Origin of the sequence: Endobacterium panacihumi (genome assembly GCF_050847465.1) — a bacterium.
Taxonomy (GTDB): Bacteria; Pseudomonadota; Alphaproteobacteria; order Rhizobiales; family Rhizobiaceae; genus Neorhizobium; species Neorhizobium panacihumi.
On the sequence record NZ_JBOZRA010000001.1, the window covers coordinates 1 to 113,592 of the forward strand.

Here is a 113,592-nt window from a genome sequence, read left to right on the forward strand (position 1 = left end):
GACACAATTGCTTCCGGGCCCAAAACGCCCGACACTTGGTGACGCGGGGTGGAGCAGCCCGGTAGCTCGTCAGGCTCATAACCTGAAGGCCGCAGGTTCAAATCCTGCCCCCGCAACCAAAACAAATATCCCCGAAAATTTAAAAAAACCAAGTCAACAAAACAAACCCAGACATCGTGCCCCTACGCCGTCGAAGCAGCGACCCAACGCTAAACACAAACAGTGACAGAGGGGAGGGGGCTAGCGATTTCTTTCCCGTCTGATGGTCCGGGTCATGCCTCGCCTTGCTGTCCGCCGCAATTCTCGAGGCTTTGCTCCGGCCATCGCCCGATCAGCCCATGTGCGCAACCGGTCACCGGGTCGGTTTCGGGGCGCGGCAATGACGATATCCTTCTCAATTGCGCAGTTGACGCGGCTTTCGTCAGGATGTCGGCCTGCTGGCCGGGAGGATAGGCGCCGACGACCTGAAAATCGGATGAGCACGCCAGATTTTGATGCCCTGTCCCGGCCGGCAGGACGAGACAATCGCCGACCTCCACTTCAAGCGCCGCGCCATCCGGGCCGCCGATCAGCAAGGTGGCACGTCCTTTGCCGATCCCCAAAACCTCATGGGCGCCGGAATGATAGTGCTGGTAATCAAACACGCCATTGGTCCAGATCCCGTCCCATCCGTTCGCAGTGAAGAGTTTTTCGAACGTCATTCCATCTGCCAGAACGGATTTGTAGATCAATACGGGAAAATGCGGATTGTTCGGTACCCACCCACTTGGCTTGAAGACCATCTCGCGGACGGTCATCTGGACGAATGCTCGTTGTCGATCTCGCTGACCGACGGCAGGAATGTCTCCACATCCCGTCGTTCCCGGTCGGACAGGGGAGCGATGTTCTCATTCCAGTAACGGGCCGCCTCAGGCGGATCTCCATCCCAGTCACGCGAGGAGCCGAGATTGTCGTCGATCACGGCGATCCGCGTGCCGCCCAGGCGTCGATATTCGTCGGCGAGATTTTTTGAAGCGTTTTCCATCCTAGCCTCCTTGATAGCATCAGACTGGTGCAACCCGCGGAGACGCCAGTCGTTCCCGGGGTTGACGGTTTGAGGCTGGCTTTCCCAGCCTGAAACCCGATTTTGCCGACCTTTCCCATCAGGCAAGCAAATGATGATATCCCGCCTGGCAAGGTGCTGGCGGTGTTCGGCAGCAGTGCTGCTGTCCATTTTTTCAAGAACGGCATTAACCTGACCTTTTGACCTGCGGCGTATCTGTTGCTCGATACGCCAACAGGTTTCACGCATGTCTCTGCTTCCCCTCCTTCTCAATATCATCGGTTTGATGGCGCTGGTCGCCATGTGCCTGGGAAGCACCGAGCGGCTCAGTCTTTCACCGCGATGGAAACGAATTGCGCAAGGGATGCCGTTCGCCGCCGCCGCCTGCATTACCATGATGATGCCGGTTGTCCTGCCTGACGGCACCGTGATCAACGGGCGTTCGCTGTTTCTCGCTTTTGCCGCTGCCTTCGGCGGCGTCGTTCCCTATCTCGTCGCGGCCCTCATAGCCCTTGTCGGCCATATGGAACTCACCGGGCTTCCCATCGGCCAGGCGCTTCGCCCGTCGATCTGTGCGGGCATCGTGGGGCTCGGCTGGCGGTTTCTCGTCTATCCGCGTCTGGGGCTGTCTGTCGGCAGTCTGTCGCTGCTCGGGCTGATCGTTTCGGCGCTGGCGCTGCTGCTTCTTCTGGTTTCCTCGGGGCAGGGCGTGTCGCTTTTCCTGCAGACATATCCGGCAACGCTGGTTGGTTCGCTGGCAGCCGCGCTCATCCTCGGCCGGTTCATCGAACGCGAGATGCGGCATCTTTCCGAAGCACGCCTCTGGCAGCGACAGGCCTATACCGACGCACTGACATCGCTGGCCAATAAACGTGCCTTCTACGAAGCGACAGCTTCGCTTTCGGGCAAGGCATCCGCCTTCTCCATCCTGGTGATCGATGTCGACCACTTCAAGAAAATCAACGATAGCCATGGTCACGATGCCGGCGATGTCGTGCTCAAGGCGATTGCCGCCTGTGTTGCGGATACGTTGGGCGGCCGTGGAACGGCGTTTCGTCTGGGCGGCGAGGAATTTGTTGCGCTTTTGCCGGATCTGCAGTCGACGGCAGGTCTCCAGCTGGCGGAAATGATCCGCCATGCCGTATCCGGGCTCGTCATCAATGCAGGTGGACAACGGGTGGCAGCGACGGTCAGCATCGGTGTGGCGGATAACGCCGACGGTCAGGAGCCGCCACATGTGGTGGCCGCGGCCGATGCGGCGCTTTATCTCGCCAAGGCGGGCGGCCGCAATCGCAGTGTCGTCAGTGCCGGCATGCCCGGTGAACAGGTACTGGCCGCGCAATAGCGGCGGCTCAGGCCGGTTGTCGCCGAGAGGTCGCCGAAAACATCATTGGGCTTGCCGCGGTTGCGGGGGGCGTACCCACAAAAAAGCCGGCCATCCCGGCGGAGGATGACCGGCGCCGAAAGCGCCTTGCAGCGCTTTCAACATCATGTCTCGGGCATTGCCCTGACTTACGTACGAATGGTGAAATCGACGTCGACGCTTTTCTTGATGGCGTTCGAATAGGGGCAAATGTCGTGCGTCACTTCAACGAGTTTCTGCGCGTCGGCCTCGCTGAGGCCCGGCAGGTAGACGTCGAGAGCGGCAGTGATGCCGAAACCACCTTCCGAACGCGGACCGATACCGACGGTCGCGCCAACGGTGGAACCGTCAGGAACCTTGGTCTTCAACTGCTGCGCACCGACGCGCAGTGCGCCGAGGAAGCAGGCGGAATAACCGAGCGCAAACAGCTTTTCAGGGTTGGCACCATCGCCGCCCGGGCCGCCGAGTTCCTTCGGAACCACCAGCTGCAGCGACAAGGTACCGTCTTCGAGCGATGTCTTGCCATCACGGCCGCCGCCGGTTGCCGTCGCGCTCGTCTTGTATTTTGCATCCACAGACATAGGTCTTCTCCTTGGTTGGTCACAGAGATCGGTGACTGATTTTTATTTTGTAAAATCTTATTGCGCACAATGTAGTTTTCAGGTCCACCGTTGTCAATCACTTGCAATTGGATTGTGCGCCATTTATCTTTTGCGCATGACAACGCCCTCCAAAACCACCGCCGAGATCGGCCTTGATCAGATGCTCTGTTTCGCCGTCTACAAGGCCGAACAGGCCTTCAACCGCGTTTACCGGCACGCGCTGGAGCCGCTGGGACTGACCTATCCGCAGTTTCTGACCATGCGGCTTCTGTGGAATGCGGGTAGTCTGTCGGTCGGTGAAATCTCCGAAAGACTGGGTCTCGATTCCGGCACGGTGACGCCGCTTTTGAAGCGGCTGACGCTGATGGGGTTGGTAAAAAAGGCCCGCCGTGCCGATGACGAACGCCGTGTCGATATCTTTCTGACCGATCAGGGCAGGGCGCTGGAGACGAAATCCGAAGCGGTGATGCAGTGTATCGCGCAGGCGATTGCCGTGGACGGACGCGAAGGCGAAGACATGCTGATGACGATCAATCGCCTGACCGCCAACCTGAGCGAAGCCGCCGAACGCTGATTTTTGCGGGTCCTGCATTTGCTTCTTTCCTTTCATGTCCCCGGCGCGCTCCCTTCGTCGCGATTATCGCCGACCGGCGTTTTTGCCTGGGCGCAAATCTGCCTGAGCGCGTTGCGAAGGCCTTCTTCGAAAGTCGGGTGGTAGATCGGCAGGTCAAGCAGATCGGCGGCAGTCTGTTCCTTTTCGATGGCCCAGGCGATGAGATGCGCCATGTGTTCGGCCTCCGGCGCGGCCATGGCAGCACCGGTCAATCTGCCTTTGACGTCAGCATAAATGCGCGCCAGACCGGCGTTGCGGCCTTCCGCCCTGGCGCGTCCCTGATCCGCATAATCAGCCTTCCCGATCAGCGCATCTTCCGGCGGGGCGACCCCGATGGTGACGGCCGGTGGATCGGTGAAGGCAATGGCGAGACGCGTGGTGCGTCGGGACGGCGTGATGGCGGGAAACCGTGCAGCATTGTGGCCGGCAATCGCACCTTCCGCAGAGGCTTCGTGCAGAACCGGCGCATCCGCATCGGCATCACCGGCAAGAAAGATGGGTGAGGCGCCGCATTGCATCGTGCTGCGGTCGAAGACCGGGGTGCCGTGTTTGCCCAGCGCAAGACCGGTTTTGGCAAGGTCAAGTCTGTTCAGGTTCGGCGGGCGGCCTGTGGCGACAAGAACGTGGCTGAATGTTTTCGTGCCGCTGGTTTCGTCGTGTTTTTCGGATGACCATGAAATTTCCACGCCGTCCTTCACCTGACGGGCTCGTGTGGAGACGCCGAGATGGAGAGGCATTTCCTGCGTCAGAATATCTTTCAGCGCCGACGACACCGCCTTGTCCTTCAGCCCTGCCACCGTGTCGCTTTCATCGAAGACGGCCACGTCGACACCGAGGCGGGAAAAAGCCTGCGCCAGTTCCAGCCCCAGCGGGCCGGCCCCGATCACCGCCAGCGAGTCCGGCAGATTTTTCAGCTCGAAGACCGTTTCATTGGTGAGGATGTGGTCGAGGTCCTTAAAGGTTGCAGGGATGGCGGGATAGGAACCGGTGGCGATGACGATGGCGCCGGCGCGAATGCATTCACCATCGACATCGAGCACCGTCCTATCGGTAAAACGGGCGGTCCCTCGCAACTTGGATTGTGGTGGCAGTTCATCAATCGATTTCAGCGTCGCCGAGACGAATTCGTCTCGCAGTTTTCGAACGCGTTGCAACACCGCTGTGCCATCAATCCGCAGATCACCGGGATGGATGCCGAAGGTGGATGCCTGGCGGGCCGCATGGCTGGCTTTCGCGGCTGCGATCAACAGTTTCGAAGGCATGCAGCCGACCGTGGCGCAGGTGGTGCCGGCAAACCGCTCATCGATGATCAGGGTGCTGGCACCGGCGCGGCGGGCGCTGCGCTCGGCAGAAAGGCCCGCGGTGCCGGCTCCGATAATGACCACGTCATAGTGTCTGTCGCTCACGTCGATCCTTTCGAATGCATGCAGAAATCGCGGTTGCAGAGATCGGGGAACAGTCGGGTGCCGACAATCGTTCCGTCTACGTACGAATTAAAAACCGAGAGGTGATCATGAGCCCGCAGCAACAGGCCAGACGAAAAATCGAGACCGATCCGCGTCGAAAACTGGATCCTCCGCCGCTTGAGCAGGATATGGAAAAGGACTTCGAACCGGTGGCTGAAAACGAGGAAACGGAGGGCGCCACCAACGCGCTTGAACTGCCGGGCCGCCCGCCTGCACTGGCGCGCAAGTCGGCCGGCGCTTCGGGTGGCGACCGGGACCAAGACAAGGACAATGACTGAGTACCGAAGCGTTCCGAATAAAGGTCTTGCCTGATCACAGCGTAACGGAATGCCGGAAATGCCGCCATGTGAAATTTCTGGTTGCAGGCCGTGCCATGTCCTGTAGATTATCGATGGGCACCTTTGAAATGATGTGAATTCCAGCTTGCAGCGTTGCACGCCAGCCGTGGCGGGTGGATGCTGCAGCGTGTGAGGTTGTGCATCCGGTTCTCGAAAGCCGCAGTCGGGTTTCGGGAATGTAAGGTGTGCCGCTTGGGAAAAGCGTCGTTTCGTTGCAATCGTGGATTTGCAGGGTGCGGCTTTTTTATTGTCTTTTTGCTTCGTTGTTTTCGTTCGTCATCGCTTTTTCCGGCATTGCGGCTGATCAGCGTGACCATTCGCCTTTCGCCGTGGCTCAGGGGCAGACACCGGCAACCCTCACGAAACCCGATCCGGTCGATATTCGTCTCGGTTATCTGCGCGCCTATGCGCGGCAACTGGCGTTGTCGGTGCTGGATGTACCGCCCCGCGACGAGGGTGTTGCGGGGGCCAATGTGGCGATCGCCGACAACAACACGACCGGGCGCTTTCTCGGGCAGGCATTTTCCATCGACGTGGCCGAGGTGAAGCCGCAGGCCGATGTGCTTGCCGCCTTCGACATCATGGCGGGCAAGGGTGTGATTGCCATTCTGGCCGATCTGGCGCCCGCGCAGCTTTTGGCCTTGGCCGATGCCGCGGCATCGAAGGGCATCCTCGTGTTCAATGTCGGCGCGACGGATGACCGGTTGCGGGAAGAGGATTGCCGGGCGAATGTGTTTCACACCGCGCCGACGCGCAGCATGCTGGCCGATGGGCTGGCGCAATATCTGGTCTGGAAACAATGGCGGCGCTGGGCACTGATTTCCGGGTCGCATGAGAATGACCGGCTGTTTGCCGATGCGCTGCGGCGTGCGGCGGAGCGGTTTGGTGGTCAGATCGTTGCGGAAAAGGAATTCGCCGATACCGGCACGGCGCGGCGCACCGACAGCGGCGTCGTGCAGATCCAGCGGCAGATGCCGGTGTTCACGCAAGGATTGGCCGAGCACGACGTGCTGCTGGTGGCCGATGAGAGTGAAGTTTTCGGAACCTATGTGCCGTTTCGCACCTGGGAGCCACGGCCGGTGGCGGGTTCGGCAGGGCTGATGCCTTCTGCCTGGCACCCGGCCAGCGAGCAATGGGGCGGCACGCAGATCCAGAACCGTTTTCTCAAAAGCACCGGGCGCAGGATGCTGTCGAAAGACATGTCGGCCTGGACGGCCGTGCGCATTGTCGGCGAGGCGGCAACGCGCATGCAGAGCGGTGATGCGGCGCGGATTGCCGAATTTGTCCGCTCACCGGATTTTTCGATTGCCGCCTTCAAGGGCCAGAAACTGACGTTTCGCGCTTGGAATCATCAGCTTCGACAGCCGGTCTTCATCGGCGACGGGCGTTCGGTCGTCTCGACCTCTCCGCAGGAGGGTTTTTTGCATCAGGTTTCCGAACTCGACACGCTTGGCATCGATCAGCCGGAGACACGCTGCGTGCTGAAATGAGGTGACGCCAAAACAGCCTTGGGAGGGGCCGACATGCTGATGACACCACGTTCTGCTGCTGTTGTGCTTATTTCCGGGCTGGGTTGCGCGCAGCCGGCCTCGGCCTTCACGGCCTATGTGTCGAACGAGAAGGACAATACCGTTTCCGTGGTGGATACGGTCAGCGGTGCCGTGGTCAAAACCCTGCCCGTCGGGCAGCGGCCACGCGGCATCACCATCTCGCATGACGGCAAATTCGTTTATCTGTGCGCCAGCGACGATGACACGATCGAGGTGATCGATACGGACACCCATGAGATCGTCAACCATCTGCCTTCCGGGCCGGACCCGGAACTGTTCGTTCTCTCGCCGGATGGCAAGACGCTTTATGTCGCCAATGAGGACGACAACCTGGTCACTGTCATCGATATCGAAAGCCGGGAGGTTCTGGCTGAAATTCCGGTCGGCGTGGAGCCGGAGGGCATGGGCATCAGCCCCGACGGAAAGACCATGGTCAACACGTCGGAAACGACCAACATGGCGCATTTCATCGATACCGACAGCCACGAGATCACCCACAATGTGCTGGTGGATGCACGCCCGCGTTTTGCCGAGTTCAAGCCGGACGGTTCGGAAGTGTGGGTGAGCGCGGAGATCGGCGGCACGGTTTCGGTCATCGACAACGCCAGCCGCGAGGTGAAGCACAAGATCAGTTTCGAGATTGCCGGGCTGCGCGCCGAAGCGATCCAGCCGGTCGGCGTGCGCATTACCGCGGATGGCAAAAAGGCCTATGTGGCGCTGGGTCCGGCCAACCGCGTCGCGGTGGTCGATACCGCCACCTACAGGATAGAAAAATATGTGCTGGTGGGCCAGCGCGTCTGGCAGCTGGCGTTCACGCCGGACCAGAAAACCATCATCAGCACCAATGGTGTGTCCAACGACATCACCTTGATCGACGTTGCGACGGATGAGCCGGTGCAATCGGTGACGGTGGGGGCAATGCCCTGGGGTGTTGTGGTTTCGCCGAAACAATAACGGGAGGAGAAGAGGATGGCATTTGATCGGAAGTTTGCTTTGGTGGCGCTTGCGGCCGTGTTCATGTCGGCGGGCGCCGGTTTTGCGCAGGACGCTGATGATGACGACGATGACAAACCGACGGCAAAGCCGGCGGTTTCGGCGGAAAAGGTGACGCGGGCGAGCAAGGATGTGCCGGAGCTGGTGCTGGGGTCAGCCGAGGACAGTTTTGCCGTCAACGCCAAGGATTTCGAGCTTGTCGCGGGTCAGGGTTATCGCTGGAAGATCACGTCTGCGGCTGGGCTCGAATACAAGTTCGTCACCGATCTGTTCCGCAATGTCTGGATGAACCAGATCGTCATCAACGATCTCGAGGTTCACATGAACGGCGCGCCGGCCTGGCTGGAATTCGACAGCGAGGGCACGATGCAGGTGCAGTTCACCGCGGTTCGGCCAGGGCGCTACACCTGGTCGGTGCCGGATCTGGCGGACAAGGGCATGAAGGGGACGATTACCATCAAGTGAGGTGGAGTGACGGGGACGATGCTCTTTTCCGCGCAGACGTCCGAGAGAAACAGATCGTTCCCCTTCGTTCCACATGCGGCCTGCTCGTTTGCGGTGGCAGCGAAGCACCGGCCGCTGCCCGGAAAATCTCCGCATAGAGCATGGGAGGAGACATGTCATGCATCAGAACGAGGATAACGCGGGTGTGCCGCATGCGCTCGAGGTCACCAGCCTCAGCCATGCCTACGGGCCGAAAAAGGCTCTGGACGATGTGTCGTTTTCGATCCCGGCAGGGCGCTTTACCGTGCTTCTGGGGCTGAACGGGGCGGGCAAGACGACGCTGTTTTCGCTGATCAGCCGGCTTTACGACACGCGCGACGGTTCGATCCGCATTTTTGGTCGGGATATCAGGCGCGATCCGGGCGAGGCATTGCGGCGGCTCGGCATCGTGTTTCAGGCCCGCACGCTCGATCTCGATCTGACCGTTGCGCAAAACCTTGCCTATCACGCAGCGCTGCACGGTTTTCGTCGGCGCGAGGCGATGGCGCGGATCGGTGTTCTGCTGGACACGGTCGGTCTGGCGGACCGGCTGCATGACAAGGCAAAAAATCTCTCCGGCGGACAGATGCGGCGGGTGGAAATCGTTCGGGCGATGCTGCACCGGCCATCGCTGCTGCTGCTCGACGAGGCGACGGTGGGGCTGGATATCCGCGCACGCGCCGACATTCTGGCGACGATACGGGCGCTGGTGGCCGCGACCGGTCTCAGCGTCCTGTGGGCCACGCATCTGATCGATGAGGTGGAAGAGAGCGACGACGTGGTGATCCTCGACCATGGCCGGGTGCTGGCTACGGGGCGCGTGGCGGATGTGGTGCGCGCGGCGGGTTCGAGGGATATTGCGGAAGCGTTTGCGGGGTTGGTTTCGGGAAAAAAGGCGTGCCGCATGGTGCTCTCCCCCCTTGTGGGGGAGATGTCCGGCAGGACAGAGGGGGGTGTTGCTGGCGCATGTGCCGCTTTCGAACCATCTACCGTACCGTTGTCCACCCCCCTCCGCCACCTTTCGGTGACATCTCCCCCTCAAGGGGGGAGATCGGAAAGCGACCGCTCCACGCCTCCAGATGGTGATGCGTCTGCGCCCAAGGCTGCGGTGCCGCTATGACCGCTTTCCCCTCACACCCATCCCGCGGCTTCAGACCCCACCAATATCTCGCCTGCTTGTCCGGCATCATGATCCGTGAGAGCCTGCGGTTTCTCAACCAGCGCGAACGGTTCGTGTCGTCGCTGGTGCGGCCGCTTCTGTGGCTGTTCGTGTTTGCCACCGGGTTTCGGCAGGTGCTGGGCGTGTCTATCATTCCGCCTTACCGCACCTATGTGCTGTACGAGGTCTATATCACCCCCGGCCTTGCCGGCATGATCCTCTTGTTTTCAGGCATGCAGTCGTCACTGTCGATGGTGTATGACCGCGAGATGGGCAACATGCGCACGTTGCTGGTCAGCCCGTTTCCGCGCTGGTTCCTGCTGATATCGAAACTGTTTGCCGGCGTCGCGGTGTCGGTGGTGCAGGTCTACGCGTTTTTTGCGATTGCCTGGTTCTGGAATGTGCGGCCGCCGCCTGTCGGTTATCTTCTGGTTCTGCCGGCGCTGCTTCTGGCCGGCATGATGTTGTGTTCGCTCGGCATGTTTCTGTCGTCGATGATCCGGCAGTTGGAAAACTTTGCCGGCATCATGAACTTTGTAATCTTCCCGATGTATTTTGCCTCTTCGGCGCTTTACCCGCTCTGGCGTATCCAGGAATCGAGCCCGCTTCTCTTCCGCGTCTGTCAGGCCAATCCGTTCACCTATGCGGTGGAGCTGATCCGTTTTGCGCTTTACGGGCGCATCGAGTGGATGTCGCTCGGTATTGTCTGCGGTTTCACCGTGCTTTTCCTCGGTGGCGCCATTTTTGCCTATGACCCGGCCCACGGATTGTTGGGCCGTAAGCGCGATACAGGAGGCAATGGCTGATGATTTTTGCACGATCCATAATCGTGGTGGCAATGTCGGTCCTGATGCCTTTGCCCTTGATGGCGGCGCAGGGGGATGATCCCGACTGGCCCTGCATCCAGCGCAAGGTGCCGCAACTGTCGATCGGGCAGATCTGGACCGGGCCGGCCCTGTCGCCAGTGGCTGCCGAGTGGAGCAGGGACGCGGATTTGGCTGAACTGGTGGAAGAACTTGCGGCGCGGCGTCTGCCGCTTGCCGAGGCGCAGGAGAAAATCCGGGCCTTTCGCGATGGCCAGAAGCAGGAGCAGTGGCAGAGACGTGTCGACATGCTGGTGCAGGGCCTGTTCGAGACGATGAACGGCGAGCGCGCCCATGTGATTTCCGGCATCGCCCGTTATGCGCACCGCCAGCGCGACATGGCGGCAAGCCTGCGTGCGGAAGGCTCGGCACTTGATCTCCTGCGCGCAAAACCGGGGGCGGATCAGGTGCAGATCGCGGTCCGCAGCGAACAACTGACCTTTCGCACCCGCATCTTTCAGGAACGCGTGCAGTCGCTCGCTTACGTCTGCGAAGTGCCGACGCTGATCGAGCAGAGGCTTTATGCGCTGGTCAAAGTGCTTTCGGAAGGACCAACGCCAAAATGATGGCCCGTGGTTTCGTCAGGGCGAGGCCTGTTTCAGATAGGCGATGACATCGGCGACATCCTTGTCCACCTTCAGGCCGGCAAAGGCCATTTTCGTGCCTTTCACGACGCCTTTGGGATCATGCAGATAGGTGGTGAGTGTCGCCTCGTCCCAAACCATGCCGCCCTTGCCGGCATCCGCCATGGCGGCGGAATATTTGAAGCCGTCATGGGTGCCGGCGGTGCGGCCGATCACGCCCTTCAGCGAGGGGCCGATCTTGTTCTGGTCGGTATCCCGGACATGGCAAGCCTTGCATTTCGCAAATACTTTTTCGCCCGCGGCAGCATCCTGACCTTGGGCTGAACCTACCATCGGCAGCACGAGGCCGATGGCACCCAGACAGATGCCGAAACGAATGCAGAGATTGATGGAATGCATTGATTTCCTCCCGAAAAGACGTCTGGGCTGACCGGGCTCCCATCCCGATCGCGCGCAGCGCCGTGCACGCAAGGGTAGTTTTTGGCAATGGTAAGTCAACACCATCGCAGAGATCATGCCGCAAAAAGAAGATCCGCAGATTTTTGTCACGGTTTCCCGCTCTGGTTGACGCTGTGCGGCCATGGGCGTAAACTTTGTCGCGTCGCCGGGCACGGGTGCCAGAGCGCGCGAGGCAGGTTCCGATGACCATGATCGATCTTGTCCTGACAGTCTGCCTGCTGAGCGATCCGGGCGTCTGCCGCAAGGAACATCTGTATTTCGAAAGTCGCGGCTCGCTGTTCCAATGCATGATCCTGGCGCCGTCCGAGATCGCCAAATGGTCGAGCGAACACCCGGCAGTCAGGATCGTTCGCTGGACCTGTGCCTTTCCCGACAGCAGCCGAAAAATCTGATCCGCGGCGCAAAACATTCCTTCAGAAACAACGGACATCGGCTTCCGCCTGGGCACGGCGCAGTTCGGATACTGCGGTCCTGGCAATGGCACCCTGCCGGAAGAGCACACCGCGTTCTCCTGTCTGCAGGCCAAGGCTCACAAAGGTTTCCGCCGCTTCATAACGCTCGTAGGGGATGATTGAGGCGACGACATCAATCGAGCAAGAACAACTCTGAAGTGCGGCGCGGCTTTCACCATTGGCTTTCATGCATCCGTTAACGTAATCGTAGACTGCAACCGTTGGATAGTCATTGGTTGCCAATGTGTCGGTGGCGGGCAGGAATGACGCCAAGAAGAATGCAATGCAAAAAAATCGGGTAGACATCGATATTTCTCCTCCCAAGGCCGGGTTTTACTCGATCGGTGAAAAGCTGTCATTTGTACAGTTTTCAAATATTGCTTATATTTTTCAAGTAATACTTTTGCGCTATTGCAGCAAATTCTGCTGCTTGGCAGCATTTGTCGTCTTCGTCAAAGTCTATTCGTATATTGCACTTGCCGCATCCAATTTATTGACCTATTGTCACAAAAGTTTCCGGCTTCAAGGCCTTGCTTTTGGGAGGAGCAGGGTTTCGAAGGTTTGTGGGGTGGGCAGTAACGGTGCCCTCAGCCCATCCTTTTACCGTGACACGCTGACGGAAATATTCCCGCACATAGCATGAAGCGCTGGCTGCCTTGGAGCATGCGAGCGTTCGTGATGACGAACCTCGTGTGAATATAATAAGCATCGGGAGGATGTCGCATGCGTGTAACTGGAAAAATTCAGTGTCTGCCTAGCCTTTTCCTGCCTCTGGCGGCCACCGGCCTTTTGGCCGCGAGCATGGCTGTCGGGCTTGCCGGCACGGTGCTGGCCAATGATGACCTGACGAAACTGTCGAAGGATCCGAAAAACTGGGCGATGCCGACCGGCAATTACGCCAACCATCGCTATTCGGAGCTGAAGGAAATCACCAAGGACAACGTCAAGAGCCTGCAGGTGAAGTGGAGTTTCTCTACTGGCGTGCTGCGTGGCCATGAAGGCGGACCGCTGGTGATCGGCGACGTGATGTATATCCACACGCCGTTCCCCAACATCGTTTATGCGCTCGATCTGAAGAACGACGGAAAAATCCTCTGGAAATACGAGCCCAAGCAGGATCCGAATGTCATCGGCATCATGTGCTGCGATACCGTCAACCGCGGTGTGGCCTACGGCGATGGCAAGATCATTCTCAACCAGGCCGATACGACGGTGGTGGCGCTCGATGCCAAGACCGGCAAGCTGGCATGGTCGATAAAGAACGGCGATCAGATCGATGGCGGCAAGGGTGAATCCGGCACGGCCGCACCGATGGTGGTCAAGGACAAGGTGATCATTGGGGTTTCCGGCGCCGAATTCGGCGTGCGCGGCTGGACGGCGGCTTACAACCTGAAAGACGGGTCGCTGGCCTGGAAGGCCTATTCCACCGGGCCGGATGCGGAAACGCTGATCGACCCGGAAAAGACCATGCATCTGGGCAAGCCTGTCGGCAAGGATTCCGGCATGAATACCTGGGAAGGCGAGCAGTGGAAGACCGGCGGCGGCACGACCTGGGGCTGGTTCTCCTATGACGCCAAGAGCAACCTGATCTATTACGGCACCGGTAATCCATCCACCTGGAACCCGGTGCAGCGACCCGGCGATAACAGATGGTCGATGACGCTGATGGCGCGCGATGCCGATACCGGTCAGGCCAAATGGCTCTACCAGATGACCCCGCATGACGAGTGGGATTATGACGGCGTCAATGAAAACATCCTTGTCGATGGCATGGAGATCGGCGGCAAGACACATGACGTGCTGGTGCATCTCGACCGCAACGGTTTTGGCTACACGCTGGACCGGGTGAGCGGTGAGCTGCTGGTCGCCAAGAAATACGACCCCAAGGTCAACTGGGCGACCGAAGTGGTGATGGACAAGAGCAGCGAGCAATATGGCCGGCCGCAGGTGGTCGCCAAATATTCGACGCAGCAGAACGGCGAGGATACCAACTCGACCGGCATCTGCCCGGCGGCACTCGGCTCGAAGGACCAGCAACCGGCCACCTATTCGCCCAAGACCAAGCTCTTTTACGTGCCGACCAACCATGTCTGCATGGATTACGAGCCCTACAAGGTGAGTTACACAGCCGGTCAACCCTATGTCGGGGCAACCGTGTCGATGTATCCGGCACCGGACAGCCATGGCGGCATGGGCAATTTCATCGCCTGGGATGCCGCCAAGGGGGAGATCGTCTGGTCGATCCCGGAACAGTTCTCCGTCTGGTCGGGGGCACTGGCAACCGCCGGTGACGTGGTCTTTTACGGCACGCTGGAAGGCTACATCAAGGCGGTCAGCCTCGACGGTAAGGAGCTTTACAAGTTCAAGACGCCATCCGGCATCATCGGCAACATCAACACGTTCGAACATGGCGGCAAGCAGTATATCGCCGTGCTGTCGGGCGTCGGTGGCTGGGCCGGCATCGGCCTTGCCGGCGGTCTTCTGTCGCCGGAAAACGCTGCCGCCTGGCACGGTGCGGTCGATCAGGGCCGTGGCGGTCAGGATGAGGCCGCGGTGGTCGGCACGGCCGGTCTCGGTGCGGTCGGCGGTTATGCGGCGCTTGCCGATTATACCACGCTTGGTGGTCAGCTGACGGTTTTTGGTCTTCCCGACTGACGGACCTGAGCAGACGGGTCGCGCCTTTCTGGTGCGGCCCGCCACGGGATCGGTGGATCATTCAGAATGATAACCTGGCGTGCGGTTTGTTGCTTTCGGGGCGCAAGCGTTCCGAATGGCGTTTTCCGTGCATGCAGAAATGTTTGACGTGTGAGGTTCTTCAATGGCTTTTCGCATGGCAGTTTTCGCGTTTTGTGCAGCGATATTCTCTCTTTCGCATTCTGGAATGGTCTTTGCCGACGACGACAAGGAAAAGGCGGCGGTGGCGAGCGAGGAGGACGGAAAGTTCTTCGACAAGGATGGCAATCCGACTTTTCGGATTTCCGCCGACGGCACCGTCGATTGGTACACGTTCAGCGGTTACCGGCGGTATCATTCGGACTGTCATGTCTGTCACGGGCCGGACGGTGTGGGGTCGAGTTATGCGCCGGCACTGGCGACCAGTCTGAAGAAGCTGGACTATGCCGGTTTCCTGTCGATCGTGGCGGAAGGCCGCAAAAATGTCGGTGGCGGCAAGGAAAACGTCATGCCCGCCTTTGGCGACAACAAGAACGTCTATTGTTATCTCGACGATATCTACGTCTATTTGCGGGCGCGCGCCGTCGAAGCCGCACCGCGCGGGCGGCCGCCGAAAAAAGCCGACAAGCCACAGGGGGCCAAGGATTACGAAGCCTCCTGCATGGGAGGCTGAGATGGCGGGTGGTTTCAGGTTTTGGCTCGAATGCCTTTTCTCTTTCGCGGTGGTGCTGGCCTTGGGTTTTGGCTTTGTGCCGCAGCGGGTGTTGGCGCAAGGGGCAGGACTGGGGGCAGCGGGCGAGCTTGTCGATCCCGATGTGCTGCGGGTCTGCGCCGATCCCTCCAACATGCCGTTTTCCGATCAGAGCGGTGAGGGGTTCGAGGACAAGCTGGCGAAAATGGTGGCGGAGGGAACGGGGCGTAAGTCTGTTTCCTACACCTGGTTTCCGTCGATCACCGGTTTCGTGCGCAACACGCTGGGCGCCAATCGCTGCGACATTGTCATGGGGTATGCGCAGGGCGACGAACTGGTGCAGAACACCAATGCCTATTACCGCTCCGCCTATGTGCTGGTTTATGCGAAGGCCGGCGATCTGACCGGTGTCGAGACGCTGGCCGACCCAAAACTTGCCGGCAAACGCATCGGCGTCGTGGAAGGCACGCCGCCGACTGCCAACATGGCTGCGGCCAAGCTGATGGGCAAAGCCAAGGTGTATCCGCTGATGGTCGATACGCGGGTCATGCCATCCATGGCGGAACTGGCGATGAAGGATCTGGCAGCGGGTGTGATCGACGCTGCCGTGATGTGGGGACCGATGGCCGGTTATTATGCGGCGCGAGCGGGCAAGGACATGGTGCTCGTGCCGTTGATCCATGAACAGCGGGGCCAGCGTATGGTCTACCGCATCACCATGGGCGTACGGCCGTCCGACCAGAATTTCAAGCGCGTGCTGAACGCCTTTATCAAGGAAAAGCAGCCGGAGATCGACCGGTTGCTGCTGGAATACAATGTGCCGCTGCTGGATGAACGCGACCGCAGGATCACGCAGTGAGAGGGAGAGGGGAATAGAATATGGACGTACGTGCCGCCGTGGCCGTTCAGGCCGGCAAGCCGCTGGAAGTGATGACCGTGCAGCTGGACGGCCCCAAGGCCGGCGAAGTGCTGATCGAGGTCAAGGCCACCGGCATCTGCCACACCGACGATTTCACGCTGTCCGGCGCCGATCCGGAAGGCCTGTTCCCGGCCATTCTCGGCCATGAGGGTGCCGGTATCGTCGTTGATGTCGGCCCCGGCGTCACCTCGCTGAAAAAGGGCGATCACGTCATCCCGCTCTACACGCCGGAATGCCGCGAGTGTTATTCCTGCACCTCGCGAAAAACCAACCTCTGCACCTCGATCCGCACAACACAGGGACAGGGCCTGATGCCCGATGGGACCTCGCGCTTTTCCATCGGCAAGGACAAGATCCATCATTACATGGGCTGCTCGACCTTCGCGAATTTTACGGTCCTGCCGGAGATCGCGCTTGCCAAGATCAACCCCGACGCCCCGTTCGACAAGGTTTGTTATATCGGCTGCGGCGTGACCACCGGCATCGGTGCCGTCATCAACACGGCGAAGGTCGAGATCGGCTCGACGGCCATCGTTTTCGGTCTCGGCGGCATCGGGCTGAACGTTTTGCAGGGCCTGCGCCTTGCCGGCGCCGACATGATCATCGGCGTCGACATCAACCCGGATCGCAAGGCCTGGGGCGAAAAGTTCGGCATGACGCATTTCGTCAATCCGAAAGAAGTCGGCGACGACATCGTGCCTTACCTCGTCAATATGACCAAGCGTAACGGCGACCTTATCGGTGGCGCCGATTACACGTTCGATTGCACCGGCAATACCAAGGTCATGCGTCAGGCGCTGGAGAGTTCGCATCGCGGCTGGGGCAAGTCGGTCATCATCGGGGTTGCGGGTGCCGGTCAGGAGATTTCCACGCGTCCGTTCCAGCTGGTCACCGGCCGCAACTGGATGGGTACTGCTTTTGGCGGCGCGCGCGGCCGTACCGACGTGCCAAAAATTGTCGACTGGTACATGCAGGGAAAAATCCAGATCGATCCGATGATCACCCACACGATGCCGCTCGAAGACATCAACAAGGGGTTCGAGCTGATGCATTCGGGCGAAAGCATTCGCGGTGTGGTGATTTATTGATGTGCTGACAATCGGTGTGGCCGATGTTTCGGGAGATGTGCTGCAAACTGTGCGCCTGAAATGAAGGTGGTACTGCATCTGCCCAAAACGTCTGAGGCGACCGAATGCGGGATTGGGCGGTGTCTACGGAAACAGCAAGCGCGTGCAGGTGCGGTGCGTTGTGTTGTCGCCAAACTGAGATGAAGCGAGGCAGCCGCCGATGATCGGGCCGGACCTCGATTAGGAGGAGGAGCGTTGTTATGGACAGTGCAGTTCAGGTCCGCATTCATCCCGCGGTCGATGGTGGCGTGAAGCCGGAAAGTTCGAGTTTTTCCGGCGGCACGCTGGTGTGCGAATGTGTCGACAAGCCGGTCAAGGTGAAGATCGAGGGGCAGGTGGCCCATAACCACGCCTGCGGTTGCACCAAATGCTGGAAACCCAAGGGCGCCGATTTTTCGATCGTTGCGGTGGTGCCGCATGACAAGGTGACGGTGACGGAAAACGGCGACAAGCTCGCCGTGGTCGATCCGTCGGCGCTGATCCAGCGGCATGCCTGCAAACAATGCGGCGTGCATATGTATGGGCCGGTCGAGCGCGAGCATGCGTTCCAGGGGCTCGATTTCATCCATCCGGAACGTTTTCAGGAAAGCGGCTGGGCACCTCCGGGTTTTGCCGCCTTCGTGTCGTCGATCATCGAATCCGGTGTCGATCCGGGCCGGATGGACGGTATCCGGGCACGGCTCAAGGACCTCGGCTTGCAGCCCTATGATTGCCTTTCCCCGGGCCTGATGGACTATGTGGCGACATGGGTGGCGAAAAAGTCAGGGGCTTTGCCGGCCTGACCCGGCAGATGTCCGAAGATCGCCGAAAGCTGCAGTGACGTGTCGGAAGGTGCGGAGGTGTATTTGTGCCTGCTGTCGCTGCGTTTTGCAGGACGCTGCGGTGAGGGGGCTTGGACTTGTACTTGGAGAGTGAGTGAGCCTGTAGCCGGGGGCAGGGGAGGGGGAACTGTCGGCGGCGTGAGGGCAAGGCAATATTTGCTTGTGGCTTCTCATGCTCAAAAGCTGCGCGCCTGCCTTCAATGCGGTGGGAGACCCGGTGCCGGATCGGCATTTTGGGCCGTTGCCGATCGGCCGCTCCCGGCTGGGGTTCGGGCTTTCTGCTTCTGGCCACCGGACAGAGCGGGTAGCCGGGGAGCTACCCGAATGGTCACGAAACCGCGAAAAAAGGCGCCGCGATCTCGCAGCGCCTTTTCCAATGGTGATCGGCTGACATCAACTCCGGCAGCACCTGCCGTCGCAGAGTTCAGGCCGCACTCGCCGCCTTCTTGGCCGCGATACGGGCGCGAATGGATTCCACATCCGCCTTCGGCGTCGCCTTGAACAAGGTCTGTGTGTATTCGTGCCTCGGGTTGGAAAACACCTCGTCGCGCGTGCCGTATTCGACCGCCTCGCCAAAATACATCACCATCACCTCATCGGCGATGTAACGCACGACGGACAAGTCGTGGCTGATGAAGACATAGGTGAGGTTGAACTCGTCCTGCAGGTCGGCGAGCAGGTTGAGAACCTGTGCCTGAACCGAAAGGTCGAGTGCCGAGACGGGCTCGTCCAGCACCAGCAGCTTCGGGTTCATCATCAGCGCGCGCGCAATGGCGATACGCTGGCGCTGACCGCCGGAGAACATGTGCGGATAACGGTTGTAATGTTCCGGACCGAGGCCGACCTTGATCAGCATTTCGGTGGCACGGTTGCGGCGCTCGGCAGCCGACAGGTCCGTATTGATCGCCAGCGGTTCACCCAGAACATCGCCGATCTTCTGGCGCGGGTTCAAAGAGCCGTAAGGGTTCTGGAAGATGATCTGGACCTTCTGGCGCATGTCCGAGGTCAGGTGGCCCGGACGCGTGTCCATCTTCTTGCCGTCGATGATCAGGTCACCCGAAGTCGGCTCGTCGATGAAGGTGATCATGCGCGCCAGCGTGGACTTACCGCAGCCGCTTTCGCCGACGATCGCCAGCGTCTTGCCGCGCTCCAGGCTGAAGGATACGCCCTTGACGGCATGCAGGGTCTTTTTCGGCTTCATGAAGCCGCCCGGCAGTTCGTAATCGCGCTTGATGTCGCGCACTTCGAGCATGGTGTCGGTGGTCTTTAGCTCGCTCATGCGGATGCTCCTTCGGCCGATGCTCCTGCAGAAGGTGCCGGTTCCGGGTTGCCGTCGAAAAAGGCGGAAACCGTGGTCAGACGGTCGCCGGTGGCGTTTTCAGGCAGGGCCGCCAGCAGCGCCTTGGTATAGTTGCTCTGCGGGTTTTCGAAGAGGGACAGCACGTCGGCCTCCTCCATCTTGCGGCCCTTGTACTGCACGACGACGCGGTCGGCGGTTTCGGCGACAACGCCCATGTCGTGGGTGATCATGATCAGGCCCATGCCGGTGCGTGCCTGCAGGTCCATGATCAGATCGAGGATCTGCTTCTGGATGGTCACGTCAAGAGCGGTGGTCGGTTCGTCGGCGATCAGCAGTTTCGGGTCGCAGGCAATCGCGATCGCGATCATCACGCGCTGGCACTGGCCACCCGACATCTGGTGCGGGAAGGCATGCATGCGCTCTTCCGCATTCGGCAGGCCGACCAGCTTGAACAGCTCGATGGCGCGGGCGCGACGCGCCTTCTTGTCCAGGCCGAGGTGAATGCGCAGCACTTCCTCGATCTGGAAGCCGACCGTAAAGCACGGGTTGAGGCTGGCGATCGGCTCTTGGAAGATCATGGCGATATCCTTGCCGATCAGCTTGCGCCGCTCGGCGCCGCTGAGCTTCTGGATATCCTGGCCTTCGAACAGCATGCGGTCGGCGGTGATCTTTGCCGTTGCCGGCAGAAGCCCCATGACGGCCAGCATGGAGACCGATTTGCCCGAGCCGGATTCACCGACGATGGCAAGAACTTCGGCCTTGTCGACTTTGATCGAAACGCCATCGACGGCGCGGAACCAGCCGGTCGAGGTTTCGAATTCGACGGTGAGATTGTCGATTTGTAAGAGCGACATGATCAGGACCTCTTCAGCTTCGGATCAAGCGCATCGCGCAGGCCGTCGCCCATCAGGTTGATGGCAAGAACGGTGATGAGGATTGCAAGGCCCGGGAAGGTGACGACCCACCAGGCACGCAGGATGAATTCGCGGGCTTCGGCCAGCATCGTGCCCCATTCGGGAGACGGCGGCTGTACGCCCATGCCGAGGAAGCCGAGAGCGGCCAGATCGAGAATGGCGTTCGAAAACGACATCGTTGCCTGAACGATCAGCGGCGCGGTGCAGTTCGGCAGAATGGTGCGGAACATCAGGCGCAGCGGGCTTGCACCGGCGATGCGGGCAGCCGTTACGTAATCGCGGGACTTTTCGGCCATCACGGCGGCACGCGTCAGGCGCACGAAATGCGGCTGCAGCGTTACGGCAATGGCGATCATCGCGCTGTTGAGGCCGGCGCCGAGAATGGTGACGAGCACGAGAGCGAGAAGCAGCGACGGGATGGCGAGGATCATGTCCATCAGGCGCATGATCACGGTGTCGACCCAACCGCGATAATAACCGGCGATGACGCCGACGATGATACCGGCGACCAGCGACAGCGTGGTGACGACCAGCCCGACGAACAGCGAATACTGCGCGCCGTAGATCAGGCGCGAAAGGATGTCGCGACCGATCGGGTCGGTGCCGAGAACATAGGTCCAGCTACCGCCTTCGACCCATGCCGGCGGCTTCAGCACGGCATCACGATATTGTTCGAATGGCGAATGCGGTGCAATCAGCGACGCGAAGATCGCGACGAGAACGAGAGCCACGAAAACGTAGAGGCCGATGACGGCACCGCGGTTTTCGGAAAAATAGAACCAGAACTCCTTGAGCATCTGGCGTCGCATCTGGGCGCTGGAGACGGGCTCCTCAACCTTTTGTGCAAGTGTGGCGTCGGCCATGGGATTTTGCTCCTTCTTAGTGGCGAATGCGCGGGTTGACGAGACCGTAGAGCAGGTCGACGATCAGGTTGACGGTCATGATGATCGCAGCGATCAGCAACAGCCCTCCCTGAATGACGGCATAGTCACGGCGGAACACGCTATCGAGGATCCACTTGCCGATGCCCGGCCACGAGAAGATCGTCTCGGTCAAAATGGCGCCGGCCAGCATGACGCCGACCTGCAGGCCGACCGTGGTGACGACCGGGATCATGGCATTGCGCAGGGCATGGATGCCGATGACGCGGAACGGCGAAAGCCCCTTGGCGCGGGCGGTGCGGACGTAATCTTCCGAGAGAACTTCCAGCATGGCCGAACGAGTCTGGCGGGCAATGACGGCCAGCGGAATGGTGGAAAGCACGATCGACGGCAGCGCCAGATGGCTGAGCGCCGAGGCGAATGCCCCCTTCTGGCCCGAGATCAGGCTGTCGATCAGCATGAAACCGGTGACCTGCGGGAAATAGAACATCAGCGAGATGCGGCCGGTGACCGGGAACCATTGGAGGATGCCGGAGAACAGGATGATGAGAAGCAGGCCCCACCAGAAGATCGGCATCGAATAACCGACAAGCGCGATACCCATCAGGCCCTGGTCGAAGATCGACCCGCGTTTGACGGCGGCGATGATGCCGGCCGGGATGCCGAGCGAGACGGCGATGATGATGGCGCAGAAGGAGAGTTCGACCGTCGCCGGGAACAGCGTCAGGAACTGGTCGAGCACCGGCTTCTTGGAAACGATCGAGGTGCCGAAGTCACCGGTCAGAACGCCGCCGAGATAATCGAAATACTGGATGACCATCGGCCGATCCATGCCGAGCTGCGCGCTGATCTGCGCGTGGCGCTCCGGCGACATGACGCGCTCGCCCGAAAGCAACGCGACCGGATCGCCCGGAAGAAGACGGATGAACGAGAACGCGATGATGGAGACCCCGATGAACGTCGGGATCAGGACGGCGAGGCGCCGCAGAAGGAAGCCAAACATTTTAAGCCTTTGCGGAAAAGGGGCGGGCCAGATTCATGTTTTTTGTCAAGCCATGCATCAGGCTATTTCGGCGTCACCGCCATATTTTTGGGCAACTCATAAGAAAATGCCGCGGGAAACGCAATGTCTCCCGCGGCAAAAAGTTGTCAGAGTGCCAGATTACTCGGCAATATCGACAGCTTCGAAGGTGAAGTCGCCGAGCGGGCTCTGGGTGAAGCCGGTTACGCCCTTACGCATCGGAACGACGGCCAGCGAGTGGTCGATGGTTGCCCAGGGAGCGTCCTTCTTGAAGATGACCTGCGCCTGCTCATAGAGCTTGGTGCGTTCTTCCTGGTCAGACGTCGACTTTGCCTTCTTCACGAGGGCGTCGAATTCCTGGTTGCACCACTGCGCGCGGTTGTTGCCGCCGACGGCATCGCAGCCGAGCAGGGTGTCGAGGAAGTTGTCCGGGTCGCCGTTATCGCCGGTCCAGCCCATGATGGCGGCGCCGTCACGGTTCTTGTCCTTCGAACGCGACAGGTATTCTGCCCATTCGTAGGAAACGATTTCAACCTTGACGCCGATCTTGGCGTAATCGTCCTGGATGATTTCAGCGGCGCGACGTGCGTTCAGCATGTACGGACGCGAAACCGGCATGGCCCAGACCTTCATGGAGAGGTCCTTGACGCCTGCTTCTTCAAGCATCTTCTTGGCGGCGTCGAGGTCGTAAGTGTCGTCCTTGACGTCGTTATTGTAGGACCACATGGTCGGCGGGATCGGGTTGGTGGCAGGTGTTGCCATGCCCTGGAAGACGGCATCAACGATGGCGGTCTTGTTGATCGCCTTGTTGAGTGCCTTGCGCACTTCGACCTTGTCGAACGGAGCCTGGGTCGTGTTGTAGGCGAGGTAGGCGATGTTGAGGCCTTCCTGCTCGAGAACCTGCAGGTTTTCGTCAGACTTCATGGCCTGCACGTCGGCAGCGTTCGGGTAAGGCATCAGGTGGCATTCGCCAGCCTTGAGCTTCTGGTAACGAACGGCAGCGTCGGTGGTGATCGCGAAGACGAGATCGTCGATCTTCGGAGCTGTGCCCCAGAAGTCGGCGTTCTTCTTGTAACGCACGATGGCGTCCTGCTGGTAGGCAACGAAGGTGAACGGACCGGTGCCGACCGGCTGCTGGTTCAACTGTTCCTTGGTGCCGGCCTTTTCGAGGCTGTCGGCATATTCCTTGGACAGGATCGATGCGAACGGCATGGCAAGGTTTGCCAGGAACGGCGCTTCCGAACGGTTCAGCGTGACCTTGACCGTCAGGTCATCGACCTTTTCGATCGACTTGATCAGCTTCGGGAAGCCCATGCCATCTGCATATTCCCAGGTGCCGCCGGTGATGTACTTGTTCCAGACGTTCTTTTCGTCGATCTGGCGACCGATGGAGAAGATGACGTCATCGGCGTTGAAGTCACGCGTCGGCGTGAAGAATTCGGTGGTCTGGAACTTTACGCCCGAGCGGAGCTTGAACGTGTAGACCGTACCGTCCTGCGAAATCTCCCAGCTCTCGGCGAGGCCGGCTTCCGGCTGCGTCGTGCCCGGCTTGAATTCCAGCAGGCGGTTGTAGATCGGATGTGCCGAAGCGTCGAAGGTCGTGCCGGCGGTGTAGAGGCCCGGATCGAAACCTTCCGGCGAACCTTCAGAGCAGAATACGAAGGTCTTGGCCGCAGCGACGGTCGGAAGCATTGGCAGCGCGGCCAGTGCGAGTGCGGCGATAAGCGCGCGTTTCATGGAAAACTCCCCTTTTTTGACTTCTTGCCTCTGAGGCACCCCAGAGACAAACACCCGGATCAAAGCCGTGGCGTGTCCTCTTACCTTCCCCTGGTGCCAGTTCGAGTCGGTGCGACAGATACAGGACGGCAGGCGCGGCTTGTCAACACACAATCGCGCGGTTACCCCGGCAAGGCCAAGATTTACGTTAATGTATCATGTCGTTTGTTAAAGCAGAGGGCGTGTTCGTTGCTCTACGCACCAAAACGGCGTTGCATGCACACTATTTGAGTGCGGGCTTTATAAGCTGGAACAGTCTGAAAAATAACGCGCAGGTTATGTTGTCGACGGGTAGTTGGGTGCCTGGAGGAGGTAGCGCCTGCGGCAGAAGGCTCGAAGGAGACGCAGATCGTCTCGGCAGGTCAGCGCAGTGGGTCTGTGTTCTTCCCCGTCAAAACGCGGGAGGAATAAGGCCGCGATGCCGCGGCCTTATGAGATCGTTTACAGCAGGCCGAATTTCTTCAGCGTCTCGCCGATCTTGGCATCCTGCTCGGCATTCGGCAGTAGAGCCGGCTGGCGGCTGGCGCCGACGGATGAATCCTGCAGGTAAAGCGCGCGCTTGACCATGGCCGGCGGGAAACCGTGCTGGTAAAGGTCGGTGCGGAAGGCGGTGTAGATATCCTGCTGACGCTGGGCTTCCTCGATATTGCCGGAGTTGAAGCCGCCGACGATGCCGGCAAGAACATCCGGCATGGCATTGCCGAGGCCGGAAATGCAGCCGGCGGCGCCGTTCTGCAAGGACCACAGGACGAGATGGTCCGGGCCGGAATAAACCTCAAAGCCTTCGACTTCTTTCGAGACCTGCAGATAGGCTGCAAGCGTTTCCTGCGCTCCGCCGGAGTCCTTGATGCCGGCGATGTTGCCGTGGGTGGCGAGTTTGCGGGCGGTTTCCGGCTCGATGTGGTTCTGCGTGCGGGCCGGGATGTCGTAGAGATAGACCGGCGTGTTGACGGCGTCTGCAACGGTGGAGAAATGGCGGATCAGGCCGTCCTGCGTGCAGGCGATGAAGAAGGGCGTGATGACGGCAATGCCGGTAACGCCGATGCGGTCGAATTCTTTCGCGAGTTGCAGCGTCTCGAACGTGGCGGGCATGCCGGCATTGACGATGACATCGACCTTGCCGCCGACTTCATCGACCACTTCCTCGAGCAGTTTTACCTTTTCGCCGAAGGTCAGCGCGGAAAAATCGCCATTGGTGCCGGCGCACATGATGTTGTTGCCGGCCGCCACCTGACGGCGCACCTGCGCGCGGGTCGCTTCGTAATTGATGGTTTCGTCGTCGTTGAAGCATGTCACGATCGCGACAAAGGCTTTCTTGGTCATCATTCTACTCCGGTATCAATCAAATCAGGATGCGGTGGCCAGGCGGGCATTGCGGTTTGCGGCCTGCACGTCCGGGTCGGGATCGAGGCTGGCGGCGAGAAGGGCCTGCGTGTAAGGCTGCTGCGGGTTGTCGAAGACTTGTGCGACAGTGCCGAATTCGACCACTTCACCCTTCTGCATGACCATCACGTAATCGGCGAAATCACGCACCAGCGGCAGGTCGTGGGCGATGAAGATGAAGGCAATGCCCATTTCCTTGCGCAGCTTGTCGAGAAGCGTGATCACCTGCGCCTGTACCGAAACGTCGAGCGCCGAGACGGCCTCGTCGCAGACGATCAGCTTTGGTTCGAGCGCAAGCGCGCGGGCAATGGCGATACGCTGGCGCTGGCCGCCGGAAAACTGGTGGGGGTAACGGCCCATATGTTCCGGCGACAGGCCGACCTGATCGAGCAGCTCGGCGACGCGTTCGCGCCACTTGGCCTTGGGCAGAATTTCCGGGTGGATGACCCAGGCCTCGGAGATCAGCTGATAGACCGTCATGCGCGGGTTGAGCGACTGGGTGGGGTCCTGAAACACCATCTGCAGATCGCGGCGCAGCTTGAACAGATCGCCCGGCGACATGGTGAAAAGGTCCTTGCCCTTCCATTCGGCGGTGCCGCCATCGGCTTCTTCAAGGCGCAGAAGGATGCGGGCGAGGGTGGATTTGCCCGAGCCGCTTTCGCCGACGACGGCAACGGTTTCACCGGCCTTCAGATCGAAGGAAATACCCTTCAGGGCCTCGAAGCCGCCGTAAAACTTGCGGGCATCCTTGACGCGGAGAATGGCGTCGCCTGACGTCGCCGGTTCGTGCATGTCGCCCTTGCCGGGGGCGGCGGCGATCAGCTTCTTGGTATAGGCATGTTGCGGGTTGTGATAGACCTCGCGCACCGTGCCGCTTTCGACCAGCTGGCCTTTTTCCATGACGACGACGCGGTCGGCGACTTCCGAGACGACGCCGAGATCGTGGGTGATGATCAGCACACCCATGCCGGTTTCGCGCTGCAGTTCCTTCAAGAGGTTCAGCACTTCCGCCTGCACCGTCACGTCGAGCGCGGTGGTCGGTTCGTCGGCGATCAGCAGATCGGGCTTGAGTGCGAGCGCCATGGCGATCATGACACGTTGACGCTGGCCGCCGGAAAATTCGTGCGGATATTTGTCGAGCGCCTTTTCCGGCTCCGGCAGGGCGACGCGCTTGAACAGGCGCAGCGCTTCGGCCTGGGCTTCGCTATTGCCCTTGCCATGGGTTTTCAGCGCCTCGCGCATCTGCCAGCCGACGGTGTAGACCGGGTTCAGGTGGCTGAGCGGGTCCTGAAAGATCATGGCGATGCGGCGGCCGTTCACTTCGCGACGGGCCTCGGCGCTCATCTTGAACAGATCCTTGCCGTCGAGCAGGATTTCCCCGGACGAGATCTTGCCGGGCGGCATGTCGATCAGGTTCATGATCGCCGACGACGACACCGACTTGCCGGAACCGCTCTCGCCGAGGATGGCGAGCGTTTCGCCACGGTCGAGATAATAGGAGATGTTGCGCACGGCGTGCACGACGCCCGACGCGGTGTGGAAGTCGACCGAGAGGTTGCGGACTTCGAGAAGATGATCAGCCATTTTTCGGTCCTTTCATTTCCAGGCGCCAGCGCTGGACGGGGTCGAGTGCGATACGCAGCCAGTTGGACAGAAGGTTGAGCGAGAGCGTGGTGAGGATGATTGCCAGGCCCGGCCAGAAGGACAGCCACCATGCATTGGTAAGGTACTGGCGACCCTGAGAGATCATCAGGCCCCAGGTGATTTCCGGCGGCTGGATGCCGATGCCGAGGAAGGAAAGCGCGCTTTCCGCCAGCATGACATAGGCGAAATCGAGCGTGGCGAGTGTCGTCAGCGTCGGCAGAACCACCGGCAGGATATGGCGGAACAGGATGCGCTTGGACGATGCGCCCATGACCTTGGCGGCCTGCACGAACATGCGGCTCTTGATTTCCAGAACTTCGGCGCGGGTGGTGCGTAGATAGACCGGGATACGCGTGATCGACAGGACTAGCATCAGGTTCATGATGGACGAGCCGAGAATGTAGAGCACGATGACCGCGACCAGCAGCGACGGAAAGGACATGATGACGTCGGCGAGACGCATGATGATCTGGCTGGTGCGTTCCGAGGCAAAACCGGCGATCAGGCCGAGCATGGTGCCGACGACGGCCGAGATCAGCACGGCGCCGGCGGCGACCATGATTGTGTTCTGCGTCGCGACGATGATGCGCGGCCAGAGCGGACGGCCGAGCGCATCGGCGCCGAGCCACATGAACCATTCGCGGTCGAACATGAAGGGGGCGAGGTTGCGGCCGCGCAGGTTCTGCTTGGTGGCGAGATCATCGAGCAGGGTCGGGCCGATGATCGCCATGACGATGACGAAGACGAGAAAGATGGCGGCGCAGAGGGCGAACTTGTCGGCCCACAGCATGCGGCCCATGCGCACGATGGCGCTCGGTTCTTCCGCGACGGTTTCTTTCGGTGTGTGTGTGGATTGAATGGCCATAGTCATATCGATCCTCAGTAGCGGATGCGTGGATCGAGCAGGGCATAGGCCAGGTCGATCACGAGGTTCATGAGGAAGATGGCGAAAGCGGTGACGAGAATCGCCGCCAGCACGACGTTGAAGTCACGCTGCAGGATGCTGTCGATCATCAGCTTGCCGACGCCGGGGAAACCAAAAATGGTTTCGATGACGACGGCGCCGTTCAGGAGGCTGGCGGCCTGGTCGCCGATGACGGTGATGACCGGCAGCATGGCGTTGCGCAGCGCGTGGATGAAGATGATCGGGCCGGACTTGACGCCCTTGGCGCGGGCCGTCTTCACGTAAGCGGATGACAGCGCCGAAATCATCGAGCCGCGCACGACCTGAACGATGATGCCGAACGGGCGCACGAACAGCACGCAGATCGGCAGAATCCAGTGGGCGAGCGAGCCGGTGCCCGACGTCGGCAACCAGGACAGCTGGATGGCGAAGACGACGATGGCGACGATGGCGAGCCAGAAATCCGGCACCGATGCGCCGATCAGCGAGACCATCGAGGAAAAACGGTCGAAGAAACCGCCGGTACGGAAAGCTGCGAGCGAGCCGACGACGATGGCGCAGACCGTGACCAGCGTCATGGTGATGACGGCGAGCCAGAGTGTCCATGTGAAGGCTTCGAGCACGACGTCGAGGGCGGGGCGGGCCTTGCGCAGGCTCTCGCCGAGATCGCCGGTCAAAACGTTGCCGACATACTGGCCGAACTGCACGAGCAGCGGCTGGTCGAGACCGTGAAGAGCGCGGAATTCGGCCTTCATTTCGGCGGATGCTTCGACGGGAAGGAAGAGCGATGCCGGATCGCCCGTCAGGCGCGACAGGAAGAACACCATGACCAGCAGCCCGATAAGGGAGATGAGGCTGGCAAAGGCGCGCTTGCGGATGAAACTGAGCATGGTGACCTCGATTGCTGGAATGGACGGCGACGATGCCGCCGCCCATTTCGCTTCGATTTTGGGATGATCTGCGATCACCCTCGGGTTGGATCAGGACGGTCGCATTGGGCGAAGTCCCCCTCTGGCTGCCGCCATCTCCCCCACAAGGGGGGAGAGGATTTGCATCACCCGCCCTGCCTCAAGTGAAAGTCGACGGTTCGGCTGAGTTAAGCCCTCCCCCTTGTGGGGAGGATTGGGAGGGGTCTTTTTGCCTACGAAATCGGCCTGTGGTTAGTTCTTGATGCCGATCTCGGAGAGCTGCAGCATGGAGTTGGTGGCGATGCTGGGCTTGAAGTCGAGACGCTCAGAAACGCGCGAGTAACCGACCATGTGGAAGAGCGCGACGTCGGCGACGAGATCGTCGTGGACATAGGCGATCAGTTCCGACCAGAGTTTTGCACGTTCATCGCCGGTGGCGGCAGAAGCGCGGGCGATGAGATCATCGACCTTCGGATCGGCGTAGCCGGACTGGGTGCCCTTCGAGTCATACTTGAAGAACATGGTGAAGGACGGATCACCCTTGGAATTGTCGTGCATGGCAGCAACAATCGTCGGGCCACGGCCTTCCTTGAACGGCTTCGAGTAATAGACCTCGTGTTCGGCGACTTCGACGAATTTCAGGTCAATCTTGAAGCCGACATCCTGCAGCTGCGCCTGGATGGCTTCCATGATTTCCGTCACGTTCGGGAAGTTGGCCGTGCGGGCAACGACGGTGATCGGGGTATCGACCGGAACGCCGGCGGCCTTGGCTTCTTCAAGCAGCTTTTTGGCCTGATCCGGATCATACGGGAAGACCTTGACGTCCGGGTTCCAGCCGAGCGTGGTCGGCGGCACCAGAGCGGTGGCAAGAACCGCATCCTGCGGAACCAGCGTGCCGATGAAGGCCTGCCGGTCGATCGCGAGGTTCAGCGCCTTGCGGACGCGGACATCGTTGAGCGGCGCGATATTGCCATCGATACGCAGATAGACGGTTTCGCTGTCGAGATAGGAGAAGTCGGTCTTTTCGTTGGTGGCTTCGACCTGCGAGATCGACGGTGCCAGATCGGCTTCGCCGGCCTGAACCATGGCGGCGCGGACGGCCGGATCGGAGCGGAACAGGTAGGTTGCCTTGGTGACGGCAGGCTTCGTGCCCCAATAATCGTCACGGGCATCGAGAACGATCTGCTGGCCCGGCGTCCAGTTGGACAGCTTGTAGGGACCGGTGCCGATCGGCTCGCGCACGAATTCCAGCGGCGTGCCTTCCGGAACGATGGTGACGAGCGACAGAAGCAGCGGCAGGATCGGCTGAACCGGATCGACCTTGAAATCGATCGTGTTGTCGTCAACGACCTTCACGTCAAACTTCATGCCGCCGAAATAACGGCGGGATTCGCAGATGTTCTTGTCGCTGAAAATGCGGTCGAACGAATATTTGACATCCTTGGCACCAAAAGCCTTGCCGTCGGAAAATTTGACGCCCTGGCGCAGGTGGAAACGCCAGCTGCCATCGGCATTCTGTTCCCACTTTTCAGCGAGGCGAGGCATGACGCCCTTCTTGTCGCGCACGTCGAGCTCGGTCAGCGTTTCGCTGACGTTTTCCATGATGACGCGGCCGATATTGGAGCGCGTCGCCATGCAGGGCTCGAGCAGGTCTGCCTCTTCCGGCAGGACGATCTTGATGTCGCTCGACGCGGCATAAGCCGGCACAACGCCGGAGCCGAGTGCGAGGACGGAGCCGAGCAAGGCTCCAAGCAAATGCGAAGTCTTCATGTCATTCTCCTCCCTCTGGGGTGCAAACTGTGCACCGCTTGCTGTTCATGGCGCGCCGGCTGTTCTTAGTCGCGCGGTCTGAAGGCATTCCTCCGTGGCCCTTTGCTTCGACCGGGATGCCTCCGTCCCTTGATCGGTGCCTGTTGGGCTGGCGCAGACCATCGGATTTCTTGGCAAGTTTGTCAAATTAAATATTCGGAACTGTCAATTTGTACGAAATTGCCTTTCATAAAACGATTTAATTTCAAATACATGTGCCTCTTAATCTGATCGTCAATGGCAAATTGGCAAATTTTTCAAACTTGACAACTTTGTTATTTGGGTGATTTTCATGGGGATAAGAGGAGACCCTGATGACGCCTGAACAGATTGCAACCGTCATGAACGGCACGGTGAAAGCCGTTGGCCATGGACGACATGAGGCGATGCTGGCCTCGCCGATGATCCAGAACCACGCATCCTTCCTGCATCTGGCTGATGACGGCGCACTCATCTGCGCCTGGTTCGGCGGCACGCTGGAAGGAAAGTCGGATATTTCCGTCTTCGCGTCGGTTCTGGCCGAAGGCTCCGAGCAGTGGGGCGAGCCGCAGCGGCTGAGTTTCGATCCAAAACATTCCGAGCAGAACCCGGTTCTGTTTGCGGCGCCGGATGGAAAACTCATTCTGTTCCACACCTCACAGCCTTCCGGCAATCAGGATGAATGCCGCATCCGCATGGCGGAAATTTCGCGTGATGCTTCCGACCCGACCAGGCTGACGGCGGGCGAGGGGGATTATCTCGATCTGCCGCGCGGCTGTTTCGTTCGCGCGCCGCTGGTGGTTCGCGATGATGGCGCATGGCTTCTGCCGATCTTCCGTTGCATCCAGCGTCCCGGCCAGAAATGGAACGGCAGCCATGACCGTGCGGCGGTCGGTATTTCGCAGGATGGCGGCAAGACCTGGGTGCTGGAAGATCTCGACCAGTCGACCGGCTGCGTCCACATGGGGCCGGTCTCGCTCGGCGATAACAGGCTGGCGGCCGTGTTTCGCCGTCGTCAGGCCGATTTCGTCTATCGCACCGAAAGCGCCGATGGTGGCCGCACCTGGTCCGTGCCGCAGGCGACGGATGTGCCCAACAACAATTCTTCCGTTGCAGCGACCCGCCTCAAGGACGGCCGTATCGCGATGATCTGCAACCCGACCAATGCGGAAATGTCCACGGATCGCCGCGCCTCGCTTTATGACGAGCTGGGCGAAGATGACGACCGTCCGGATGCGAACCCGGATGGCGGCTGCGTGCCGATCTGGGGCGTGCCGCGCGCGCCGGTTTCCGTCTGCATTTCCGATGACGGGGCAAAGAGTTTTTCGCAGCGGATCCTCATCGAGGACGGTCCGGGCACCTGCATGTCGAACAATTCCATCGACGGCCACAACAAGGAAATGTCCTATCCGTGGCTGCTGGAAGGCACCGACGGAAGTCTTCACATCGCCTACACCTATTACAGGCGCGCCATCAAATATGTTCGTCTGGCCCCCGGCTGGGCTGATGCTGTACAAGCGGGAGAATAATCATGAGCAATATCATCGGCATCACCATGGGTGACCCGTGCGGCGTCGGACCGGAAATCACGGTGCGGGCGCTGGCCGAAATGGGTGACGCGGACCGCGCCAATACCCGTATCTACGGCAACCTGCCGACGCTGGAAGCCGCCCGAAAGGCGCTGGGCGTCGATATCGATCTGACCGCTTACGTCGTCGATCTGCCGATCGAAGGCGCACCGCTGCCATGGGGCACGCTGTCGCCGGTTGCCGGCGATGCGGCCTTCCGTTTTATCGAAAAGGCGGTGCGTGATGCCGAAGCCGGTGTGATCGGTTGCGTCGTCACGGCACCGATCAACAAGGAAGCGCTCAACCTTGCCGGCCATCACTATGACGGCCATACCGGCATGCTGCGCAGCCTGACGAAATCGGCAGCGGCCTATATGCTGCTGGCGTCGGAAAAGCTGAAGGTCATCCATGTCTCCACGCACGTGTCCTTGCAGGAAGCGATCCGCCGCGCCACGACCGAGCGGGTGCTGGCGACGATCAAGGCCGGCAACGATCACCTGAAGCGCACCGGTTATGCCGCGCCGCGCATCGCGGTTGCCGGCATCAACCCGCATTGCGGTGAAAACGGCCTGTTCGGTACCGAGGATGACGAGCAGATCGCACCGGCCGTTGCTGCTGCGCGTGCCGAAGGCATCGATGCCTATGGTCCGATCTCGGCCGACACCGTGTTCCATCGCGCCTATTCCGGCGCCTTCGATCTGGTGGTCGCGCAGTACCACGATCAGGGCCATATCCCGATCAAGCTCGTCGCCTTCGATACGGCGGTCAACGTCTCCGTCGACCTGCCGATCGACCGTACCTCGGTCGACCACGGCACCGCCTTCGACATTGCCGGCAAGGGCATCGCCAACCATGGCAACATGCTGGAAGCGATCGCCTATGCCCGCAAGCTGGTTACCGGCGGCAAGGGGGGCAAGGCATGAGCAGCGCTCCCGTCATCATCCTGCATCAGCCGAAGCGGCTGATCGTCGGCGCCGGCACGATCGGTGAGGTTGGGCCATGGGCCGGCGACGTTTCCTCGACGCTGGTGATCGCCACGCCGATCACCGCCGGTTTTATCGACCGCCTGAAACTGCCGGGCAAGATTGCCCTGTTCGATGCCATTCCCGGTGAGCCGGAGATTGCCACGCTCGATGCGGCGCTGGCTGCGGCGCGTGCGGCCAAGCCCGATCTCGTCGTCGGTCTCGGCGGTGGTTCGGTCATGGATGTCGCCAAGCTGGTGGCAGCGCTCTGGGATGGCGAGCAGGTGCTTGCCGATGTGGCTGGTCCCAATAAGGTGGCGGGCCGCAAGACCCGGCTGGCGCAGGTGGCGACGACGGCCGGCACCGGTTCTGAAGCCGGCATCCGCTCGCTGATCACCGATCCGGTATCCGGAGCCAAAATCGCGGTCGAGAGCCCGCATCTGATCGCCGATCTCGCCGTGCTTGATCCGGAATTGACCTATTCCGTGCCGCCGGCCGTCACGGCTGCGACCGGTGTGGATGCCATGGCGCATTGCGTCGAGGCGTTTACCAGCAAACGCGCGCATCCGATGATCGACGGTTTTGCCCGCATGGGTTTTTCGCTCGTCGGCAAATTTTTGGCGCGCGCCGTGAAGGACGGATCGGATCGTGAGGCCCGCGAGGGCATGATGCTCGCCTCCTATTACGGCGGCATCTGCCTTGGGCCGGTCAATACGGCGGCCGGCCATGCCATCGCCTATCCGCTCGGCACGTTGTTGCACCTGCCGCACGGGCTCGCCAATGCCATCGTGTTTCCGCATGTTCTGGCCTTCAACCAGCCGGTTGTTGCGGCCAAGACGGCGGAAGTGGCGGAAGCGCTCGGCCTCGGAAAAGGTCTGTCGCAGGCGGATCTGAGCGGTGCGGGGCATGCCTTCTGCGCCGATCTCGGCATCGAGATGTCGCTGGCAAAACATGGTGCGAAAGAAGAAGACCTGCCGCGCTTTGCGGCGGACGCGCATGCCATTCGCCGGCTGATGGATCACAATCCGGCCGATATGAGTGTCGAGGATGTGCTGGGGGTTTACCGGGCCAGCTTCTAAAAAGCTGGTTTGGAGGAGAGAGGCGGTGCGAGCGATTGCGCCGCCTTTTTACGTCCTGGCGATTTCAAATGCGCTGAGCTGGACGACGTCTTTTATCGCCGTCCTCTGCCCTGCTGCGATTCCTTTGCCGAGCCGGAAAAGCCGGCAGGCTTGCTTTTTACCCAGGCGACAAATTTCTGGATGTCGGGATTGTCGAGGATGGCCTCGATCGTCGAAAATGACTTGGCGAGCTGCGCATTCGTGAAGACGGCATGGATCTGGTCATGGCAGACCTTGTGCAGCAGAACGGTCTGCTTGCCGCCCTTGCTTTTCGGAACAAGGTGATGGGCATCTTCATCGCCAAACGGGATCATACGCTCGCACAGGGGGCAAATCGTCGGTTGCTGCTCCTCCTGCGACGAAGCGAAATCCTCTCTGATCTTGCGGGCCATCGGTCTTCTGCCATTGCTTGTAAAGGATGCGTTTCGGAGCTCGCATCGATACGGGCTCCGTGCCGCCAGATACCGCTTCTGCCGCCGGGGAGCAACGATGTTTCGAAAACAGCCTGTCCGGGCGGTGCCTGAACACTACTGATGCGACGACTGAAACAGCCGCTCGCGCGACCCCTTCAGATGTTCCAGCATCAGCCGTCGCGCCTCGTCCTCGTCACGGTTGGCGATGGCTGCGGCGATCGCTTCGTGTTCGCCGAACACGCGGGTGAGGCCGGAGGCCTCGCGCTTGATCGAGGCCCCGTGAAACTTCATGCCGACGGCGATGTGGTCCTTCAGCGCTTCCATGGCGGTGGAAAAATAGTTGTTCTGGGCGGCGCGGGCGATGGCCAGGTGGAACTGGAAATCGGCATCCTCGCGGTGTGACTGGCGGTTGGTGGCGTCGCGCAGCAGTTCCAGCGCCTGCCGGATTGCCTTCAGGCTGTCGGCATCGTGGCGGGAGGCTGCGGCGGCTGCGGCGGCCGGTTCCAGCGTCAGGCGGAACTCGTAACAGTTCAGAAGGTCGGCGACGTTTTCCAGTTGGCCGAAACCGAGCGGATTGCGCAGGCCGGTGGAACGAACAAAACTGCCCGCACCGCGGCGGGAATAGATCAGGCTCTGGTCGCGCAGGCGTTTCAGCGCCTCGCGGATGACCGGGCGCGACACCTCGAATTCGGCGGCGAGATCGTGTTCGGTCGGCAGGCGTTCGTCCGGCTTGTAGGCGCCGGATTTGATGGCGCGCAGCATGCGCTCGAACACGATGTCGGCCAGGCCCTTGCGGGCGGTTCCCGTTTCCAGTCCCATCTTCAATTTGCCCTCCCCAGGACCATGTCCGCAATCGTCTTCAATGTTTCCGGCCCGCAAAACCCGCCGGATTTGGCGATGATGCAGCGCCCTTCGTTCGACGCGAGGCCGAGGCCGGGAAGGCATTCGCCATGCAGGGTGAAACGCGATACGCCAAGTGCGCGCATCACCGCCTCGGCCGTTGCCCCGCCGGAGAGAAGCAGCGTGCCCTCGTAACCGGCAAGGTTGTGTTTGAGGCCTTCCGCGAGTGCTTCCGAAACCCGTGCGGGGTTGATGTCGCTTTGACCCGGCGTGGCCTGAACCAGCATCAGGGCTGCATCTGCATCCGGTGTTTCGCTGATCTGACCGTTCGGTGCGGCAATATAGGTGAGGTCGTGACCTGCCCGCAGGGCGTCGATCTGGGCGAGCGTGATCGGATCGCGCGAGCCGATGACGAAAGTGGCGCGGCCGGTCGGGATCTTTGCCGGTTGCGCGTCACGTCCTGCCGTCATGCGGCGGGCGAGCGCTTCCGCGAGGCCGCGCGCGCCGATCAGGAGATCGGTGCCGTCATTCTGTGCGGCGTCGAGTGCGGCATCCATGTCGGCGGGCGAGCGGGTGTCGGGTGTGTGGGTGCGGGCGGCATGGCTGCCGAGTTTTTCAGCGATGACGATCGGTGTGTCGACGCCGAAGCCGCGAACGGCGCCGCCTTCGACAATGCGGTCGAATTCCGGGATGGCGGGGGCGGTGAGGGCGCGGGAAAAGGCAATGGCATCGAGTTCGGCGACGATATTGCCCTTGAGACGGGAGTCGACCTTCTTGAACATAAGCGTGCCGGTTGGCAGCAGGGCCATCACCGCTGCAGTCGTTTCGCGCGCCGCATCCGCACCGATTTCGCGGGTGTTGAGGTTGATGGAAATGACATCCGGGCGATCCGCGACGATATCGGCAATTGCCTCGCGGGCGAGCGCGACTTCAGTGCGAAGACCACGCCCGGCAAAAGGGGCGGCACTGTCGAGTGCGCCGGTCAGATCGTCTGCGAGAATGGCGAGCATGTCATGGTACCAGTTTTATGTTGTAATCTTTATACCACTAAAAAATGCTTGAATGTCAATATTCCATACCGATTAGTATGACAAATTATGGTTTGCGTATGTGCAAATTTTGACGGACGCGTGAGTGCATTGGAATTGCAGCTTTTTCGGGAATTCAGTTGGTATGTCCGAGCCGGAAACGAGAGAAGCGCATGACCGGGCAGGGCCATGCGCTTCTCTTGAGTTTTTTGAAAAAGATCAGGCGGTCAACGACCGTTTGTCTTGCGCCATGCCTCGTATTTGTCGCGGAACTCGTCTTTCGTCTGCGGGTAAAGGCCGATGATCGGCGTGCCGGCTTTCACCTGTTCGAGCACGAAAGCCTCGTAGCTTTCCATCGCCGTGCATTCCTCCGCCAGTTCCTCGGCCAGATGCGCGGGAATGACCATCACGCCGTCATTGTCGCCGACGAGAACGTCGCCCGGAAACACCGCGACATCGCCGCAGGAGATCGGCACGTTGATATCGATCGCCTCGTGCAGGGTGAGATTGGTCGGGGCGGAGGGGCGGGCGTGATAGGACGGCATGTCCAGCGCGCCTATGCCCGCCGCATCACGAAAGCCGCCATCGGTGACGACGCCTGCGGCACCGCGCAGGGCGAGACGCGTGATCAGGATCGAACCGGCCGTGGCGGCGCGGGCGTCCTTGCGGCTGTCCATCACCAGCACATGGCCGGCCGGGCAGGTTTCGATGGCGACACGCTGCGGATGGTCGGCATTGCGGAACACGGTAATCGGGTTGCGGTCCTCGCGCGCCACGATGTAGCGCAGTGTAAACGCCTGACCGACCATGGTTTCCGTCTTGGGCGACACCGGCACGACGCCCTGGATAAACTGGTTGCGCAGGCCGCGCTTGAACATGGCGGTTGCCAGCGATGCAGTGGAAATCTTCTTGAATTTTGCGCGCGTTGCGTCGCTGAGTACGTAGTCGCTCATCGGTCTCATCCTCCTCAATAGATATCCGGTTCGCCGGCTTTCTGACCGAACCCGGTTTCCAGAAAATCGAAATCGCAGCCCTGATCGGCCTGGGTGACGTGTTTGGAGAACATCCAGCCGTAACCACGTTGGAAACGCGGCTCCGGCGCTTTCCATTCTGCCTTGCGGCGTGCCAGTTCCTCCTCGCTCACCAGCATGTCCAATGATCGATTGGGCAGATCGAGACGGATGATGTCGCCGTTCTTCAGAAGTGCCAGCGGGCCACCGACAAAACTTTCCGGCGAGACATGCAGTACGCAAGCGCCGTAGGACGTGCCGGACATGCGGGCGTCGGAAATGCGCAGCATGTCGCGATGGCCCTTCTTGATCAGCGCCTTGGGGATCGGCAGCATACCCCATTCGGGAAAGCCGGGGCCGCCGAGCGGGCCGGCATTGCGCAGGACCAGAACGTGATCGGGCGTGACGTCGAGGTTCTCGTCGTCGATCGCCTTCTTCATCTCCGGGTAGCTGTCGAACACCATGGCTGGTCCCTGATGCACATGGTATTTCGGATCACAGGCAGCGGGCTTGATGACGCCGCCATTCGGGCAGAGATTGCCGCGCACCACGGCAAGCGACCCTTCGTGATAGACAGGGTTGGAAAGCGGGCGGATGACGTCGTCATTATAGACTTTTGCGCCTTCGAGATTTTCGCCCATGGTGCGGCCGGTGACGGTCATGACCGACAAATCCAGCCGGTCCTCCATCTGCTTCATCAGCGCCCGCAGTCCGCCGGCATAGAAAAAATCCTCCATCAGATAGTCCTTGCCCGAGGGGCGGACATTGGCGATGAGAGGCGTGACGCGGCCGAGCGCATCGAGATCATCGAGGGTGAGATCGACGCCTGCGCGGCGCGCCATGGCGATCAGGTGTACGACGGCATTGGTGGAACAGCCGGTGGCCATGGCGACGATCGCGGCATTGCGACAGGCGGCATCGGTTACGATCTTGTCCGGCGTCAGGTCTTCCCAGACCATGTCAACGATGCGGCGGCCACAATCCGATCCCATGCGCTGGTGGTTGCTGTCGACGGCCGGAATGGAGGAGGCGCCGGGCAGCGTCAGGCCCATGGCGTCGGCGATCGCCGTCATGGTCGATGCCGTGCCCATGGTCATGCAGGTGCCGGCCGAGCGGGCAATGCCGCCCTGCACGCCCAGCCATTCCTCATCGGTAATGTTGCCGGCGCGGCGTTCGTCCCAGTATTTCCAGCCGTCAGAACCGGAGCCGAGGATTTTACCGGCATAATTGCCGCGCAGCATCGGGCCGGCGGGCAGGTAAATCATCGGCACACCGGCCGAGATCGCACCCATGACCAAACCCGGCGTTGTCTTGTCGCAGCCGCCCATCAGCACCACGCCATCGAGCGGATGCGCGCGGATCATCTCTTCCGTCTCCATGGCGAGCATGTTGCGGTAGAGCATGGACGTGGGTTTGAGCGAGCTTTCATCGAGCGACAAAGACGGCATCTGCACGGCAAAACCGCCGGCCTGAAAGATGCCGCGCTTCACATCTTGCACGCGTTCCTTGAAGTGGGCGTGGCAGGTGTTGAGTTCGGACCATGTGTCGAGCACGCCGATGACCGGCTTGTCGCGAAACTCCTCTTCCGAATAACCGAGCTGCATCATGCGCGAGCGGTGGCCGAAGGAGCGCAGATCGTCGGGCGCGAACCAGCGGGCACTGCGCAGGTCTTCCGGCTTTTTGGTCTTTGGCAGGGAACTGCTGGACATGGCAATCAACCTTTTTGCGGGCGCGGAAAGGTTTTGGCCTTCCCGACATGCCTCACCGAATGGGTGGGGCTATCAATCGTTTACGGTGAGGGAAATGGCGGCGGCACCTGGGGCAAAGTGCTGATGACGGCAGATGCATTCGCCCCGCAAAAAAACAGTCGCATGTTTCCTCCTCCATGGTTCAGACGCATCGAAACATGCGCCCGATGTTCGCCTCTCCCAAAGCGACAATTGCATTGAAGCACTAAAACATCAGTGCATCAACCCGAAAACTGTGTTTTAATGCAGGCAGCTAGCAAATGGTGGAACGGCGCATGGGTGAAATGATCAGGGGAAGTGGCACGGTCAGGGGCGGACAGCTGGATCGCTCGCGGCAGGTGGCGCTGCAGGTGCATGAGATCCTGCGCGAACGCATCCTGAAGGTGGAACTTGTGCCGGGCACGGTCCTGTCGCGTTCCAGCCTGCAGATGGAGTTCGGTGTCAGCCAGACGCCGGTGCGCGATGCCCTGATGCGCCTGCAGGAAGAGGGCATGGTGGATGTCTATCCGCAATACGCCACCGTGGTCGCGCGGATCGACATCAACCATGCAAGGCAGGCGCAGTTTTTGCGGTTGTCGATCGAGCTGGAGGCCGTGCGGCGGTTGACCGAAGATCGCCCGGAAGCGACGGCGGCGGAGCTTTCCGAAATCCTGCTGCGCCAACGCGCCGTCGCGACGCCCGAGACCTATGACAGGTTCGACGAGATAGACCGCGAGTTCCATCGCCATCTTTATGAACGCATGGGCATGGAGCAACTCTGGGCGAATGTGCGCCGTCAGAGTGTGCATCTCGACCGGTTGCGGCGGCTGAACCTGCCCATGCCGGGCAAGATGCAGACGGTGCTTGCCGATCACGAAGCGATTGTCGAAGGCATAAGGTCCGGCAAGGCGGAAATCGCGGCTGCGGCGCTGCGAAAACATCTGTCCGGCACGCTTTCCATCATCGATGTGATCAGCGCCGAGTTTCCCGATTACATTCGCCGCTGAAAGGCTCTATGAGGGGCGACTTTCAGAACGGGACGAAAAGACATGCAGAAACCCTGGAGCAAGCCGGTTGTCGTGATGATCGGCGAACCGCCGGTCGAAACCGCGATCGAGACGACACAGGCCGCCTCCTGGGCGATGATCGAGGATTGGCCGATCGAGGACGAGCCGGCGCTCGACAAGGCGCTTTTGATCTGCGCCGATGTCTCCAAGGGCAAGCGCGCGGATGAAGATGCGCGTCAGGCTTTTGTGGCCGCTGCCGTCGAGGCCGGCGTTCTGGTCAGCAAGTGATGGCTGGCCCGCTGTTTCGCCATGCCGTGCCGGCGGATGCGGCGCGTTGTTACGAAATCGAGATTTCGGCCTACGAGGGCGATGAGGCGGCGACGCTGGAAAAGATCGCGCTGCGCATCGGCCAATATCCGCAGGGTTTTCTGGTGCTGGAAGTCGATCGCACGATCGTCGGTTTCATCAACAGCGGCTGCGCTGAAAACGTCGTGATGTCCGACGAGGATTTCAAACAGCTGATCGGGCATGATCCCGATGCCGAAAATGTCGTGATCATGTCGGTCGTGATCGATCCGGCTTTTCAGGGGCATGGCCATTCGTCACGGCTGATGCGCGAATTCATCGCGCGCATGCAGGCGATGGGCAAGAAGACCATTCATCTCATGTGCAAGGAACAGCATGTCGGGCTCTATGAAAAATTCGGCTATCGGTATGTAAAGCCGTCGGCCTCCGATCATGGCGGCATGGCCTGGCATGAGATGGTGATGGAGCTGCCGCTGCCGCTGTAACCGCAGGGTGCTCCATCAAAAAAGACCCCGCCCCAAACCCGATCAGGGCGAGCCACGGGTCTCGCCCGTCCTTCGGACCCCCACAAGGGGGAGGGGCTTAACCCAGGCGCTACGCTGAGGTTCAATTTGGGCAGGGAGTTTGCCGCGAGTTCTCTCCCCCCTTGTGGGGGAGGTGGCCAGCAGGCCAGAGGGGGACTTGCTTTAAGTGACGCACCGATGATCTCACTTCCTACGCCCCATCCTGCGGCAGCACGATTTCCGCCGTAAAGCCGTCACCCGATTTGATCTCGAACCGGAACCCGTGCAGCTTGACGATGGCGGCGACAAGGGTAAGCCCAAGGCCCAGCCCCTTGGTGTGGCGGCTGCGGTCGGAGCGATAGAAACGCTGCGCCAGCAGTTCGCGTTCGTTTTCGGCAATGCCCGGCCCGCTGTCTTTCACGCGGATCACGACATGATCGCCTTCCGACACCAGCGCGACATCGACCCTGCCGCCTTCGGGCGTGTATTTCACGGCATTGTCGACGAGATTGGCGACCGCCTCGAATAACAGGTCGCGGTCTCCCTGCGTTGTGTTCTCGCCTGCGGCATGAACGGCCAGCGCCAGCTGTTTCTGCTCGGCAAAGGGTTCGTAAAGCTCGCCGACCTCGGTGATCAACTCCGCCAGATCGACGCTGCCAAATGCCTGAAAACGGCGCGTCTGTTCGATCTCGCGAATGCGCAGCAGTGCAGTGATGATCGAGATGGCATGGTCGACACCGGAAATCGCGCGATCGGTCGCGGCCTGAAATTCCTCCACAGAAGCGGCGCTGCGGCGCGCGCGCTCCAGCCCGATCCGCACACGCGCGAGCGGCGTTCGAAGGTCGTGAGCAATGTCGTCGCCGATGGCGGCAAGATTTTCGACCAGCGTCTGGATTTCGTCGAGCATGCCGTTGACGATCTGCGCCAGCTTGTCGAGCGGGTCTTCGCTGTCATGGGTCGGAAGCCGCTTGGAAAAATCGCCGGCAACGATGTCGGCGGCACGCAACTGCATTTCGCGAATGCGGCGCTGCGACCGGGCGGCAAACAGCAGCGAGGCGGCAAGACCGAGAAGGAAGGCCGGCAGCAGGCCGAAAATCAGGCCGCGCCTGACCACCGAGGCGGTCTGTTCATTGTCCTTGGTGCTCCAGCCGACAACGACGATATTGCCGTCCGCGAGCCGGCGCGCGAGCGCCCGTGACGGCTGGATCATCTCCATGTCCGGATCGACACGATCTATATCCACCTGGATCGGCAGTTGGTCGACTTCGAGCCCGGCCGGCCATTGCCGTATATTGCCTGAAATGCGTTTGCCGTCGGCGGTAAACAATCCGGCCGGCTTGTAACGACGTGGGTCCTGCCGCAGCCGTTCCTCATATTGCGTCAGAAGCCCTTCTTTCGACTGGGCGACCATCGCGTCGGATTCCTGGATGATCAGGCTGTCGAGAAACGACACCAGTTCACGGCTGGTGGTGACATAGGCGAAGGTGAGGCTGAGCATGATCGTTGCGCCGATCGCGATGAACAACGCGACCGTGTAACGAAATGTCGAGTTCCAGATCCAGTCAATCAGGCGCGCGAAGAACAAAACCCTCTCCACGAATATTGGAGATCAACGGCGCTTCTCCCGTCGCATCGACCTTGCGGCGCAGACGGCCCATATGCACGTCCACGAGGTTCGAGTCCGGCACGAACTTGTATTTCCACACCTCTTCAAACAGCATGGCGCGCGTGAGAAGCTGCTCGCTATGGCGCATCATGTATTCGAGAAGCTTGTATTCGCGCGGCAGAAGCTCGATCTCGCGCCCGGCGCGGTTGGCGCTGCGTTCGATGAGGTCGATTTCCAGCGGGCCGACACGCAGTGTTTTTGCCGATGTATCGGCCGGTCGGCGCAGAAGCGCCTCGATGCGGGCGACGAGCTCAAGCACGGCAAACGGCTTGGTCAGATAGTCATCACCGCCGGCGCGCAGTCCTTTGACGCGGTCGTTGACGGCACCAAGCGCGCTCAGGACCAGAACTGGTGTGCGGATTTTTTCCCGGCGCAGGGTATCGATGACGGCAAGACCATCCATGCCGGGCAGCATGCGATCAACGATCAGCACATCGGCATCTGCGGCGCGCGCGCGCTCAAGCCCTTCGATGCCATCGGCTGCCCAGTCGACGACATAGCCGGAATCCTTCAGTTCGGCGCAGATATCCTGTGCAGTGTCTTCGTCATCCTCGATCAGAACGACCTTGGTCATGGTTTCTTCCTGGCAAGGCTGCGGGGCAATGAACGCAGGTGTTTATCGCCGATCCATGACAAATGATATCCAAACCGGCCCCGGTGTCCGCGTGATTTCTTAAATTCCAATTTAATGGCGTTTGTCAATTTGAAGGCGCAAACCCCACGCACCACTGCGCGACAAGACGTCGCGCGCCCACATGTCGCTTGCTCGTCTGCTCCGAAGGCACCCGTCCGGCGGCTCACCAACCGAGGTGCTTCATGCCTTCCAAAAACAATAAGATGTCCACCAACAGCCGCCTGATGCTGAGCCGCCGCCAGTTGCTTGGCTCTGCCGCGACGGGCGCTGCCGCAATCGGCGTCAGCACCATGCCTTCCTGGGCGCAGGAGCAGGGCTCCGACGGTGTTGTCGACGTGCTGCTGATCGGTGGCGGCATCATGAGCTCGACGCTCGGTGTTCTGCTCTCGCAGCTCGAGCCGACCTGGAAGATCGAGATGATCGAGCGCCTCGACGACGTGGCGATGGAAAGCTCCAACGGCTGGAACAATGCCGGCACCGGCCACTCGGCACTTGCCGAACTCAACTATTCGCCGATGGATGCCAAGGGTAATGTCAACATTACCAAGGCGATCGAGATCAACGAATGGTTCCAGATCACCCGTCAGTTCCTGTCGCACCAGATCGACATGGGCGTTCTGAAGAACCCGCGTTCGTTCATCAACTCGACCCCGCACATGAGCTTCGTCTGGGGTGACGCCAACACCGAATTCCTTGCCAAGCGCTACGAAGCGCTCAAGGCGAGCCCGCTGTTTGCCGGCATGCAGTTCTCCAACGACCATGCGCAGATCGCCAAGTGGGTTCCACTGATGATGGAAGGCCGAGATCCGAACCAGAAGCTGGCCGTGACCTGGAGCCCGCTCGGCACCGACGTCAATTTTGGCGAGATCACGCGCCAGTATGTCACGCATCTGAAGAGCCAGCAGCAGTTCACCCTGCGTACCTCCTCGGAAGTCGAGGATATCGTCAAGAACGACGACGGCACCTGGAGCGTGACCTACTCCAACACCAAGACCGGTGACACCACCGTCGTGAAGGCCAAGTTCGTCTTCCTCGGCGCCGGTGGCGGCGCGCTGCCGCTTCTGCAGATGTCGGGCATTCCGGAAGGCGACGCCTATGCCGGTTTCCCGGTCGGCGGTTCCTTCCTCGTCTGCGACAACCCGGAGATCGTCAACCAGCACCTTGCCAAGGCCTATGGCCAGGCCGAAACCGGCGCTCCGCCGATGTCGGTTCCGCATCTTGATACTCGCGTGTTCGACGGCAAGCGCCACATCCTATTCGGACCGTTCGCAACCTTCTCGACAAAGTTCCTGAAGGAAGGCTCGCTGTTCGATCTGCCGGCTTCCGTCACGCTCGAAAACATCTGGCCGATGCTGCAGGTCGGCACCAACGAGTTCAACCTCGTGCAGTATCTCGCCGGTCAGCTGATGATGTCGGACGAAGATCGTCTGAATGCGCTGAAAGTCTATTTCCCGAATGCGAAGGCTGAAGACTGGCGTTACTGGCAGGCTGGCCAACGCGTGCAGATCATCAAGAACGACCCGGAAAAGGGTGGCCTGCTGAAGCTCGGTACCGAAATCGTCGCGTCCGAAGACCGCACGATTGCCGCTCTTCTCGGCGCTTCGCCGGGTGCTTCCACCGCCGCCCCGATCATGCTCGACGTTCTGAAGAAGGTGTTCCCGGACAAGCTGAAGACGCCGGAATGGCAGGAACGCGTCCACGCGATCGTTCCGAGCTACGGCCAGAAGCTCAACGAAAACCCGGACATGCTGGCCAAGGAATGGGCCGCGACAGAAGAGCGCCTGCAGCTCGCCATCGCGTCGCCTGCCATGGATCCGGCCGCCTACAGCAAGCCGACGACACCGGCCGGCGAAGTGAAGATGGCTCCGGGCCTGGCGCTCTAATTGTTGTCATGAATGCATGCGAAGGCCCCGCTTGTCGGGGCCTTTTGCGTTTGTGCTGGGCGGGTTCCGATTTTCAGGCCAATCGGTTAGGGATATGGCCGAAATAAAGAAGGGCATACGCATGACGGTTCTGGCACATCCGCTGGTCGAGGGTTTTTACGACGAACGTACCGGCAGCATCCAGTATGTGGTGGCTGATCCGAAAACGCGGGCCTGTGCGATCATCGATCCTGTGCTGGATTACGACGAGAAATCCGGTTCGACGGCGACACGCCACGCCGATGCCATTCTCGCCCATATCGAGGCGGAGGGTTATGTCCTGCAATGGATCCTCGACACCCACCCACATGCCGACCATTTTTCCGCAGCAGCCTATCTGAAGGAAAAGACCGGCGTGCCGACAGCGATCGGCGCCGAGGTCGTGAAGGTTCAGGCTTTGTGGCGCAAGCTCTACAACATGCCGGACCTCAAATGCGACGGCTCGCAATGGGACCGGCTGTTTGCCGATGGCGAGCGTTTTTTGATCGGCGAGATGGAGGTCGAGGTTATCCATTCGCCGGGGCATACGCTGGCTTCAATAACCTATCTGATCGGCGACGCAGCCTTCATCCACGACACGCTGTTCATGCCCGACAGCGGCTCGGCGCGCGCCGACTTTCCGGGCGGCAGTGCCGAGACGTTGTGGGCATCGATCGAAAGAATTCTTGCGCTGCCGGATGAGACCCGCCTGTTCACCGGTCACGATTACTGTCCCGATGGTCGTGCGCCCCTTTGGGAAAGCACGGTGACAGAACAGAAAGAAAAGAACATCCATCTGCGGGGAACAGGCAAGGATTTCATCGCCGCACGCAAGCAGCGCGATGCGACGCTGCCGTTCCCGAAACTTCTCCTGCATGCGCTGCAGGTCAATCTCAACGCCGGAGCGCTGCCGGAGCCGGAAGAGGATGGCCGGCGCTATCTGAAGATGCCGCTGAACGCTTTTCCAGATGTCAGCTGGTGAAGCAGTAAATGCTCTCAATGAGGGTTCTCTCGGCGATCTGTGCCACTTTGAATATATTGTTTCCTGAGAAATCGTCAGCAATTCAACTTTTTTCGATTGATTAAAACCTGATTTAATCTGCGATTAATCATCTTGGCTCTAGCGTTCGCCCGAGCCGATGATTGGCTTGTTCCAGCGCGATGTCAGCCTTCAAAAATTTCCCTTCACCTTAGCGAGTTTCCGCGACGCGTCACGGAGCTTGCCCGCCCCGTGGTGTGCCATGTCGTTTCTGTCCAATGCGAAAATCCGCACGAAAATACTGTCTCTGATACTGCCCATCTGTTTTGTCGGGATCGCCGGTGTCGTCGTCCTCGCTCAAAATTACAACAGCTCCGATGATCGTTATTATTCCTTCATCTCGAAAGACAATGTTGCCGCGACGGACGTTTCCCGCGCCGCAACCTCCATCAATTCTGTGGCCTACAGCGCCTATCAGCTGATGACATATGACAGCGCCGCCGAATTCCGCGCCTATGTCGCCAAGAACTATGAAAGCGGCAAGGGCGCTGTTTTTGCGCGCTTCGCCAATGCCAAGAAGCTCATTCCGGAACAAACTGCCACGCTTGATGCCTTCGAAAACCGCGCCCGTGCGATCACGGTCGAGACGGACAAGGCCGTTGCGATGATCAAGGACGGCAAACTGGCTGACGCGAAGGCCATCATGGCCGGCGTCGATCCGGACATCGGCAAGCTGCGTGACGATCTGCGCGACTGGAACATTGCCAATACCAAGGCAGTGATTGCCGAAGCGGATGCGATCAGCATTTCAGTCAGTAGCACCATCACCACGCTTCTGGTCAGCCTCGGCGTGATCTTTCTGGCGGCCATCGTCGCCTCGCTTTTCGTCGCCTCGCGCGGCATTTCCGGCCCGATCGCACGCCTGCAGGCACGGATGATTTCTCTTGCCGGTGGGGAGACGGCACAGGAAATCGCCGGCCTGGAGCGCAAGGATGAAGTGGGTCAGATGGCGGAAGCCGTTGCGGTCTTCCGCGACAATGCCATTGAGCGCATCAACCTCGAAAAGGAAGCTGCCGCCAATCGCTCGCTGTCGGAACAGGAGCGTATCGACCGCGAAGCCGCCAAGGCCAGAGAAGCCGCTGATGTGAAATTCGCGGTCGACAATCTGGCGACAGGCCTGTCGCATCTTTCGGATGGCAATGTCGCCTATCGCATCGAGCACGGTTTTGCCGCCTCGCTGGATGGCGTCCGCACCGATTTCAACGCCTCTGCCGCCAAGCTGCAGGATGCGCTGAAGAGTGTCGCCAACAATGCTCGCGGTATCGATGCCGGCGCCAACGAGATCAAGGCCGCGGCCGACGATCTGGCCAAGCGCACCGAACAGCAGGCTGCCGCCGTGGAAGAAACCGCCGCCGCATTGGAAGAGATCACCACAACGGTGAAGGATTCGACCAAGCGCGCGCAGGAAGCCGGTGCGTTGGTATCGCGCACCCGTCAGGAAGCCGAGCATTCCGGCGAAGTCGTTCGCCGTGCCGTCATCGCCATGGAGAAGATCGAAAAGTCTTCGAGCGAGATCGGCAACATTATCGGTGTGATTGACGACATCGCCTTCCAGACCAATCTTCTGGCGCTGAATGCTGGCGTCGAAGCGGCGCGTGCCGGTGAAGCCGGCAAGGGTTTTGCGGTTGTCGCACAGGAAGTGCGCGAATTGGCCCAGCGTTCGGCAAACGCTGCCAAGGAGATTAAGACGCTGATCACCACGTCGAACGTGCAGGTTCAGGAGGGTGTCGATCTGGTCGGCGCCACCGGCACGGCGCTGGAAAAGATCGTGGTCGAGGTGCAGGAGATCAACCGGCACGTGGCGGCGATCGTCGAAAGCGCGCAGGAACAGTCGACCGGTCTCCAGCAGATCAACACCGCCGTCAATTCGATGGACCAGGAAACCCAGAAGAATGCGGCGATGGTGGAAGAACAGACCGCAGCCAGCCACGGTCTTGCCCGCGAAGTCGCCTCGCTGAACGAACTGCTGGCGCAGTTCAAGCTCGGCGAAGCGCAGCTCGCTCGCGTTGCCAGCAGGCAGGATGCGCCGGTTGCCTCTCCGGCCCGTTCGATGGTGCGCAAGGTGGCCAATGCCTTCAATGGCAATGCCGCCGTGGCCGTGGAGCAGAACTGGACCGAGTTTTGATTTTCCTCTGCCGGGTCGATGAGATCCGGTTGACATGATCACATCAAGGGAGGGCTGTTTTGCGGCCCTCCCTTTTTTCTGTGCCGATGCTGCCACGCGACCGCATTCAAAATCGTGTCAGACGATCGGTTTTCGCTGACAGGACGATCGTTCGGATGATAGAGCCGATACCGGGCTTCGATGCCGGTTCGCGGTTCGAAGGGCCACGGAATAAGCGAGCCATGAATGGCTCGGGAGCACGATCATGGCAGAAGAAACATCTTTTCGTTTGACGGAACTTGCCCATGGCGGCGGCTGCGGTTGCAAGCTGGCGCCGGCCGTTCTGCAGAAACTGCTGGCAGGCCAGCCGGCCGCGCAGCCTTTCGCGCAACTGCTCGTCGGCAACGAGATGGCCGATGATGCCGCCGTCTGGCAGATCGATGACAATACCTGCGTGATCGCCACCACCGATTTTTTCATGCCGATGGTGGACGATCCTTACGAATTCGGCCGCATCGCCGCCGCCAATGCCATTTCGGATGTGTATGCGATGGGCGGCAAGCCGATCCTGGCGCTCGCTATTTTAGGGATGCCGATCAACAAGCTGGAGCCGGAAACCATCGGCAAGATTTTGGAAGGCGGCGCGTCCATCTGTTCCACCGCCGGCATTCCGGTGGCCGGCGGCCATTCGATCGACAGCGTCGAGCCGATCTACGGGCTTGCCGTCATCGGTATCTGCCATCCGAGCCAGGTACGCCGCAATGGCGGGGCAAAGGCCGGCGACAAGCTGATCCTCACCAAGGGCATCGGCATCGGCATCTATTCCTCGGCGATCAAGAAGAATGCGCTGCCGGCGGCCGCCTATGACGAGATGATCGCGTCCACGACGTTGCTTAACAAGATCGGCACCGAACTTGCCGCCAATGCCGACGTGCACGCGATCACCGACGTCACCGGTTTCGGTATTCTGGGGCACGGGCTGGAAATGTCGCGCGCCTCCGGCCTGACGCTGCGGCTGAAGCTTGCCGACATCCCGTTCCTGACGAAGGCGGAAGAACTGGCGCAGCAGGGTTTCATTACCGGTGCTTCGGTGCGCAACTGGGCGAGCTATGGCGAGGCCATCACGCTGCCGGAAAACATGCCGGAATGGCAGCGCATGCTGCTCGCCGACCCGCAGACATCGGGTGGCCTACTGGTCGCGGTGTCCGCCGACAAGGCGGATGCGCTTGTTGCCCAAGTGCGCGACGCCGGTTATCCACTCGTGTCAATCGTCGGCACCGTGGAAGACGGTCCTGCCGGCATCGTCGTCGACGGCGGAACGGTGTCCTGACGGAACAAGTTTTCGGGTGCAGGCGTTCCATGGGGAACTGATGGAGGTTCCCCATGCCCGTATCTTGGCCCGTATCCCGATCGAAAACCCTGACCTTTCTGGCTGGCGCATCTGCGCCTGCCCTGGCGCTGATGCTGGCGGCCGCGCCTGTTGCGGCCCAGACCGGCAATACCGGCACGCCACCTTCCACCCAGAGCCTGGAAAGCAAGGCGGCCTGCAATCCGGCCGGAAAAGCCGAGGCCGCAACGCCGGCCGACACCCATTCGGCAGCCGGCACTGCGCCCGGCAATACCGGCTCCACAGGCTGGACCGGCGGCACGGGAGGCCAGCACACCAGCACCAACCCGCAGGGGGCGTTGCCGGAATCGAAAACATGGCAGCCACCGACCGCGCGCGGTCTCGATCTCGCCATGCCGATGCCGAAACCGGAGACGGGCAAAACCGCTACAAACTGCTGATGTCCTCGTCAAAATTGCTTGATGATTGCAATTCCTGTTTCCACGGTCGCGGCGAAAGGAGTAAAGCAAGGCGACATTCTATCGCGATTTGAGCGACGCATCGTCTTGCCCGAAAACCGGACTGGTTCCGGGCCTGATGTGCCGCCGACAGGAGTTGGACCATCATGTTGAACCGCCGCCGTTTCCTCAGCCATGCCGCAACCGCTTCAGTTGCCGCCGCCTTCGTTTCCCGCGGTGCAAGCCCGGTTTTCGCTGCCGACAAGGTGGCCGATACGGCTGCATGGCGCACGTTCGAAGTCACCACCAAGGTGGACCTGAGCGATGTGACCGGCCCGGCAAAACTCTGGCTGCCTGTTGCCCAGTCGGCCGGTGAATACCAGAAGGCTTCCGCGCCGCACTGGACGTCGGATTCGAAGCAGGTCGAGATGAAGAAAGACGCGACCTCGGGCGCAGATATCCTTTCGGTCGAATGGCAGACGGACGGCAAGCGCACAATCGAATTCACCCAGACGATCCAGACCCGTAACCGTACTGCCGATGGCGTTGCGGTTGAGAAGGCCGAACTGGATGCCGCTCTCGTCGGCACGCCGAGCGCGCCGATCGACGGCATCGTCAAGGACACGGCGATGAACATCATCGGCACCCGCAAAAAGGACGAGGACAAGGCTCGCGCCATTTATGACTGGGTCGTCGAAAACACCTTTCGTGATGCCAATGTGGCCGGCTGCGGCGTCGGCAACGTGAAAGACATGCTGGAAACCGGCTATTTCGGCGGCAAATGCGCCGACATCAACAGCCTCTACACGGCACTTGCCCGCGCCGCCGGCCTGCCGGCCCGCGACGTTTTTGGCGTGCGTGTTGCCAATTCGGCGGACTTCAAGACGCTCGGCCGTGCTGGCGACATTACCGGTGCGCAGCACTGTCGCGCCGAAGTCTATCTCGAAGGGCAGGGTTGGGTTCCTGTCGATCCGGCCGATGTGCGCAAGGTCGTGCTGGAAGAGAAGCTGCCGCTCGAAAACGATGCTGTGCAGGCTTTCCGTGCCAAGGCTTTCGGCAACTGGGAAATGAACTGGATCGGTTACAACACCGCGCGTGACATCACGCTTCCGGGCAACGAAATACGCCAGAACTTCTTCATGTATCCAGCAGCGTTCACCTCGCGTGGCGAAGTGGATTGCCTGAGCCCGAAGACCTTTGCCTATTCGATTTCCTCGAAGGAAATCACGGCTTGAGTTTCAGGTCTTTGAGCGAATGGAAAAGCCGCCTTCCGGGCGGCTTTTTTGTGTGATGAGATCGCTCGTTTCTCCGTCATCCTTGCCCTTGTGGCGGGGATCCAGCAGCGCCGCGTCTGCGGTGCACAATACTCTTTGACGCTGCTGTTGAAGGAAGAGTCCTCTCACCGCGCGGACGCGCGGTGGCTGGATTCCTGTGACATACCTCGCGTGAAACGCGAGGGACAGGAATGACGCAGAAGGTGCGATTGTCAGAGAAACTCGGCCGCCCATCAATGCGGCTTGATTTCCTCGATCATCAGCCGAAGACCGTCGGCATTAAAAAACTCGCCATCGCGGATCAGTGAACGGTCTTCTTCCAGCTTGCGCACGAGAGACGCGAGACGCGCCTTGGCTTCTTTATCCTCGACAAGCCCCTCTCGGCCGGCGCGATAAAACACCACGCCGGACCAGTTCACACCAGCACCGGCAAACAGTTTGGTCATGTCCGGCCAGCGCAATTCGTCGCCCACCACATGCAGATAGGCTGAACGCAAAAGCTCCACCCTGGTCTCGCTGATCGAGACCAGAATGAACAGCATGGTGAAGGAACCAGCATCCGAATAGGTGTCGATCACCCAGTCGTCGAAATCGGTATCTGCTGCGGGATTGCTCACGATTTTTCTCCTGATGGCGGAAGAGAATGGGAGTCGAACCCACCCAAGACAGCGTCGCTACCCCACCCGGATTTGAAGTCCGGACGCCCCACCGGGGACGAATCTCTTCCATTCTCAGCATCAGGTGCGGACGGGCCGAACAGATCGAGCCGATGCGGATTGATGCGGCGAAGATCGCCGCGCCGAAGGGTTACACCATGTCGGTCGAAAAAGTCGAGGATTTCGATCGCAACTTTTCGACCGCTCGTCACCCGGTCGCGGAAGGCGGAAGCTGAGAACTCCCCATGTTCGGCCTCTGCAGCGACTTCGCGAATGATCTCAACCATTTCGGCTGTGGTGGCGCGGATGAAAAAGTGATCGTGGCGGATCTGGTCGACGCGGCCGAGCCGGGCGCAGAGTTTTAAGACCCGCCGGATTTCACGTTCATCACTGCCGATCAGCTCGACAAAGTCGCGCACGCGTGGCGGGCGAAAACGGTTTTCGCCGATGAGATGGGGCAGGATTTCGGCGAAAATCGCTTCTTCCGTCTCGCCCAACTGGGCGATGTGGCCGGGCAGGCGCACGAAGGCGCCTTCGAGCACGATGTTTTGCGCCGCCGCCTCGGTGCGCATGACGGCGAGGAAGGCCGGGGCAGGCAGGCGCGGTGTCATCGCCATGCGCAGGCGCTCGCGGCCCTGGCCCTGCAGTTCCGGGTTTTCCGCGTGGAACGCCGTCAGCAGGTCGGTCAGTTGTGTCGTGAAGGCGGCGCGGTGTTTTACCGACATGGCATAGGTGATGCCACCGGCTTCGACCAGCACGATGCCTGCGGCTTCTGTTGCCGCATTCAGTTGCTGCGGCGACATCGCCCGGTCGCGGGCGAAGGCATTGAGATCGACCAGATAGGGGGCGGTGTCGAGCAGGGCGGAAAGCTGTTCGGCAGAAGTGGGTCTGGCTGCTGCCGTCAGTTGTTCGAGGCGTTCCGGCGTGCGGCGTTTTCTGGCGGGTGGGCGAAGATCGATCAGGGCTCCGCCGCCGATCGTGCGCTGGGCCGAAACGTCGCGCAGGATAAAACGGTCGCCGACCGCGGCTGCAATCGGGCGGTCGAGCACGATCTGCACGCGGGCGGTGGCGCCGGGGGCGACCGGACCTTCCAGCGGCACGATGCGCACGCCGGCCTCGACGCTTTCGTGATGGAAGCGGGCGGAAAACCATTGGCCGATGGCTTTCGGCTCACCGGCGAGAACCGTAAGTTCGGCATCGATCCGGTCCGTCGGGGCGTGCAGCGCAGGATCGACCACCATATCGCCGCGATGGATGGCGTCCTTTGAAATCGCTTCGCCGGCAAGGTTGAGTGCACAACGCTGGCCGGCAAAACCGCGCTCGACGGCCATGTTCTGGGCGTGGATGGAGCGGACGCGGGCAACAAGGCCGCTGGGCGAGACGGTGACGGCATCGCCGATTGCCACCGAACCGGAGAGAACCGTGCCGGTGACGACGGTACCGGCGCCTGACAGCGTGAAGGAACGATCGACGGCGAGACGGAACCGGCCTTCGGTGGCGGTCTCGACCGTGGCGCGCTCTGCTTCGGCGAGGATTGATTTCAGGTCTTCTATGCCTTTGCCCGTCGCAGCCGAGACCGGCAGAATATCGATATCTCTCAGCCGCGTCGGGGCGAGCAGGGCGCGGATATCGTTGGTGACGGAGGCGATGTGGTCGGCGTCGACAAGGTCGGCCTTGGTGAGCGCAACGATGCCCCGAACAATGCCAAGCAGGTTGAGAATGGCGAGATGTTCGCGGGTCTGCGGCTTGATGCCGTCATCGGCGGCCACCACCAGCAGTGCGTAATCGATGCCGCCGGCACCGGCCAGCATGGTGTGAATGAATTTTTCATGGCCGGGCACGTCGATGAAACCGGTGACGGCATCGCCGGCGAATTTTGCGTAGGCGAAACCGAGATCGATGGTGATGCCGCGCGCCTTTTCCTCCTTCAGGCGGTCGGTATCGGTGCCGGTCAGCGCCTTCACCAGCGTCGTCTTGCCGTGGTCGATATGGCCGGCGGTACCGATGATCATGGCGTTTCCCCCGCGATCATGTCGGCGAGCGGCAGTTTTGCACGGCGTTCGGCTTCGGTGATTTCCATTGGCGAAAGGTTTTCGCGGACGGGGGTCACGAAAGGTTGGGCGAGTGTGCTGCCACCGTGCATGGCACGGATCAGCCAGGCCAGCGCCGCGACACGGTCAACCGGCGTTCCGGCACCCATATGGCAGGCGGCGCCGAGCATGGCCTGTGCGTCGGCATCACCGCCTCCGGCACCCTTGCGCCACCAGAAAACGGCCTTGGCCGGGTCGCGGTCGACACCCAGAGCGTTGTGATAGAGCATGCCGAGACGGGTCATCGAGGCGGCAACGCCACCTTCTGCTGCGCGTTCGGCCCAGAGTTTGGCTTGCTCCGGATCGGCGGGAATGATCTCGCCTTCGAGCAGTAACCAGCTCAGCATGTCCTGTGCTTCCGCATCACCCTGTTCGGCGGCAAGGCGATAGAGTTTTGCGGCCTTCGCCGGATCCGCATCGGAGCCGGTGGCATCGCTGCCCTGCATGTGGAAGGCGGCGCAATTGCGCTGGCCGACCGGGTCGCCGGCGTCTGCGGACAGTGTCAGCCATTTCAACGCCAGCGGCCGGTCGGAGGGAACGCCCAGACCTTCGGCGAAACAGGCGCCGATATTGTTTTGCGCACGGGCATGGCCGGCGCGGGCAAGCGGCTCCCACAGGGCAAGAGCGGTGTCGTAATCGCCGGCCTTGGCGGCGGTCAGGGCGGCGTCCATCTGCTCGGTGGTTGGATCCGCGACCGGTGTTGGCTCAGTGGTGCTGCGGCGGAAACGGTCAAGCCAGCGCATCGGCATTCACGTGTGAAAGGCTGGAGAGCAGGGCGGTTTCGTCGTTGAGGCAGCGCAGGTCGAGGGTGAGCGCGCCATCGCGGATATGCCCGAGGATGGGGCGGGGCAGGGCGCGGAAGGCGGCGCTCAGTTTTTCGAGGGCACTGCCGCTGGTGTGGCTGATGCGAAGCCCTGCGCTCGGAATGGTATCGACCGGCAGCGCGCCGGAGCCGATCTGGCTGGAGCAGCGGCAGGTTTCGACCGTGTAGCCGAATTTTGCCAGGGTCTTGGAGACGGATGGCAACAGGCGTTCGGCCTGTCCGGCGATTTCACTCTGGCGGCGTGAGAGCATGCGCAGGGTTGGCAGGCGTTCGCCAAGGCGATCCGGGTCGCGATAGAGCTTTAGCGTCGCTGCAAGGGCGGCGATGCGGATCTTGTCGACGCGCAAAGCCCGTTTCAATGGGTTGCGGTTGATCTCGGCAATCAGATCCTTGCGGCCGACGATAAAACCGGCCTGCGGGCCACCCAAAAGCTTGTCGCCGGAGAATGTGACTAGGTCCGCGCCCTCGGCGACCGCTTCGCGCACGGTCGGTTCGCGGGCAAGGCCGTATTGCGACAGGTCGACCAGCGTGCCGGAACCGAGATCGTTGAGGAGGGCGACACCGTTTTCCTTGGCGATCTTTGCCAGGTCCGCGCCCGACACTTCGGCGGTGAAACCTTCGATGCGGTAATTGGAGGTATGGACCTTGAGGATCAGCGCCGTCTCTTCGCGGATGGCGTTGTGGTAATCTTTTGGGTGGGTGCGGTTGGTGGTGCCGACCTCGACCAGTTGAACGCCGGCACGTTCCATGATGTCGGGCATGCGGAATGCGCCGCCGATCTCGATCAGTTCGCCACGCGAGACGATGGCCTGACGCCCGGCGCCGACGGCATTGAGCGCGATCAGTACGGCGGCGGCATTGTTGTTGACGATGGTGGCATCTTCGGCGCCGGTCAGCTCGCACAACAATTCGCGCAGATGGCTGTCGCGTTCGCCGCGTTTGCCGGTGTCGAGGTCGAATTCCAGCGCTGCCGCCTCGCGCATGGCGTCAACGGCGGCTTTGACCGCTTCTTCGGCCAGCAGCGCGCGGCCGAGATTGGTGTGCAGCACAGTGCCCGTAAGATTGATCAGCGGCCGCAGGTTGGTGCGATCCGCGTATTCCAACTTGCTGGTGAGCGAGGCGAGGATGGCGGCGGCATCGGGCAATGCGGCGCCGCCGCGCATGGCGGTGCGGATCTCATCGAGAAGCGTGCGCAGTTCTTCCGTGACACTGGCACGACCATAGGTCTCCAGAAGCGGTGCCGTTTCCGGGGCTTTGAGGATCTGGTCGACCGAGGGGAGATGACGCAGGCTCGAAAGGTCCGCCATGGTCTCAGTACCCCACGAGGAAAGGATCGAAACCGGCGCGCCTGTACTCGCTATCCTTCATCAGAAGGTCGAGGCCGAGGCTGGCGACATCATCTGCGATGATTTCCAGCGACGGGTTCCTGTTCTGATAGAGGATTTTTGTCCAGCTTTTACACTCGTCGCAGACTTCCGCCTTGATGACGGCGGTCTTGCCTTCCGGGTCGCCCTCGATCTCGACGGCGCGGTAACCGACGCCCTTGGTGGTGCCGCAGGCGATGCATTTTACACGCACCTCGTTCCACATCGTCGCGCAACCGGCGCAGCAGGCATATCGCGCGCCTTCGGCACCCTGAACGCCGATGATCATCGAACCGACCGGCTTGCCGCCGCAGGAGGGGCAGATGCCGGGGGCGACGGGCACGAGCTTTAAGGCATCCAGACCGGCAGCGAGGCGGGCGGCATGAACCTGCGTCGCGGCGGCGATATAGAGGTGATGAGCCAAGCCTTCGACCGGCATCGTATCGGCGATCACATTGCCGATCATCCAGTCGAGCGTGTCCTCGCCGGCGGCGATGACGGCTTCCAGAGCCTGTTGTGCTGCTGGCGGTTTTTCGATGGTTTTGGCACGGTCGAGGAAGAGGGCGAGGGTCTTGCGGTAATCGTCGCTTTTGACCATGGCGGCGCGATCGATCGGCGGCATGGTGTTTTCACGGGCGCGGGCGACCTGATCCGCATCGACCGGCGTGATTGCGGGAAGCTCGGCGATCAGGTCGGCCTGAAGTGAGGCGATGGCGCTCAGGAATTTCAGGTAGGGACCGAGATTGCTCGTCTCGGCAAGGATACTGAAACGGGTGGCGCGTTCCTGAAAGAAGCGTGCCGGGTTCGGCATCAGGGCAAAGGGTGCCTTGGCAATACCGCCGATCATCGAGGGATCGGGCTGAATGGAAGATGCGGACATAAAACCTCGCAGGGCCGACCGGCCACAGCTTTCTCTCATCAAGTGTATCGGCCTGTTTGGCGCGCGATACGCAATTCGGGATTACTTTGTGAGACCGCGCGCCTCCCTGACGGAAGGCGCGCGGCTTTACCGTCATTGGACGGCTATTTTGTCGAATCAATCCGGCCGCGTCCAGCCATGTCCTTGAGCCACTTGCGGTGGTGACGCCATGCCCAGCCGCCGGTCACGGTGCCGCGGGTCATTGCCCGGATCGTGCCGCGCGTCCAGATGGCCGCATAGACATGCAGGATGAAGACCAGAATGATGGCCACGGCTGCAAGCGAATGCACGAGCAGCGCGATACGCTGCGCCGGAATGCTCGTCAGGTGGCCGAAATACTGCTCCCACGCCATGATGCCGGTGACGATCAGCACGATGATGAGGGATGCCATGCCCCAGAAGATGAACTTCTGGCCGGCATTGTACTTGCCGAGTTCCGGCAGGTTTTCCTCATTTCCGCCGATCACGTCGGAGATCTGCGAGGCCCACTTCACGTCGTCGCGGTTCGGGATGTTCAGCTTCCACAACTGCGCGAACAGGATGAAGAAGGAGATGAACAGCACGACGCCGATCCACGGATGAATCCATCGCGTCATCTGCCCGCCGCCGAACAATTCGGTGAGGAAGAACAGAGACGGGTGGAACATGGCAAGGCCGGAGAGCAGCAACAGGATGAGGCTGATCGCCGTCACCCAGTGGTTGATGCGCTTGCCGGGTCCGTAACGGACCACCTCGACAGGCGGTCCGCGACGGATGCTGTCCTCAGCCCCGGTTTTGACGGGGCTGGTTTTAGGCTGTGCGGTATTGGCAGGCGTGCTCATCAGGCCTCCTCCTCGCGCTTTTGCACATGCTCGACGCTTTCGTCGACCAGTTCCTTCGCCTCTTCCTCCTCGTGCTTGGACACGCGGTTGGCCTTGGCGAACAGGCCGTGCAGGATGGTGCCGGCAGCGGCCAGACCCATGACGGCGAGGCCGGCATATTTGGTCGCGCCCTTCCACGTCTGCACGACGGCGGAAATGGCCGGATTATCCGGCAGGTCGGCATAGATATGCGGCTTGTCGTTGTGGTGCAGCACGTACATGACATGCGTGCCGCCGACACCCGGCGGGTCGTAGAGACCGGCATTGGCGTAACCGCGCGACTTCAGGTCGGCAATGCGGCCTTCCGCATGTTTCTTCATGTCTTCCTTGGTGCCGAAGACAATCGCCTGGGTGGGACAGGCTTTTGCGCAGGCCGGGCCTTGGCCCACGGCAACACGGTCGGAACAGAGCGTGCATTTATACGCCTTGTGATCCGCCTTCGAGATGCGGGGAATGTTGAAGGGGCAGCCCTTCACGCAATAGCCGCAGCCGATGCAGTTGTCGTGGATGAAGTCGACGATGCCGTTGGAATACTGCACGATCGCACCCGGCGCCGGACAGGCCTTGAGACAGCCCGGGTCGGCACAGTGCATGCAGCCGTCCTTGCGGATCAGCCATTCCAGATTGTCGGTCTCCGGGTTCACCCATTCGGTAAACCGCATGAGCGTGAACATGTCGGCGGTCAGGTCGTGTGGGTTGGTATAGACCCCGACATTTTCGCCGACGGCAGGATTGGTGTCGTTCCACTCCACGCAGGCCGACTGGCAGGCCTTGCAGCCGATGCATTTCGACACGTCGATGAGCTTTGCGACGGGGGTGAGCTGCCGCTCAGGTTGCGGCAGCTCGGATGTTGCAGAGCGACGGATGAGGTCGCGCTGCGTCAGGTTGGTTTCCATCGGCTGCACCGGTGGATTGCTGACGGCGGTGCGTGGGCTGTCCATGGTATTGGCCATCAGACGTTCACCTCCTTGTCCTTGGGCGCGGTCGAGGGTTCGATATTGACGAGGAACGCTTTCGATTCCGGGGTCTCGATATTGGCGTCACCGACAAAGGCTGCGAGCGAGTTGGGGCCAAAGCCCTTTTTCGCCGAGCCGGTAAAGCCCCAGTGCAGCGGGATGCCGACGATATGAACCGGCTTTCCGTCACAGATGAGCGGCCGGATGCGCTTCGTCACCACGGCCTTGGCCTTTACCGAACCACGTTTCGACCACACGCGGACCCAGCCGCCATGTTCGATCTTCTTTTCCGCTGCCAGCTCTTCAGAAATTTCCACGAAGAATTCCGGCTGAAGCGCCGAGTTCACCCGGTTGTGCTTCGTCCAGTAGTGGAAATGTTCGGTCAGGCGGTAGGAGCTCGCCGCATAGGGGAACTCCGCCGACGTGCCGAGCTGGGCGGCGTCCGATGCGAACACGCGGGCAACCGGGTTGCCGCGCATTTTGCGGTTGAAGACGTTTTCGACGGGGCTTTCGAACGGCTCCATATGGGCCGGGAAAGGTCCGTCACGCATCATGCCGCGGGCGAACAGACGCGAAACGCCTTCCTGGTTCATGATGAACGGGCCGACATCCTGGGGTTTCGCCGTGGGGGCGATATCCGGAACGTCATAACCGGTCCACTTGGAACCATCCCACTCAATGATCTTGCGGGTCGGATCCCAGGGCTTGCCGTTGATGTCCGCAGACGCACGGTTGTAGAGCGTGCGGCGGTTCAATGGCCATGCGAAGGTCCAGCCGAGATAGGCGCCGGTTTCGTCCGGGTCGTGGTTGTCACGACGACCCATATTGTTGCCCTGCTCGTTCCAGCAGCCGGAATAGACCCAGCAGCCGCACATGGTGGAACCATCGTCCTTGAGCTGCGAGAAGTTGACCACCTGCTTGCCGGCGGCCACCTGAACCTTGGTCGGATCGGTCGGGTCCATGAGATCGGATAGCGCACGGCCGTTGATCTCCTTCGCCAGTTCTTCCGCCGTCGGTTCGTTCTCGTCCTCGTAATCCCATGACAGGTTGAGGATCGGATCGGGGAAGGCGCCGCCTTCCTTGCGATAGAGTTCGCGCATCCGCAGGAAGATTTGTGCGATGATCCAGCTGTCATGCTTGGCTTCGCCCGGAGGCGAACTTGCCTGCCAGTGCCACTGCAGCCAACGGCCCGAATTGGTCAGCGAACCGTCTTCCTCCGCAAAGCAGGTCGTCGGCAGCTGGAACACTTCGGTCTTGATCGAAGCCGTATCCACGTCGTTGAAGTCGCCGTGGTTTTCCCAGAACCGCGATGTCTCGGTTTCCAGCGGGTCCATGGTGACCATGAACTTCAGCTTGGACAGGGAAGACGTGATCTTGGCCCGGTTCGGGAAGGCGAGGATCGGGTTGAAACCCTGGCAGAGATAGCCGTTGACCTTGCCGTTGTTCATCAGTTCGAACATACGAAGGACATCGTATGCCGGAACGTCGAGCTTGGGCAGGTAGTTGAACGCCCAGCCGTTTTCGGCTGTCGCGGCGTCGCCCCACATGGCCTTCTGGAAAGAGACCATGAACTTCTTGTAGTTCTGCCAGTAGCTGGTCTGACCCGGACGAAGCGGCTTGAACTGACGCGTCGACATATAGGTCTCGAAGTCGGTGTCCTTCTCGCTCGGCATCGTCAGATAGCCGGTGAGGAGGTGCGACATCAGGCCGAGGTCGGTCAGACCCTGAATGTTCGAGTGGCCGCGAAGAGCGTTCATGCCGCCACCGCGTACACCGATATTGCCGAGGATCAGCTGCAGCATCGCCATGGCGCGAATGTTCTGCGACCCCTTGGAATGCTGGGTCCAGCCGAGCGCATACATCGACGTCATCGTCTTGGTCGGCGTCGAGCATTCCGAGATCATTTCGGCCACTTTCAGGAATTTATCCTTCGGTGTGCCGCAGACCTGTTCGACCAGTTCCGGCGTGTAAGGGGCAAGATGCTCCTTCAAGAGGTTCCAGACGCAACGCGGATGTTCGAGCGTCGGGTCGGTCACGGCAAAACCGTCCTCGCCGATCACGTAATCCCAGGTCGAGCGGTCGTAATCGCGCTTTTCCTCGTTATAGCCGGTGAACAGGCCGTCCTGATACCCAAAGCCGTCCTTGACGATATAGGACGCGTTGGTGAAGGCCTTCATGTATTCCCACTGCACGCGGCCGTTATCGATACAGTACTTCATCACGCCGTTGAGGAAAGCGATGTCCGAACCCTGACGGATCGGAGCGTAGAAGTCTGATACGGAGGCCGTGCGGGTGTAACGCGGGTCAACGACGATGAGCTTGGCGCCGCGATGGGCCTTCGCTTCCGTCACCCACTTGAAACCACAGGGATGTGCTTCCGCCGCGTTGCCGCCCATGACGACGACGAGGTCGGTATTCTTGATGTCAGTCCAGGCGTTGGTCATGGAACCACGGCCGAATGTTGGGGCGAGACTCGCCACCGTAGGGCCGTGTCAGACGCGTGCCTGATTGTCGAAACCGACGATACCTATGGACTTGGCGAACTTGAAGGTCGCCCACGCTGTTTCGTTGGATGTGGCCGACGCTGCGAGCATGCCCGTCGTCGTCCAGCGGTTGACGTCCAGACCCTTCTCGTTCTTCAGAAGAAGGTTGGCGTCGCGGTCGTCCTTCATCAGCCGTGCGATGCGATCGAGAGCCTCGTCCCAGGACATGCGCTCGAACTTGTCCGAGCCAGGCTTGCGGTGCATCGGGTAGAGGAGACGGGTGGGGGACTTCACGAAGTCCTTGAGGGCCGCCCCCTTGGGACAGAGCGTCCCGCGGTTGGTCGGATGGTCGACATCGCCTTCGATGTGGACGACTTCCGCTTTATCGCCTTTGCGCACGTCACCCTTGGAGTAGATGATGATGCCGCAGGCGACGGAACAGTAGGGACAGGTCTGTCGGGTTTCGGTGGTCGTTGCCAGCTTGAACGCGCGGACATGGGCGACTTCCGCCGCTTCCGCTTCGCTGAAGCCCATCGCACCGAGCGATGTCGCTGCCACTCCCGCTCCAGCCAGCTTTAAAAAGCTGCGCCGCGAGAGATCCATATTCATGAATATTCTCCTCAACTTAAGTCATTTCTAATTTGGCAGAATCCATCCCTGCGACAATTATGTCAAGCGAGCAGGCTTGCACCCAACGGGATGTTGATCGAGTGTAACAGATTGTCGGAAATCGATATTTCAAAGGTTGTCGTGTCTTCGCAATGGTCTGGCTCTGTCCGCTAGCGGACGATCCCATCGTGCATGGTGGTTGACCGCGGCGCGATTTGATAAACTGCCAATAGACCGTGAACTGGCAATTCTCAACGACGCATTCCTGCCTTTGCGCAAAAATATGTTACTGTGACGGAATTGCCTGGTGCCAGGTCATCCGTGGTGCACGCTTGTGAAATATCATTTCGCGGCCTAAAAGCGCTCAGTCACTTCCGCAATTATGGATTGTTTTGTTGACGGTTGCGCGGTTAGCGGTCCTGCATTATGCTTTGCCCGTTCCGCTTACATATTGGCCGTGTGCTCAAGGGATTTCTTGTGAAGTCATTGGAAACATTCACCTATGATAAGGGGCAGGTCGGCCGTTGTTTCGGAATTGCCGGCGCACCCTGTCTGATGACTGTTCCCGTAAAAAGTGCGCATTTTTCAGTGACGCGGTTAAGGCGGGATGTTCTCGGTAGCGTTCCTGCGCCCGTGCGATTGCCGGCAGAGAATGCGTATTTCCTCATGCTGTACTTAAGCGATGTCAGTCACTGTGATATCCGCGCGGATGGCTCGCTGACCAAATCACGTCTTTATCCGCGGGGTTCTGTTTGCCTCGTCGATCTGAAAGACGGTGCATCAATCATGCTGCTGTCGCGGCTGGATTCGCTGGCCTTCGTCATTCCCTATGATCTCTTCGACGAACTCGGCGACCTGTTGAGCGATCTGACGGCGTGCGGACTGCATTGTCGGCGGGGCGAAGCCGACGCTGTGATCGGGCATATGGGTCAGGCGCTGCTACCGCTGTTCGAAAGGTCGGATCTTTCCTCGACCACAACCTTGCGGCATATGGCGATTGCGCTTTGCACACATCTTCTGCACGACTACGGCCATCTGCCGGGTATGGAGGAGGCTCTCAGAAGCCCTCCAACCCTGCTGTCGGCGACGCAGGAAAATGCAGCGAAGGAGTTTGTCCTTGAAAATCTGCAGAAAAATCTCTCGGTCTCGCTGATCGCGGCGGCAGCCGGTGTTTCGACCCGGCATCTCTCCGTTGGTTTTCGGGAGGCAACCGGCTTTACGCCGCATCAGTGGCTGATGCATGTCAGGATCGCCCGCGCCAAGGAACTACTGGCTCAACGTTCGCTCAGCCTTCAGATGATCGCGCATCGCTGCGGTTTTTCCGATCAAAGCCACCTGTCGCGCGCCTTTGTGCGGGAAACGGGACTGACACCCGCCGCCTGGCGGAGCTACCGGCTTCAATAGCGGAATGTGTACTGTATTGCGGGTTTGAACGCGACTTTCAGAAGCCCCTTGAAAATGTCGCTTCCCATCCGCATCTAAGGCCTACCACCCGTTTTGATAACCTTCTGCGACACCGCTTGCGCGTCTGCGCTTCAGCGATCGTTTTTGAGGCTGTCCGGGTCATGGTCAAAGGGCGCTCTCCGAAAGGATCGAGCGCCCTTTGCCGTTTCAGGCCTTGTGTTTCCTGCGCATGAACGGCCAGTGGCCGCGCAACACGTAGAAGGCGGCGGCCGCAGACATGATGGCCAGCGCAAACCATGTGAAAATGTAGGAAGCGTGGTTGTTCGGGAATTTGACGACGGTCAGGCCGCCGACAGGAGCGGCGGCGGGCAAGGCGGAGTTTGCCTCGGCATCGATGAAATAGTCAGCTGTCGGTGTCACGGCTCTTTTGGCTGCGATGGCGGTCACGTCGCGGGAGAACCAGCGATCGTTGGCGGCGTCGTTCTCCCGCAGGAAGCCGCCGCCCGGTTCGGTTACTCGCAACAGGCCGGTGACTTCGGTCTGGCCCTCCACCTGACCTTGCGCGCGTTTTGTGACATCACGCCGATCTGGGGGCACGAAACCGCGATTGATCAGGATATGCGAACCATCGGCGGTGAGAAGCGGGGTGACGACCCAGAAGCCGGGACCATGTGAGGTCACGGCCTGAACAAAGGTTTCCTTGTCGTTCAGATACGTGCCCGAGATGCGGACATGTTTGTATTCGTCATCGGCAGCGTTGACAGTTTCCGATGCGGGGGGAGGGCTGACCGGCTCGGCATGCACGCGGGCATCGACGCGGGCAATCAGGTCGAGCTTCCAGATCAGGCGCTGCACCTGCCAGGCGCCGAGTGCGGTGCAGGTGACGGTGACGACCAGCATGGCCACGAAGAGGATGATACGGCCCTTGCCGGCCGGTTTGGTATTTTCGGAAGACATCAGCGGGTGCCGTCAAACTGGGGCGGCGTGTGCCGCGGCATCAAAAGAAAAGGGCGGCCGAAGCCGCCCTTTGTGACTTGCCCGGTCAGGGCAGGTTTCGCATCATTTCCGGCGACATCGTCGGCATCATGTTGGTGTTCAGGTGGTACATGACCCACAGCGAACCGGCGAGCGCAATGGCAACGATGACGATCGTGAAGATCAGGGCCATCATCGTCCATCCGCCTTCCGACTTGGTGTTCATGTGCAGGAAATACACCATGTGAACAACAATCTGGATAGCGCCGAGGATCATGATCGCAGCAACCAGAGCGGCCTTGCTTTCGATCACCTCGCCCATGACCAGCCAGAACGGGATCGCCGTCAGGATGACCGAGAGGACGAAACCGATCACGTAGCTTTTCAGCGAACCGTGGCTGGCCTCATGACCATGGCTGTGGGCGTGATGCGCATCGTGTGCATCTTCGTGCGAAGGGGCGTTAGAGCTCATCCGACTACTCCCATGAGATAGACAACAGAGAACACGCCGATCCAGACGACGTCGAGGAAGTGCCAGAACATCGACAGGCACATCAGGCGACGACGGTTTTCCGGGATCAGGCCGCGCTTTTGGACCTGCACCATCAGCGTGATCAGCCAGATGATGCCGAAGGTGACGTGCAGACCGTGCGTACCAACCAGCGTGAAGAAGGCCGACAGGAAGGCCGAACGCTGCGGCGTCGCACCCTCGTGGATCAGGTGGTAGAACTCATAGAGTTCCAGCCCCAGAAACGCGAGACCGAACAGACCGGTAATACCGAGCCAGAACAGGGTTTCCTGCTTGGCGCCGCGTTCCATCTGCAGCATCGCGAAACCGTAGGTGATCGACGAGAACAGCAGCATCGCGGTGTTGATGGCGACGAGCTTCAGGTCGAACAGATCGGCCGGCGAAGGGCCGGCCGCATAGTTGCGGCCGACGACGGCATAGGTGGCGAACAGGACTGCGAAGATCAGGCAGTCGCTCATCAGATAGAGCCAGAAACCCAGATTGGTGGAGTTTTCCGGGTGATGGTCGTCCTTGAGGTAGAATTCCGGCTTTTCGGCCGTCTGTGTGTTGATCTCACTCATGGTTATGACACCTGCTTCGCAAGCAGTTCAGTGCGCTTGCCTTCGGTCGCGATGACCTCTTCCACGGGGATGTAGAAATCGCGATCGTAGTTGAAGGTATGGGCGATGGAGACTGCAATGATGCCGACGAAGGCAACGATGGCGAGCCACCAGATGTACCAGATCAGGGCGAACGCCAGGACGACGCTGAGACCGCTGAGGATGGCACCCGTGCCGGTGTTCTTCGGCATGTGGATCTTGCGGAAGCCTTCGGTCGGGCGAACGTAACCGCGCGCCTTCATGTCATCCCAGCTGTCATGGTCGTAGACGATCGGGGTGAGCGCGAAGTTGTAGTCCGGCGGCGGCGAAGAGGTTGCCCATTCGAGCGTACGGCCGTTCCACGGGTCGCCTGTGACGTCCTTCAGCTGTTCGCGCTTGAAGTAGCTGACGACGAGCTGGATGACGAAGGAGGCGATGCCGATCGCGATCATACCGGCGCCACAGGCGGCGATGATGAACCAGATCTGCAGGGACGGGTCTTCGAACTGCGATACGCGACGGGTGATACCCATCAGGCCGAGAACGTAGAGCGGCATGAAGGCGAAGAAGAAGCCGATCTGCCAGAACCAGAAGGACATCTTGCCCCAGAAAGGATCCAGCTTGTAGCCAAAAGCCTTCGGGAACCAGTAGGTGACGCCCGCCATCAGGCCGAACAGCACGCCGCCGATGATGACGTTGTGGAAGTGGGCGATGAGGAAGAGCGAGTTGTGGAGCACGAAGTCGGCCGGCGGAATTGCCAGCATGACGCCGGTCATGCCGCCGATGACGAAGGTGACCATGAAGCCGACCGTCCAGTACATCGGAACTTCGTAGCGAATGCGGCCACGATACATCGTGAACAGCCAGTTGAACATCTTAGCGCCCGTCGGGATCGAGATGATCATCGTGGTGATGCCGAAGAAGGCGTTGACCGATGCACCCGAACCCATGGTGAAGAAGTGGTGCAGCCATACGAGGTAGGACAGAACCATGATCACACAGGTTGCGTAGACCATCGAGGCATAACCGAACAGGCGCTTGCCGGAGAAGGTCGCCACGACTTCGGAGAAGATACCGAAGGCAGGCAGGACGAGGATGTAGACTTCCGGGTGACCCCAGATCCAGATCAGGTTCACGTACATCATCGGGTTACCGCCGAGGTCGTTCGTGAAGAAGTTGGTGCCGACATAACGGTCAAGCGACAGCAGCACGAGGGTTGCGGTCAGGATCGGGAAGGTGGCGACGATCAGGATGTTGGTGCAAAGCGAGGTCCAGGTGAAGACGGGCATCTTCATGATGCCCATGCCCGGAGCGCGCATCTTGACGATGGTGGCGATCAGGTTGATGCCGGACAGCGTCGTACCCACACCGGCGACCTGCAGGCCCCAGATGTAATAGTCGACACCGACGCCCGGGCTGTAATCCGCGCCAGAAAGCGGCGGATAGGCCAGCCAGCCGGTACGTGCGAATTCACCGACGAACAGCGAGATCATGATGATGATTGCGCCGGCAGTCGTCATCCAGAACGAAAAGTTGTTCAGGAAGGGGAAGGACACGTCGCGTGCGCCGATCTGCAACGGCACGACATAGTTCATGAAACCGGTCACGAACGGCATCGCCACGAAGAAGATCATGATCACGCCGTGGGCGGTGAAGATCTGGTCGTAGTGGTGCGCGTTGAGATAACCCTCGTTGCCGTTGAAGGCGATCGCCTGCTGGATACGCATCATGATGGCGTCGGCGAAACCGCGGAACAGCATGATGATGGCGAGGATGATGTACATGATGCCGATCTTCTTGTGATCGACGCTGGTGACCCAGTCCCGCCACAGCGGAACCCACCATTTCATGTAGGTGATCAGTCCGAGCACGGCGATACCGCCGAGCACGACTGCGATGAAAGTCACGATGACAATTGGTTCATGGGGTATGGCATCGAGTGTGAGCCGCCCAAAGATCCATTTGGCAAGATCAGGATTGGAGAACATGGAGTAACCCGTTCATTGATTTCTTAAAGGGACGCGACGCGCCAGATTCAATTGCTGTTGAGCTGAGCCGGAGCCGGCGTCCCATTGTTGTTTTCGGCTGGTGCCGAATGACCTTCGTGCTGCGCACCCGGAGCGGCTTCATGCGGAGCCGGCTCGCTGCGGGCAGGTTCGCCCGTGGCGGGAACGGTGTCGCCCATGCCGGAGCCGGTTCCGTGTGCGGATTCGCCGGCATGACGATTGTCATACTTCAGCTTTTCGCGGTTCTCGTGGCTTTCGACGCCAGCGCCGCCCATCATGTCGATGTGCATCATCTCGTTCATGCACATCTTGCCGGGCGTGGCGCACATGTTGAGAACGCGGCTGTAAAGGCCGTCCTCGACGGTGGCGTAATAACGAACGGGTTCGCGCTCGCTCGGCTTTTCGAGTTTCAGATAGGCGTCGCGGCTGAGCGCCGTGCCGGTCTGCTTGACGCGGGCGATCCAGCTGTCGAAGCCTTCATTGGTCACGCCGTGGAACTTGAAGCGCATGTGCGAGAAGCCGGCGCCCGAATAGTTGGCCGACAGACCGTCGAACACGCCTTCCTTGTTGATGACGGCGTGCAGCTTCGTTTCCATGCCCGGCATGGCGTAGATCATGCCTGCCAGCGCCGGAACGTAGAAGGAGTTCATCACCGAGGATGCGGTGATCTTGAAGGTGATCGGACGATCGACCGGGGCGGCCATCTCGTTGACGGTGGCAACGCCGTATTCCGGATAGAAGAACAGCCACTTCCAGTCGAGCGCGACGACTTCCACTTCGAGCGGACGCGTATCGGCCGGGATCGGGCGCTCTGCATCGAGCCGGTCCAGCGGACGGTAAGGGTCAAGCTTGTGGGTGCTGATCCAGGTGATTGCGCCGAGGACGATGATGATAGCCAGCGGCGCCGACCAGATCACGACTTCGAGGCGCGTCGAATGATGCCAGTTGGGCTCATACCGCGCCTTGGTGTTCGAATGGCGATAATGCCATGCGAAATAGAGCGTCAGAAACAGTACCGGTACGATGATGAGAAGCATCAACAGCACGGATACGACGATGAGATCCCTCTGTTGCGCCGCAATATCCCCCGAGGGTGACATGACGACCATGTCACAGCCGGCAAGTGCGAGGGGGATGGCGAGCGCACAGAGGCGAGAAACAAGCTTCAACAACCTAGGCATCTTTCTGTTCGAAATTCGCATTTGTTCATTTTGACTAATGCAGCGTCGCCGTAGCCTCTATGAGGTGTTTCGTCGCATCGCAACAAAAAATGCGATTGCGCAAGGGAACGAAGCCCCTTGAAAATCATTGCGTGAGGCATAAGCCCCACACCGCAAGCGTTTTCTCGATTAAGGCGGAAATGGGGCAAAGCCAAGGCGGCGCAGCATTTGAAATTAGTGAAATAATCTAAATCTGCATGTCTTTATCAGAATGTTCTTGATTGCCTGACCCATTCACCGACATCATCACAATGTTGGTACCGGAATTGAAAGCGAAGGAGGACGCAATTCATGACCGCTGTCGCAATACCCTCGTCCACGTCTGCCGAAAACGACGTCAGGCACATGCATGAGGACAAGCCGGTGTCGCCAGGCAATATTGCCATTGGCGTCGTCATCGGCCGCATGTCCGAATTCTTCGACTTCTTCGTTTACGGTCTCGCATCCGTTCTGGTGTTTCCGCGTCTGGTGTTTTCGTTCGTACCCGATCCGGTCACCGCAACGCTTTATTCGTTCGCCGTCTTCTCGCTGGCATTTCTGGCCCGCCCGGTCGGATCCGTCGTGTTCATGTGGATCGACCGCGTCTATGGTCGCGGTACGAAACTGACGACGGCGCTTCTGATCCTTGGCGGTTCCACCGCCTCGATCGCCTTTTTGCCCGGTTATGAAACCGTCGGCATGTGGTCGGTTGCGCTTCTGGCGCTGTTCCGCATGGGCCAGGGCTTTGCGTTGGGAGGCGCATGGGATGGTCTGGCGTCGCTTCTGTCGCTGAATGCGCCGAAAAATCGGCGCGGCTGGTATGCGATGATCCCGCAGCTTGGCGCGCCGATCGGTTTTGCCATGGCCAGCATGCTGTTCGGTTATTTCGTCGCCAATCTGTCCGACGCGGACTTTTTGAGCTGGGGCTGGCGTTATCCGTTCTTCGTGGCCTTTGCCATCAACGTCGTTGCACTGTTTGCGCGGCTGCGCATCGTCGCCAGCAAGGAGTTCGGCGCACAACTTGAGAACCATGAACTCGAGGCGCGCCCGATCCTGGAGACGGTCAACAAACATGGCCGTGACATCCTGCTGGGTGCCTTCGTGCCGCTCGCAAGTTTTGCCATGTTCCATCTGGTGACGATTTTTCCGCTCAGTTGGGTCACGCTCTATGGTGGCCAGCCGGCTGCAGGTTTTCTGTTCGTGCAGATTGCCGGTGCCGTCGTCGGCGTGATGACGATCATCCTGTCGGGCATGCTGGCCGACCGGATCGGCCGCCGCGGCCAGTTGCTGATCGGGGCGATCATCATCGCCATCTTCAGCTTCACAGCGCCGTTCCTGCTGGATGCCGGCCCGGCCGGGCAGGATGCGTTCATCATCATCGGCTTCGGTATTCTCGGTCTGTCGTTTGGTCAGGCATCCGGTTCGGTGTCGTTCCGTTTCAGCCAGGGCTACCGTTATACCGGCGCGGCCTTCACGTCTGACCTTGCATGGCTGGTCGGCGCGGGGTTCGCCCCGCTCGTGGCGCTCGGGCTCGCCAGCAATTTCGGCATCATCTTTATCGGTGGTTATCTGATCTCGGGTGCGATCTGTACCTTGGTTGCTCTGGGCGTGAGCCGGGCACTGGACAACAGTTCGGACAGTGCCGGCACGGTCTGACCGATGACAGCATGAGAATGACAAAAGTCCCGGCGGGTGACCGCCGGGGCTTTTGTCTTGAGATGTTGCTTTGGTTCAGGCCTCGCCGGGCGTGAAGCCGAGCAGATAGATGCCGGCGATGACGATGGCGATCAGAAAGATGGTGATCACGAATTTGACCATGCCGCGGCGGGCTTGCGGTCGGCTGTCCTGCATGACGCTGCTCCTCGTTTTATGAAACCGTCTGCCTCACGGGAGGCGTTGCAGGGTCAACCCATTGGCGGCAAAGAAGTTCCGCCGCCAGAGCGGGAGAAGCACAGAGGAAATGTCCCTATTCGGCGGCGACCGTCTGTGTCGCATGTCCAAGATCGCGGGTCAGGCGCAGTGTATCGATGGCGATCACGCGTTCCTCATCGGTCGGCACCACCAGCGTGGCCACGCGGGCATCCGCCGCGCTGATATTGGGGTGACCCTTGCGGGCGATTTCGTTGACGCCTTCGTCGATCGATACGCCCAAGATGCCGAGACCCGAGCAGATGCGCGACCGGATTTCGGCGCTGTTTTCGCCGATGCCGGCCGTGAAAACCAGCGCGTCAAAACCGTTCATGGCGGCGGCGTAAGCGCCGATCTGCTTGCGGATCTGGTAGACGAACACCTCGACGGCGAGCTTGCAGCGTTCATTGCCGGCATCTGCGGCCTCGCAGACCTCGCGCATGTCGTTGGAGAGGCCGGACAGGCCGAGAAGCCCGCTTTTCTTGTAGCAGATGGTTTCGACCTCATCGAGGCTCATGCCCAACGTCTTGACCAGATGGAAGATGATGGCGGGGTCGAAATCGCCGGAGCGTGTGCCCATGGGAATGCCGCAGAAGGTGCCGAAACCGATACTGGTATCCACCGATTTTCCGCCCTTCACCGCATCGATGGTGACGCCGTTGCCGAGATGGCAGACGACCATGGACAGATCCTCGATCGGCCGGTTCAGCACTTCGGCTGCAGCCTGCGAGACATACCGGCAGGAGGTGCCGTGAAAGCCATATCGGCGGATGCCGTGCTCGGTGCAGAGTTCGTAGGGGAGTGCATAGACATGCGCGTGCGGCGGCACGGTCTGGTGGAAGGCGGTGTCGAACACGACGACATTGGGCGTGCCGGGAAACAGGCGTTTCGCTTCCTCGATACCGGCGATGTTGCAGGGGTTGTGCAGCGGCGCAAAGGCGGAGCATTCGGCCAGCCCCTGCATGACAGTGTCATCGACAAGGACGGATTCCACGAATGTCGAGCCGCCATGAACGGCGCGGTGGCCGATGGCGGTGATCTCGCGTGTTTGCGTGATCACGCCGATTTCGGATGACAGCAGGTTTTCCATCATCAGCGCGAAGGCAGCCTGATGGTCAGGCATATCCCGCGTGATGCGGATCTTGCCGCTTTCGGTGCGATGGTCGACGTAACTGCCGGGTTCGCTGATTTTGGCGATGACGCCCGAGGCCAGGACATGCGCCAGATCGGTGCTGTAGAGTTGGTATTTCAGGCTCGAGCTGCCGCAGTTGATCGTCAAAATCACGGAAAAATCCTTTTTGAAAAGAATGGCGGCGCAGCGGGATGGGAGGGGAAACTGCGCCGCCTTAGGGATCGACTGAAGATCCCTGTTCAGATGGCCCTGTTCAGACCGGAAGCGGCACGAGTGCCCAGAAGCCGAGGAAGGTCAGCCCGTTGAAGACGAAGGTCATCAGCGCAATGGTGCAGGCGGGCGGGTCGATGTGGGTGTCGCCATGGCAAAGGAAGAGGCGGGCAAAAAACTCGCCGACAAAAGCGCAGGCGAGACCGGCGATCGCCGCCCACAGGATGCTGCCCGACGATGCGCCGACGATGGCGGCCGGCAGCATGATATGGTGAGTAACGGGCGTCAAAACGCCGACGGTGAGCAGAATGAGGCTTGACGCGGCGATGCCGAAGGCGAGAAGCGCGCCGGTGCCGCCATAGGTGATGCCCAGCCAGCCGCCCAGCAGGCCGCCGCCGATGCCGATCAGCACAAGCTGGCCGATGCCGCTCTGGAAGACCAGCCATTTGGTGGCGTCGGTCGGTTCAAAGAATTTGCGACCCGGTTCCGACTTGCCGCACAGACCGCATTTGCCGAAGGCAAAACGGGCAATGAAGGCCGAGATGACGACACCGGCACCGGGCAGATCGGTCCATGCCAGCGTGGGTGAAAAATTCGGGATCATGGCCAGCAGCCATACAATGAGATAACCGATAATACCAAAAAGGCCACCGATCAGCAGAACGTCGGGGCTGTTCAAACCCATGCCGGCGGTGGTTATGTTGCGGCCGCTATCGAGCTTGCCCTTGCAGGCGGCATAGGCGGCGGCGGCAACGCCCGAGGCGAAACCGCCGACATGCGGGCCGAAAACACCGAAGGGGATGCCGAAAAAATCGGTGGCGGCGGGGGCGACCGCCAGCTGGATGGCGACGCCCAGCATGGAGAGAAAACCCACGAAGGCGAAGGCGGGCAGGGCGCCGATGGCCGCGCCAAAAATACCGCCGCCGAAAGCGACGAGCAGGCCGAGCATTGTCATATCTAATCTCTCCCCGGAACCTGCCGTCTTTTTCGGCTTCCCTTGCCGCGCCGGATGGCCCGTAAAAATGTCGTTGCGATAGCGACCGGCAGTCCCTTGCCCGGCCGCATCCCATCGGCCCGGGCACAGGTTCACAGGCGAGCGCCGAGGGCGCCGCCGTTGTGGTGGCCGTGTGGGTTTTCGAAGTGGATGCCGCTGTCAGGTTGTCGATCTGCGCCCAAACTACCGAGGCGGGATGAAGCGGGTCAACGCGACGATTTTGGCCTCAACGGGTAGTTTTTTGTCACCAACTGCGCGGAAGAAAGAACCGCCCGGCGGCGCGCCGAAAAACGCATTGAAATCAGATGGCGATGTTTGCGCCGGATCAATCGTGCTGCGGCATTGGTGGTCGAGCGCGCGCCTTTTTCCAGAGGGGCCGTTGCCGGTCGTGCCGGGCAAGGACAAGAAAACACCGGGTGCAGAAATTCCTTGTTTCTACCCGCGCGGGCTTTCCGACCGGTATGCTATATAACCCTCTGAATTCCAATGCTTTTCCGGATGTCGAAGCTCAGTCAAGTATTTACCCGTGCTGGTCAAACCCGTCGCGTTGACCCTTCAGAGGCCCCGAGCCTACGTTTTTGCCAGACGAATGCGCCCCCGGCCAAAGGGCATCGGGGACGTCTACCACACTGGAGGACGTAATGATTGAGAAGGGCTTTTCCAAACCGACAGACCGCGTGATGCGGCTGAAGAAACAGATCATCGATGCCCGACCGCATGTCGAGTCGGAGCGCGCTGTTCTGGCCACCAGGGCCTATCAGGAAACCGAAGGCCTGCCGGCGATCCTGCGACGTGCCCGCGTTGTCGAAAAGATCTTCAACGAGCTGCCGGTCACCATCCGCGAGGACGAACTGGTCGTCGGCGCGATCACCAAGAACCCGCGTTCGACCGAAATCTGCCCGGAATTCTCTTTCGACTGGGTCGAAAAGGAATTCGACACGATGGCAACCCGTCTTGCCGATCCTTTCGAAATTCCGAAACAGACCGCTGACGAACTGCGCGAAGCTTTCAAATACTGGCCGGGCCGCACCACCAGCGATCTGGCTTCCTCCTACATGTCGCAGAAGGCCAAGGACTGTATCGCCAACGGCGTGTTCACCGTCGGCAACTATTTTTATGGCGGCGTCGGCCATGTCTGCGTCGATTACGGCAAGATCCTGACCATCGGTTTCCGCGGCGTCATCGCCGAAGCGGTGAAACAGATCGAAATGCTCGATCTGATGGATCCGTCCTATATCAAGAAGCAGCAGTTCTATAACGCCGTCATCATCTCCTATAAGGCCGCGATCGATTTCGCCCACCGTTATGCCGACAAGGCAACGGAAATGGCGCGCGCTGAAAGCAATCCGACCCGCCGCGCCGAGCTGGAGCAGATCGCCAAGAACTGCACCCGCGTTCCGGAATATCCGGCCTCGACCTTCTGGGAAGCCTGCCAGGCCATGTGGTTCGTGCAGTGCATGCTGCAGATCGAATCCTCCGGTCACTCCATATCCCCCGGCCGCTTCGACCAGTACATGTATCCCTTCCTCAAGGCCGATACGACGATCAGCCGCGAATTCGCGCAGGAACTGGTCGACTGCATCTGGATCAAGCTGAACGACGTCAACAAGACCCGCGACGAAGTCTCGGCCCAGGCCTTTGCCGGTTACGCCGTGTTCCAGAACCTGTGCGTCGGCGGCCAGACGCCGGATGGTCGCGATGCGACCAACGACGTGTCCTACATGTGCATGGAAGCCACAGCGCATTGCCGCCTGCCGGCACCATCCTTCTCCATCCGCGTCTGGCAAGGCACGCCTGACGAATTTTTGCACCGCGCGGCGGAAGTCGTTCGTCTGGGTCTCGGTCTTCCGGCCGTCTATAACGACGAAGTCATCATTCCCGCCCTGCAGAACCGCGGTGTTTCGCTCGCCGATGCCCGTGATTACGGCATTGTCGGTTGCGTCGAGCCGCAGGCGATCCACAAGACCGAAGGCTGGCATGATGCCGCGTTCTTCAACGTCGCCAAGGTTCTTGAAATCACGCTCAACAACGGCAAGGTCGGCGATACCCAGCTCGGCCCAGTCACCGGCGATGCCAAGGCCTGGACCTCGCTCGACGACTTCTATGATGCCTTCAACAAGCAGATGGCCTTCTTCGTCAAGTATCTGGCCGAAGCCGACAACTGCGTCGACATCGCTCACGCAGAACGTGCTCCACTGCCATTCCTGTCGCCGATGATCGAGGACTGCATGGGACGCGGCATGTCGGCCCAGGAAGGCGGCGCGATCTACAACTTCACCGGTCCGCAGGCCTTTGGTGTCGCCGATACGGGTGACTCCGTCTATGCGATGAAGAAGTTTGTCTTCGACGACAAGCGCCTGAACATGGCCGAGTTGAAGGAAGCGCTCGACGCCAATTTCGGTCTGGAAATCGGCGCAACGGTCAAGTCTGCCAATGGCAGCAGTGAACTGACCGAAGGCCAGATCTACGACGCCGTCCGCAAGGTTCTTGCCGCCAGCAAGTCGGTGGATGTCGGAACGCTGAAGGATGAGGTCTATCGCACGCTCGCTGCCGGCAATGCGCCTGCAAGCGCGTCGAAATACGAAGACGTCCGCCGTCTGCTCGACTCAGCCGAAAGCTTTGGCAACGACATCGATGATGTCGACCTGATCGCCCGCAAATGCGCGCAGATTTACTGCAAGGAAGTGGAAAAATACACCAATCCCCGCGGTGGCCAGTTCCAGGCCGGCATCTACCCGGTTTCGGCCAACGTGCTGTTCGGCAAGGATGTCGGGGCTCTGCCCGACGGCCGTCCCGCCAAGGCACCGCTTGCCGATGGTGTGTCGCCGCGTCAGGGCAAGGACCGTCTCGGTCCGACGGCTGCCGCCAACTCGGTTGCCAAGCTCGACCACTTCATCGCCTCGAACGGTACGCTCTATAACCAGAAGTTCCTGCCCTCGGCACTCGCCGGCGATATCGGGTTGCGCAACTTCGCCTCGCTGGTCCGCTCCTATTTCGACCAGAAGGGCATGCACGTGCAGTTCAACGTGATCGACCGAAAGACGCTTCTCGAAGCCCAGGCCGATCCCGAAGCGCATCGCGATCTGGTGGTCCGCGTGGCCGGTTACTCCGCGCAGTTCGTGGTTCTCGCCAAGGAAGTGCAGGACGACATCATCAGCCGCACGGAACAGTCTTTCTGATCAGGACAAGGCCTTACCCCGCCGGGCGCGGGGTTGGGCCTGAGGGAGGGGCGCGGGCCGAAATGAAGCCTGGCCTGCGCCTTTCCAAAACCAACCGAAACTGCCAATCACAGGTGAACTCATGCCCTCCTACAAAAGCTTTTCCCCCCGGACCGAGATCGTGTTCGGCGAAGGGCTGCTCGACAGGCTCAAGGCCTATCGGGGCCAGCGGGTCGGCATCGTCACTGACGAATTCATGGCAAAATCCGGCCCCCTCGACCGCGTGCTGGCCCATCTTGATGGCTGCGACGTGAAGGTGTTTGCCGAAGCCATTCCCGAACCGCCGATCGCAACCGTCACCAAGGGGGCCGGCATCTTTGCGGAATTCCGCCCGGATGTGGTGATTGCGCTCGGCGGCGGTTCGCCCATCGATGCGGCCAAGGCAATCGTTGCCGTGGTGCGCTCGACGGATACCAGCCGCACCATCTGCTTCGTCGCCATCCCGACGACCAGCGGTACGGGATCGGAAGTCACCTCGTTTGCCATCATCTCGGATCCTGACAAGGGCCGTAAATTCCCGCTGATCTCGCCGGACATGGTGCCGGATATCGCCATTCTCGACCCGGAATTCGTGCGCACCGCACCGCCGAAAGTGACCGCCGATACCGGCATGGATGTCATTACCCATGCGTTGGAAGCGGTGGTCGCCAATGGCCGCTCGCATTTCACCGATGCCTTTGCGGAAAAGTCGCTGGAACTGGCCTTCGCCAACCTGCCGAAAGCCTATGCCGACGGCAATGACATGGCGGCACGCGATGCGATGCATCAGGCATCCTGCCTTGCAGGTTTGGCCTTCAGCGAGGCAGGGCTTGGTATCAACCATGGTCTGGCCCATGCCATCGGCGGGCGTATGCATCTCGTTCACGGACGCATCAATGCGGTGCTTCTGCCGCATGTCATCGCGTTCAATACTGGCCTCGAAGACGATGCACCGGGCTGCCGCGAGACGCTCGCCATCTATGCCCGCATCGCCACCCGTATCGGGCTGGACGTTCCGAGCCCGCGGGCCGGCGTGCTGGCGCTGATCCGGGCCATTCAGTCACTCAATACACGGTTTTCGATTGCGCCCACGCTGGCTGGCCTCGGCATGGATGTCGAGGATTTTCGCGCGGCAATACCGGAAATCGCAACAGCGGCGCTGGCGGATGCCTGCACCGCGGGAAACCCACGCCGACCCACGCTGAAGGAGCTTGAAATGCTCCTCGGCCGGGCCGGGGGCTAAGGCCGGGAGGGAGGAGCAGACGACACGTCCAATCCGAAAATACGGTCATTACATCAACACCAAACACGCAAAGCTAAGGAGTTAAGTCATGCAACAGGAAGCTCTCGGAATGGTCGAAACCAAAGGTCTGGTTGCCGCCATCGAAGCAGCGGACGCCATGGTCAAGTCGGCCAATGTCGCCATCGTCGGTTACGAAAAGATCGGCTCGGGCCTCGTCACCGTGATGGTTCGCGGTGACGTCGGCGCCGTCAAGGCAGCAACCGATGCCGGTGCCGTCGCTGCCGAAAAGGTCGGCACGGTTGTCTCCGTCCACGTCATTCCGCGCCCGCACATGGAAGTCGAAAAGGTCCTGCCGGAACAGAAGGCCGGCTGAACCCCTGAACCCAATCTGGAGGATCGACAATGAAAGACGCTCTTGTCGAGCAACTCATGGACGAGGTGATCCGCAAGATGGGGGGGAGCGCAAGCTCCCCGGCCGCGGCGGCCCCCGCTCCTGAGACGACGGTAGCCCCGAAAACGGCGCCGAAAGCCTGTAATCTCACCGAATTCGTCGGTACCGCCAATGGCCACACTGTCGGTCTGGTGATCGCCAATGTGGACCCGCTGCTGCACGAGCAGATGAAGATCGACAAGAAATACCGGTCGATCGGCATCGTCGGTGGACGTACCGGCGCCGGACCGCAGATCTTTGCTGCTGATGAAGCGGTGAAGGCCACCAACAGCGAAGTGCTTGTCATCGAACTGCCGCGCGACACCGAAGGCGGTGGCGGCCACGGCAGCTTGATCATCTTCGGCGCCGAGGACGTTTCCGACGCCCGCCGCGCCGTTGAAGTGACGCTGTCGGAACTCGACCGCACCTTTGGCGACGTTTACGGCACACCGGCCGGCCATCTGGAATTCCAGTACACCGCCCGCGCCAGCCATGCGCTTGCAAAAGCGTTCGGCGCACCGGTCGGCCAGGCTTTTGGCATCACGGTCGGTTCGCCGGCTGCGATCGGCGTGCTGATGGCGGATACCGCCGCCAAGGCCGCAACCGTCAATCCGGTCGGTTACGCCACGCCGGGCAATGGCGGCACGAGCTACTCGAACGAAGCGATCTTCATGTTCTCCGGTGATTCCGGTGCCGTCCGGCAGGCGATCCGCGCTGCCCGCGACGTGGGCAAGCAGATCCTCGGCACGCTCGATCCCGCGCCGGTCCTCTCCGGCTCGAAGCCGTACATCTGAAACTGAAAGGAGACCGTCATGTCGCAGGAAGAAAGCCTTGGACTGATCGAGACCATCGGCCTGTCGGCGGCCATCGCCGCTGCGGACGCCGCGGTGAAATCGGCCAATGTCACGCTGATCGGTTACGAGCTGACCAAGGGTGACGGCATGACGGTCGTGAAACTCCGCGGCGACGTGGGGGCCGTCAAGGCTGCAGTGTCCGCAGCCGAGGCGGAGGCGGGGCGTGTTGGACGAGTTGTGGCGACCCGGGTCATTGCACGCCCCGCCAGCGACCTGACCAGGGTCGTGGACACGAAGGATACCGTCGGGGTCGAACATCCCGCGTCTTCCAAGCTTGAGCCAAAGGCCCCGGAAACTGTCGCGATGGCGACGGAGGAAGAGCCTTCCGCGGAACCGGTGCCCACGCCGGAACCGGCCGAACAGGCCCTTTCCGGCCAAGGCGGCGAGGCTGCTGAAACCCTTGTTTCACCGGTGAGTGAACCTTCCGAAGCTGAGCCGGCTGCTCCCGACGCCGCACCTGCTACGGCCGGGGCAGCCGAACCGGTCAAACAGCAACAGCCGCCTCGCTCGCCGTCGCGTCCGGCCAAACAGCATCGCAGACGCTGACGAACAATGCCGGCAGGCGGAAAGGGGCAAAACCCATCCGCCTGCGGGATTTCCAAAAATGCCCGGGATGCAGCGGGCGGAATGTACAGGACAAGACAATGCAGATCACCCGCGCGGTTCTCGATGAAATCGTCGCCAGACTTCTGGCCCAGGGACTTGCGGCCGCTGCCGAAGCGAAAAGCACGGTGGGCGCATCGACGGAGACAGCCGCCCAGACCGACCCCTATCTGGTACCGATCGGCATTTCCAACCGTCATATCCACCTGTCGCGTTCCGACATGGATGCTTTGTTCGGGCCCGGCTCGCAACTGACGCGCAAATCCGCATTGAAACAGCCCGGCCAGTATGCGGCCGAGGAAACAGTGACCCTACGCGGCCCCAAGGGCGAGATCGCCAAGGTGCGTGTACTCGGGCCGCTGCGCAAGGAAACCCAGATAGAGGTTTCGGTGGCCGATGGTTTCGTGCTCGGCATCAAGCCGCCGATGCGCATGTCCGGCAGGCTGGATAATACGCCCGGCGTCGAACTCGTCGGCCCGCAGGGGACAGTGAAGAAGGAAGGCGGCGTCATCGTTGCGCTGCGCCACATCCACATGCTGCCGGCCGAAGCCGCAAAGCTGGGCCTCAGAAATGGCGATGAAGTCGATGTCGTGGTCGAGGGCGTGCGCGGTGGCGTCATGCATCACGTCACCATCCGCGCCGCCGAGGCCTCCTCCACCGAGATGCATATCGATGTCGAGGAAGCCAACGCTTTCGGGCTGAAGAACAACGCGCTCGTGCGGATCGTCAGGGTCTGATCGGGGAAGAGAGAACGTCATGTCCGTCGTCGACAGCAAACTTCAGGCATTTGGGAGACTGGTCCGGGAAGGTACGTTCGTGTCCGTTTCTGACCGCGCACCCGGCCCGCTGAAAGTGGGCGTCGACCTCGGCACGGCCAATCTCGTGCTGTCGGTCGTTGATGTGGACAACAACCCGGTTGCCGGTGCGACCCTCCATTCGACCGTGGTCCGCGATGGCATCGTCGTCGATTACATCGGCGCGGTGAATGCCGTGCGCAAAATGAAGGCCGAGATCGAGGAAAGGCTGGGTCAGCCGCTGAAATATGCGGCCACCGCCATTCCGCCGGGCATTCACAGCGGCAGCACCAGAGCGATCGGCAATGTTGTCGAGGCCGCCGATTTCGAGCTGGTGGAAATTATCGACGAACCGACCGCTGCCGCCCGCCTTCTCGGCGTGACGGATGGCGCGGTTGTCGATGTCGGCGGTGGCACGACGGGCATTTCAGTTCTTAAAGGGGGCGACGTGGTTGCCGCTTTCGACGAGGCCACCGGCGGCACGCATATGACGCTGGTTCTGGCCGGTGCCCGCAAGATCAGTATTGCCGAAGCCGAAGCCGAAAAGCTCGACCCGAAAAACGAACGCGACGTGTTTGCATTGGTGCGCCCCGTCATCGACAAGATGGCGACGATCGTATCCGGCTTTCTCGCAAAATTTCCGGATGTGGAAACGATCCACGTCGTTGGTGGTGCCTGCTCCTTCACGGAATTCGAGGCGGTGCTGGCCAAGGTCACCGGCCGCCGCGTCATCAAGCCGGTCGAACCGCTGCTGGTCACCCCGCTCGGCATCGCCATGTTCGACAGCGGCGCGCTGCCTCATGCCGGAGGCCGGCCATGACGCAGCTCGATGACATGCTGGACCGGATCCTGATCGACCTTCTTTCCGACCGTATCATCGAACGGATGAAGAGCAGGGCACAGGTTCAACGCCGTTCGGCGCTGGTTCTGTTTGGCGAAACCGATTTCGGGCTGGATGCCGCGCTTGCGCAGATGGCGCAGTTGCAGACCGCCGGCTGGACGTTCGAAGCCGTTTTTGCGCCGGACGCTCCAGTCCTGGCGAAGGGCAAGCTTGCCGATGTGAATATGCCTGAAGCCGGTGGTTCCGTGGCCGATCTGCTCGGTCGCCATACGCTTGTGCTGGTGCCGACGCTCAGCCTCTCGCTGGCCGCCAAGGTGGCGGTCGGTATTGCCGACGACCTGCTGTCGGGCCTGTTGCAGGGCGCGCTGGAACGCGGCAACCGCATCATTGCGGCACGCGACGGTGTCTGCCCGAATGGCCGGGATCGTCGCGAACGCGGGCTTCTGCCGAACGCTGCCTATCAGGCGGTGATGAGCGGTCATCTGCAGAAAATTTCGGATTTCGGCATCGAGCTGAGCTGGGCCGCACGACTTGTCGCGGCGATCGATGGCACGGGCCGACAGCCGGCTCCGGTTTCCAAATACACCCGGCAAACCGGCGTATTCGGTCTCAGCGAGACCCGCGGTTTTGACGGCCACGAATTGCTGCTCGGCGGCGGTGTCATCGTCACGCCTGCTGCTGCGGAAGAACTGCGTGCGCGAAACATCCGGCTCGTCAGATCCGGTGCGTGAGGGAGGACGAAACATGTATCTCGCCAAGGTTATCGGACGGGTGGTCGCCACCACCAAGGATCACAGCCTTTCCGGCTCGAAACTCCTGATCGTCGCGCGGCTGAACGAACAGTTGCAGCCGGAGGGCAAGACCGATGTCGCTGTCGATACTGTGGGCGCCGGCAAGGGTGAAACGGTGATCGTCACCACCGGCAGTGCAGGGCGGTTTGCCGCCTCGCTGCAGCATTCGGTGGTCGATGCCACCATTGTCGGTATCGTCGATACGGTGGAATGCAATGCGCTGGCGGAGGTTTGAGAATGTTCGCCGCTCATGAGCATGACCGGATCGTCGAGGCGCTTGCGCTGGAACTTGGCAGGCGTGGCCTGACAGCTGGATCGCGGACATTGACGCTGGCTGATGCGCAGCGTCTGGCAGCGAGTGCCGAGGCAAAAGCCCGCTCCATGGGCCTGCCCGTCTGCATCGCGGTGACGGATGCCGAAGGCGGCAAGATCCTTTTCCACCGCATGGAGGGCAGCCTGCCGGCAAGCATCGGGCTTGCCTCGGCAAAAGCCTGGACGGCGGCGGCTTATCGCATGGGCACGGATGAACTCGGGGCTGCTGCCCAGCCGGGGGGCATGCTGTTCGGCGCGGGGCATACCGATATCCGTGTGGTTCTTTTTGGCGGGGGGCTTCCCTGCCGCGTCGGCGGCGCCGTGATCGGCGCCATCGGCATCAGTGGCGGCACGGTGGACGAGGACATGCTCATCGCCCGCCATGCGCTCCAGACATTTTCCGAAGCAAGGGGAACGGTCCCCGGAGAAGGAACAGGACTATGAACGACCAAGACATTAACGACGCCGTCAATCGCGTTCTCGCCAACTTTTCGGGCACTTCTTCTGCGGCCAGCGTCGCGGTCGCCGCTCCGGCTCCTGTTGCGCCTGCTCCTGCCGCGTCGAAATCATCCTCGATCGATGATGCGGTTGCGCGCATCATCGCGGAAATGGGCGGAACCACGACGGCCAAGGCTGCTGAACCGCTTGCCACCGCGCCGTTCTCGCAGGGCTGCAATGCTGTCGGTGAAGCCAATTGCGCCGGCTGCAAGGATTGTGCTTTGGGTGGCGCAGTTTCGCTTGATATTTCAGACGAGGAAGCCGTCACGCTCGGCGAAGGCGTGTTCGCCACCATGGACGAGGCCATCGAGGCCGCCGCAGAAGCCCAGCGCCAGTATCTGTTCTGCTCGATGTCGGCCCGTCAGAGCTTTGTCGACGGCATTCGCGACATCTTCGTTCAGCCGGATATCCTGGAGCGCATTTCTCGCATGACGGTTGAGCAGACCGGCATGGGCAATGTCGAGCACAAGATCATAAAGAACCGTCTGGCCGCGCAGAAGACGCCGGGTACCGAGGACCTGACAACCGAGGCGCAGAGCGGCGACGATGGCCTGACGCTGGTCGAATATTCGGCTTTCGGGGTCATCGGCTCGATCACGCCGACCACCAATCCGACCGAAACGATCATCTGCAATTCGATCGGCATGCTGGCCGCCGGCAATTCGGCTGTCTTCAGCCCGCATCCGCGTGCAAAGATCGTGTCGCTTCTGACGATCAAGATGATCAACCGCAAGCTGGCGGCACTCGGCGCACCGGCCAACCTGATCGTCACCGTGCAGGCCCCGTCGATCGACAACACCAATGCGATGATGGCGCATCCGAAAGTGCGCATGCTGGTCGCCACCGGCGGCCCGTCGATCGTGAAGACGGTTCTTTCCAGCGGCAAGAAGGCAATCGGCGCCGGTGCCGGTAACCCGCCGGTCGTGGTCGATGAAACCGCCGATATCGAAAAGGCCGCGCAGGACATCGTCAACGGCTGCAGTTTCGACAACAACCTGCCCTGCATCGCCGAAAAGGAAGTCATCGCCGTCGACCAGATCGCCGATTTCCTGATTTCGCAGATGCAGAAGGCCGGTGCCTATCTCGTCAAGGATGCGGCCGTCGTAAAAAAGCTGGAGGAACTGGTTCTGACGGCCAAGGGTGGCCCGCAGACCAATTGCGTCGGCAAGAGCGCCGTCTACCTGCTCGACAAGGTCGGCATCAAGGTCGGGCCGGATATCCGCGTCATCCTCATCGAACTGCTGAAGGAACACCTGTTCGTGCGCGAGGAACTGATGATGCCGATCCTGCCGCTGGTGCGCGCAAAGGATGTCGACGAAGCCATCGATCTCGCGGTCGAACTGGAGAACGGCAACCGCCACACGGCGATGATCCACTCCACCAATGTCCGCAAGATCACCAAGATGGCCAAGCTCATCCAGACGACGATTTTTGTGAAGAACGGCCCTTCCTATGCCGGCATCGGCGTCGGCGGCGAGGGTTACACGACCTTCACCATTGCCGGCCCGACCGGCGAGGGCCTGACCTCGCCCAAATCCTTCGCCCGCCGCCGCAAGTGCGTGATGGTCGAGGCCCTCAACGTGCGCTGATGGCCTGACCGACAGAGAAGAGAACGACTCGAGGAGACCCGCCATGACGACCCGCATCATCAACGCCCCGCATCCCGATGTGTTGCAGATGTTGCAGCGGCGAATGCCGCCGCATGGCCGGGCCTGGGTGCAGGCAAACCGGGTGGATTCGGTCGGGCTGATGCAGATCCCGGTGGCGGATCTCTTCTACTTCTCCGATCTGGCGCTGAAATCGGCCGACGTGTTCACGGTGGAGCTTTACGGCACCTGCCCGCAACACGTCACGTCACTGGCCGTATTGGGCGAAACCGCGTCCGTTCGCATGGCGATGGAGGCGATCGCGACGGCGCAGCAGAGCGGGTTCTGACACACAACGGGCGTCCGGGGAGGGCGCCCAGAGCCGGCATTGAAGCCGGATTTTGAATGAGAGGAATGCCCCCGTGAACACCATCGATTACGAAAAAGAAGGCATTGTCTTCGACATCCAGCGCTATTCCATCCATGACGGGCCGGGTGTGCGCACGATCGTATTTCTGAAGGGCTGCCCTTTGCGCTGTCTGTGGTGCTCCAACCCGGAATCGCAAAACCCGGAGCCGGAACTGTTCTTCCGCCCTTCCGCCTGCATCAAGTGCGGCCAGTGCATGCAGGTTTGCCCCACCAAGGCGCTGGCCTATGAAAATCCCAATTTCGTCGATCGCGGCAAGTGCATCAAATGCGGCGCCTGCACAAAAGTCTGTCCGACCGAGGCGCTGAAACGCGCGGGCAGGACCATGAGCATCGCCGAGGTGATGCAGGAACTGCGCAAGGATGCCAATCATTACCGCCGGTCTGGCGGCGGAGTGACGCTGTCCGGTGGCGAGCCGCTGTTCCAGCATGCCTTTGCCAAGCAGCTTCTGATGGCGTGCCACGAACAAGGCTGGAACACAGCCATGGAAACCACCGGCTGCACCACCCGCGAAATCGTGCGTGAGGTCATTCCGCATGTGGATCATGTGCTGATGGACCTGAAGTCGATCGATCCGGCCACACATCAGGCCGCGACCGGCATCGACAACCGGATCATCCTCGAAAACGCGCTGTGCATCTCGTCGCTCACCCAGACCGTGGTGCGCATTCCGGTCGTGCCGGGCGTCAACAATACTGTCGAGGCGATCACGGCGATCGGCAATTTCGCAAGACTTATGCCGGGTGTGAATACCGTGCATCTTCTGCCCTACCACACCTATGGCGAAAATAAATATGCGCTGCTCGGCCGGCCCTATCCGATGTGCGATGCGCCCAACCTCAAGCCGGAAGACATGGCGCCGTTCAAGGCCGCCCTTGAGGCGCTTGGATTCACCTGCGTGATCGGTGGCTGAGTGGCACGAATGACGGCCGGTACGCCCGGTCAACAATGGAAGGAGACGGCCATGGTCGTGCGTTACACCACCTCGGAATCGGTCACGGAAGGTCACCCGGACAAGGTCTGCGACCAGATATCCGACGCCATTCTTGACGCTCATCTGACTGAGGATCCAATGGCGCGGGTCGCCGCCGAAGTGATGGTATCCGGCAACATGGTGCATGTGGCAGGCGAAGTGACATCGAAGGCGCGGGTCAACGTGGTCGGCGTGGTACGCGATGTCATCCGGCAGATCGGATATACCGATCCGGATCTGGGCTTCGATGCCGATGGCTGTTTTGTCCTGACCGATCTGCACGAACAATCACCGGATATTGCGCAAGGCGTGGTTCAGGAAAAGGATTTTGGCGCGGGCGATCAGGGGATTTTCTATGGTTACGCGACCGATGAGACCGACAGCTACATGCCGGCCGCCATCCATTATGCGCACCGGCTGACGCATCGGCTGGCAGCGGTGCGCAAGAACGGGCTTCTGCCATTCCTGCGACCGGACGGCAAGGCGCAGGTGACCTTTGCGCATGATGCTCAAGGCCGGCCCCAGCGCCTGATCGGTGTCGTCGTGTCTAACCAGCATGCGGAGAATGTTTCGGACGAAAGCCTGCTGCGCGGAGTGATCGGCGAGGTGATCGCACCCGTGATGGGAGATTGGCTGCGGCGTGATACGCGTGTGCTGATCAATCCGACCGGGCGGTTCGTGGCTGGTGGGCCGGCGGCTGACACGGGGCTCACCGGTCGCAAGATCATCGTTGATACCTATGGCGGTATCGGGCGGCATGGCGGGGGCGCGTTTTCCGGCAAGGATGCCACCAAGGTGGATCGCACCGGCGCCTACATGGCGCGTTACATCGCCAAAAATGTCGTGGCGGCGGGGCTGGCGAAAAACTGCGAAATATCGCTCGCATTTGCGATAGGTCAGAAAACGCCCGAAATGGTCGGGGTATCGATGGAGGGAGAATCGAAGGTCGATACGGATATTGTTGCGGAAGCGATACGCGAACTGTTCCCTCTGAGCGTATCGGGGATGATCGACGCACTTGCGCTGCGCCGTCCCGTTTTTCAAAAAACCGCTTCCTATGGTCACTTCGGTCGAATGACGGAGGAGAGATCATGGGAGAAAACGGATCGGGCACAGATCCTGCGGAGGTATTGCGGCGTCTGACGCCTGACGTTGTGCTTTTTCCCGAGCTGTTTCCGGCAGCCGCCGGTCGTGCCGCCGACGATAGCGCGGCTGTCAAGGCTGTGCGCCGCAAACGCCTGCTGGAGTTGATGGGCACCGACATGCTCCAGAAGGTGCAGGACAATTTCAGCGCCGCCGTGGGCGTCGCGATGGTGATCGTCGATCCCGAGGGCGTGCCGGTCACAAAACCTTCCGGCTTTTCCAGTTTCTGCCAGTCGATCCGGCTGAGAGCGGAATGGCGCGAACGCTGTTTTCACTGCGATGCGGTGGGCGGGCGCACGGCCTTGTCGACCGGCGAGCCGTCGATCTACAAATGTCATTGCAGCCTTGTCGATTTCGCTGCGCCGATCATCATGCGCGGGGAATATCTGGGCGCCGTCATCTGCGGGCAGGTGAAACTTGCCGTCGGAGAAGAGGCTCCGGGCCTTGTTGACCTCTCCAACATCTTTCCGACGGAACAATCCTGGCATGAGGATCAGCCGCTTCTGGATGAGCATCGCAGGATCGGCGAGATCACCTATGAAAAGCTGCGTTCCGCCGCCTTTTCGATGTTCTATATTGCCTCGCATATCGTTGAGGAGAGCTATTCCAAGGGCGTGACGCAGGAGCTTTACGCCAACAACCTGCGGCTGGCCGAGGAAAGCAAACGCCGGGCACAGCTGGAAAAGCTGCTGCGCGAGGCCGAGCTTCAGGCACTGTCCTATCAGGTCAATCCGCACTTTCTGTTCAACGTTCTCAATACGATCGGACGACTGGCGCTGGTGGAGGAGGCGGCGCAGACCGAAAACACGGTTTATGCCTTCGCCGACATGATGCGCTACATCCTGAAGAAGAGCGGCTCGCAATTCGTGCCGCTGCGAACCGAGATCGAGCATGTCGGCAATTACCTGCAACTGCTGAAACTGCGGCTCGGCGACCGGTTCGATTTCACCCTCGATGTACCGGAGGAGTTCATGGAGGTGCTCTGTCCCTTCATGGTGCTGCAGCCGATTGTCGAGAACTGCATCAATTATGCGATCGAACCGCGTGAAAGCGGCGGGCTGATCGAACTCGTCGGTTACCGTGATGGCGCCGACGTGATCATCGATATCGTCGATAACGGCGCCGGCATTTCGCCGGACCGCAAACAGGAAGTGATGCGCGGGGAGGCGGATCACGGCAATCGCAAGAGCATCGGCATCTACAATGTCGACAGCCGTTTTCGTTATTATTTCGGGCCGGAGCACGGGTTGGAGATCCTCAGCCCCTACCGGCAGGGACGCGGCACGCTGGTGCGCATGCGGTTTCCGCTCGACTTCGATCCCGCCGAATTCTGATTTTTCATTGCTACCGATGCCTCGAGGAGGAGGAGAAATACCATGTTCAGTATTGCCATCGTCGAAGACGAGGAATTGGAGCGGCGCGCTCTGCGGACCATCATCGAGCGCAATGTCGAGGGCATCTGCATCGTCGGCGAGGCGAAGAACGGTTCGGAGGCCGTGCGGCTTCTCGATGAGGAGCGTATCGACCTGATGTTGCTCGACATCAAGATCCCGCGTCCGCACGGTCTGGAAATCCTGCAGATGATCCGTGAGCGGCATCTGACGACAAAAGTCCTGATCCTGACCGCTTACGACTATTTCGAGATCATGCAGAAGGCGATCGAGCTGAAGGCCGACGGTTTTCTGCTCAAACCGGTGCGCACCGAAGCGCTTCTGAAGGCGGTTGGAGACTGCCTGGCCGAACCCTTTGCCGCCGCGCCGGGCCGCTCTGCTGTCGTCGAGGTGGAGGACATCGATGCCGACGATATCCAGGGGCGTCTCGGCGATCTGGTCGACCGGCGCGCTTATCGCGACTGCCTGCGGCTGGTGCGGCGGCGGCTGGAGACGATCTACGCGCATCGCGACACGGCGCCGCGCCATGAAGTGCTCGATCTCGCCGAGATGTTGACCGATCTCGTGGCGCTTTCCGGCCGCGAATTGCCGCAGGCCATTGCCCGGCAGATTGACGGGCTGGAGAGTCAGCGGCTGGATGCGCGCAGCCTCTATAAGGTGCAGGAGCTGTTCTGCCAGATCACGGATACGTTGTTCGAAGCCGATGACGAGCGCACGGTGCCGGCGGGCGAACGGATCGAAACCGTGCTGCATTTCATCGAGCGCAATCTTGCCAAGGGTGTGACACTGGAGGATGCGGCCGAATTCGCGCATGTCAGCCCGTGTTATCTGAGCCGGCTGTTTCGCAAGGAAATGAACATGACCTTCATTTCCTACCTGAAGGAGCAGCGGATCGAGCGTGCGAAGGATCTGTTGCAAAACAGCGATCTGCCGATCACCAACGTATCGCTGGATCTTTCCTATGCCGATGCGAATTATTTCTGCAAGGCCTTCAAGAAGGAAGTGGGCATCTCTCCCTCGGAATACCGGCGCCGGTTTCAGACGTCGGCTGGCGGTTCGGCAGCGCAAAATCCCGCGACTGTGCATGCCGCAGCGTGAGGCCGAAAAGTAAGCTTTGCAGTTAAGGGGTTTTTAGCGGGGGATTGGGGAACGTGATCCCCCGCAATCAAGGCCTGTCCGGCCGGCATTGACAAGGCTGAATATCAACTGCCCAACCATAACGGCATCGAAAGCCATGCCACCATGACGGTCGTGCCGATGATCCATCCAAAAACTTCAAGACGCAGTTTGGCGTTCATGGCTGCTCCTTTACGGCTCAGCATATAACGCACAATCAACCTTGAAGTTTAATCACTTAGTGCAACAGTGTGTCACAAATGACGGGATATACGCTCAGCTTGTCGAAAGGCGGGGAAACAGCCAGCTGATATGGGCTGAGACCTCTGATACACCCGGATAGGCCCAGAGAAACCATCGACCCGCCACAATGGCGACAGCCAATATACCCATGACAAGCCAGGGCTTCATCATCGCCTCCGTCACGTCTTATAACGACGATTAATATTAGGTGGTGGTGATGCGGTTTTAAAGTGTCAGTTGATCACGATTGAGGGACGGGCGTGAGGCGTCCCCCCGGTCTCGTCGCTTCGGTATTCTGTGGCCCAGCGTGAAAAGGCCCTCCCGTTTCCGGAAGGGCCTTGTCGTCACCACTCGCGATAATCTCTGTTACGACGGTGCTCGCGCCATTCCCGGCGTTCGCGGCGCTCACGCCATTCACGACGGTCACGCCAATGTTCACGGCGATCCCAACGGCGCTCATAACGCGGCGGTGGGCGGTGGGGGCGGCAGATTCCGCGTGGTGAGAGATAAAAACCGCGTCCGCAGGCGTAATCGACGCTCTGCACTGCTGAAGTGTTCGGGGCGGCTGGTTGGCCGATCGGCATCGCATTTGCTCCGCTGCCAAACACTGTTCCAAGAATGAGTCCGGCGCTCAAGATCAATCCGCGCATGATCAAATCCCTCCTTTTGGGGTAGGAGGATTTGGCGCTTTTGGCGGTGAACCGTGGATGAACGAATAGTGATGCTTTCGTGACCGGATATGGGCCGATTTGCGAGCGATGCTGGTGAACACCGCAGGATGCAACGAAGATCTTGATCGATGCCTAAAAACGAAAAAACCCCGCGTGAGCGGGGTTGTTCTGGCTGGTCGGAGTGGCAAGATTCGAACTTGCGACCCCCACGTCCCGAACGTGGTGCGCTACCAGACTGCGCTACACTCCGTGGCCAGCGGGGGTTTCTATAATCGAGCCTCTTGTCTCGCACAAGCGGTAAAGCGAATAATTTTCGTATTTTTTATGACAGGATTTTCGCCCGGCACGAGACAGGCCGAAAACCAAGGCTTGTGAGGGATTTCGCAATAAGCACAGGGGCTTGGCCATTGCTGACGATTGTCAATCTAGGGCTGGTCGGCAAGTGCCCGGCGCTGAATCTGCCGCCGTTTCGAGCAGCCGCCAGACCTCATTTATCATGATAATAATTGGAAATCTGGCTGTGGTAATACTCGTTCGAGCCATGCTGGCCGTAGAGTTTCATCTTTTCCATGTCGACTTTGTTGAGAACGACACCGATGCATTTGGCGTGCAGTTCCGCGTCGGCAAACAGCGTGTTACGCACGACAGCCGGAGATGTCTCTCCCCATTTCACCACCATCAGGATCGAATCCAGCATGGGGCCGATGGCGCGGGCATCGACGACGGCACCGAGGGGCGGCAGGTCAACGATGATGTAATCGAAATTGCGGCGCAGCGTTTCCATGATCCGACCCATGACCGGCGAGGCCAGAAGGTCGGAAGAGTGCGGTACGCGGCGGCGCACCACGGCCGGCAGGAAGGCGAGGTGGGTCTGCGGATCGAACATCAGCGTCTTTTCGAGCGGCTCGTTATTGGTCAGCGTTTCGAGAATGCCGCGTTCGGCATGTTGGCCAAGCGCCCGTGTGGCGCCCGGATTGCGCAAGTCGGCATCCAGCAACAGCGTGCGCGAACCCTGCATGGCGAGAAGCCCTGCGAGATTGGCGGAAACCGTCGTTTTGCCTTCGCCCGGCAGTGCAGACACCACGCCAATAACCTTGGCGCCTTCGCCTGAAAAGGACAAGTCGGCGGCGATCTTGGCGCTGCGCAACGTCTCGGCGAATTGCGACAGAGGGTGGTCCACGCAATAACGATAGGCATTGTTGAGCGGCCGAATGACGGCGGGATTTGCCGGTTCGCTGCTGTTGGCCGGTGCGCGTACATCGGTGATCAGAGGTGCAAGGCCGAGATATTCGAGCCCCAGCTGGTCGCGGACCTGATCGCCGGTGCGGAAGAACCGGTCGCGGAATTCGCGGAAACCACCGATCGAGGCGCCGACCATCAGGCCGAAGAATGCAAACAGCACCATCAGCATCGGCTTGTTGGGCTTGCTCGGTTTGATCGGCGGCGTCGCCTGCGTGATCACGCGTGCCTCGGTGACCGGGAAGGATTGCTGCTGCAGGGCTTCCTGGTAACGGGCGAGGAATGTCTGGTAGAGGGTTTTGTAGCTTTCAGCAGAGCGCTCCAGCTCGCGCAGCTGTACCTGTGTTTCACCAGCCAGTGCGGAGACCGAGGTGGAACTGGCGACGCTTTCCTCCAGCGATTTCTGTTTGGCCTTGGCGACATCGAGTTCGCTCTGATAGCTCTCCGCGATACGGCCGAGCTCTCCGAACATCTGCTCTTCGTATTGCTCCATCTCCGCGCGCAGACGGACGGCCTGAACGTGGTTTTCGCCGAATTTCTGGGAAATTTCCGCCTGCTTGCGCGACGCGGTCAGATATTTGTCACGCAGATTTGCAGAGATCGAGTTGACAAGCGCGTCGGTGACAAGGGCGTCGGAGCGGCGCTCGTTGACGATGGTCTGGATGCGATTGTATTTCGCCTGGGCGCGCGCGGTGTCGGCCTGCGCGACGATCAGCGAACTGTTGAGCTCGGACAGCTGCTGTTCGTTGACCAACAGGCCGTCCTTGGCGGCGATCAGGCCGTTGTCGCGGCGGAATTTCTGGACCGCCAGATCGGAATCGAGCACTTGCTGTTTCAACTCTGCTAGGCGCAGTTCCAGCCATTCGCTGGCGCGGCGGGTGGACTCGAAACGCGCATTAAACTTGTCCAGCAGATAAACGCTGGCATAGGTGTTGGCGATTTCCGAGGACAGCTGCGCCGAGGCCGACGTATAGCCGAGATTGATGACATAGGACTGGCCGCTGCGGGCCACCGCCATGTTTTTCAAGAGGACCGTACGCGCGATCGTCTTGTTGTCCTCCGCCACTTCGGCTTCGGAACGAAACCATTGCGTGACGTTGAGCGGGCCGAGCAGCTTTCCGATGGAAAAGCCGGAGGCGCCCATGAAGGCTTCGTTCTGTGTAAGGTTCAGTTTGTCGATGACGGCATCGGCGACGCTGTCGGACTTGATGATTTCCAGCTGGCTGAGGATGGTCGCCTCGTCATCCACCGTCACCCGCGACTGGGTTTCGGTCATGTCGGAAATGACGCCGCTATTGCCGCGATCCATGATCAGACTTGTATAGGCCGTGAATTGCGGCACCGTGGTCGATACATAGGCAAAACCGAGGCCTGCGAACACGACGATCATCGCCGCCATGATCATCCATTGACGGCGGATCATCGCAAGAATGGCGTCGAAATCGATCAGAGTAATTTCCGGATCGCTTGCTCCCGAGCCAAACTGGCCCTGACCGAACTGGTCCTGGGCCTGCTGAAAGGAGAGCTGGTCTGGTACCCTCATCAAGTGCTCCTCATCGTCCTTCGAATGATGTCTTGGCATTCGACCGGTCATGATAACCGGCAAGGATCGGGGTTTCTTACGAGGCGACCGCGATGGCGGCCACGATCATGGCAAGTCTGTTTAGTCTATGGTCTGAGAGGCAATCATCATGCCATCTCTGACGAAATTAAGGAAATGGCCCCGACAATGCCAAAGGAAACATGCCGGGGCCATTTTCTGCGTCATATGCTGGTTTGCCGGGCAAGCAATCTGCAGATCGCCCGGCAGGTTCGTTAATTCAGGCCGATGCCGTGATAGGCAAAACCGTGTTTGGCGACTTCCGCCGGGCGGTAGATGTTGCGCAGGTCAACGAGGACCGGGCTCTTCATCATGCCCTTGGCGCGCGGCAGGTCGAGGGCGCGGAACTGGTTCCATTCCGTCACGATGACGATGGCGTCCGCGTCGGAAATCGCCTCATACGGACCGGCGACATATTCGATGCCTTCGATCAGCTTCTTGGCGTTCTCCATGCCCTCCGGATCGTAGGCGGCAACGGTCGCGCCGCCGTCCTGCAGCGTCTGGATCACGGTGATCGCCGGACTATCGCGCATGTCGTCGGTGTTCGGCTTGAAGGTGAGGCCGAGGACGGCGACCTTCTTGCCGCGCACGTCGCCTTCGAGCGCTGCGATGACCTTGCGGCCCATGGCGCGCTTGCGGTTGTCGTTGATCGAAATGGTGGTCTCGATCAGGCGCATCGGGCTTTCATGGTCCTGCGCGGTTTTCGCCAGCGCCAGCGTGTCCTTGGGGAAGCACGAGCCGCCGTAACCCGGACCGGCATGCAGGAATTTTGCGCCGATACGGCCATCGAGGCCGATGCCGCGCGAAACATCCTGCACATTGGCGCCGACCTTTTCGCACAGATCGGCAATCTCGTTGATGAAAGTGATCTTCATCGCGAGGAAACCGTTGGCGGCGTATTTGATCAGTTCCGAGGTGCGGCGGGCGGTGAACAGCAGCGGCGCCTGGTTGAGGTAGAGCGGGCGGTAGACTTCGGTCATGACGCCGCGGGCGCGGTCGTCGTCAAGGCCGATGACGATACGGTCGGGACGCTTGAAGTCCTCGATGGCCGCACCTTCGCGCAGGAATTCCGGGTTGGAAACCACGGCGATATCGGCGTTCGGATTGGCTTCCTTGACGATGCGCTCGACCTCATCGCCGGTGCCGACAGGCACGGTCGACTTGGTGACGACGACGGTGAAGCCGGTGCAATGCTCGGCGATTTCCTTCGCGGCAGCATAGACGTAGGAAAGGTCTGCGTGACCGTCGCCGCGACGCGACGGCGTGCCGACGGCAATGAACACCACGTCTGCATCCTTGACGCTGTTTGGCACGTCGGTGGAGAAGGTCAGGCGGCCGGCCTTGACGTTGTCGGCAACGATCTGGTCGAGACCCGGCTCGTAAATCGGCATGACGCCTTTCTCAAGCGCGTCGATCTTGGATTTGTCTTTGTCGACGCAGATGACGTCATGGCCGAAGTCCGCAAAGCAGACGCCGGAGACGAGACCGACGTAGCCAGAACCGATCATGGTGATACGCATATTCCCTCGCGTGTTAGGACTAGGTTGATGCTGCAGCGCGGCATTATTGTGTCATATTCTGTATCAGGACAACGACAAAAGCCACTTTCTGACAGAGAATTCGATTGTGGGCGCCCCCATAGCTGGGGCGTAAGTCCGTTCTTTCAATCCGCATTGTTAATCGAGTTTGCCTGTCAGGCCAAATTAACCCTTGATGAGTGACTTTTCTGCCGCAGCGTGAACAAGTTGATGATCCATCATATTTGTGACGGCTTTTATGTCTTTGATACAAAAATGTTTTATTTGCGTCCTATGATTGGGGCACGGTTGAGTGCGTGCCGGGTAGGCAATCTCGGACTGTGAACAGAAATTCACCTTTGTTTCCAATTATGGTCACTTTTTAAATATCTGAGTGACCCTTGCCATACGCTTTGCAACGCCTAATTCCGGCCGGCGGGGTGGTGAAGAAAGGATGAAGGGGCAAAGTTGACAGGCAGACAGAAAATGTTGCCTTGCAGCATGAAAAGTGCAAACTTGCGGCTACGGCCATTGCTGAATGCAACGAATTCAAGCTGCCGGGAGACCTTTCGAAGGGCTGCCGGAATCTGACAATTCTCAAGAGGCAGGCGTTAGTGCATATCGAATGCCTCTGTCTGAAATGCCTTTTTCGATCGGAAAAGGATCTCATGAAACTGACGGGTGCGTGATGAAGATCGAACGATTGCCGCTGGCTGGTCTGGCCAAGATTACACCGACGCGACTGGGCGATCACCGCGGCTATTTCGCGGAAGTTTTCAAGGATGGCTGGTTTCGCGAGAATGTCGCGGACGTGACTTTCGTACAGGAAAACGAATCCCTTTCGGCGGCGGTCGGTACCGTGCGTGGCCTGCATTTCCAGCTGGAACCGTTTGCGCAGGGCAAGCTGGTGCGTTGTCTTGCAGGCAGTATTTTCGATGTCGCCGTCGATATCCGTGTCGGTTCGCCGACCTATGGCCAGTGGTATGGCGCGGAGCTTTCGAAAGAGAATGGCGAGCAGTTGTGGGTGCCGGCCGGTTTCGCGCACGGTTTTGCGACGCTTCAGCCCGACAGCATCATCTATTACAAGGTGACCGCGCCCTATAGCGCCGAAAACGATCGGGGTCTCTATTGGAACGATCCGGCGATCGGAATCGAATGGCCGCTGCCGCTCGACAATGCGATCCTCTCCGACAAGGATAAAAAACAGCCAAAGCTGGCGGATCTGCCGCCGTCCTTCACCTATTGATCATCGCCCAGAACTGCGAAAAACGGAGTAGATATATGCGTATTCTCGTTACCGGCGGAGCGGGTTTTATCGGTTCGGCACTCGTGCGCCATCTCGTCAAAAACGTTGGCGCCGAGGTGCTCAATGTCGACAAGCTGACCTATGCCGGCAATCTCGCATCGCTGAAGGAAATCGAGGGTGCCTCGAACTACCAGTTCCTGCAGGCCGATATCTGCGATCTGCAGAAGATGTCGGAGGCGATGACCTCGTTCAAGCCGGATCGGATCATGCATCTGGCGGCCGAAAGCCATGTCGACCGTTCGATCAGCGGTGCCGCCGATTTTGTGCAGACCAATGTCATGGGCACGTTCTCGCTGCTGGAAGCCGCCCGTCATTACTGGAACGACCTGTCGCCGGCCCGGAAAGAAGCGTTCCGCTTCCTGCATGTCTCTACGGATGAAGTTTACGGCTCGCTCGGTGACGAAGGCCTGTTTGAGGAAGTCACGCCTTACGATCCGTCATCTCCCTACTCCGCTTCGAAAGCCGCGAGTGACCATCTGGCGATCGCCTGGCACCGCACCTATGGCCTGCCGGTGGTGGTCTCGAACTGCTCCAACAATTACGGTCCCTACCATTTTCCGGAAAAACTGATCCCGCTGATCATCCTGAATGCCATGGATGGCAAGCCGCTTCCGGTCTATGGTGAAGGCGTCAATATCCGCGACTGGCTGTATGTCGAGGATCACGCACGCGCTCTCGACCTGATTGCCTCGCGCGGCCGTCTCGGCGAAAAATACAATGTCGGCGGCCGCAACGAGCGCCGTAATATCGATGTGGTCAAGCGTGTTTGCTCTCTGATGGATGAGCTTCGCCCCAAGGCGACGCCGCATGCGGACCTGATCACCTATGTCACCGACCGTCCGGGGCATGATGCGCGTTACGCCATCGATGCCACCAAGCTGGAAACGGAACTGGGCTGGAAAGCACAGGAGAATTTCGACAGCGGCATCGAGCGCACTGTGCGCTGGTATCTCGACAATGAATGGTGGTGGCAGCCGCTGCGCCAGGGTGTCTATTCGGGCGAGCGTCTCGGCGTTCTCAAGAAGGGCTGATGCGCATGCGGATTGCCGTGACAGGAAAACAGGGACAGGTGGTGACGGCGCTTCTGGAGCGCGGGCCACAGGCCGGAGTCGAGATCGTCGCCGTTGGTCGGCCGGAACTGGATCTGGCCGATCCGGCCTCGATCCGCCGTGTACTGTCTGAACTTAAGCCGGATGCGATTGTTTCTGCTGCTGCGTATACGGCAGTGGACAAGGCTGAGAGCGAAGCCGAACTGGCCTTTGCCGTTAATGCCAAGGGTCCGCAGGCGCTGGCCGAAGTGGCGGATGAGATAGGCATTCCGGTCGTGCATCTGTCGACCGACTACGTCTTTCCGGGCGACAGCCAGGGCAATTACGTCGAAACCGACGCGACCGGTCCTGTCTCCGTCTATGGCCAGAGCAAGCTTGCAGGCGAGGAAGCGATTGCGGCTGCGACGTCCAATCATGCCATTCTGCGCACCGCCTGGGTCTATTCGCCCTTCGGCGCCAATTTCGTGAAAACGATGTTGCGGCTGGCGGAAACCCGCGATGCGCTCAATGTCGTGGCCGACCAGCACGGTACTCCGACCAGCGCGCTCGATATCGCCGATGCGGTGATCACGATCGCCAAGCGTCTGGCAACGGACAACGATCCGAGCCTGCGCGGCGTCTTCCATCTGACGGGCAGCGGTGAAGCCACATGGGCGGATTTTGCCGATGAAATTTTTGCCGGCCTGAAGGCGAAAAGCGGCAAGGTTGTCTCTGTCGGCCGCATCACCACGCAAGAGTATCCGACGCCGGCGAAACGGCCTGCCAATTCGCGCCTGTCGACCGAAAAACTCGCCAAAACCTACGGCATCGTGCTGCCGGACTGGAAACAGTCCACAAAGGTCGTGCTCGACCGCCTTCTCTAACGATCGGTGCGAACGCGGTTCGCGCCTGACGCATTTGTGCCCCAGCCAAGCGGGCCTGACAGTAAGGGAAAACGCATGAAGGGTATCATTCTCGCCGGCGGCTCCGGCACACGCCTTTATCCGATCACCATGGCCGTCTCGAAACAGCTGATGCCGGTCTATGACAAGCCGATGATCTATTATCCGCTAACCACGCTGATGCTGGCCGGCATCAAGGAAATCCTGATCATCACCACGCCGCATGACAATGAAGCCTTCAAGCGCCTGTTGGGCGATGGCAGCCAGTGGGGCATTTCGATCGAATATGCGGTGCAGCCGAGCCCGGATGGTCTGGCGCAGGCTTTTGTCATCGGTGCGGATTTCGTCGGCTCCAACCCGTCGGCGCTGATCCTCGGCGACAACATCTATTACGGTCACGGCCTGCCGCAGCTGATGCGTCCGAAGGGCGACACGGCGAAAGGTGCGCGCGTGTTCGCCTATCACGTCACCGATCCCGAGCGTTACGGTGTGGTCGAGTTTGACGGTTCGATGAAGGCGCTGTCGATCGAGGAAAAACCGGCACAGCCAAAGAGCAACTGGGCGGTGACCGGTCTCTACTTTTACGACGAACAGGTTATCGACATTGCCGCCAACCTGAAACCGTCGCCGCGCGGTGAGCTCGAAATCACCGACGTCAACCGCATCTATCTGGAGCGGGGCCAGCTTTCGGTGGAACTGATGGGCCGTGGTTACGCCTGGCTCGATACCGGCACGCCGGACAGCCTGCTCGATGCCGCAGACTTCGTCGGCACTCTGGAAAAGCGCCAGGGTTTCAAGATCGCTTGCCCGGAGGAAGTCGCCTATCGCATGGGCCATATCGATGAGGCACAGCTGGAGAAGCTGGCCGTGAAACTCGGCAAGAGCAATTACGGCCAGTACCTGATGAAGCTGGCCAAGACCAAATACGATCTGGGCTTTTGAGGCCATAGACGTTCAGACATGCGCCCTTTGGGAGGAGGGCGACCCGACCGGCAAAAAGCGATCCGGCAACAATTTGAGGTGTGAATGCGTATTCTGGTGATCTCGGCGATGTTCCCGCCCAACATTCTTGGCGGCGCGGAAATTTCGGCGTTCAACCTCACGACCTGGCTGCAGAAACAGGGCCACGAGATCGGCGTGCTGACGGCTGCCAAATCGCCGGACGAGGTGAAATACGGCGAGATGGTCGATGGCATGAAGATCTGGGCGCTCTACATGCCGAGGCCTTACCCGATCTTCAAACAGGGTCGTGGCGTCTCGAAATTCAAGAAGCCGCTCTGGCATCTGCAGGATCATCTCGATCCACGCAATCCCAAAATGGTTGCCAAGGTTCTGGACGAATTCAAGCCGGATTTCTGCAACGTGCATTACATCACCGGCATCGGCCACAACGTTCTGCCGGAACTGGGAAAGCGCGATATCCCGGTCATGTATGTCATGCCCGACATGGCGCTGTCCTGCGTCAAGCTGACGATGTTCGTGGACGGCAAGACCTGCGAAAAACAATGCGGGCCGTGCAAGATGTCGGCGGATTATAAACGCCGTGGTATTCGCGCCATGCGCCGCATCGGCTTCTGTTCCCCCTCGCGGGCGAATTTGGAGCGCAATGCGATGTTTCAGCCGCTGGCAGATTATCCGATGGCGCATATTCTGAACGCCAACAAATATCCGCCGCCGACAAAGGCGCGCGAGCCGAGCAACGACGTGCGTTTCGTTTACGCGGGTCGTCTGGAATCCGCCAAGGGCGTGGATGTTCTGCTGGAGGCCGCGGAAGAACTGGCTGAAAAATGGCCGTTCACCTTCAAGGTGGTTGGTTCCGGCGCCGATGCGGATGCGCTGAAGGCCCGGTTCGGCCATCACAAATGGCTGGAATTCACCGGCCACGTGCCGTTGCAGACGGCGATCGACAATATCGGCGGCAGCGATGTCCTGTGCATTCCATCGATCTGGATGGAAAATTCGCCGGGCGTCGTCATCCAGGCGCTGGGCATGAGCGTGCCGGTGATCGGCAGCCGCGTCGGCGGTATTCCGGAACTGGTGCAGCATGACGAAAACGGCATTCTGGTGCCGCCGGGCGATAAAAACGCCTGGCGTGATGCGCTGGAAGAGGTGCTGGCCGATCGGGAAAAGCTGGAACGATACAAGGCCAATGCCGCATCCAAGGCAGGCGAATTCGACCAGGACTATCTCGGCGGACGTTATCTCGAGTTTATCGACCAGATCAAAAATTTCGACGGGCGGGTGGCCGTTTGAGGCCATCAGCAGGATTCCATGCGTCGCATGCGGTTTCGGCAAGACAGCCGGGTGACATGCGCAAAGGCAGGAAAAACGACATGAAGGTGACAGGACAGACGGCTTTTCGCACCGCGCTTTTGAGCGCCTGCTTTGGTGTGCTCGCCTGCGCGTCATCGGTGTCTGCGCAGTCGGTTACGTTCGATAAGCCACAGGAAAAGGGTTTCGTTGCCCCGATCATCGGCGCCAACACGCATTTCGGCACGGTGCGCATTCTTGGCTACAAGGATGCCCACAAGGTGCGCGACCAGCTTAACCAGATCGGCGCGACCTCATACCGAGACTATATGCCGTGGCAGTCGTTCAATTTTCCGCCCTCCGGCCCGGTTCTGGCGAAATCCGGTCGGCTGATGAATTTTCTGCCGCAGGCCGGCATCACGCCGATGATCAATCTCGGCCTTGCCAATTCCGGCGTCAAAGGTGGCGTTCCGCCGATCAGCGATTCAGCGCTCGAAGTGTTCGAGGATTATGTCGGCAAGGCCGTTGAGCTGACTGAAAAATACGATCCGATCTACGAGATCTGGAACGAATGGAACATGTATATCGGCACCGGCAAACCGCAGCCGCGCATCATGGGTGAGGGGCCGAAGGACGATCCACGTTCGGCCAGCCATTATGTGCGCGTGGCCAAGGTGGCTGTTGAAAAAATCCGGCAAGTGAATCCTAAGGCAAAGATCGTTGTCGGCGCGGTTGGCGATGATGAAGATTGGGGCTGGGCCAAGGCGATCGTGCGCGATGGCGTGATGGAAGGCGCCGATGGGCTTTCCGTGCATCTCTACAATCAATGCTCGGCCAATCCGTATGACCGCACGGCTGAAGAGATGATCGACCGTGTCGAGAAACTGCAGGCGGACCTGCGCCAAGTGCGCGGCGGAACTGAGACGCCGATCTATATCACCGAGTTCGGCTGGCCGACCTCGAAGGGCAATTGCGGCATGCCGCTTGATACATCGGCTCAAAATTTCGCCCAGTTCATCCTGCATGCCTCGACGATCCCTTGGATCAAGGGTGTGTGGATGCACGAATTGAAGAACATTTCGCCGGACCCGGTGGATCGTGAAAGCAATTACGGCCTCTTTTCTTATGAGGACCAAGCCAAACCGGCAGCGTGCTTCATGGGTGCCGCCGCCGAACTGGTGAAGTCGGCAGAGAGCGTGGAAATCCACGAACCTCGCCCGGACGTCTTTGTTGCGCGTCTCGTCTCCGGTGCGGGCCAGAAAATCGTCATGTGGACGAAAGGTGACTGGGTGAAGGCGGGTTATTCCACGTCTGCCCAGCCGATGAAGACGCAAGCCATGTGCGAGGCAGAAGGTCTCGCCAAGGCGAATGCCGGACGTATCGGCCCGGCGCCGGTCATTCTCGATTTTTCCACGCAGGATCCGGTCACAATCAAGGTGGGCGAGTTGAGCGAGGTGCAGCAATAATGTCGGTTCTTTCCTTCGTTCGATCACTGTTTTCGGCAGCCGGGGCGGCAAAGGCCACACGCGGCGGGCGCAGCCGTATCTGGGTGATCGGCCCGATGCCGCAACCGCTGAACGGCCAGACCAATTACAATCGCCACATCGTCGCCGAATTCGAAAAACATGCGCCGGTGACGGTTCTGCCGACCGGTGGAACGGGTGCGGAAAAGATCGCCGCCGCTTTCGTCCTGCCGCTGATCGTTCTGTTTTCCATCCCGCGCACGGATCACGTCTATACCTCGCCGCCGGGCCAGAACGGTCTTTGGCTGTTCATGGGCTGCCTGGCTGCTCTTCGCCTCAAGCGGCTGGATCACTTCATCCACCACCATTCGTTCCGGCCGATCAATCTCGGCCCGACCCGTTCGGCGCGGGCGCTGGTGGCCGTCAGCGGTCCCTATCAGCGCCATGTCTTCCTGTCGGAAAAGATGCGGGATCGGTATGCCGATCTCTATTTCACCCCGGAACTGAAGGCGCGCAGTTTTGTGCTGCCCAATGCCTATCTGTTTTTCGAGGAAAAGCCGGCAGGCGCGGTGCGGACAGGCCCGATCACGATGGGGCATCTGAGTGTTCTTACCCGCGAAAAGGGCGTGGATTACCTGATCGCGCTCGCTGAGCGGATCTTTGCGAGACGCGACGATTTCCGTTTCGTGCTGGCAGGTCCGGTGCGTGATGAGAGCCTGAAAGCGGAAATCCTGGCCTTCTGTCAAAAATATCCCGACCGTGCCGAATATCTCGGCCCCGTTTACGACGGTGCCAAGGACGCATTCTACCAGCGGCTGGACATGTTCGCTCTGCCGTCACGCCTGATCGACGAGGCCGATCCGCTGGTCATTCTGGAAGCCTATGGTTACGGCTGCGATATTCTCGCGTCCTCTACCGGCTGCATTCCTGAGCGTTTGCGAACCGCCGACCGGTTGATGTCCTTCGATCTCGACAGGGATACGGCTCTTCTCGACAGCGCCATCACCGATCTTGCCGCCAACCGGCAGGCGATTGCGCAAGCCGGGCGTGCCCATATCGCGGCGATGCACCGTCGCTCTGTGGCGCAAGCCAACATCTTTTTCGGTGCGCTCGATATCGACACGCCTGCCGATCCCGACACTGTCTTCAACACCGGAACCGGCTTTTTGCCGGGCACGCCGGGGAAGGCATGAGCATGACTTTCAAACAAAAAAATCTTCGCCGAATGCTTCAGCTGTCACCGCTTCAAACGCTCTGGCAGCGCACTTCATCCCATCACGAACATATGGGTCAGAGATGACAAACAAATCGCCTCTCAACGTCATTGTCGTCAACTTTCGCACGGCCGGTCTTACCATCCGCTGCGTGGAATCGATGATCGAGCAATCCGTCGCCAAACCGGAGGAGATCATCGTTGTCGATAACCTGTCCGGCGATGACAGCGTGCCGGTGCTGCGCGCAAAACTGCCGGTCGGGGTGAGACTGATCGCCTCCGACCGCAATGCCGGTTTCGGAGCGGGCATCAACGAAGGCTACAAGCACACCAATGCGGATTATCTGCTGGTCTTGAACCCGGATACCTATTTCGAGTTCGACAGCGTTGCGCGGGTGATGGACCTCATGAACCGCGATCCGAGCGTCGGTCTCGTCGGTCTCGATCTCGTCAACCCGGACCGCAGCCGCCAGTATTCGGCCCGTCGCTTCTATTCGATCCTCGATATCGGCGCGCGCCGCGTTAACATGCTTGGAAAGATGTTTGCCGGTCGTATCGACCGTCACCTGATGCGGGAAGCATGGCGCGACGGCAAGCCGTTCGAGGCTGAATGGGTGATGGGCACGGGCTTTGTCATCCGCAGCGATCTTTATGCGCGCTTGAACGGCATGGATGAGGCCTATTTCCTCTATATGGAAGACGTCGATCTGTGCGCCCGCGTGTGGCGGGCCGGCCAGAAAGTCATCTGCTATCCGGGCGCGCAACTTGTGCACGATCACCAGCGGTCGAGCGCGGCGAGCCCGTTCAGTTTCGCTGGCCGTGCGCATTTGCGCAGTCTGGTGATGTTCGGCCGGCGTTTCTCGTTGCCGCTGATCCGTTCGCCCGGCCTTAAAAAGATCATGCGGTCCTGAGACTAGAAGAACCAACTGGGGGGGATTTCGTTTGTCGGATCACATCGGCGCAGTGGAAGGCGTAACAGTGCTCCGGCAAGCACGCCCGTTCAGGCGTGCGGAGCCGGTAGACAATTCGATCGAGCCCGCCCGTCCCGTGGGGCGCGTCAACAAGATGAAGATACTGCACGTCTGCGAAAGCATTATCGGTGGTACCGGCTCCTATCTGGCCGAACTGATCCCGCATCAGGTCGCAGCCTATGGGCGCGAGAACGTGCAGCTGCTCGTTCCTGAAACGCATTTCGATTTCATCGATCCGGTCATCCGCGAATGCGGCGCGCAGATCATCACCTTCAAGCGGCCGACACGGCTGCTGGGCTCCTTCCTGCTGGTGCAGCGTTACCTTCAGGCAATCCGCGATTTCGAGCCGGATGTGGTGCATGCCCATTCATCCGTTGCCGGTATCATCGTGCGCGTGCTCGGCCTGCGGCGGCACTATCGCATCGTGTTCTGCCCGCATGGCTGGTCGGTGGATATGCAGGGCGCGCGGTATGTGCGCGGTTTTGCCGAAATGATGGAGCGGCGGTTGGGCACTGCGGCCGACAGCATCATCGTCATTTCGAAACACGAATATAAACGCGCTATGGAACTGGGGCTTTCCGCCGACAAGGTCACACTGGTGGAAAGCGGCATCGACCGGGAGGTGCCGCCTGTCCCCGCCGCCGAATGGCAGGACGATCGCATCCGCCTTCTTTATGCCGGACGTTTCGACTACCAGAAGGGCGTGGATATTCTTTTGAAAGCCGTCGAAGGCCTGGGTGACCGTCTGAGCGTTCGCCTTGTTGGCGGTTTTGCCGTCAGCGAGGAAAACATGCCGGAAACGCTGCCACCGCATATCGCCCAGCTCGGCTGGATGGATCGAGATGGCGTTTATGCACAGATGAAGGCCTGTGACGTGCTGGTCGTGCCATCACGCTGGGAAGGTTTCGGGCTTGTCGCCATCGAGGCAATGCGCATGCAAAAACCGGTCGTGGCGGCTGCCGTCGGTGGTCTTGTGGAAATTCTGGGGCATGGCAAATACGGCATGCTGGTGCCGCCTGAGGACCCGGATTCCCTGCGGGATTGCCTTGCCGCCCTGACCCAGGAAACATTGCGCGAGTTCGGTGACGTCGGACGCAAACGCTTCCTCGCCTCCTATACGTCCGACCGCATGGTGCGGCAGATCGATGATGTCTATGTGTCGATTGCCGCGACGCGGGCAGTGGAGCCGCAGACTGTATGATCACCAGAGCTTACCAGAGCGATACGCCGAAAATCGATTGGGATGAAGTGATCTACAACTTCCTTCTGATCACCTTCATCCTGTTCGCCATCCGCGACGGACTGACGGGCAGTATTCGTTATCTGTTCCAGCTGCTGCATGTGTCCTTCCTGTGGTTCGTGCCGGACCTGATGTCGTTTGTGGCGATGGGCCTGTTTTTCTACCAGCAGTTCTTCGTCAAGAAGAACGCGATCGGGATGTATCTCTGCTACATCTTCATCATCTCGACCATCACCAGCATCTTTTTCATGAACAACTCGGCGTTCTCGCTGTTTTCGTCGATCAAGATGTTCATCCCGATGTTCGTCGGCTTCTGCTTTTACGGACGGTCGGTGACCGAGCGGCCATGGGTGCGGGCAGTGCTGATCGTCATCTGCGTGTCCTCCGTCCTCGGCCTGCTGGCGAACCCTTATGTGGAATATCCGTGGGTCGGCCAGACGATCAGCAGCTTTGGCATGGAGCGCGAAGCGACAAAACTGTGGTGGCAGGAAGGCGGCATCCGTTATGGCGGGCTGGCCGGCGACAGCACCATGGCCGCCTATATGGTCATCTTCATCTTCATTCTGCTGTCACCGCATTACAGCTTTCTGACCAATGTCATCTGCCTGCCGATCATTCTCTGGGCCATCCAGGTTTCGACCAGCAAGACGGCGCTGGGCGTCTATTTCCTCTATGTCGGCATCTATTTCACCGTCTATTTCCTGCGCGACCGGGCGCTGAACATCGCCTTCCTGCGGCTTGTCGCCAAATGGTCCTTCGTGTGCCTGCTGGTGCCGCCGCTGCTGATGCTGATGTTTTACGGCGCCGATCTCGGCAAGGTATCGTCATCGCTGTTCAGTCTGCAGGACCGTATCGACAATACCTGGCCCGGCCCGTTCCAGACGGTTGCCGAAATCTTTCCGGCCGGCGTGGTGTTCGGCTGTGGTCTCGGCTGTTTCAGTTATCCGATGGATTATACAGCACTGTCCGAATACAATCTGCCGCTCGACAATTTCTACATGTCGACGCTGATCATGATGGGCATGCCCTTCATCCTCTTCATTGCCATGCAGTTCCTGATGGTGCGGCATGCGCGCGATCCGGTGAAACTGTCGCTGATGACGATGTTCAATTTCTACAGCATCACCATCCAGTGTTACGGCCCGTCCTATGCGACGCTGATGTTCGGCTACATCTTTTCCGAAATGTTCGGGTATCACGTGAGGAACAAGTCTCGTGTTCCGAGGCAGCCAAAACTTTCGCCGCGCAATGCGGGGCAGGGCGGAGCAGAACCGGGGCTGGTCAATGCGCAGGCGGATATGGTGCCGAGGCCGCAGGGGTAGTTTGTTGCCGCTTGCTCCCAATGATCCCCCCCTTTTTGAGGGGGAGATGTCACCGAAAGGTGACAGAGGCGGGTAGGCAACGGTGCAGCAAATGGATCGGAAGCGGCGTTCGCGCCAGCCCCCCTCTGTCCTGCCGGACATCTCCCCCTCAAAGGGGAGATCGGCTGGGTGTACCCTCCGAATTTCATAAGTCCGTTTGTTTCACTCCGCCGGCTGCGGCTGACGACGCTGCATGATGCGTCCCGTCAGGCTGAGTACCGGCTTCTCCACGTAATAATGAAACAGCAGCCCGGCCACCTGGCAGGCGATGACGATGCCGACAAAATAGAGTTCAAGCGGCAGCGGCAGTTTCGCATGCACGATCATGACGATCTTCAACAGCAGCGACAGAAGCGGGTAGTGGATGAGATAAAGGCTGTAGGACGCCGCGCCCATCATATCCAGCGGCTTGCACGGCCGGTTCCATGAGGGAAGCGCACAGAGGCCGTAAATGATGCCGGTCGCGCCGAGGCCGAACAGCAGGATGAGGTAATCCGGGTCCGCCCCGCCACCATAACTCATCTGCCACCATGTGCCGGCAAAAACGATGAGACCGGCAAGGAAGGTCGGCAGGCCATGGGTCATGTCCTCGCGGACAAACAGCCAGCCGATGCCCATGCCGGTCATGAACAGGAGGTGATAGGGGCTGAGCAGGAATTTTACGAGCCACGGCTCATCGAGGAATACGCCGGCGACGGAGCCGATCACGCCCCAGCCTATCAGCAGGAAAAGGCCGATGCGACGGTTCCAGAGCCAGACGAGGAAGGTCGCGTAAAACAGCATTTCGTGGCGCAGTGTCCATTCGACGCCGAGCAGCACTTCCTTTTCCACCGGCAGGATGAGGTAGGAGGCGATCACATCCCAGGCGGACACTTCGGCGCCAGCGGCGAATGCCATCGCCGTGGTGGCGATCAGAACGATCCAGAGCGGCGGATAAAGCCGGCGAAACCGCTTGAAGACGAATTTTTTCACCGCCTCCATATCGCCCTGCCGGTCGCGGTGATGGGCGTAATAGATGACGAAACCGCTTAGGACGAAGAAGAGTTCGACACCGGCCGAGCCGGCCTTGAAGACGGGAAACACGGCGCGATCGAAATATTTCGACAGCGCCATGGTGATTTCCAGATGGTAACCGACGACCATCAGAGCGGCCACGGCACGAACCCAGTTCAACTGGTAGAGCTGGCTGCGCGACTTCACCTGATCCATGGCCAAAAACACCCCCGTGTTCGGTTGTTCGCGTGAACGCTTGAAGCGTCATTCGATCGGGCTTGTAGGCCCGCATTATTCTCCGGCGCCGACGCGGATGAGTTTTGCCGGATTGCCGGCAACGATGCCGTGGGCCGGCACATCCTTCACGACCACCGAACCGGCACCGACCACGGCCTTTTCACCGACCGTGATCGGGCCGATGACGATGGCATTCGGATACAGCGTCGCGCCCGCGCCGATGACCGGATACTTTGGCGAGGCGGTCTTGCCGATCGTCACCGTCTGGTAGATGGCAGCGCCTTCTCCGATCTCGACACCTTCACCGATAACGACACCGACCGGATGCGGCAGGAACAGGCCGGGCGCGATATGGCTGCCGAGATTGATGTGGCAGCCGCTGCGCGTCACGTTCCAGCGCCAGACGATAATGCCGAGGCGCTTCAGGCGGCCCTTGTAAAAATGTGTGGCAACGCGGTGCAGGAAGACGGTGGCGAAACCGGGATTGAAGAGAAACGTGAAAGGCATCTTCTTCATGCTGCGGTGGCCTGCATTGATGTGCAGATCCGCCTTGACGACATCCCAGAATTTCATGAGGCTTCCTGTTCGTCTGTTTCAATCTCGCAATTGCGAAGGACTGTTATGTTTCGTAGCGGTCTGACCGTGAATGTCAACGGTTTGATCCGTTTCAAGACAGATCGCTGCTTGTGTCATCAATGTGCGAAATAGTTGATTTCGCGAGGATATCCAGCGGCGAGCGGAACTTTTGGCGCCATAAAAGGCATAATCGCTCGAATCTATGTCATCGTCATGTTAGCTTTGCATTGCGAAAAGATTTTGGCTGAACGCGCACTCAGATAGCGCGATGAATGGGAAAAACCATGTCGCAGACAAAAGTCCGTGAAAGCGGAAACTACGTCGTCAACGTGCAGATCCTGCGGTTCTTCGCCGCCTTTCTTGTCGTGTTCGCGCATGCGCATGTGGAAGTGCTGAACGTTGCGGCCCGCAGTGGCGGCACGTTTGGCGGCATCGGCCTTCTCGACTGGGGGCTGGGCGTCGACATCTTTTTCGTGATCAGCGGTTTCATCATGTATTTCATGATGCATGACCGTTTTGGCCGCGCCGGCGCGCCGGTGGATTTCCTGCGCAGGCGGATGGTGCGCATCGTGCCGCTCTACTGGATTTTCACGACGCTGATGCTGGTGTCGATCCTCGCCGCCGGCAGCCTGATCAATAACAATGGGCTGGATATCCGCCACATCATCGCCTCCTACGCCTTCATCCCCTGGCCACGCACGGATGGCGAACTGTTTCCGCTTCTTTCGCTCGGTTGGACGCTGAATTACGAGATGTTGTTCTACGCCATCTTTGCGCTGGCGCTGTGTCTGCGCAGGCCGGTCGGTATTGCGGTGATGCTCGTTATGTTTGCCATTCTGTGCACCGCGGCGGTGTTGGTGCCGGACCGGGTCTGGCTGATAAAATTCTGGGGCAATGGCATTATCGGCGAGTTTCTGCTCGGCATCGCTCTGGCGGCGCTCTACCTCAAGGGTTTTCGACTGCCGCTCGGCGTGATGCTAACGATAATCGTCGCCGGTCTGGTACTGGCGATCTGGCTCTACCAGATTGCGGCCTATGAACATGTCACGCGCCTCATTACCGGCGGCATTCCGGCGATCCTGATCACCGCTGCCGTCGTGCTTGGCCCCTCGGCGCCGGATGGCCGGATCACGCGCGCCTTTGCGCTGGGTGGTGATGCATCCTATGCGCTTTATCTGTCGCATCCGTTCGCGCTGAAAATCTTTGGCGTTATCGGCGCAAAGCTCGGCCTGCCGCTGCTCGGCATTTTTATCGGCGGTCTGGTCGTGTCGATCATCGGATCGATTGTCGTGCATCTGCTTTTGGAAAAGCCGATGGGCGCCTGGCTGTCGCGTCTGACGAAGCCGAAAGCGCCGGTTCAGGTGGCTTCCGCCACGGCCGGTATCAGCGAGTGATAGATTTTTCGGTATTCGCGGACCACGTCATCGAACACCCGGCCGGGGCGATTGCGGAGGTTTTCGTGGGCGGCAAGGACCCGTGCCGGATCGTCGACCAGAGCTTCGATTGCCTTGGCAAAACCATCGGCTCCGGGTGGCAAGATCCAGCCTGTCACGCCGTGTTCGATGACTTCCGGAATGCCGCCGAAACGGCTGCCGATGACAGGGCGGCCTGCCGCCAATGCGTCCACCAGCGCGAGCGCGCCGGGTTCTTCCCAGATCGAAGGAATGGCGATCACATCGACGGTCGCGTAGAATTCTGAAGGTGTGACGAAGCCGACGAAATCGAGATCGGCATTCGGGGCGAGCGCTCGCAGTCGCGCCTTTTCATCCACCGGCACATTGCCGGCCAGCGCCAGCGTCACCGTGCCGTTTTTTTGACGCGCGACCGCCTCGACCAGCAGGCCGACACCCTTTTCCTCGGAAAAGCGGCCGAGATAACCGATACGCAACGGCGCCGACGGCAATGGGCGAGGGGAAAAGGTGATGGCCGGATTGGGCACATTGCGCACCACATGTTTTGCCGCACCGGCAAACAGCCCGTCTTCCAGATGAAGATCCAGCGTGCGCTGGCTGACGCTGACCACGGCATCCACCCTTTTTGCACGGCGACGGCGACCGACGGTGAGTGTGGTACAGGCTATTCCGCAGGACTTTTGGCCATGGAAGCGGGAACAGCGCGGGCAGGTGAGGTAATAGTCGTGCAGCGTATGCACGGTGGGGATTTTTCTTGTGTGCGCCACGCGCCAGATATCGGCGGTCAGGCCGTTGATCGTGTTGGAATTGATCACGTCCGGGCGAAAATCGGAAAGCAGTGTTGCCACGTCGGGATGGGCGGTCTGCCAGTCATCGATGACGTGCCAGAGCATGCGCGCCAGCGGGTTTTGTTTTTCCTGAAACGGCGGAAACAGGTTGCGCACCGGAATGAATTCGACGCGCACGCCATTGACGAATTCGCTCTCGCGTTTGCCCTCCAGCGAATTGCAGATGACCATGACTTCGTCGCCACCAGCAACAAGGGCTTCGGCAAACTGGCGGGCAAACACTTCCGCGCCACCGACGATCTTCGGATGTCGCGGTGTCGGATAAAGGGCGCTGAACAGGGCGATGCGCATTGGCGCGGTTCCCCTCACGCGGCTGGACTGGTGCTGACGGAATTGTCCGCGACCGGCTTGGGGCCGATGATCTTGGCCGGAATGCCCATGGCGACCGAATGCGACGGCACATCCTTGGTGACGACCGCATTGGCGCCGATCGTTGAGCCTTCACCGATGGTGATGGCACCGACCACGACGGCGCCGGCCGAGATAGACACGCCATCCTCGATGACAGGATCACGCGGATCTTCCGCCGCCTTGCGGCCGATGGTGACGTTTTGCAGGATGGACACATTGCGGCCGAGCGTGGCGGCGCCCACGACGATGCCGAACGGGTGCGGCACGTAAAAGCCGCCGCCGATCCTTGCCGCCATCGCCAGTTCCGAACCGAAAAACACGCAGCTCCACCACCACAGAATTCTGCGCAGAAGACGGCCGATCAGCGGAATTTTTACCACCATTTCCTGCAGGCGGCGGGAGAAGACGAACTGGAAACCGGGGGTGAGCAGGAACATGCGCAGCGTGAAGCCGAGGCCGGCGGATGTCCTGTTTTCCCGCAGGGCATACCGCTTGAGATCGGCCTTCACCTTCTGGAACGGCGTTTCCGTCATGTCCATCTTGTCTCCGCAAACTTGGCCGTAAGACCGCATTTTCGCCCGGTCCGGCACTTAACAACATTGGTTAACACTGAAATGTGTCGCTCGAATTTTGTTTCGATATAGGTCGCCGATTGCTCTGGACGATATCTGATCGGGAATTATATGCAACGCAGCATTCCGCTTGACGGGTTCGCCTTCGTGAACCAAGACTGGCGCTGCAAATACACCGGATCCGGGGAGTATGGCGCATGAAAGAAGGGCAGATCAGGTTCGACGCCCTCGATAGCTGGAGGGGTATTGCTGCCCTTCTGGTGGCGCTGTTCCATTTTCAGGCAGCCGGTTTTTTTTACGATTTCCCGCTGATCCGGAACGGCAATCTCGCCGTTCCCTTCTTTTTCGTGCTGAGCGGTTTCGTCATCACCCACGCCTATCGAACGTCACTGTCGAGTGGCAGCGATGGCTGGCGTTTCGTCATCCGCCGGTTCGGTCGGCTGTATCCGCTGCATCTGGTGACGTTGCTGGTGCTCGTCATTCTCGAAGTGATGAAGATGCTGATGGCGGCGCGCGCCGGCCTGCACAGCAGCGAGGGTGCGTTCGCGGGAACCAACGATATTCCGTCACTGATCGCCAACCTTTTCCTGCTGCAGGCGGTCATTCCCTTCCCGGAACTGACATGGAATGCGTCCAGTTGGTCGATCAGCACCGAGTTTTATACCTACCTCGTGTTCGTAGCGGTATTTCTCGGGCTTGGGCGATATCGGATGTGGGGCTCGGTTGCGGTCTTTATCGCTTCGGGCCTGCTGCTGGTGTGGCTCGATGCCTATCATCCGGATCTCAACCTCGCGTCCGGCCTCGGCCTCGTCCAGTGCATTTTCGGGTTTTTCGCCGGCAACCTGACCTATGCGCTTTATCTGAAGCTGCGAGAGAGTAATTCCCTACAGGGCACTGCGCCCGAATTGCTGGCAACCGCGATCATGCTGCTGCTGTTCTGGTTCAAGCCGCATTACACGACCTTCAACATCATCTGCTTTTCGGCTGCGATCCTGCTGTTTTCCTATGAGCGCGGTACGGTCGCCAAATTTTTGCGCGCGCGCCCGCTGCTGTTTCTCGGCAAGCTTTCCTATTCGATCTATCTCGTCCATTTCATCGTCTTTTCCATCATCTTTGCCGGAGCCAAGATCGTGCAGGGGCGGATCGGTACGCCGCTGATTGCGTTCGATGGCGTGCATGAGCGGCTGGCTTTTGGCCCGACCGTGCTGATGGATCTCTTGGCGCTGGCTTATGTGGCGGCGATCATCATCTGCGCGTGGTTCACCTATTCCTTCGTCGAGGAGCCGGGCCGAAAATTTTTCAACAAGCTGTCGAACCGCGTGACCGGTGCTCGCGCTCCGATCGGACAGGGCGCCAATGCCGGTTGAATTGAGGTCGCCTTCTTCCGCCAAGATTTTTATCAACGGGCGCTTTCTCGGCCGCCCGGTGACCGGTGTCGAACGTTTCGCCGGCATGATTTTACGCGAGATCGATGCGGTGCTGACGCCGGCCAATGCAGGGCGTTTCATGGTGCTGGCGCCGCAGGGCGTGGCGCGACCGGATTGGCTCAAAACTATCGGTTTCGAAAATGTCGGTAGCCGCAGTGGTCATGCCTGGGAACAGACGGATCTTTGGCGCGCCTGCCGGGGCGGTGTGCTGGTTAATCTGTGCAATTCCGGCCCCGTTCTGCATGGGCGACAACTGACCGTGCTGCATGATGCGCTGGTCTATCGTCACCCCGAAAATTTTTCGCGGGCTTACGGCACGTTCCATCGCCTGCTAGGACGGTTGCTGGCAAAACGCGCCAATCTGGCGACGGTTTCGGATTTTTCGCGGCAGGAGCTTTCGAGACTGCTCGGCGTCGAGGCACAGACTATCGGGCTGGTGCCGAATGCCATCGATCATGTCTTTGCGGTCGAGCCGGATGTTTCCGTCCTCAAAAAATTCGACCTCGAGACGCGGCCGTTCTTCCTGTTCGTCGGTTCACCCGCCAACAACAAGAACCTCGCTGGTGCCATCCGGGCCTTCATTGCGCTCGACAGGCCTGATGTGGCTTTTGTGATGGTTGGCGGAGCGGCGAACACGTTTGCAAAGTCGCTGCTCGGAGAATTGCCGCCGAGTGTG

The 113,592-nt window shown here is 60.1% G+C and carries 104 protein-coding genes, 3 tRNA genes and 1 pseudogene (1 of these 108 only partly in view); 61 read left to right on the forward strand and 47 right to left on the reverse strand.

What is annotated here, in order from left to right; translation table 11 throughout:
• Positions 1-42: 42 nt before the first annotated feature.
• Positions 43-119, forward strand: a tRNA-Met gene (locus ACRQ1B_RS00005).
• Positions 120-272: 153 nt separating this feature from the next.
• On the opposite strand, the gene ACRQ1B_RS00010 is transcribed toward ACRQ1B_RS00005, so the two are convergent.
• Together ACRQ1B_RS00010 and ACRQ1B_RS00015 are read right to left on the reverse strand one after the other, a co-directional pair.
• Positions 273-797, reverse strand: a complete 525-nt coding sequence (locus tag ACRQ1B_RS00010) for a cupin (protein WP_432291638.1) — start codon at positions 795-797, stop codon at positions 273-275.
• Entirely contained in the window at positions 794-1,291 is a 498-nt protein-coding gene (locus ACRQ1B_RS00015; RefSeq protein ID WP_432291639.1) for a hypothetical protein, read from the reverse strand. The genes ACRQ1B_RS00010 and ACRQ1B_RS00015 overlap by 4 nt, the downstream gene beginning before the upstream one ends.
• On the opposite strand from ACRQ1B_RS00015, the gene ACRQ1B_RS00020 reads away from it, so the two are divergent.
• A complete protein-coding gene (locus ACRQ1B_RS00020) occupies positions 1,290-2,387 on the forward strand; it encodes a GGDEF domain-containing protein (RefSeq protein ID WP_432291640.1) in 1,098 nt (365 codons plus the stop codon). The two genes, ACRQ1B_RS00015 and ACRQ1B_RS00020, sit on opposite strands and share 2 nt — an antisense overlap.
• Positions 2,388-2,554: 167 nt before the next feature.
• Here ACRQ1B_RS00020 and ACRQ1B_RS00025 read toward each other — a convergent pair whose 3' ends face one another.
• Positions 2,555-2,986 (reverse strand): organic hydroperoxide resistance protein, encoded by a 432-nt coding sequence (locus tag ACRQ1B_RS00025; protein ID WP_432291641.1) that lies wholly within the window; start codon positions 2,984-2,986, stop codon positions 2,555-2,557.
• A 136-nt stretch (positions 2,987-3,122) separates the two neighbouring features.
• Between ACRQ1B_RS00025 and ACRQ1B_RS00030 the strand changes: the two genes are divergently transcribed.
• On the forward strand, positions 3,123-3,581 hold the full coding sequence (locus ACRQ1B_RS00030; protein WP_432291642.1) for a MarR family winged helix-turn-helix transcriptional regulator: 459 nt from the start codon (positions 3,123-3,125) through the stop codon (positions 3,579-3,581).
• A gap of 32 nt (positions 3,582-3,613) precedes the next feature.
• Here ACRQ1B_RS00030 and ACRQ1B_RS00035 read toward each other — a convergent pair whose 3' ends face one another.
• Complete coding sequence (locus ACRQ1B_RS00035; RefSeq protein ID WP_432291643.1) at positions 3,614-5,026, reverse strand: dihydrolipoyl dehydrogenase; 1,413 nt, start codon at positions 5,024-5,026, stop codon at positions 3,614-3,616.
• Between the two features lie 107 nt (positions 5,027-5,133).
• Here ACRQ1B_RS00035 and ACRQ1B_RS00040 point away from each other — a divergent pair, with 107 nt between their 5' ends.
• From ACRQ1B_RS00040 to ACRQ1B_RS00070, 7 genes are all read left to right on the forward strand, one after another.
• The gene (locus tag ACRQ1B_RS00040) at positions 5,134-5,364 is read left to right on the forward strand and encodes a hypothetical protein (RefSeq protein ID WP_432291644.1); all 231 of its coding nucleotides are present in this window, start codon (positions 5,134-5,136) and stop codon (positions 5,362-5,364) included.
• 389 nt (positions 5,365-5,753) lie between these two features.
• Positions 5,754-6,914, forward strand: a complete 1,161-nt coding sequence (locus ACRQ1B_RS00045; RefSeq protein ID WP_432293765.1) for an ABC transporter substrate-binding protein — start codon at positions 5,754-5,756, stop codon at positions 6,912-6,914.
• 33 nt (positions 6,915-6,947) lie between these two features.
• Positions 6,948-7,928 carry a YVTN family beta-propeller repeat protein gene (locus ACRQ1B_RS00050; protein ID WP_432291645.1) on the forward strand — a complete coding sequence of 327 codons (981 nt, stop codon included), beginning with the start codon at positions 6,948-6,950 and terminating at the stop codon, positions 7,926-7,928.
• 15 nt (positions 7,929-7,943) lie between these two features.
• On the forward strand, positions 7,944-8,432 hold the full coding sequence (locus tag ACRQ1B_RS00055) for a cupredoxin domain-containing protein (protein WP_432291646.1): 489 nt from the start codon (positions 7,944-7,946) through the stop codon (positions 8,430-8,432).
• Between the two features lie 157 nt (positions 8,433-8,589).
• The gene (locus ACRQ1B_RS00060) at positions 8,590-9,570 is read left to right on the forward strand and encodes an ABC transporter ATP-binding protein (RefSeq protein WP_432291647.1); all 981 of its coding nucleotides are present in this window, start codon (positions 8,590-8,592) and stop codon (positions 9,568-9,570) included.
• The gene (locus ACRQ1B_RS00065; protein ID WP_432291648.1) at positions 9,567-10,415 is read left to right on the forward strand and encodes an ABC transporter permease; all 849 of its coding nucleotides are present in this window, start codon (positions 9,567-9,569) and stop codon (positions 10,413-10,415) included. Before ACRQ1B_RS00060 ends, ACRQ1B_RS00065 begins: the two co-directional genes overlap by 4 nt.
• Positions 10,415-11,038: a hypothetical protein gene (locus ACRQ1B_RS00070; protein WP_432291649.1), complete on the forward strand. Its 624-nt coding sequence runs from the start codon at positions 10,415-10,417 to the stop codon at positions 11,036-11,038. The genes ACRQ1B_RS00065 and ACRQ1B_RS00070 overlap by 1 nt, the downstream gene beginning before the upstream one ends.
• Positions 11,039-11,053: 15 nt before the next feature.
• On the opposite strand, the gene ACRQ1B_RS00075 is transcribed toward ACRQ1B_RS00070, so the two are convergent.
• On the reverse strand, positions 11,054-11,389 hold the full coding sequence (locus ACRQ1B_RS00075) for a c-type cytochrome (RefSeq protein WP_432293766.1): 336 nt from the start codon (positions 11,387-11,389) through the stop codon (positions 11,054-11,056).
• A gap of 308 nt (positions 11,390-11,697) precedes the next feature.
• On the opposite strand from ACRQ1B_RS00075, the gene ACRQ1B_RS00080 reads away from it, so the two are divergent.
• Positions 11,698-11,907, forward strand: a complete 210-nt coding sequence (locus ACRQ1B_RS00080) for a hypothetical protein (protein WP_432291650.1) — start codon at positions 11,698-11,700, stop codon at positions 11,905-11,907.
• Positions 11,908-11,928: 21 nt separating this feature from the next.
• Here the strand turns inward: ACRQ1B_RS00080 and ACRQ1B_RS00085 are convergent, their stop codons facing one another.
• On the reverse strand, positions 11,929-12,273 hold the full coding sequence (locus ACRQ1B_RS00085; RefSeq protein WP_432291651.1) for a hypothetical protein: 345 nt from the start codon (positions 12,271-12,273) through the stop codon (positions 11,929-11,931).
• Here ACRQ1B_RS00085 and ACRQ1B_RS00090 point away from each other — a divergent pair.
• The 6 genes from ACRQ1B_RS00090 (at position 12,200) to gfa (ending at position 18,159) form a co-directional block, all read left to right on the forward strand.
• Positions 12,200-12,610: a hypothetical protein gene (locus ACRQ1B_RS00090; protein WP_432293884.1), complete on the forward strand. Its 411-nt coding sequence runs from the start codon at positions 12,200-12,202 to the stop codon at positions 12,608-12,610. The two genes, ACRQ1B_RS00085 and ACRQ1B_RS00090, sit on opposite strands and share 74 nt — an antisense overlap.
• Positions 12,611-12,768: 158 nt before the next feature.
• Positions 12,769-14,622: a methanol/ethanol family PQQ-dependent dehydrogenase gene (locus ACRQ1B_RS00095; protein ID WP_432293767.1), complete on the forward strand. Its 1,854-nt coding sequence runs from the start codon at positions 12,769-12,771 to the stop codon at positions 14,620-14,622.
• Between the two features lie 226 nt (positions 14,623-14,848).
• A complete protein-coding gene (locus tag ACRQ1B_RS00100) occupies positions 14,849-15,313 on the forward strand; it encodes a c-type cytochrome, methanol metabolism-related (RefSeq protein ID WP_432291652.1) in 465 nt (154 codons plus the stop codon).
• 1 nt (position 15,314) lies between these two features.
• Entirely contained in the window at positions 15,315-16,190 is an 876-nt protein-coding gene (locus ACRQ1B_RS00105; RefSeq protein WP_432291653.1) for a quinoprotein dehydrogenase-associated putative ABC transporter substrate-binding protein, read from the forward strand.
• Between the two features lie 20 nt (positions 16,191-16,210).
• Complete coding sequence (locus ACRQ1B_RS00110) at positions 16,211-17,338, forward strand: S-(hydroxymethyl)glutathione dehydrogenase/class III alcohol dehydrogenase (RefSeq protein WP_432291654.1); 1,128 nt, start codon at positions 16,211-16,213, stop codon at positions 17,336-17,338.
• A gap of 239 nt (positions 17,339-17,577) precedes the next feature.
• Positions 17,578-18,159: an S-(hydroxymethyl)glutathione synthase gene (gfa, locus tag ACRQ1B_RS00115; protein WP_432291655.1), complete on the forward strand. Its 582-nt coding sequence runs from the start codon at positions 17,578-17,580 to the stop codon at positions 18,157-18,159.
• Positions 18,160-18,622: 463 nt separating this feature from the next.
• Here the strand turns inward: gfa and ACRQ1B_RS00120 are convergent, their stop codons facing one another.
• From ACRQ1B_RS00120 to ACRQ1B_RS00165, 10 genes are all read right to left on the reverse strand, one after another.
• A complete protein-coding gene (locus tag ACRQ1B_RS00120; RefSeq protein WP_432291656.1) occupies positions 18,623-19,477 on the reverse strand; it encodes a dipeptide ABC transporter ATP-binding protein in 855 nt (284 codons plus the stop codon).
• Positions 19,474-20,352 carry an ABC transporter ATP-binding protein gene (locus ACRQ1B_RS00125; protein ID WP_432291657.1) on the reverse strand — a complete coding sequence of 293 codons (879 nt, stop codon included), beginning with the start codon at positions 20,350-20,352 and terminating at the stop codon, positions 19,474-19,476. Before ACRQ1B_RS00125 ends, ACRQ1B_RS00120 begins: the two co-directional genes overlap by 4 nt.
• Before the next feature lie 2 nt (positions 20,353-20,354).
• Positions 20,355-21,275 (reverse strand): ABC transporter permease subunit, encoded by a 921-nt coding sequence (locus tag ACRQ1B_RS00130; RefSeq protein ID WP_432291658.1) that lies wholly within the window; start codon positions 21,273-21,275, stop codon positions 20,355-20,357.
• A 16-nt stretch (positions 21,276-21,291) separates the two neighbouring features.
• Positions 21,292-22,296: an ABC transporter permease subunit gene (locus ACRQ1B_RS00135; RefSeq protein WP_432291659.1), complete on the reverse strand. Its 1,005-nt coding sequence runs from the start codon at positions 22,294-22,296 to the stop codon at positions 21,292-21,294.
• A 159-nt stretch (positions 22,297-22,455) separates the two neighbouring features.
• Entirely contained in the window at positions 22,456-24,051 is a 1,596-nt protein-coding gene (locus ACRQ1B_RS00140) for an ABC transporter substrate-binding protein (RefSeq protein WP_432291660.1), read from the reverse strand.
• Between the two features lie 480 nt (positions 24,052-24,531).
• Entirely contained in the window at positions 24,532-25,413 is an 882-nt protein-coding gene (locus tag ACRQ1B_RS00145; protein ID WP_432293768.1) for a dihydrodipicolinate synthase family protein, read from the reverse strand.
• A 24-nt stretch (positions 25,414-25,437) separates the two neighbouring features.
• A complete protein-coding gene (locus ACRQ1B_RS00150; protein WP_432291661.1) occupies positions 25,438-27,057 on the reverse strand; it encodes an ABC transporter ATP-binding protein in 1,620 nt (539 codons plus the stop codon).
• Positions 27,050-27,982: an ABC transporter permease gene (locus tag ACRQ1B_RS00155; protein ID WP_432293769.1), complete on the reverse strand. Its 933-nt coding sequence runs from the start codon at positions 27,980-27,982 to the stop codon at positions 27,050-27,052. Before ACRQ1B_RS00155 ends, ACRQ1B_RS00150 begins: the two co-directional genes overlap by 8 nt.
• Positions 27,983-27,996: 14 nt before the next feature.
• A complete protein-coding gene (locus tag ACRQ1B_RS00160; RefSeq protein ID WP_432291662.1) occupies positions 27,997-28,911 on the reverse strand; it encodes an ABC transporter permease in 915 nt (304 codons plus the stop codon).
• 270 nt (positions 28,912-29,181) lie between these two features.
• On the reverse strand, positions 29,182-30,699 hold the full coding sequence (locus ACRQ1B_RS00165; RefSeq protein ID WP_432291663.1) for an ABC transporter substrate-binding protein: 1,518 nt from the start codon (positions 30,697-30,699) through the stop codon (positions 29,182-29,184).
• A 353-nt stretch (positions 30,700-31,052) separates the two neighbouring features.
• Between ACRQ1B_RS00165 and ACRQ1B_RS00170 the strand changes: the two genes are divergently transcribed.
• Genes ACRQ1B_RS00170 through ACRQ1B_RS00180 form a run of 3 tightly spaced genes read left to right on the forward strand, consistent with a single transcriptional unit; the run spans position 31,053 to position 34,326 of the window.
• On the forward strand, positions 31,053-32,246 hold the full coding sequence (locus tag ACRQ1B_RS00170; RefSeq protein WP_432291664.1) for a sialidase family protein: 1,194 nt from the start codon (positions 31,053-31,055) through the stop codon (positions 32,244-32,246).
• A gap of 2 nt (positions 32,247-32,248) precedes the next feature.
• On the forward strand, positions 32,249-33,208 hold the full coding sequence (gene pdxA, locus ACRQ1B_RS00175; RefSeq protein ID WP_432291665.1) for a 4-hydroxythreonine-4-phosphate dehydrogenase PdxA: 960 nt from the start codon (positions 32,249-32,251) through the stop codon (positions 33,206-33,208).
• Positions 33,205-34,326: an iron-containing alcohol dehydrogenase gene (locus tag ACRQ1B_RS00180; RefSeq protein ID WP_432291666.1), complete on the forward strand. Its 1,122-nt coding sequence runs from the start codon at positions 33,205-33,207 to the stop codon at positions 34,324-34,326. Before pdxA ends, ACRQ1B_RS00180 begins: the two co-directional genes overlap by 4 nt.
• A 92-nt stretch (positions 34,327-34,418) precedes the next feature.
• Here ACRQ1B_RS00180 and ACRQ1B_RS00185 read toward each other — a convergent pair whose 3' ends face one another.
• The 5 genes from ACRQ1B_RS00185 to araD all read right to left on the reverse strand — a co-directional run bounded on the left by ACRQ1B_RS00185 (position 34,419) and on the right by araD (position 39,365).
• Positions 34,419-34,757, reverse strand: a complete 339-nt coding sequence (locus ACRQ1B_RS00185; protein WP_432291667.1) for an HNH endonuclease — start codon at positions 34,755-34,757, stop codon at positions 34,419-34,421.
• Positions 34,758-34,892: 135 nt separating this feature from the next.
• Positions 34,893-35,597, reverse strand: a complete 705-nt coding sequence (locus ACRQ1B_RS00190) for a FadR/GntR family transcriptional regulator (RefSeq protein ID WP_432293770.1) — start codon at positions 35,595-35,597, stop codon at positions 34,893-34,895.
• Positions 35,598-35,599: 2 nt separating this feature from the next.
• Complete coding sequence (locus tag ACRQ1B_RS00195) at positions 35,600-36,628, reverse strand: four-carbon acid sugar kinase family protein (RefSeq protein ID WP_432291668.1); 1,029 nt, start codon at positions 36,626-36,628, stop codon at positions 35,600-35,602.
• A 245-nt stretch (positions 36,629-36,873) separates the two neighbouring features.
• Positions 36,874-37,599 (reverse strand): ribonuclease activity regulator RraA, encoded by a 726-nt coding sequence (locus ACRQ1B_RS00200; protein WP_432291669.1) that lies wholly within the window; start codon positions 37,597-37,599, stop codon positions 36,874-36,876.
• Between the two features lie 14 nt (positions 37,600-37,613).
• Positions 37,614-39,365, reverse strand: coding sequence for an L-arabinonate dehydratase (gene araD, locus ACRQ1B_RS00205; RefSeq protein ID WP_432291670.1), 1,752 nt, complete (start codon positions 39,363-39,365; stop codon positions 37,614-37,616).
• 314 nt (positions 39,366-39,679) lie between these two features.
• Between araD and ACRQ1B_RS00210 the strand changes: the two genes are divergently transcribed.
• From ACRQ1B_RS00210 to ACRQ1B_RS00220, 3 genes are read left to right on the forward strand one after another with little or no spacing between them, the layout of a single operon-like run.
• Positions 39,680-40,390, forward strand: coding sequence for a GntR family transcriptional regulator (locus ACRQ1B_RS00210; RefSeq protein WP_432291671.1), 711 nt, complete (start codon positions 39,680-39,682; stop codon positions 40,388-40,390).
• A gap of 42 nt (positions 40,391-40,432) precedes the next feature.
• Complete coding sequence (locus ACRQ1B_RS00215; RefSeq protein ID WP_432291672.1) at positions 40,433-40,678, forward strand: DUF982 domain-containing protein; 246 nt, start codon at positions 40,433-40,435, stop codon at positions 40,676-40,678.
• The gene (locus ACRQ1B_RS00220; RefSeq protein WP_432291673.1) at positions 40,678-41,181 is read left to right on the forward strand and encodes a GNAT family N-acetyltransferase; all 504 of its coding nucleotides are present in this window, start codon (positions 40,678-40,680) and stop codon (positions 41,179-41,181) included. Before ACRQ1B_RS00215 ends, ACRQ1B_RS00220 begins: the two co-directional genes overlap by 1 nt.
• A gap of 229 nt (positions 41,182-41,410) precedes the next feature.
• Here ACRQ1B_RS00220 and ACRQ1B_RS00225 read toward each other — a convergent pair whose 3' ends face one another.
• Entirely contained in the window at positions 41,411-42,784 is a 1,374-nt protein-coding gene (locus ACRQ1B_RS00225; protein WP_432291674.1) for a sensor histidine kinase, read from the reverse strand.
• Positions 42,762-43,439 carry a response regulator transcription factor gene (locus tag ACRQ1B_RS00230; protein ID WP_432291675.1) on the reverse strand — a complete coding sequence of 226 codons (678 nt, stop codon included), beginning with the start codon at positions 43,437-43,439 and terminating at the stop codon, positions 42,762-42,764. Before ACRQ1B_RS00230 ends, ACRQ1B_RS00225 begins: the two co-directional genes overlap by 23 nt.
• 263 nt (positions 43,440-43,702) lie before the next feature.
• On the opposite strand from ACRQ1B_RS00230, the gene mqo reads away from it, so the two are divergent.
• The 6 genes from mqo (at position 43,703) to ACRQ1B_RS00260 (ending at position 51,563) form a co-directional block, all read left to right on the forward strand.
• Positions 43,703-45,382, forward strand: a complete 1,680-nt coding sequence (gene mqo, locus ACRQ1B_RS00235; RefSeq protein ID WP_432291676.1) for a malate dehydrogenase (quinone) — start codon at positions 43,703-43,705, stop codon at positions 45,380-45,382.
• Positions 45,383-45,512: 130 nt separating this feature from the next.
• Positions 45,513-46,382 carry an MBL fold metallo-hydrolase gene (locus ACRQ1B_RS00240; RefSeq protein WP_432293771.1) on the forward strand — a complete coding sequence of 290 codons (870 nt, stop codon included), beginning with the start codon at positions 45,513-45,515 and terminating at the stop codon, positions 46,380-46,382.
• A 259-nt stretch (positions 46,383-46,641) separates the two neighbouring features.
• Positions 46,642-48,564, forward strand: a complete 1,923-nt coding sequence (locus ACRQ1B_RS00245) for a methyl-accepting chemotaxis protein (RefSeq protein ID WP_432291677.1) — start codon at positions 46,642-46,644, stop codon at positions 48,562-48,564.
• Between the two features lie 244 nt (positions 48,565-48,808).
• Positions 48,809-49,873, forward strand: coding sequence for a selenide, water dikinase SelD (gene selD / locus ACRQ1B_RS00250; RefSeq protein WP_432291678.1), 1,065 nt, complete (start codon positions 48,809-48,811; stop codon positions 49,871-49,873).
• 53 nt (positions 49,874-49,926) lie between these two features.
• Complete coding sequence (locus ACRQ1B_RS00255) at positions 49,927-50,331, forward strand: hypothetical protein (RefSeq protein WP_432291679.1); 405 nt, start codon at positions 49,927-49,929, stop codon at positions 50,329-50,331.
• Positions 50,332-50,495: 164 nt separating this feature from the next.
• Positions 50,496-51,563 (forward strand): transglutaminase-like domain-containing protein, encoded by a 1,068-nt coding sequence (locus ACRQ1B_RS00260; protein WP_432291680.1) that lies wholly within the window; start codon positions 50,496-50,498, stop codon positions 51,561-51,563.
• Between the two features lie 272 nt (positions 51,564-51,835).
• On the opposite strand, the gene ACRQ1B_RS00265 is transcribed toward ACRQ1B_RS00260, so the two are convergent.
• The 9 genes and pseudogenes from ACRQ1B_RS00265 to fdnG all read right to left on the reverse strand — a co-directional run bounded on the left by ACRQ1B_RS00265 (position 51,836) and on the right by fdnG (position 62,362).
• Entirely contained in the window at positions 51,836-52,219 is a 384-nt protein-coding gene (locus tag ACRQ1B_RS00265; RefSeq protein WP_432291681.1) for a hypothetical protein, read from the reverse strand.
• A gap of 14 nt (positions 52,220-52,233) precedes the next feature.
• Positions 52,234-52,329 (reverse strand) — tRNA-Sec (locus ACRQ1B_RS00270).
• A gap of 24 nt (positions 52,330-52,353) precedes the next feature.
• Positions 52,354-54,270 (reverse strand): annotated as a pseudogene (gene selB, locus ACRQ1B_RS00275) (selenocysteine-specific translation elongation factor); the annotation flags it as partial.
• Positions 54,267-55,091, reverse strand: a complete 825-nt coding sequence (locus ACRQ1B_RS00280; RefSeq protein ID WP_432291682.1) for a tetratricopeptide repeat protein — start codon at positions 55,089-55,091, stop codon at positions 54,267-54,269. The gene ACRQ1B_RS00280 and the pseudogene selB, both read right to left, overlap by 4 nt.
• Positions 55,078-56,478, reverse strand: coding sequence for an L-seryl-tRNA(Sec) selenium transferase (selA, locus tag ACRQ1B_RS00285; RefSeq protein WP_432291683.1), 1,401 nt, complete (start codon positions 56,476-56,478; stop codon positions 55,078-55,080). Before selA ends, ACRQ1B_RS00280 begins: the two co-directional genes overlap by 14 nt.
• Before the next feature lie 4 nt (positions 56,479-56,482).
• The gene (gene fdhE, locus ACRQ1B_RS00290) at positions 56,483-57,415 is read right to left on the reverse strand and encodes a formate dehydrogenase accessory protein FdhE (RefSeq protein ID WP_432291684.1); all 933 of its coding nucleotides are present in this window, start codon (positions 57,413-57,415) and stop codon (positions 56,483-56,485) included.
• A gap of 143 nt (positions 57,416-57,558) precedes the next feature.
• Entirely contained in the window at positions 57,559-58,275 is a 717-nt protein-coding gene (locus ACRQ1B_RS00295; RefSeq protein ID WP_432291685.1) for a formate dehydrogenase subunit gamma, read from the reverse strand.
• Positions 58,275-59,267, reverse strand: a complete 993-nt coding sequence (fdxH, locus tag ACRQ1B_RS00300; protein ID WP_432291686.1) for a formate dehydrogenase subunit beta — start codon at positions 59,265-59,267, stop codon at positions 58,275-58,277. Before fdxH ends, ACRQ1B_RS00295 begins: the two co-directional genes overlap by 1 nt.
• Entirely contained in the window at positions 59,267-62,362 is a 3,096-nt protein-coding gene (fdnG, locus tag ACRQ1B_RS00305; RefSeq protein ID WP_432291687.1) for a formate dehydrogenase-N subunit alpha, read from the reverse strand. The genes fdxH and fdnG overlap by 1 nt, the downstream gene beginning before the upstream one ends.
• Positions 62,363-63,028: 666 nt before the next feature.
• Between fdnG and ACRQ1B_RS00310 the strand changes: the two genes are divergently transcribed.
• The gene (locus tag ACRQ1B_RS00310; RefSeq protein WP_432291688.1) at positions 63,029-63,766 is read left to right on the forward strand and encodes a helix-turn-helix domain-containing protein; all 738 of its coding nucleotides are present in this window, start codon (positions 63,029-63,031) and stop codon (positions 63,764-63,766) included.
• A 207-nt stretch (positions 63,767-63,973) separates the two neighbouring features.
• Here the strand turns inward: ACRQ1B_RS00310 and ACRQ1B_RS00315 are convergent, their stop codons facing one another.
• The 5 genes from ACRQ1B_RS00315 to cyoA form a co-directional block, all read right to left on the reverse strand.
• The gene (locus tag ACRQ1B_RS00315; RefSeq protein ID WP_432291689.1) at positions 63,974-64,723 is read right to left on the reverse strand and encodes an SURF1 family protein; all 750 of its coding nucleotides are present in this window, start codon (positions 64,721-64,723) and stop codon (positions 63,974-63,976) included.
• 85 nt (positions 64,724-64,808) lie between these two features.
• On the reverse strand, positions 64,809-65,213 hold the full coding sequence (gene cyoD / locus ACRQ1B_RS00320; RefSeq protein WP_432291690.1) for a cytochrome o ubiquinol oxidase subunit IV: 405 nt from the start codon (positions 65,211-65,213) through the stop codon (positions 64,809-64,811).
• Positions 65,210-65,830 carry a cytochrome o ubiquinol oxidase subunit III gene (gene cyoC, locus ACRQ1B_RS00325; RefSeq protein WP_432291691.1) on the reverse strand — a complete coding sequence of 207 codons (621 nt, stop codon included), beginning with the start codon at positions 65,828-65,830 and terminating at the stop codon, positions 65,210-65,212. The genes cyoD and cyoC overlap by 4 nt, the downstream gene beginning before the upstream one ends.
• 2 nt (positions 65,831-65,832) lie before the next feature.
• On the reverse strand, positions 65,833-67,836 hold the full coding sequence (cyoB, locus tag ACRQ1B_RS00330) for a cytochrome o ubiquinol oxidase subunit I (RefSeq protein ID WP_432291692.1): 2,004 nt from the start codon (positions 67,834-67,836) through the stop codon (positions 65,833-65,835).
• Positions 67,837-67,883: 47 nt separating this feature from the next.
• Positions 67,884-69,035 (reverse strand): ubiquinol oxidase subunit II, encoded by a 1,152-nt coding sequence (cyoA, locus tag ACRQ1B_RS00335; protein ID WP_432291693.1) that lies wholly within the window; start codon positions 69,033-69,035, stop codon positions 67,884-67,886.
• Between the two features lie 330 nt (positions 69,036-69,365).
• On the opposite strand from cyoA, the gene ACRQ1B_RS00340 reads away from it, so the two are divergent.
• A complete protein-coding gene (locus ACRQ1B_RS00340) occupies positions 69,366-70,709 on the forward strand; it encodes an MFS transporter (protein ID WP_432291694.1) in 1,344 nt (447 codons plus the stop codon).
• Positions 70,710-71,019: 310 nt separating this feature from the next.
• On the opposite strand, the gene ACRQ1B_RS00345 is transcribed toward ACRQ1B_RS00340, so the two are convergent.
• Positions 71,020-72,246 carry an acetate/propionate family kinase gene (locus ACRQ1B_RS00345; protein WP_432291695.1) on the reverse strand — a complete coding sequence of 409 codons (1,227 nt, stop codon included), beginning with the start codon at positions 72,244-72,246 and terminating at the stop codon, positions 71,020-71,022.
• A gap of 100 nt (positions 72,247-72,346) precedes the next feature.
• Positions 72,347-73,258 (reverse strand): DUF7973 family transport facilitator, encoded by a 912-nt coding sequence (locus tag ACRQ1B_RS00350; RefSeq protein WP_432291696.1) that lies wholly within the window; start codon positions 73,256-73,258, stop codon positions 72,347-72,349.
• Positions 73,259-73,493: 235 nt separating this feature from the next.
• On the opposite strand from ACRQ1B_RS00350, the gene ACRQ1B_RS00355 reads away from it, so the two are divergent.
• From ACRQ1B_RS00355 to ACRQ1B_RS00435, 17 genes are all read left to right on the forward strand, one after another.
• On the forward strand, positions 73,494-73,769 hold the full coding sequence (locus ACRQ1B_RS00355) for a hypothetical protein (protein ID WP_432291697.1): 276 nt from the start codon (positions 73,494-73,496) through the stop codon (positions 73,767-73,769).
• Positions 73,770-73,938: 169 nt separating this feature from the next.
• Positions 73,939-76,476, forward strand: coding sequence for a glycyl radical protein (locus ACRQ1B_RS00360; RefSeq protein WP_432291698.1), 2,538 nt, complete (start codon positions 73,939-73,941; stop codon positions 76,474-76,476).
• 121 nt (positions 76,477-76,597) lie between these two features.
• Positions 76,598-77,737 carry a 1-propanol dehydrogenase PduQ gene (locus tag ACRQ1B_RS00365; RefSeq protein WP_432291699.1) on the forward strand — a complete coding sequence of 380 codons (1,140 nt, stop codon included), beginning with the start codon at positions 76,598-76,600 and terminating at the stop codon, positions 77,735-77,737.
• Positions 77,738-77,825: 88 nt separating this feature from the next.
• Positions 77,826-78,110 (forward strand): propanediol utilization microcompartment protein PduA, encoded by a 285-nt coding sequence (pduA, locus tag ACRQ1B_RS00370; protein ID WP_112548792.1) that lies wholly within the window; start codon positions 77,826-77,828, stop codon positions 78,108-78,110.
• A gap of 29 nt (positions 78,111-78,139) precedes the next feature.
• Complete coding sequence (gene pduB / locus ACRQ1B_RS00375; RefSeq protein ID WP_432291700.1) at positions 78,140-78,961, forward strand: propanediol utilization microcompartment protein PduB; 822 nt, start codon at positions 78,140-78,142, stop codon at positions 78,959-78,961.
• Between the two features lie 18 nt (positions 78,962-78,979).
• Positions 78,980-79,567: a BMC domain-containing protein gene (locus tag ACRQ1B_RS00380; protein ID WP_432291701.1), complete on the forward strand. Its 588-nt coding sequence runs from the start codon at positions 78,980-78,982 to the stop codon at positions 79,565-79,567.
• Positions 79,568-79,665: 98 nt separating this feature from the next.
• The gene (locus tag ACRQ1B_RS00385; RefSeq protein WP_432291702.1) at positions 79,666-80,361 is read left to right on the forward strand and encodes a phosphate propanoyltransferase; all 696 of its coding nucleotides are present in this window, start codon (positions 79,666-79,668) and stop codon (positions 80,359-80,361) included.
• A 19-nt stretch (positions 80,362-80,380) separates the two neighbouring features.
• The gene (eutJ, locus tag ACRQ1B_RS00390; RefSeq protein WP_432291703.1) at positions 80,381-81,238 is read left to right on the forward strand and encodes an ethanolamine utilization protein EutJ; all 858 of its coding nucleotides are present in this window, start codon (positions 80,381-80,383) and stop codon (positions 81,236-81,238) included.
• Positions 81,235-81,990, forward strand: a complete 756-nt coding sequence (locus ACRQ1B_RS00395; RefSeq protein ID WP_432291704.1) for a hypothetical protein — start codon at positions 81,235-81,237, stop codon at positions 81,988-81,990. Before eutJ ends, ACRQ1B_RS00395 begins: the two co-directional genes overlap by 4 nt.
• Before the next feature lie 13 nt (positions 81,991-82,003).
• Entirely contained in the window at positions 82,004-82,285 is a 282-nt protein-coding gene (locus tag ACRQ1B_RS00400) for a EutN/CcmL family microcompartment protein (protein WP_432291705.1), read from the forward strand.
• Positions 82,286-82,287: 2 nt separating this feature from the next.
• Positions 82,288-82,806 (forward strand): GlcG/HbpS family heme-binding protein, encoded by a 519-nt coding sequence (locus ACRQ1B_RS00405; RefSeq protein WP_432291706.1) that lies wholly within the window; start codon positions 82,288-82,290, stop codon positions 82,804-82,806.
• A complete protein-coding gene (locus tag ACRQ1B_RS00410; RefSeq protein WP_432291707.1) occupies positions 82,803-84,449 on the forward strand; it encodes an aldehyde dehydrogenase family protein in 1,647 nt (548 codons plus the stop codon). The genes ACRQ1B_RS00405 and ACRQ1B_RS00410 overlap by 4 nt, the downstream gene beginning before the upstream one ends.
• Before the next feature lie 43 nt (positions 84,450-84,492).
• Positions 84,493-84,795 (forward strand): BMC domain-containing protein, encoded by a 303-nt coding sequence (locus tag ACRQ1B_RS00415; protein WP_432291708.1) that lies wholly within the window; start codon positions 84,493-84,495, stop codon positions 84,793-84,795.
• Between the two features lie 73 nt (positions 84,796-84,868).
• On the forward strand, positions 84,869-85,786 hold the full coding sequence (locus ACRQ1B_RS00420; protein WP_432291709.1) for a glycyl-radical enzyme activating protein: 918 nt from the start codon (positions 84,869-84,871) through the stop codon (positions 85,784-85,786).
• 9 nt (positions 85,787-85,795) lie between these two features.
• Entirely contained in the window at positions 85,796-86,989 is a 1,194-nt protein-coding gene (gene metK, locus ACRQ1B_RS00425) for a methionine adenosyltransferase (protein ID WP_432291710.1), read from the forward strand.
• The gene (locus tag ACRQ1B_RS00430) at positions 86,938-88,323 is read left to right on the forward strand and encodes a sensor histidine kinase (protein WP_432291711.1); all 1,386 of its coding nucleotides are present in this window, start codon (positions 86,938-86,940) and stop codon (positions 88,321-88,323) included. Before metK ends, ACRQ1B_RS00430 begins: the two co-directional genes overlap by 52 nt.
• Before the next feature lie 42 nt (positions 88,324-88,365).
• Positions 88,366-89,478 (forward strand): response regulator, encoded by a 1,113-nt coding sequence (locus ACRQ1B_RS00435; protein ID WP_432291712.1) that lies wholly within the window; start codon positions 88,366-88,368, stop codon positions 89,476-89,478.
• Between the two features lie 605 nt (positions 89,479-90,083).
• On the opposite strand, the gene ACRQ1B_RS00440 is transcribed toward ACRQ1B_RS00435, so the two are convergent.
• The 4 genes from ACRQ1B_RS00440 to ACRQ1B_RS00455 all read right to left on the reverse strand — a co-directional run bounded on the left by ACRQ1B_RS00440 (position 90,084) and on the right by ACRQ1B_RS00455 (position 94,769).
• Positions 90,084-90,389 (reverse strand): GCG_CRPN prefix-to-repeats domain-containing protein, encoded by a 306-nt coding sequence (locus ACRQ1B_RS00440; protein WP_432291713.1) that lies wholly within the window; start codon positions 90,387-90,389, stop codon positions 90,084-90,086.
• Between the two features lie 194 nt (positions 90,390-90,583).
• Positions 90,584-90,660, reverse strand: a tRNA-Pro gene (locus ACRQ1B_RS00445).
• Positions 90,661-90,897: 237 nt separating this feature from the next.
• On the reverse strand, positions 90,898-93,192 hold the full coding sequence (locus tag ACRQ1B_RS00450; protein WP_432291714.1) for a polysaccharide biosynthesis tyrosine autokinase: 2,295 nt from the start codon (positions 93,190-93,192) through the stop codon (positions 90,898-90,900).
• 272 nt (positions 93,193-93,464) lie between these two features.
• Complete coding sequence (locus ACRQ1B_RS00455) at positions 93,465-94,769, reverse strand: UDP-glucose dehydrogenase family protein (protein WP_432291715.1); 1,305 nt, start codon at positions 94,767-94,769, stop codon at positions 93,465-93,467.
• 685 nt (positions 94,770-95,454) lie between these two features.
• On the opposite strand from ACRQ1B_RS00455, the gene rfbC reads away from it, so the two are divergent.
• The 10 genes from rfbC (at position 95,455) to ACRQ1B_RS00505 (ending at position 106,461) form a co-directional block, all read left to right on the forward strand.
• A complete protein-coding gene (gene rfbC / locus ACRQ1B_RS00460; protein WP_432291716.1) occupies positions 95,455-96,012 on the forward strand; it encodes a dTDP-4-dehydrorhamnose 3,5-epimerase in 558 nt (185 codons plus the stop codon).
• A 35-nt stretch (positions 96,013-96,047) separates the two neighbouring features.
• The gene (rfbB, locus tag ACRQ1B_RS00465) at positions 96,048-97,103 is read left to right on the forward strand and encodes a dTDP-glucose 4,6-dehydratase (protein WP_432291717.1); all 1,056 of its coding nucleotides are present in this window, start codon (positions 96,048-96,050) and stop codon (positions 97,101-97,103) included.
• 5 nt (positions 97,104-97,108) lie between these two features.
• Positions 97,109-97,984: a dTDP-4-dehydrorhamnose reductase gene (rfbD, locus tag ACRQ1B_RS00470; protein WP_432293772.1), complete on the forward strand. Its 876-nt coding sequence runs from the start codon at positions 97,109-97,111 to the stop codon at positions 97,982-97,984.
• A 75-nt stretch (positions 97,985-98,059) separates the two neighbouring features.
• Positions 98,060-98,944, forward strand: coding sequence for a glucose-1-phosphate thymidylyltransferase RfbA (gene rfbA / locus ACRQ1B_RS00475; protein WP_432291718.1), 885 nt, complete (start codon positions 98,060-98,062; stop codon positions 98,942-98,944).
• Positions 98,945-99,028: 84 nt separating this feature from the next.
• Positions 99,029-100,255, forward strand: a complete 1,227-nt coding sequence (locus ACRQ1B_RS00480) for a glycosyltransferase (protein ID WP_432291719.1) — start codon at positions 99,029-99,031, stop codon at positions 100,253-100,255.
• Between the two features lie 80 nt (positions 100,256-100,335).
• Entirely contained in the window at positions 100,336-101,718 is a 1,383-nt protein-coding gene (locus ACRQ1B_RS00485; protein ID WP_432291720.1) for a glycoside hydrolase family 5 protein, read from the forward strand.
• On the forward strand, positions 101,718-102,908 hold the full coding sequence (locus tag ACRQ1B_RS00490; protein WP_432291721.1) for a glycosyltransferase family 4 protein: 1,191 nt from the start codon (positions 101,718-101,720) through the stop codon (positions 102,906-102,908). Before ACRQ1B_RS00485 ends, ACRQ1B_RS00490 begins: the two co-directional genes overlap by 1 nt.
• Before the next feature lie 103 nt (positions 102,909-103,011).
• A complete protein-coding gene (locus ACRQ1B_RS00495; protein WP_432291722.1) occupies positions 103,012-103,839 on the forward strand; it encodes a glycosyltransferase family 2 protein in 828 nt (275 codons plus the stop codon).
• Between the two features lie 31 nt (positions 103,840-103,870).
• Complete coding sequence (locus ACRQ1B_RS00500) at positions 103,871-105,100, forward strand: glycosyltransferase (RefSeq protein ID WP_432291723.1); 1,230 nt, start codon at positions 103,871-103,873, stop codon at positions 105,098-105,100.
• The gene (locus ACRQ1B_RS00505) at positions 105,097-106,461 is read left to right on the forward strand and encodes a hypothetical protein (protein WP_432291724.1); all 1,365 of its coding nucleotides are present in this window, start codon (positions 105,097-105,099) and stop codon (positions 106,459-106,461) included. Before ACRQ1B_RS00500 ends, ACRQ1B_RS00505 begins: the two co-directional genes overlap by 4 nt.
• Positions 106,462-106,662: 201 nt before the next feature.
• Here the strand turns inward: ACRQ1B_RS00505 and ACRQ1B_RS00510 are convergent, their stop codons facing one another.
• Both ACRQ1B_RS00510 and ACRQ1B_RS00515 read right to left on the reverse strand, forming a co-directional pair.
• Positions 106,663-107,709 (reverse strand): acyltransferase family protein, encoded by a 1,047-nt coding sequence (locus ACRQ1B_RS00510; protein WP_432291725.1) that lies wholly within the window; start codon positions 107,707-107,709, stop codon positions 106,663-106,665.
• 75 nt (positions 107,710-107,784) lie between these two features.
• Positions 107,785-108,303 (reverse strand): serine O-acetyltransferase, encoded by a 519-nt coding sequence (locus ACRQ1B_RS00515; protein WP_432291726.1) that lies wholly within the window; start codon positions 108,301-108,303, stop codon positions 107,785-107,787.
• 287 nt (positions 108,304-108,590) lie between these two features.
• Here ACRQ1B_RS00515 and ACRQ1B_RS00520 point away from each other — a divergent pair, with 287 nt between their 5' ends.
• Positions 108,591-109,700, forward strand: a complete 1,110-nt coding sequence (locus ACRQ1B_RS00520) for an acyltransferase family protein (protein WP_432291727.1) — start codon at positions 108,591-108,593, stop codon at positions 109,698-109,700.
• Here ACRQ1B_RS00520 and ACRQ1B_RS00525 read toward each other — a convergent pair.
• On the reverse strand, positions 109,664-110,857 hold the full coding sequence (locus ACRQ1B_RS00525; RefSeq protein ID WP_432291728.1) for a glycosyltransferase family 4 protein: 1,194 nt from the start codon (positions 110,855-110,857) through the stop codon (positions 109,664-109,666). The genes ACRQ1B_RS00520 and ACRQ1B_RS00525 overlap by 37 nt on opposite strands.
• Before the next feature lie 14 nt (positions 110,858-110,871).
• Positions 110,872-111,456 carry a serine O-acetyltransferase EpsC gene (epsC, locus tag ACRQ1B_RS00530; protein ID WP_432291729.1) on the reverse strand — a complete coding sequence of 195 codons (585 nt, stop codon included), beginning with the start codon at positions 111,454-111,456 and terminating at the stop codon, positions 110,872-110,874.
• Positions 111,457-111,686: 230 nt separating this feature from the next.
• On the opposite strand from epsC, the gene ACRQ1B_RS00535 reads away from it, so the two are divergent.
• Together ACRQ1B_RS00535 and ACRQ1B_RS00540 are read left to right on the forward strand one after the other, a co-directional pair.
• The gene (locus tag ACRQ1B_RS00535; protein WP_432291730.1) at positions 111,687-112,856 is read left to right on the forward strand and encodes an acyltransferase family protein; all 1,170 of its coding nucleotides are present in this window, start codon (positions 111,687-111,689) and stop codon (positions 112,854-112,856) included.
• A protein-coding gene (locus ACRQ1B_RS00540; protein ID WP_432291731.1) for a glycosyltransferase family 4 protein crosses the window boundary here: on the forward strand, positions 112,846-113,592 show its 5' portion. It continues 396 nt past the right edge of the window; 747 of the gene's 1,143 nt are visible here — the first part of the coding sequence; the start codon lies at positions 112,846-112,848; the stop codon falls past the right edge of the window. The genes ACRQ1B_RS00535 and ACRQ1B_RS00540 overlap by 11 nt, the downstream gene beginning before the upstream one ends.

Coding starts and splice junctions, on each gene's coding strand:
- ACRQ1B_RS00085 (WP_432291651.1), bottom strand. CDS start 12,273: ATGTCTACCCGATTTTTTTGCATTGCATTCTTCTTGGCGTCATTCCTG.
- ACRQ1B_RS00380 (WP_432291701.1), top strand. CDS start 78,980: ATGTCGCAGGAAGAAAGCCTTGGACTGATCGAGACCATCGGCCTGTCG.
- ACRQ1B_RS00365 (WP_432291699.1), top strand. CDS start 76,598: ATGCCCTCCTACAAAAGCTTTTCCCCCCGGACCGAGATCGTGTTCGGC.
- ACRQ1B_RS00525 (WP_432291728.1), bottom strand. CDS start 110,857: ATGCGCATCGCCCTGTTCAGCGCCCTTTATCCGACACCGCGACATCCG.
- ACRQ1B_RS00440 (WP_432291713.1), bottom strand. CDS start 90,389: ATGCGCGGATTGATCTTGAGCGCCGGACTCATTCTTGGAACAGTGTTT.
- gfa (WP_432291655.1), top strand. CDS start 17,578: ATGGACAGTGCAGTTCAGGTCCGCATTCATCCCGCGGTCGATGGTGGC.
- ACRQ1B_RS00125 (WP_432291657.1), bottom strand. CDS start 20,352: ATGTCGCTCTTACAAATCGACAATCTCACCGTCGAATTCGAAACCTCG.
- ACRQ1B_RS00200 (WP_432291669.1), bottom strand. CDS start 37,599: ATGAGCGACTACGTACTCAGCGACGCAACGCGCGCAAAATTCAAGAAG.
- ACRQ1B_RS00065 (WP_432291648.1), top strand. CDS start 9,567: ATGACCGCTTTCCCCTCACACCCATCCCGCGGCTTCAGACCCCACCAA.
- ACRQ1B_RS00490 (WP_432291721.1), top strand. CDS start 101,718: ATGTCGGTTCTTTCCTTCGTTCGATCACTGTTTTCGGCAGCCGGGGCG.
- ACRQ1B_RS00110 (WP_432291654.1), top strand. CDS start 16,211: ATGGACGTACGTGCCGCCGTGGCCGTTCAGGCCGGCAAGCCGCTGGAA.
- ACRQ1B_RS00030 (WP_432291642.1), top strand. CDS start 3,123: ATGACAACGCCCTCCAAAACCACCGCCGAGATCGGCCTTGATCAGATG.
- ACRQ1B_RS00135 (WP_432291659.1), bottom strand. CDS start 22,296: ATGTTTGGCTTCCTTCTGCGGCGCCTCGCCGTCCTGATCCCGACGTTC.
- ACRQ1B_RS00255 (WP_432291679.1), top strand. CDS start 49,927: ATGCCCGTATCTTGGCCCGTATCCCGATCGAAAACCCTGACCTTTCTG.
- ACRQ1B_RS00310 (WP_432291688.1), top strand. CDS start 63,029: ATGCTGTACTTAAGCGATGTCAGTCACTGTGATATCCGCGCGGATGGC.
- ACRQ1B_RS00040 (WP_432291644.1), top strand. CDS start 5,134: ATGAGCCCGCAGCAACAGGCCAGACGAAAAATCGAGACCGATCCGCGT.
- ACRQ1B_RS00215 (WP_432291672.1), top strand. CDS start 40,433: ATGCAGAAACCCTGGAGCAAGCCGGTTGTCGTGATGATCGGCGAACCG.
- ACRQ1B_RS00430 (WP_432291711.1), top strand. CDS start 86,938: ATGGGAGAAAACGGATCGGGCACAGATCCTGCGGAGGTATTGCGGCGT.
- ACRQ1B_RS00245 (WP_432291677.1), top strand. CDS start 46,642: ATGTCGTTTCTGTCCAATGCGAAAATCCGCACGAAAATACTGTCTCTG.
- ACRQ1B_RS00385 (WP_432291702.1), top strand. CDS start 79,666: ATGCAGATCACCCGCGCGGTTCTCGATGAAATCGTCGCCAGACTTCTG.
- ACRQ1B_RS00140 (WP_432291660.1), bottom strand. CDS start 24,051: ATGAAACGCGCGCTTATCGCCGCACTCGCACTGGCCGCGCTGCCAATG.
- ACRQ1B_RS00190 (WP_432293770.1), bottom strand. CDS start 35,597: ATGGGACTGGAAACGGGAACCGCCCGCAAGGGCCTGGCCGACATCGTG.
- ACRQ1B_RS00155 (WP_432293769.1), bottom strand. CDS start 27,982: ATGGCCATTCAATCCACACACACACCGAAAGAAACCGTCGCGGAAGAA.
- mqo (WP_432291676.1), top strand. CDS start 43,703: ATGTCCACCAACAGCCGCCTGATGCTGAGCCGCCGCCAGTTGCTTGGC.
- ACRQ1B_RS00295 (WP_432291685.1), bottom strand. CDS start 58,275: ATGAGCACGCCTGCCAATACCGCACAGCCTAAAACCAGCCCCGTCAAA.
- ACRQ1B_RS00480 (WP_432291719.1), top strand. CDS start 99,029: ATGCGTATTCTGGTGATCTCGGCGATGTTCCCGCCCAACATTCTTGGC.
- rfbC (WP_432291716.1), top strand. CDS start 95,455: ATGAAGATCGAACGATTGCCGCTGGCTGGTCTGGCCAAGATTACACCG.
- ACRQ1B_RS00010 (WP_432291638.1), bottom strand. CDS start 797: ATGACCGTCCGCGAGATGGTCTTCAAGCCAAGTGGGTGGGTACCGAAC.
- araD (WP_432291670.1), bottom strand. CDS start 39,365: ATGTCCAGCAGTTCCCTGCCAAAGACCAAAAAGCCGGAAGACCTGCGC.
- ACRQ1B_RS00280 (WP_432291682.1), bottom strand. CDS start 55,091: ATGCGCTGGCTTGACCGTTTCCGCCGCAGCACCACTGAGCCAACACCG.
- ACRQ1B_RS00350 (WP_432291696.1), bottom strand. CDS start 73,258: ATGACAATGCTCGGCCTGCTCGTCGCTTTCGGCGGCGGTATTTTTGGC.
- ACRQ1B_RS00435 (WP_432291712.1), top strand. CDS start 88,366: ATGTTCAGTATTGCCATCGTCGAAGACGAGGAATTGGAGCGGCGCGCT.
- fdxH (WP_432291686.1), bottom strand. CDS start 59,267: ATGGCCAATACCATGGACAGCCCACGCACCGCCGTCAGCAATCCACCG.
- rfbA (WP_432291718.1), top strand. CDS start 98,060: ATGAAGGGTATCATTCTCGCCGGCGGCTCCGGCACACGCCTTTATCCG.
- ACRQ1B_RS00185 (WP_432291667.1), bottom strand. CDS start 34,757: ATGGCCCGCAAGATCAGAGAGGATTTCGCTTCGTCGCAGGAGGAGCAG.
- ACRQ1B_RS00450 (WP_432291714.1), bottom strand. CDS start 93,192: ATGAGGGTACCAGACCAGCTCTCCTTTCAGCAGGCCCAGGACCAGTTC.
- ACRQ1B_RS00260 (WP_432291680.1), top strand. CDS start 50,496: ATGTTGAACCGCCGCCGTTTCCTCAGCCATGCCGCAACCGCTTCAGTT.
- ACRQ1B_RS00020 (WP_432291640.1), top strand. CDS start 1,290: ATGTCTCTGCTTCCCCTCCTTCTCAATATCATCGGTTTGATGGCGCTG.
- rfbB (WP_432291717.1), top strand. CDS start 96,048: ATGCGTATTCTCGTTACCGGCGGAGCGGGTTTTATCGGTTCGGCACTC.
- ACRQ1B_RS00100 (WP_432291652.1), top strand. CDS start 14,849: ATGGTCTTTGCCGACGACGACAAGGAAAAGGCGGCGGTGGCGAGCGAG.
- cyoB (WP_432291692.1), bottom strand. CDS start 67,836: ATGTTCTCCAATCCTGATCTTGCCAAATGGATCTTTGGGCGGCTCACA.
- pdxA (WP_432291665.1), top strand. CDS start 32,249: ATGAGCAATATCATCGGCATCACCATGGGTGACCCGTGCGGCGTCGGA.
- ACRQ1B_RS00535 (WP_432291730.1), top strand. CDS start 111,687: ATGAAAGAAGGGCAGATCAGGTTCGACGCCCTCGATAGCTGGAGGGGT.
- ACRQ1B_RS00165 (WP_432291663.1), bottom strand. CDS start 30,699: ATGAAGACTTCGCATTTGCTTGGAGCCTTGCTCGGCTCCGTCCTCGCA.
- ACRQ1B_RS00360 (WP_432291698.1), top strand. CDS start 73,939: ATGATTGAGAAGGGCTTTTCCAAACCGACAGACCGCGTGATGCGGCTG.
- ACRQ1B_RS00055 (WP_432291646.1), top strand. CDS start 7,944: ATGGCATTTGATCGGAAGTTTGCTTTGGTGGCGCTTGCGGCCGTGTTC.
- ACRQ1B_RS00105 (WP_432291653.1), top strand. CDS start 15,315: ATGGCGGGTGGTTTCAGGTTTTGGCTCGAATGCCTTTTCTCTTTCGCG.
- ACRQ1B_RS00505 (WP_432291724.1), top strand. CDS start 105,097: ATGATCACCAGAGCTTACCAGAGCGATACGCCGAAAATCGATTGGGAT.
- ACRQ1B_RS00160 (WP_432291662.1), bottom strand. CDS start 28,911: ATGCTCAGTTTCATCCGCAAGCGCGCCTTTGCCAGCCTCATCTCCCTT.
- ACRQ1B_RS00170 (WP_432291664.1), top strand. CDS start 31,053: ATGACGCCTGAACAGATTGCAACCGTCATGAACGGCACGGTGAAAGCC.
- ACRQ1B_RS00510 (WP_432291725.1), bottom strand. CDS start 107,709: ATGGATCAGGTGAAGTCGCGCAGCCAGCTCTACCAGTTGAACTGGGTT.
- ACRQ1B_RS00515 (WP_432291726.1), bottom strand. CDS start 108,303: ATGAAATTCTGGGATGTCGTCAAGGCGGATCTGCACATCAATGCAGGC.
- ACRQ1B_RS00130 (WP_432291658.1), bottom strand. CDS start 21,275: ATGGCCGACGCCACACTTGCACAAAAGGTTGAGGAGCCCGTCTCCAGC.
- ACRQ1B_RS00455 (WP_432291715.1), bottom strand. CDS start 94,769: ATGCGTATCACCATGATCGGTTCTGGCTACGTCGGTCTCGTCTCCGGC.
- ACRQ1B_RS00075 (WP_432293766.1), bottom strand. CDS start 11,389: ATGGTAGGTTCAGCCCAAGGTCAGGATGCTGCCGCGGGCGAAAAAGTA.
- selA (WP_432291683.1), bottom strand. CDS start 56,478: ATGGCGGACCTTTCGAGCCTGCGTCATCTCCCCTCGGTCGACCAGATC.
- pduA (WP_112548792.1), top strand. CDS start 77,826: ATGCAACAGGAAGCTCTCGGAATGGTCGAAACCAAAGGTCTGGTTGCC.
- ACRQ1B_RS00060 (WP_432291647.1), top strand. CDS start 8,590: ATGCATCAGAACGAGGATAACGCGGGTGTGCCGCATGCGCTCGAGGTC.
- cyoC (WP_432291691.1), bottom strand. CDS start 65,830: ATGAGTGAGATCAACACACAGACGGCCGAAAAGCCGGAATTCTACCTC.
- ACRQ1B_RS00120 (WP_432291656.1), bottom strand. CDS start 19,477: ATGAGCGAGCTAAAGACCACCGACACCATGCTCGAAGTGCGCGACATC.
- ACRQ1B_RS00015 (WP_432291639.1), bottom strand. CDS start 1,291: ATGCGTGAAACCTGTTGGCGTATCGAGCAACAGATACGCCGCAGGTCA.
- ACRQ1B_RS00195 (WP_432291668.1), bottom strand. CDS start 36,628: ATGCTCGCCATTCTCGCAGACGATCTGACCGGCGCACTCGACAGTGCC.
- ACRQ1B_RS00070 (WP_432291649.1), top strand. CDS start 10,415: ATGATTTTTGCACGATCCATAATCGTGGTGGCAATGTCGGTCCTGATG.
- ACRQ1B_RS00405 (WP_432291706.1), top strand. CDS start 82,288: ATGTTCGCCGCTCATGAGCATGACCGGATCGTCGAGGCGCTTGCGCTG.
- rfbD (WP_432293772.1), top strand. CDS start 97,109: ATGCGGATTGCCGTGACAGGAAAACAGGGACAGGTGGTGACGGCGCTT.
- ACRQ1B_RS00415 (WP_432291708.1), top strand. CDS start 84,493: ATGACGACCCGCATCATCAACGCCCCGCATCCCGATGTGTTGCAGATG.
- ACRQ1B_RS00095 (WP_432293767.1), top strand. CDS start 12,769: ATGGCTGTCGGGCTTGCCGGCACGGTGCTGGCCAATGATGACCTGACG.
- ACRQ1B_RS00230 (WP_432291675.1), bottom strand. CDS start 43,439: ATGACCAAGGTCGTTCTGATCGAGGATGACGAAGACACTGCACAGGAT.
- cyoA (WP_432291693.1), bottom strand. CDS start 69,035: ATGCCTAGGTTGTTGAAGCTTGTTTCTCGCCTCTGTGCGCTCGCCATC.
- ACRQ1B_RS00145 (WP_432293768.1), bottom strand. CDS start 25,413: ATGACCAAGAAAGCCTTTGTCGCGATCGTGACATGCTTCAACGACGAC.
- ACRQ1B_RS00520 (WP_432291727.1), top strand. CDS start 108,591: ATGTCGCAGACAAAAGTCCGTGAAAGCGGAAACTACGTCGTCAACGTG.
- selD (WP_432291678.1), top strand. CDS start 48,809: ATGGCAGAAGAAACATCTTTTCGTTTGACGGAACTTGCCCATGGCGGC.
- ACRQ1B_RS00485 (WP_432291720.1), top strand. CDS start 100,336: ATGAAGGTGACAGGACAGACGGCTTTTCGCACCGCGCTTTTGAGCGCC.
- ACRQ1B_RS00050 (WP_432291645.1), top strand. CDS start 6,948: ATGCTGATGACACCACGTTCTGCTGCTGTTGTGCTTATTTCCGGGCTG.
- ACRQ1B_RS00410 (WP_432291707.1), top strand. CDS start 82,803: ATGAACGACCAAGACATTAACGACGCCGTCAATCGCGTTCTCGCCAAC.
- ACRQ1B_RS00180 (WP_432291666.1), top strand. CDS start 33,205: ATGAGCAGCGCTCCCGTCATCATCCTGCATCAGCCGAAGCGGCTGATC.
- ACRQ1B_RS00495 (WP_432291722.1), top strand. CDS start 103,012: ATGACAAACAAATCGCCTCTCAACGTCATTGTCGTCAACTTTCGCACG.
- fdhE (WP_432291684.1), bottom strand. CDS start 57,415: ATGTCCGCATCTTCCATTCAGCCCGATCCCTCGATGATCGGCGGTATT.
- ACRQ1B_RS00210 (WP_432291671.1), top strand. CDS start 39,680: ATGGGTGAAATGATCAGGGGAAGTGGCACGGTCAGGGGCGGACAGCTG.
- ACRQ1B_RS00340 (WP_432291694.1), top strand. CDS start 69,366: ATGACCGCTGTCGCAATACCCTCGTCCACGTCTGCCGAAAACGACGTC.
- ACRQ1B_RS00025 (WP_432291641.1), bottom strand. CDS start 2,986: ATGTCTGTGGATGCAAAATACAAGACGAGCGCGACGGCAACCGGCGGC.
- ACRQ1B_RS00080 (WP_432291650.1), top strand. CDS start 11,698: ATGACCATGATCGATCTTGTCCTGACAGTCTGCCTGCTGAGCGATCCG.
- eutJ (WP_432291703.1), top strand. CDS start 80,381: ATGTCCGTCGTCGACAGCAAACTTCAGGCATTTGGGAGACTGGTCCGG.
- ACRQ1B_RS00220 (WP_432291673.1), top strand. CDS start 40,678: ATGGCTGGCCCGCTGTTTCGCCATGCCGTGCCGGCGGATGCGGCGCGT.
- pduB (WP_432291700.1), top strand. CDS start 78,140: ATGAAAGACGCTCTTGTCGAGCAACTCATGGACGAGGTGATCCGCAAG.
- ACRQ1B_RS00395 (WP_432291704.1), top strand. CDS start 81,235: ATGACGCAGCTCGATGACATGCTGGACCGGATCCTGATCGACCTTCTT.
- cyoD (WP_432291690.1), bottom strand. CDS start 65,213: ATGAGCTCTAACGCCCCTTCGCACGAAGATGCACACGATGCGCATCAC.
- metK (WP_432291710.1), top strand. CDS start 85,796: ATGACGGCCGGTACGCCCGGTCAACAATGGAAGGAGACGGCCATGGTC.
- ACRQ1B_RS00315 (WP_432291689.1), bottom strand. CDS start 64,723: ATGTCTTCCGAAAATACCAAACCGGCCGGCAAGGGCCGTATCATCCTC.
- ACRQ1B_RS00400 (WP_432291705.1), top strand. CDS start 82,004: ATGTATCTCGCCAAGGTTATCGGACGGGTGGTCGCCACCACCAAGGAT.
- epsC (WP_432291729.1), bottom strand. CDS start 111,456: ATGGACATGACGGAAACGCCGTTCCAGAAGGTGAAGGCCGATCTCAAG.
- ACRQ1B_RS00150 (WP_432291661.1), bottom strand. CDS start 27,057: ATGGCTGATCATCTTCTCGAAGTCCGCAACCTCTCGGTCGACTTCCAC.
- ACRQ1B_RS00355 (WP_432291697.1), top strand. CDS start 73,494: ATGAAGCGGGTCAACGCGACGATTTTGGCCTCAACGGGTAGTTTTTTG.